97 protein-coding genes and 1 riboswitch (2 of these 98 running past the window's edge) are annotated in these 115,343 nt (G+C 53.6%); of the genes, 46 read left to right on the top strand and 51 right to left on the bottom strand.

The window, feature by feature from the left end:
• Together rlmA and ACIDEJ_RS05365 are read left to right on the top strand one after the other, a co-directional pair.
• Positions 1–66 carry the 3' portion of a 23S rRNA (guanine(745)-N(1))-methyltransferase gene (gene rlmA, locus ACIDEJ_RS05370; protein WP_411987057.1) on the top strand. 738 nt of this gene lie to the left of the window's left edge, so the window shows 66 of its 804 coding nt (coding positions 739–804); the start codon falls outside the window, past its left edge; it ends in the stop codon at positions 64–66.
• A 235-nt stretch (positions 67–301) separates the two neighbouring features.
• Positions 302–511 carry a cold-shock protein gene (locus tag ACIDEJ_RS05365; RefSeq protein WP_411987056.1) on the top strand — a complete coding sequence of 70 codons (210 nt, stop codon included), beginning with the start codon at positions 302–304 and terminating at the stop codon, positions 509–511.
• A gap of 521 nt (positions 512–1,032) precedes the next feature.
• Here ACIDEJ_RS05365 and ACIDEJ_RS05360 read toward each other — a convergent pair.
• Positions 1,033–4,089, bottom strand: a complete 3,057-nt coding sequence (locus ACIDEJ_RS05360; protein WP_459382711.1) for a DUF748 domain-containing protein — start codon at positions 4,087–4,089, stop codon at positions 1,033–1,035.
• 186 nt (positions 4,090–4,275) lie between these two features.
• Here ACIDEJ_RS05360 and ACIDEJ_RS05355 point away from each other — a divergent pair, with 186 nt between their 5' ends.
• A complete protein-coding gene (locus tag ACIDEJ_RS05355; RefSeq protein WP_411987054.1) occupies positions 4,276–5,007 on the top strand; it encodes a DUF445 family protein in 732 nt (243 codons plus the stop codon).
• Between the two features lie 93 nt (positions 5,008–5,100).
• Here the strand turns inward: ACIDEJ_RS05355 and ACIDEJ_RS05350 are convergent, their stop codons facing one another.
• The 6 genes from ACIDEJ_RS05350 to purM all read right to left on the bottom strand — a co-directional run bounded on the left by ACIDEJ_RS05350 (position 5,101) and on the right by purM (position 12,516).
• A complete protein-coding gene (locus ACIDEJ_RS05350; RefSeq protein WP_411987053.1) occupies positions 5,101–5,682 on the bottom strand; it encodes an outer membrane beta-barrel protein in 582 nt (193 codons plus the stop codon).
• Positions 5,683–6,005: 323 nt separating this feature from the next.
• The gene (gene asnB / locus ACIDEJ_RS05345; RefSeq protein WP_411987052.1) at positions 6,006–7,667 is read right to left on the bottom strand and encodes an asparagine synthase B; all 1,662 of its coding nucleotides are present in this window, start codon (positions 7,665–7,667) and stop codon (positions 6,006–6,008) included.
• Positions 7,668–8,027: 360 nt separating this feature from the next.
• The gene (locus tag ACIDEJ_RS05340; RefSeq protein ID WP_411987051.1) at positions 8,028–9,662 is read right to left on the bottom strand and encodes a M28 family metallopeptidase; all 1,635 of its coding nucleotides are present in this window, start codon (positions 9,660–9,662) and stop codon (positions 8,028–8,030) included.
• Between the two features lie 145 nt (positions 9,663–9,807).
• Entirely contained in the window at positions 9,808–10,566 is a 759-nt protein-coding gene (locus tag ACIDEJ_RS05335) for an HAD-IIA family hydrolase (protein ID WP_411987050.1), read from the bottom strand.
• Between the two features lie 271 nt (positions 10,567–10,837).
• The gene (gene purN, locus ACIDEJ_RS05330; RefSeq protein ID WP_411987107.1) at positions 10,838–11,482 is read right to left on the bottom strand and encodes a phosphoribosylglycinamide formyltransferase; all 645 of its coding nucleotides are present in this window, start codon (positions 11,480–11,482) and stop codon (positions 10,838–10,840) included.
• Entirely contained in the window at positions 11,479–12,516 is a 1,038-nt protein-coding gene (gene purM / locus ACIDEJ_RS05325; RefSeq protein WP_411987049.1) for a phosphoribosylformylglycinamidine cyclo-ligase, read from the bottom strand. The genes purN and purM overlap by 4 nt, the downstream gene beginning before the upstream one ends.
• A gap of 248 nt (positions 12,517–12,764) precedes the next feature.
• Here purM and upp point away from each other — a divergent pair, with 248 nt between their 5' ends.
• Positions 12,765–13,391 (top strand): uracil phosphoribosyltransferase, encoded by a 627-nt coding sequence (gene upp / locus ACIDEJ_RS05320; protein WP_411987048.1) that lies wholly within the window; start codon positions 12,765–12,767, stop codon positions 13,389–13,391.
• Between the two features lie 80 nt (positions 13,392–13,471).
• Here upp and ACIDEJ_RS05315 read toward each other — a convergent pair whose 3' ends face one another.
• Positions 13,472–14,803 (bottom strand): Na+/H+ antiporter family protein, encoded by a 1,332-nt coding sequence (locus ACIDEJ_RS05315; RefSeq protein ID WP_411987047.1) that lies wholly within the window; start codon positions 14,801–14,803, stop codon positions 13,472–13,474.
• A 276-nt stretch (positions 14,804–15,079) separates the two neighbouring features.
• On the opposite strand from ACIDEJ_RS05315, the gene ACIDEJ_RS05310 reads away from it, so the two are divergent.
• Entirely contained in the window at positions 15,080–15,685 is a 606-nt protein-coding gene (locus ACIDEJ_RS05310; protein ID WP_411987046.1) for a peroxiredoxin C, read from the top strand.
• A 126-nt stretch (positions 15,686–15,811) separates the two neighbouring features.
• On the opposite strand, the gene ACIDEJ_RS05305 is transcribed toward ACIDEJ_RS05310, so the two are convergent.
• The 6 genes from ACIDEJ_RS05305 to ACIDEJ_RS05280 all read right to left on the bottom strand — a co-directional run bounded on the left by ACIDEJ_RS05305 (position 15,812) and on the right by ACIDEJ_RS05280 (position 21,518).
• Positions 15,812–16,951: a ribosomal protein uL16 3-hydroxylase gene (locus tag ACIDEJ_RS05305; RefSeq protein WP_411987045.1), complete on the bottom strand. Its 1,140-nt coding sequence runs from the start codon at positions 16,949–16,951 to the stop codon at positions 15,812–15,814.
• A 63-nt stretch (positions 16,952–17,014) separates the two neighbouring features.
• The gene (purB, locus tag ACIDEJ_RS05300) at positions 17,015–18,385 is read right to left on the bottom strand and encodes an adenylosuccinate lyase (protein WP_411987044.1); all 1,371 of its coding nucleotides are present in this window, start codon (positions 18,383–18,385) and stop codon (positions 17,015–17,017) included.
• A 26-nt stretch (positions 18,386–18,411) separates the two neighbouring features.
• On the bottom strand, positions 18,412–19,029 hold the full coding sequence (gene hflD / locus ACIDEJ_RS05295; protein WP_411987043.1) for a high frequency lysogenization protein HflD: 618 nt from the start codon (positions 19,027–19,029) through the stop codon (positions 18,412–18,414).
• Between the two features lie 3 nt (positions 19,030–19,032).
• The gene (gene mnmA, locus ACIDEJ_RS05290; protein ID WP_411987042.1) at positions 19,033–20,148 is read right to left on the bottom strand and encodes a tRNA 2-thiouridine(34) synthase MnmA; all 1,116 of its coding nucleotides are present in this window, start codon (positions 20,146–20,148) and stop codon (positions 19,033–19,035) included.
• A 159-nt stretch (positions 20,149–20,307) separates the two neighbouring features.
• Complete coding sequence (locus ACIDEJ_RS05285) at positions 20,308–20,805, bottom strand: NUDIX hydrolase (protein WP_411987041.1); 498 nt, start codon at positions 20,803–20,805, stop codon at positions 20,308–20,310.
• Positions 20,802–21,518: a pseudouridine synthase gene (locus ACIDEJ_RS05280; RefSeq protein WP_411987040.1), complete on the bottom strand. Its 717-nt coding sequence runs from the start codon at positions 21,516–21,518 to the stop codon at positions 20,802–20,804. The genes ACIDEJ_RS05285 and ACIDEJ_RS05280 overlap by 4 nt, the downstream gene beginning before the upstream one ends.
• A 265-nt stretch (positions 21,519–21,783) precedes the next feature.
• On the opposite strand from ACIDEJ_RS05280, the gene ACIDEJ_RS05275 reads away from it, so the two are divergent.
• Positions 21,784–24,009: an NADP-dependent isocitrate dehydrogenase gene (locus ACIDEJ_RS05275; RefSeq protein WP_411987039.1), complete on the top strand. Its 2,226-nt coding sequence runs from the start codon at positions 21,784–21,786 to the stop codon at positions 24,007–24,009.
• Between the two features lie 70 nt (positions 24,010–24,079).
• Here ACIDEJ_RS05275 and cspD read toward each other — a convergent pair whose 3' ends face one another.
• Positions 24,080–24,286, bottom strand: coding sequence for a cold shock domain-containing protein CspD (cspD, locus tag ACIDEJ_RS05270; RefSeq protein WP_411987038.1), 207 nt, complete (start codon positions 24,284–24,286; stop codon positions 24,080–24,082).
• 346 nt (positions 24,287–24,632) lie between these two features.
• Between cspD and clpS the strand changes: the two genes are divergently transcribed.
• Both clpS and clpA read left to right on the top strand, forming a co-directional pair.
• Positions 24,633–24,941, top strand: coding sequence for an ATP-dependent Clp protease adapter ClpS (gene clpS / locus ACIDEJ_RS05265; protein ID WP_411987037.1), 309 nt, complete (start codon positions 24,633–24,635; stop codon positions 24,939–24,941).
• A gap of 31 nt (positions 24,942–24,972) precedes the next feature.
• Positions 24,973–27,231 carry an ATP-dependent Clp protease ATP-binding subunit ClpA gene (gene clpA, locus ACIDEJ_RS05260; RefSeq protein WP_411987036.1) on the top strand — a complete coding sequence of 753 codons (2,259 nt, stop codon included), beginning with the start codon at positions 24,973–24,975 and terminating at the stop codon, positions 27,229–27,231.
• Positions 27,232–27,369: 138 nt separating this feature from the next.
• Here the strand turns inward: clpA and infA are convergent, their stop codons facing one another.
• Genes infA through aat form a run of 3 tightly spaced genes read right to left on the bottom strand, consistent with a single transcriptional unit; the run spans position 27,370 to position 29,078 of the window.
• Entirely contained in the window at positions 27,370–27,588 is a 219-nt protein-coding gene (gene infA / locus ACIDEJ_RS05255) for a translation initiation factor IF-1 (RefSeq protein ID WP_037439960.1), read from the bottom strand.
• A 55-nt stretch (positions 27,589–27,643) separates the two neighbouring features.
• Positions 27,644–28,378: an arginyltransferase gene (locus ACIDEJ_RS05250; RefSeq protein ID WP_411987035.1), complete on the bottom strand. Its 735-nt coding sequence runs from the start codon at positions 28,376–28,378 to the stop codon at positions 27,644–27,646.
• Complete coding sequence (gene aat / locus ACIDEJ_RS05245; RefSeq protein ID WP_411987034.1) at positions 28,368–29,078, bottom strand: leucyl/phenylalanyl-tRNA--protein transferase; 711 nt, start codon at positions 29,076–29,078, stop codon at positions 28,368–28,370. The genes ACIDEJ_RS05250 and aat overlap by 11 nt, the downstream gene beginning before the upstream one ends.
• A 54-nt stretch (positions 29,079–29,132) precedes the next feature.
• Here aat and ACIDEJ_RS05240 point away from each other — a divergent pair, with 54 nt between their 5' ends.
• On the top strand, positions 29,133–29,600 hold the full coding sequence (locus ACIDEJ_RS05240; RefSeq protein ID WP_411987033.1) for an outer membrane lipoprotein: 468 nt from the start codon (positions 29,133–29,135) through the stop codon (positions 29,598–29,600).
• Between the two features lie 54 nt (positions 29,601–29,654).
• Here the strand turns inward: ACIDEJ_RS05240 and ACIDEJ_RS05235 are convergent, their stop codons facing one another.
• Entirely contained in the window at positions 29,655–29,948 is a 294-nt protein-coding gene (locus ACIDEJ_RS05235; protein ID WP_411987032.1) for a hypothetical protein, read from the bottom strand.
• A 210-nt stretch (positions 29,949–30,158) separates the two neighbouring features.
• Here ACIDEJ_RS05235 and ACIDEJ_RS05230 point away from each other — a divergent pair, with 210 nt between their 5' ends.
• A complete protein-coding gene (locus ACIDEJ_RS05230) occupies positions 30,159–30,911 on the top strand; it encodes a Nif3-like dinuclear metal center hexameric protein (RefSeq protein WP_411987031.1) in 753 nt (250 codons plus the stop codon).
• A gap of 55 nt (positions 30,912–30,966) precedes the next feature.
• Here ACIDEJ_RS05230 and metG read toward each other — a convergent pair whose 3' ends face one another.
• Positions 30,967–32,988, bottom strand: a complete 2,022-nt coding sequence (gene metG, locus ACIDEJ_RS05225) for a methionine--tRNA ligase (RefSeq protein ID WP_411987030.1) — start codon at positions 32,986–32,988, stop codon at positions 30,967–30,969.
• Between the two features lie 163 nt (positions 32,989–33,151).
• Between metG and apbC the strand changes: the two genes are divergently transcribed.
• From apbC to ACIDEJ_RS05180, 9 genes are read left to right on the top strand one after another with little or no spacing between them, the layout of a single operon-like run.
• On the top strand, positions 33,152–34,267 hold the full coding sequence (gene apbC, locus ACIDEJ_RS05220) for an iron-sulfur cluster carrier protein ApbC (RefSeq protein ID WP_411987029.1): 1,116 nt from the start codon (positions 33,152–33,154) through the stop codon (positions 34,265–34,267).
• 6 nt (positions 34,268–34,273) lie between these two features.
• Positions 34,274–34,912, top strand: coding sequence for a uridine kinase (udk, locus tag ACIDEJ_RS05215; protein ID WP_411987028.1), 639 nt, complete (start codon positions 34,274–34,276; stop codon positions 34,910–34,912).
• A 19-nt stretch (positions 34,913–34,931) separates the two neighbouring features.
• The gene (gene dcd / locus ACIDEJ_RS05210; protein ID WP_411987027.1) at positions 34,932–35,513 is read left to right on the top strand and encodes a dCTP deaminase; all 582 of its coding nucleotides are present in this window, start codon (positions 34,932–34,934) and stop codon (positions 35,511–35,513) included.
• Positions 35,514–35,522: 9 nt separating this feature from the next.
• Positions 35,523–36,353, top strand: coding sequence for an aminodeoxychorismate lyase (pabC, locus tag ACIDEJ_RS05205; RefSeq protein ID WP_411987026.1), 831 nt, complete (start codon positions 35,523–35,525; stop codon positions 36,351–36,353).
• Positions 36,353–37,360, top strand: a complete 1,008-nt coding sequence (gene mltG / locus ACIDEJ_RS05200; RefSeq protein ID WP_411987106.1) for an endolytic transglycosylase MltG — start codon at positions 36,353–36,355, stop codon at positions 37,358–37,360. The genes pabC and mltG overlap by 1 nt, the downstream gene beginning before the upstream one ends.
• A gap of 8 nt (positions 37,361–37,368) precedes the next feature.
• Positions 37,369–38,004, top strand: coding sequence for a dTMP kinase (gene tmk / locus ACIDEJ_RS05195; protein ID WP_411987105.1), 636 nt, complete (start codon positions 37,369–37,371; stop codon positions 38,002–38,004).
• Entirely contained in the window at positions 38,004–38,921 is a 918-nt protein-coding gene (gene holB / locus ACIDEJ_RS05190) for a DNA polymerase III subunit delta' (protein WP_411987025.1), read from the top strand. Before tmk ends, holB begins: the two co-directional genes overlap by 1 nt.
• A 9-nt stretch (positions 38,922–38,930) precedes the next feature.
• Entirely contained in the window at positions 38,931–39,257 is a 327-nt protein-coding gene (locus tag ACIDEJ_RS05185; RefSeq protein ID WP_411987024.1) for a PilZ domain-containing protein, read from the top strand.
• 46 nt (positions 39,258–39,303) lie between these two features.
• The gene (locus tag ACIDEJ_RS05180; protein ID WP_411987023.1) at positions 39,304–40,095 is read left to right on the top strand and encodes a TatD family hydrolase; all 792 of its coding nucleotides are present in this window, start codon (positions 39,304–39,306) and stop codon (positions 40,093–40,095) included.
• Between the two features lie 210 nt (positions 40,096–40,305).
• On the opposite strand, the gene rsmF is transcribed toward ACIDEJ_RS05180, so the two are convergent.
• Positions 40,306–41,718, bottom strand: coding sequence for a 16S rRNA (cytosine(1407)-C(5))-methyltransferase RsmF (gene rsmF / locus ACIDEJ_RS05175; RefSeq protein ID WP_411987022.1), 1,413 nt, complete (start codon positions 41,716–41,718; stop codon positions 40,306–40,308).
• A 71-nt stretch (positions 41,719–41,789) separates the two neighbouring features.
• Here rsmF and ACIDEJ_RS05170 point away from each other — a divergent pair, with 71 nt between their 5' ends.
• Complete coding sequence (locus ACIDEJ_RS05170) at positions 41,790–43,016, top strand: nucleoside recognition domain-containing protein (protein ID WP_411987021.1); 1,227 nt, start codon at positions 41,790–41,792, stop codon at positions 43,014–43,016.
• A 76-nt stretch (positions 43,017–43,092) separates the two neighbouring features.
• Here the strand turns inward: ACIDEJ_RS05170 and ACIDEJ_RS05165 are convergent, their stop codons facing one another.
• From ACIDEJ_RS05165 to ACIDEJ_RS05155, 3 genes are read right to left on the bottom strand one after another with little or no spacing between them, the layout of a single operon-like run.
• Positions 43,093–45,726 carry an MlaD family protein gene (locus tag ACIDEJ_RS05165; RefSeq protein WP_411987020.1) on the bottom strand — a complete coding sequence of 878 codons (2,634 nt, stop codon included), beginning with the start codon at positions 45,724–45,726 and terminating at the stop codon, positions 43,093–43,095.
• Complete coding sequence (locus ACIDEJ_RS05160) at positions 45,713–46,342, bottom strand: paraquat-inducible protein A (protein WP_411987019.1); 630 nt, start codon at positions 46,340–46,342, stop codon at positions 45,713–45,715. Before ACIDEJ_RS05160 ends, ACIDEJ_RS05165 begins: the two co-directional genes overlap by 14 nt.
• The gene (locus ACIDEJ_RS05155) at positions 46,329–47,012 is read right to left on the bottom strand and encodes a paraquat-inducible protein A (protein ID WP_411987018.1); all 684 of its coding nucleotides are present in this window, start codon (positions 47,010–47,012) and stop codon (positions 46,329–46,331) included. The genes ACIDEJ_RS05160 and ACIDEJ_RS05155 overlap by 14 nt, the downstream gene beginning before the upstream one ends.
• Positions 47,013–47,148: 136 nt before the next feature.
• Between ACIDEJ_RS05155 and ACIDEJ_RS05150 the strand changes: the two genes are divergently transcribed.
• From ACIDEJ_RS05150 to ACIDEJ_RS05090, 13 genes are all read left to right on the top strand, one after another.
• On the top strand, positions 47,149–47,451 hold the full coding sequence (locus tag ACIDEJ_RS05150; RefSeq protein ID WP_411987017.1) for a YebG family protein: 303 nt from the start codon (positions 47,149–47,151) through the stop codon (positions 47,449–47,451).
• Positions 47,448–47,906, top strand: a complete 459-nt coding sequence (locus ACIDEJ_RS05145; RefSeq protein ID WP_411987016.1) for a GAF domain-containing protein — start codon at positions 47,448–47,450, stop codon at positions 47,904–47,906. Before ACIDEJ_RS05150 ends, ACIDEJ_RS05145 begins: the two co-directional genes overlap by 4 nt.
• A 235-nt stretch (positions 47,907–48,141) precedes the next feature.
• Positions 48,142–48,807 carry an RNA chaperone ProQ gene (gene proQ / locus ACIDEJ_RS05140; protein ID WP_411987015.1) on the top strand — a complete coding sequence of 222 codons (666 nt, stop codon included), beginning with the start codon at positions 48,142–48,144 and terminating at the stop codon, positions 48,805–48,807.
• 39 nt (positions 48,808–48,846) lie between these two features.
• Positions 48,847–50,913 carry a carboxy terminal-processing peptidase gene (gene prc, locus ACIDEJ_RS05135; RefSeq protein WP_411987014.1) on the top strand — a complete coding sequence of 689 codons (2,067 nt, stop codon included), beginning with the start codon at positions 48,847–48,849 and terminating at the stop codon, positions 50,911–50,913.
• Between the two features lie 114 nt (positions 50,914–51,027).
• Positions 51,028–53,601 (top strand): aminopeptidase N, encoded by a 2,574-nt coding sequence (gene pepN, locus ACIDEJ_RS05130; RefSeq protein WP_411987013.1) that lies wholly within the window; start codon positions 51,028–51,030, stop codon positions 53,599–53,601.
• A gap of 8 nt (positions 53,602–53,609) precedes the next feature.
• Positions 53,610–53,843, top strand: a complete 234-nt coding sequence (locus ACIDEJ_RS05125; protein WP_411987012.1) for a DUF2835 domain-containing protein — start codon at positions 53,610–53,612, stop codon at positions 53,841–53,843.
• A gap of 482 nt (positions 53,844–54,325) precedes the next feature.
• The gene (locus tag ACIDEJ_RS05120) at positions 54,326–56,359 is read left to right on the top strand and encodes a DUF1302 domain-containing protein (RefSeq protein WP_411987011.1); all 2,034 of its coding nucleotides are present in this window, start codon (positions 54,326–54,328) and stop codon (positions 56,357–56,359) included.
• A 23-nt stretch (positions 56,360–56,382) separates the two neighbouring features.
• The gene (locus ACIDEJ_RS05115; protein ID WP_411987104.1) at positions 56,383–57,735 is read left to right on the top strand and encodes a DUF1329 domain-containing protein; all 1,353 of its coding nucleotides are present in this window, start codon (positions 56,383–56,385) and stop codon (positions 57,733–57,735) included.
• Positions 57,736–57,782: 47 nt separating this feature from the next.
• Positions 57,783–58,796: a WD40/YVTN/BNR-like repeat-containing protein gene (locus tag ACIDEJ_RS05110; protein ID WP_411987010.1), complete on the top strand. Its 1,014-nt coding sequence runs from the start codon at positions 57,783–57,785 to the stop codon at positions 58,794–58,796.
• 13 nt (positions 58,797–58,809) lie between these two features.
• Positions 58,810–61,131 (top strand): efflux RND transporter permease subunit, encoded by a 2,322-nt coding sequence (locus ACIDEJ_RS05105; protein ID WP_411987009.1) that lies wholly within the window; start codon positions 58,810–58,812, stop codon positions 61,129–61,131.
• Between the two features lie 252 nt (positions 61,132–61,383).
• Positions 61,384–66,231, top strand: coding sequence for an NAD-glutamate dehydrogenase (locus tag ACIDEJ_RS05100; RefSeq protein WP_411987008.1), 4,848 nt, complete (start codon positions 61,384–61,386; stop codon positions 66,229–66,231).
• A 62-nt stretch (positions 66,232–66,293) separates the two neighbouring features.
• Positions 66,294–67,325, top strand: coding sequence for a quinone-dependent dihydroorotate dehydrogenase (gene pyrD / locus ACIDEJ_RS05095; RefSeq protein WP_411987007.1), 1,032 nt, complete (start codon positions 66,294–66,296; stop codon positions 67,323–67,325).
• A 205-nt stretch (positions 67,326–67,530) separates the two neighbouring features.
• The gene (locus ACIDEJ_RS05090) at positions 67,531–68,064 is read left to right on the top strand and encodes a cell division protein ZapC (protein ID WP_411987006.1); all 534 of its coding nucleotides are present in this window, start codon (positions 67,531–67,533) and stop codon (positions 68,062–68,064) included.
• A gap of 219 nt (positions 68,065–68,283) precedes the next feature.
• Here the strand turns inward: ACIDEJ_RS05090 and hisIE are convergent, their stop codons facing one another.
• From hisIE to hisG, 8 genes are read right to left on the bottom strand one after another with little or no spacing between them, the layout of a single operon-like run.
• On the bottom strand, positions 68,284–68,940 hold the full coding sequence (hisIE, locus tag ACIDEJ_RS05085) for a bifunctional phosphoribosyl-AMP cyclohydrolase/phosphoribosyl-ATP diphosphatase HisIE (RefSeq protein ID WP_411987005.1): 657 nt from the start codon (positions 68,938–68,940) through the stop codon (positions 68,284–68,286).
• Positions 68,941–68,951: 11 nt separating this feature from the next.
• Positions 68,952–69,743, bottom strand: coding sequence for an imidazole glycerol phosphate synthase subunit HisF (gene hisF / locus ACIDEJ_RS05080; RefSeq protein WP_411987004.1), 792 nt, complete (start codon positions 69,741–69,743; stop codon positions 68,952–68,954).
• Positions 69,725–70,462 (bottom strand): 1-(5-phosphoribosyl)-5-[(5-phosphoribosylamino)methylideneamino]imidazole-4-carboxamide isomerase, encoded by a 738-nt coding sequence (gene hisA / locus ACIDEJ_RS05075; RefSeq protein ID WP_411987003.1) that lies wholly within the window; start codon positions 70,460–70,462, stop codon positions 69,725–69,727. The genes hisF and hisA overlap by 19 nt, the downstream gene beginning before the upstream one ends.
• Complete coding sequence (gene hisH / locus ACIDEJ_RS05070) at positions 70,459–71,106, bottom strand: imidazole glycerol phosphate synthase subunit HisH (protein WP_411987002.1); 648 nt, start codon at positions 71,104–71,106, stop codon at positions 70,459–70,461. The genes hisA and hisH overlap by 4 nt, the downstream gene beginning before the upstream one ends.
• A complete protein-coding gene (gene hisB / locus ACIDEJ_RS05065; protein WP_411987001.1) occupies positions 71,106–72,173 on the bottom strand; it encodes a bifunctional histidinol-phosphatase/imidazoleglycerol-phosphate dehydratase HisB in 1,068 nt (355 codons plus the stop codon). Before hisB ends, hisH begins: the two co-directional genes overlap by 1 nt.
• Before the next feature lie 43 nt (positions 72,174–72,216).
• Positions 72,217–73,269: a histidinol-phosphate transaminase gene (gene hisC / locus ACIDEJ_RS05060; protein ID WP_411987000.1), complete on the bottom strand. Its 1,053-nt coding sequence runs from the start codon at positions 73,267–73,269 to the stop codon at positions 72,217–72,219.
• Positions 73,262–74,572 carry a histidinol dehydrogenase gene (hisD, locus tag ACIDEJ_RS05055; RefSeq protein WP_411986999.1) on the bottom strand — a complete coding sequence of 437 codons (1,311 nt, stop codon included), beginning with the start codon at positions 74,570–74,572 and terminating at the stop codon, positions 73,262–73,264. Before hisD ends, hisC begins: the two co-directional genes overlap by 8 nt.
• 5 nt (positions 74,573–74,577) lie before the next feature.
• Positions 74,578–75,477, bottom strand: coding sequence for an ATP phosphoribosyltransferase (gene hisG / locus ACIDEJ_RS05050; RefSeq protein WP_411986998.1), 900 nt, complete (start codon positions 75,475–75,477; stop codon positions 74,578–74,580).
• 454 nt (positions 75,478–75,931) lie between these two features.
• Here hisG and ACIDEJ_RS05045 point away from each other — a divergent pair, with 454 nt between their 5' ends.
• A complete protein-coding gene (locus ACIDEJ_RS05045) occupies positions 75,932–77,896 on the top strand; it encodes an ATP-dependent DNA helicase (RefSeq protein ID WP_411987103.1) in 1,965 nt (654 codons plus the stop codon).
• Between the two features lie 252 nt (positions 77,897–78,148).
• On the opposite strand, the gene hemB is transcribed toward ACIDEJ_RS05045, so the two are convergent.
• The gene (hemB, locus tag ACIDEJ_RS05040; protein ID WP_411986997.1) at positions 78,149–79,174 is read right to left on the bottom strand and encodes a porphobilinogen synthase; all 1,026 of its coding nucleotides are present in this window, start codon (positions 79,172–79,174) and stop codon (positions 78,149–78,151) included.
• Positions 79,175–79,491: 317 nt separating this feature from the next.
• On the opposite strand from hemB, the gene tsaB reads away from it, so the two are divergent.
• The 6 genes from tsaB to rnd all read left to right on the top strand — a co-directional run bounded on the left by tsaB (position 79,492) and on the right by rnd (position 85,262).
• Positions 79,492–80,205, top strand: coding sequence for a tRNA (adenosine(37)-N6)-threonylcarbamoyltransferase complex dimerization subunit type 1 TsaB (gene tsaB / locus ACIDEJ_RS05035; protein ID WP_411986996.1), 714 nt, complete (start codon positions 79,492–79,494; stop codon positions 80,203–80,205).
• 44 nt (positions 80,206–80,249) lie between these two features.
• On the top strand, positions 80,250–80,546 hold the full coding sequence (locus ACIDEJ_RS05030) for a hypothetical protein (RefSeq protein WP_411986995.1): 297 nt from the start codon (positions 80,250–80,252) through the stop codon (positions 80,544–80,546).
• Positions 80,539–81,234, top strand: a complete 696-nt coding sequence (locus ACIDEJ_RS05025; protein WP_411986994.1) for a M50 family metallopeptidase — start codon at positions 80,539–80,541, stop codon at positions 81,232–81,234. The genes ACIDEJ_RS05030 and ACIDEJ_RS05025 overlap by 8 nt, the downstream gene beginning before the upstream one ends.
• A gap of 80 nt (positions 81,235–81,314) precedes the next feature.
• On the top strand, positions 81,315–82,223 hold the full coding sequence (locus tag ACIDEJ_RS05020; RefSeq protein WP_411986993.1) for an alpha/beta fold hydrolase: 909 nt from the start codon (positions 81,315–81,317) through the stop codon (positions 82,221–82,223).
• Between the two features lie 186 nt (positions 82,224–82,409).
• Complete coding sequence (fadD, locus tag ACIDEJ_RS05015; protein WP_411986992.1) at positions 82,410–84,083, top strand: long-chain-fatty-acid--CoA ligase FadD; 1,674 nt, start codon at positions 82,410–82,412, stop codon at positions 84,081–84,083.
• Between the two features lie 69 nt (positions 84,084–84,152).
• The gene (gene rnd, locus ACIDEJ_RS05010; protein WP_411986991.1) at positions 84,153–85,262 is read left to right on the top strand and encodes a ribonuclease D; all 1,110 of its coding nucleotides are present in this window, start codon (positions 84,153–84,155) and stop codon (positions 85,260–85,262) included.
• Positions 85,263–85,332: 70 nt separating this feature from the next.
• Here the strand turns inward: rnd and tamB are convergent, their stop codons facing one another.
• Together tamB and ACIDEJ_RS05000 are read right to left on the bottom strand one after the other, a co-directional pair.
• Complete coding sequence (gene tamB / locus ACIDEJ_RS05005) at positions 85,333–89,148, bottom strand: autotransporter assembly complex protein TamB (RefSeq protein WP_411986990.1); 3,816 nt, start codon at positions 89,146–89,148, stop codon at positions 85,333–85,335.
• Positions 89,145–90,998 (bottom strand): autotransporter assembly complex protein TamA, encoded by a 1,854-nt coding sequence (locus ACIDEJ_RS05000; RefSeq protein WP_411986989.1) that lies wholly within the window; start codon positions 90,996–90,998, stop codon positions 89,145–89,147. The genes tamB and ACIDEJ_RS05000 overlap by 4 nt, the downstream gene beginning before the upstream one ends.
• A 132-nt stretch (positions 90,999–91,130) precedes the next feature.
• Between ACIDEJ_RS05000 and ACIDEJ_RS04995 the strand changes: the two genes are divergently transcribed.
• The 4 genes from ACIDEJ_RS04995 to ACIDEJ_RS04980 all read left to right on the top strand — a co-directional run bounded on the left by ACIDEJ_RS04995 (position 91,131) and on the right by ACIDEJ_RS04980 (position 97,547).
• On the top strand, positions 91,131–92,162 hold the full coding sequence (locus ACIDEJ_RS04995; RefSeq protein WP_411986988.1) for an isoaspartyl peptidase/L-asparaginase family protein: 1,032 nt from the start codon (positions 91,131–91,133) through the stop codon (positions 92,160–92,162).
• Between the two features lie 93 nt (positions 92,163–92,255).
• Positions 92,256–92,669 carry a CBS domain-containing protein gene (locus tag ACIDEJ_RS04990; protein ID WP_411986987.1) on the top strand — a complete coding sequence of 138 codons (414 nt, stop codon included), beginning with the start codon at positions 92,256–92,258 and terminating at the stop codon, positions 92,667–92,669.
• A gap of 109 nt (positions 92,670–92,778) precedes the next feature.
• Entirely contained in the window at positions 92,779–96,660 is a 3,882-nt protein-coding gene (gene hrpA, locus ACIDEJ_RS04985) for an ATP-dependent RNA helicase HrpA (protein WP_411987102.1), read from the top strand.
• 362 nt (positions 96,661–97,022) lie between these two features.
• Positions 97,023–97,547: a hypothetical protein gene (locus ACIDEJ_RS04980; protein WP_411986986.1), complete on the top strand. Its 525-nt coding sequence runs from the start codon at positions 97,023–97,025 to the stop codon at positions 97,545–97,547.
• Positions 97,548–97,669: 122 nt separating this feature from the next.
• Here the strand turns inward: ACIDEJ_RS04980 and thiH are convergent, their stop codons facing one another.
• Genes thiH through thiC form a run of 5 tightly spaced genes read right to left on the bottom strand, consistent with a single transcriptional unit; the run spans position 97,670 to position 104,248 of the window.
• Positions 97,670–98,851: a 2-iminoacetate synthase ThiH gene (gene thiH, locus ACIDEJ_RS04975; RefSeq protein WP_411986985.1), complete on the bottom strand. Its 1,182-nt coding sequence runs from the start codon at positions 98,849–98,851 to the stop codon at positions 97,670–97,672.
• Positions 98,848–99,636: a thiazole synthase gene (locus ACIDEJ_RS04970; protein ID WP_411986984.1), complete on the bottom strand. Its 789-nt coding sequence runs from the start codon at positions 99,634–99,636 to the stop codon at positions 98,848–98,850. The genes thiH and ACIDEJ_RS04970 overlap by 4 nt, the downstream gene beginning before the upstream one ends.
• Before the next feature lies 1 nt (position 99,637).
• Complete coding sequence (thiS, locus tag ACIDEJ_RS04965) at positions 99,638–99,844, bottom strand: sulfur carrier protein ThiS (RefSeq protein WP_411986983.1); 207 nt, start codon at positions 99,842–99,844, stop codon at positions 99,638–99,640.
• Positions 99,841–102,261 carry a ThiF family adenylyltransferase gene (locus ACIDEJ_RS04960; protein WP_411986982.1) on the bottom strand — a complete coding sequence of 807 codons (2,421 nt, stop codon included), beginning with the start codon at positions 102,259–102,261 and terminating at the stop codon, positions 99,841–99,843. The genes thiS and ACIDEJ_RS04960 overlap by 4 nt, the downstream gene beginning before the upstream one ends.
• Entirely contained in the window at positions 102,254–104,248 is a 1,995-nt protein-coding gene (thiC, locus tag ACIDEJ_RS04955; protein ID WP_411986981.1) for a phosphomethylpyrimidine synthase ThiC, read from the bottom strand. The genes ACIDEJ_RS04960 and thiC overlap by 8 nt, the downstream gene beginning before the upstream one ends.
• A 208-nt stretch (positions 104,249–104,456) precedes the next feature.
• Positions 104,457–104,556, bottom strand: a riboswitch (TPP riboswitch).
• A gap of 620 nt (positions 104,557–105,176) precedes the next feature.
• On the opposite strand from thiC, the gene ACIDEJ_RS04950 reads away from it, so the two are divergent.
• Entirely contained in the window at positions 105,177–106,001 is an 825-nt protein-coding gene (locus tag ACIDEJ_RS04950) for an EAL domain-containing protein (RefSeq protein ID WP_411986980.1), read from the top strand.
• A gap of 59 nt (positions 106,002–106,060) precedes the next feature.
• Here the strand turns inward: ACIDEJ_RS04950 and ACIDEJ_RS04945 are convergent, their stop codons facing one another.
• Positions 106,061–106,444, bottom strand: a complete 384-nt coding sequence (locus ACIDEJ_RS04945; RefSeq protein ID WP_411986979.1) for a VOC family protein — start codon at positions 106,442–106,444, stop codon at positions 106,061–106,063.
• 146 nt (positions 106,445–106,590) lie between these two features.
• Between ACIDEJ_RS04945 and ACIDEJ_RS04940 the strand changes: the two genes are divergently transcribed.
• Complete coding sequence (locus ACIDEJ_RS04940) at positions 106,591–107,223, top strand: glutathione S-transferase family protein (RefSeq protein ID WP_411986978.1); 633 nt, start codon at positions 106,591–106,593, stop codon at positions 107,221–107,223.
• Positions 107,224–107,324: 101 nt separating this feature from the next.
• Here ACIDEJ_RS04940 and ACIDEJ_RS04935 read toward each other — a convergent pair whose 3' ends face one another.
• From ACIDEJ_RS04935 to ACIDEJ_RS04890, 10 genes are all read right to left on the bottom strand, one after another.
• Positions 107,325–107,519, bottom strand: a complete 195-nt coding sequence (locus tag ACIDEJ_RS04935; protein ID WP_411986977.1) for a DUF2897 family protein — start codon at positions 107,517–107,519, stop codon at positions 107,325–107,327.
• Between the two features lie 18 nt (positions 107,520–107,537).
• The gene (gene kdsB / locus ACIDEJ_RS04930) at positions 107,538–108,272 is read right to left on the bottom strand and encodes a 3-deoxy-manno-octulosonate cytidylyltransferase (protein WP_411986976.1); all 735 of its coding nucleotides are present in this window, start codon (positions 108,270–108,272) and stop codon (positions 107,538–107,540) included.
• A 295-nt stretch (positions 108,273–108,567) separates the two neighbouring features.
• The gene (can, locus tag ACIDEJ_RS04925) at positions 108,568–109,167 is read right to left on the bottom strand and encodes a carbonate dehydratase (RefSeq protein WP_411986975.1); all 600 of its coding nucleotides are present in this window, start codon (positions 109,165–109,167) and stop codon (positions 108,568–108,570) included.
• Positions 109,168–109,322: 155 nt separating this feature from the next.
• Positions 109,323–110,042, bottom strand: coding sequence for a M15 family metallopeptidase (locus tag ACIDEJ_RS04920; RefSeq protein WP_411986974.1), 720 nt, complete (start codon positions 110,040–110,042; stop codon positions 109,323–109,325).
• Positions 110,036–111,166 carry a succinyl-diaminopimelate desuccinylase gene (gene dapE / locus ACIDEJ_RS04915; protein ID WP_411986973.1) on the bottom strand — a complete coding sequence of 377 codons (1,131 nt, stop codon included), beginning with the start codon at positions 111,164–111,166 and terminating at the stop codon, positions 110,036–110,038. Before dapE ends, ACIDEJ_RS04920 begins: the two co-directional genes overlap by 7 nt.
• Positions 111,163–111,522 carry an arsenate reductase gene (locus ACIDEJ_RS04910; protein ID WP_411986972.1) on the bottom strand — a complete coding sequence of 120 codons (360 nt, stop codon included), beginning with the start codon at positions 111,520–111,522 and terminating at the stop codon, positions 111,163–111,165. Before ACIDEJ_RS04910 ends, dapE begins: the two co-directional genes overlap by 4 nt.
• A 105-nt stretch (positions 111,523–111,627) precedes the next feature.
• Positions 111,628–112,137, bottom strand: a complete 510-nt coding sequence (gene crr, locus ACIDEJ_RS04905) for a PTS glucose transporter subunit IIA (RefSeq protein ID WP_411986971.1) — start codon at positions 112,135–112,137, stop codon at positions 111,628–111,630.
• A gap of 85 nt (positions 112,138–112,222) precedes the next feature.
• Positions 112,223–113,938 (bottom strand): phosphoenolpyruvate--protein phosphotransferase, encoded by a 1,716-nt coding sequence (gene ptsP / locus ACIDEJ_RS04900; protein ID WP_411986970.1) that lies wholly within the window; start codon positions 113,936–113,938, stop codon positions 112,223–112,225.
• Between the two features lie 36 nt (positions 113,939–113,974).
• Positions 113,975–114,232, bottom strand: a complete 258-nt coding sequence (locus ACIDEJ_RS04895; protein ID WP_411987101.1) for an HPr family phosphocarrier protein — start codon at positions 114,230–114,232, stop codon at positions 113,975–113,977.
• A 334-nt stretch (positions 114,233–114,566) separates the two neighbouring features.
• Positions 114,567–115,343, bottom strand: the final stretch of a protein-coding gene (locus ACIDEJ_RS04890) for a methyl-accepting chemotaxis protein (protein ID WP_411986969.1). It continues 858 nt past the right edge of the window; only the last 777 of its 1,635 coding nucleotides appear in the window; its start codon lies beyond the right edge, outside the window; it ends in the stop codon at positions 114,567–114,569.

The raw sequence follows: 115,343 nt of genomic DNA, 5'->3' as shown, positions 1-115,343 counted from the left end.
TTGCAACAACAGGGTGTAAATTGTGAACTGGATTTTTCCATCGAAGTGTTTCAGCGACAATTATAAGCGGAAAGTCGTATTGAAAAATGTAAAACATGGCTAATTACGCAGATTTTAATGTCCTGTAAGCGAAGTCAGTTGACTTATCTATGGAATGATTTATAGTCAAGGAGGCTTGAAAGTTGGGCTTATTTTTATGTGTTCAAAACGACTTGTTCGTCCTGTAAGCATAAATAATACCGGCATTTTCAGCTCCACCGCCGTAAAGGCTTAGTATTGTTTTTGTTACAGGATTAAGAGTATGTCTCAAGTAACTGGTGTTGTTAAATGGTTTAACGCTGACAAAGGTTTCGGCTTCATCGCTCAGGAATCTGGTCCAGATGTATTTGTTCACTTCCGTGCTATTAACTCAGACGGTTTCAAAACTCTGGATGAAGGTCAGAAAGTTTCATTCACCGTTACCCAGGGCCAGAAAGGTCCACAGGCCGAAAACGTAAGTGTAATCGGCTAATTTATCTTTTTTAGATAATTCGAAAAAACGCGGCATTTGAGCCGCGTTTTTTATGCTTAAAATTTATGTTTTGAAACTTATTAGCATTTATTTTGTTTTTATCACTGCAGTGTTCAGGTTGTTTTTAATACATCAGTCAACCTAATATTAATTTAAAATTAATTTGATTAAGTTTTAAAAAATTTTTTAATCCTGCCTATTAAAATTTTGCGCCGTATATCTCAAAAATTTATTTCCCAGCAATAAGTTGCACTCTTTTATTGGGCATCGTTTTTTTATGTATTTTTCTCATGCCTGAATTTTATATTGTCTTATTGTTCCTCATTAATTTATTTATCAGTAGATCTTCACTTTTGTTATGTTTTTCATAACGGATGTTTGCATCTGCTCTCTTTTTGTCTGTTTGTCATGGCGTACAGGCGAAAGCTCATGAAAAGCGTTGGTAGGGGGAATTGCTGGCCAATAAGGGAGGTTCCAGCCGGAGCCACAATGTAAACTCCGGCTGGGATGTGGACTTCCGGTTATCCGTGGGCATCCAGGGTCAGCTGTGCTTGCGCTTCATGCTTGTCGAGTTTGGTTTTGCTGTCCAGCAAAAATACCCGCTCCGGCGCCACTGCGGCGGCTTCCACCAAGAAGGCTTTTACCGCTTGGCTGCGGTGTTGGGCCAAATTGCCCAAATCGGCATCGGTGATCTCCTGGGCATTGAGCAGTTGGTTATATAAGCCAATGTGCCAGAGGGTGAGCAGTTTTTGCTGGTCGACCTGGCCCTTGTCATCGGTTGCGGCTTTTTCAGCAAGGGCTTTTTGGGTGTCTGGGGCTTGCTGAAAGTGTTGTTGGTACAGGGTGAGCAGGGCGTCCGTGAGTTTTCCTGTGGCCGGTATGCGACTGGCGCTGAAACTCTCTGGCAGGCTTTCCAAACCGCTTTGCTGCAATAATTGCTGCTGTAATCGTTGCTCGGCCAGTACATGGCTGTCTTGTTGCGGGGCAACGGAGGCCTGGATGCTCAATGTCAGTTTGGGGCGCTCATTAAGGGCATTGGCGAGCTTTTTGAGTTTTTCCTGCTCCGCGGCGGAAAGGGTGGCCGAGCCCGCTTCAAATGCCACCAGATTTAACTCTTCATCACTGTCCAGCAGGCTTGCCAGGAAGGAGAAGGGCGCCGTGACGGCCTTGGTGATCACATTGGTCAGGGCGGTCAGGATGATGCCGCCGAAACTGAAATCCGGATTGTCCAAATCACCGGAAACGGGCAGCCCCAAGTCAATCACGCCGTGCCTGTCTTGCAACAGGGCGATGGCCAGGGTGACCGGCAAACTGGTGGCCAGCTCCGATTCTGTGGGTTTGCCAAGCTGCAACTGATCAATCACCACATGGTTGTTGCCTTTGAGTTGGTTATTTTCCAGCAAATAGTTAAGTGACAGGGTTAATTGTCCCTTGTCGATGTAGTAGCCCGCGTAAGTGCCGGAGTAGGGGTTCACGCTGGTAAGCTCAACACTCTTGAATAACAAGTCCAAATCCAGATAGGGCTGGGTCAGCAAGGGGTTGATTTCGCCCTTGAGGGACATGGGGGCATAACGGTCAATTTTGCCGCTGATATCCACCGAGGCCTTGGTGCCGGGCACTGATGACAGGCTGCTGATTTTCCCTTGCAATTGCTCTATGCCGGTTGCGAAGTTGGGTATGAGCGAATTATCGGCAAAAAATGCGGAGCCGTGGTTAAGAACCACGCTGGCCACAGAAACCTGAAACGGTGCAGCAGCTGTTGCTGCCTGCGTCTGATGGTCGGTTGGCAGTGGCGTTTTAGTGGTGGCCGGAGCGTCGCTGGCAATGAGCAACTGGCCGATATTGGTGCTGCGGTCTTCATTAATGGTGACTTTGGCATAAGGTTGCTCCAGCATCACATGGCCAATGAGCAGTTGCCTTTTTTCCGCATCAAACGTGACCGAGTCGATAGCCAGTTGCTGCCATTTCAGCAGTGGCTGGTGGAGTTTCTTATCCTTGATTTCCAACCCGGCAACGCGCAGATCTCCCTGGTAACGGGCCTGTCCTGCGGCATTGGCAGTGAATTCCCCGCCGGTACTGAGTTGCCCTTCTGGTAGCTCAATATTCAGATACTGTTGGAGATAAGGCTGGAATTGGGCCAGTTGCAGGCTGTCCAGGGTTAACTGCCCTTGGGCTTGCTTGGCATTAAGATCAATGCTGCCCTGGCTGCTGATATGGCCGCGCGGGTTATCGGCTGCACCTGTAGCGGGCGAGCTAATGGCCAAAGACAGTTGATAATCCAAGGGGGCGGAGAGTTCACTGTCAATGGCACCGGTGGTGATGCTCAGGGGATGTATCCGCCAGTTAACACCGCTCGTGAGTTGCTGCTCCAGCAGATTGATATCAGCATTGTGCAATTGCAGTTGTGTCAGTGCCACGTGCCATGACGCTTTAGGGGGATTTTCAGCACTGGCATTATCGGTGTTGCCCGCATTGTCATGGGCATCTTTGGGGGTGAACAGTTGGGCCAGTGCCAAGCCTTGCTTGTCAAAACGGCTATTGAGCCACAAGCCGTCAAGGGACAACGTTTGTACGGCCAACCGTTGCTGGGCGCCATTTAAGGTGATGGACTCCAAGGCCAGTTTGGGCAATGTAAGCACCGGGGTTTTACCATCGGTAAATTGCAGCTGGTGAAGGGTTAATTGGCCGTTATCCAGCATGTAATTCAGGGGCTGTTGGGAGGGCTGGGTCAAGACAAAATGGCTTTGGAAATTGATTTTGCCTTCATGGAGTTGTGCCTGCAGCAAGGGTTGTACATAACCCCAAAACGGCGCCAGCGTAATATTGTCAAGCTGCAGGTCGCCATCAACTTGCAACGGTGCCAGCAGTAACTGGCCTTCGCTGGTAAATGTGCCATTGTCCTTGCCGGTAAATGACAGTTGATAATGGTTCACCTGCATTTCGGCAGTCTGTTTATTGTCGGCTTGGGCATGGCTGGCAAAATTGGCCAGGTTCAAGGCAATGTCACGGTAATGCAGCTGGGTGTTGCTGGTACTGTCGGTAAATTGCACATTGCTTTGGCTGAGGGTCAGGTTTCCCAGGCGAACATCGGCCAAGGGCGCTGCCGTAGGCTCTGGCTCCGGCGCGGTGGCCGGGCTTTGCAAACGGGAGAGGATGTCATCAATATCAAAGCCGATATTGCCGTTGGCGTCTGCCTGGCGGGTGAGCGTGATATCCAGTCCGTTTAAGGTCAGATGGTTGATACACCAGGCTTGCTGGAAGAGTGATTGCCACAGATTGAATTGGGTGTCGGCATGGGTCAGCGACAGCTGGGGAGAATCACCCTTGCCGGCAATGGCAACACCATCCAGTTGCAGGCGCAGCAAAAAAGGATTGATATGCAGTTGCTGCAAGGTGACTTGCCGCCCCAACAGCTGGGTCAGCTTTTCCGGTAATACTGAACGGGCCACCGCGGGGACGAGCAACCCGAGCAGTAAGGCGTAAAGCAGATAGCCTCCCGTTAACCAGCACGCGATTTTCACGGGTTTCGGGGCACTTTTGTATGCAACTGTTATTCCTTTAAACCTGGACAATATCATGGACGTTCCCTGATTGAGCTAAATGAAGATGTGACCCTCACATTTTACGGTGTTTAGTGTCACAGTGGTATGTCACTTCATCCATTAGGATGGCGTTGCCTGTATCATTTCCTTAACTATGGCACTTTTAAGCGGGTGGGGCTGTTTGTTAACATTAGCGGAATTTTTTGTGTAGGAGTGTCAACCTTGAAGCGGGAACATGCAAAAGCCTGTCAATGGAACGCCAGCGCCATTACCAATGTGCTGGCGCTGGCGTTAGTGGTGGCAGGGATTGTCAGCGAAAATCATCTTGTGTGGAACGTGGGGGTGTTTGCCCTGTCTGGCGCCGTCACCAACTGGCTGGCGGTGTATATGCTATTTGAAAAAGTGCCTGGGCTTTATGGCTCAGGCGTGATCCCGTTACGTTTTGAGGCCTTCAAGCAGGCCATTGCCAATTTGATGATGGAGCAGTTTTTTACGGAGCAGAACATCGACAAGTTTCTGGCCCGAAACAGCGCCGCGCCCATTCTGGATGTGAGCCATCTGTTGGGAAAACTGGATCTGGCGCCTGCATTTGATGCCCTGGTGGCCACGGTGGCCCAGTCTTCATTTGGCAACATGCTGGCCATGTTTGGCGGCCAGGAAGCATTAATGCCGATGAAACAGCCCTTTATCGAAAAGATGCAGCAATCATTGCAGGAGATTGCCGACAGTGAAGCGTTTAATGAATTGCTACGCCAGGAACTGGAAAAACCGGGCGTCATGGCGGACATGCGCACCCAAATCCAGCAGATTGTGGAGCAACGTTTGCAGGAGCTCACGCCTAAGATGGTGAAAGACATGGTGCAAAAGATGATCCGTCGCCACCTTGGCTGGCTGGTAGTATGGGGCGGCGTTTTCGGCGGCCTGATTGGTTTGTTAAACGGCCTGCTTTATTAAGCGCAACGCCATTAAACGTAGCGTCGTTACCGGGTAGATGGGCAAAACGGGCTGGCCTTCAGCGTTTTGCCCAACCCAATATGTACATCACTATCAGAACGTGTAACCCACGCCAATGGTGACGGCATTGAGCTTATAGGGTTCGTCGGCAAAAAAGTGGTTATATGCCAGTGTGGTGAAATAACGGCCGTAGTTTGCCTGCAGTCCAATGCTCGCCACCGGTTTGTATGTGCTATCAGATGCCGAATCGGTTGCTGACAATATGCCGGTCATGTCCTGAATATCCGCTGTTACATTGGCATGCAGATAACTGTAACCTGCCTTGATGAACCCGCGCACATTGGGCATCAATTCATAAGAGGCTTTGGCGGCCACGTCCACCGCATATACATCCAGGTCTACCTCGGTGCGCGTGGTAGCCATCGCAAAATCGGCACTGCCTGCCCAATAATGGAAATTGGACTCAACCGCCCAAATGTCATTCAGCGGCATGCCAGCAGTCAGGCCATAAACGGCAGGGTTATCAGACAGTCCGTCAGGAAGGTTGGTGCCATACCCCACGTTGGCGGCCAGATAAAATCGCGGCGCTGCTGTGGGCGCTTGGTTATCGGCAAAGGTGGCAAAAGGGGTGAGTCCGCTGGCGGCTACCAGCATGGTAACAAGGGTACGCTTCATCAATATTCCTTATCTTTTATGCGTTGTTCACAACGGCAGATATTAACACGCTTCATTGGCTGACAATGTGCAGACTGTCTTTATATCGCCTTATTTTTTAAAGGGATGGCGTTATTTCACGAGGATGGACGTGTAGGACAGATGGGAATGCCCATTGCCTTTTTGAGGGTAAAAAGTGCCGGCACAAAAAAGAAGGCACCCCCAAGGGGCGGGATGCCTGTGGTTGTATTTGGTACAAAATGCAGGGTTGTTTACCCCAAGGGGTATCTTTTCAAGGCCGGGGCATCACCTTATGCAAGCAATGCCGCGGATTGAGCGGTTGCTTAGTAAGCGGCACTGTGGACAGAACGCACCGCTCTGCCGGATGGGTCGATAACCCCTTGTAAGCTGGCATCCCAGGCCAGCGCTTCCGGCGTGGAGCAGGCGACGGATTTGCCACCGGGAACCGTGCGCGCGGCGGATTCCAGCGGGAACATCTCTTCAAAGAAGCAACGATAGAAATAGGCTTCTTTGGTGTCCGGCGTGTTGTAAGGGAAGCGGAAATGGGCATTGGCCAGGTCTTTATCATCCACCTGGGCTGCGGCATGCTCTTTCAAACCGTCAATCCAGGAATAGCCCACACCGTCACTGAATTGTTCCTTTTGCCGCCATGCCACTTCTGATGGCAGCATGTCTTCAAAGGCTTCCCGCAGAATGTGTTTTTCAATGCGGCCATCTTTGGACATTTTGGCTTCAGGGTTAATGCGCATGGCCACATCCATGAACTCTTTGTCCAGAAACGGCACCCGGGCTTCCAGTCCCCAAGAGGCCATGGCCTTGTTGGCCCGCAGGCAGTCATATAGATGCAGTTTATCCAATTTGCGCACCAATTCTTCATGGAAAGCCTGGGCATTGGGCGCTTTGTGGAAGTAGAGATAGCCGCCGAACAGTTCATCGGAACCTTCACCGGATAGCACCATTTTTATTCCCATCGCCTTGATTTTACGTGCCATCAAATACATGGGCGTGGCGGCGCGGATGGTGGTGACATCATAGGTTTCCAGGTGGTAGATCACATCCTTGATGGCATCAAGCCCTTCCTGGAAGGTAAAGTTAATTTCGTGGTGAATGGTGCCAATGGCATCGGCCACTTTTTGGGCGGCCACCAAATCCGGGGCGCCTTTCAAGCCTACGGCAAAGGAGTGCAGCTGAGGCCACCAGGCACCGGATTCATCGTTGTCTTCAATGCGGCGCTTGGCATATGTCTGGGTGATGGCAGAGATGACGGATGAGTCGAGCCCGCCGGACAACAATACCCCGTATGGCACATCTGACATCAGCTGCCGTTTTACCGCGGCTTCAAGGGCGGCTTTCAACTCTTCCTTGCTGGCCGGGTTGTCTTTTACCGCATCGTACTCACGCCAGTCCCGCTGATAATAGGTGACAGGTTCGGCGCCGCTTTGCAGGTATTGGCCGGGGGCAAATACCTCAACGGTTTTGCATACAGGCATCAGCGCTTTCATCTCTGAGGCCACATAAAAGTTGCCTGCTGCATCCCGTCCGGTATAGAGCGGAATGATGCCGATATGATCGCGGCCCACCAGGTAGCGGTTGTGTTTTTTGTCGTACAGCACAAAGGCAAAAATACCGTTGAGCATATCCAGGAATTCGCAGCCGTATTCCTGATACAGGGCCAGAATGACTTCGCAATCGGAGTTGGTCTGGTAATGGTATTTATCACCCAGTTTGGCTTTCAGTTCTTTATGGTTGTAAATCTCACCGTTTACTGCCAGTACCAGCGAACCATCTTCGCTATACAGTGGCTGGGCACCGTGTTCTATATCCACAATGGCCAGGCGTTCATGAACCAAAATGGCATTATCTGAAGTAAAAATCCCCGACCAGTCCGGGCCACGATGGCGCATCAGTTTCGACATTTCCAAGGCAACAGGGCGCAGTGCCGCCGCATCAGACTGAATATCAAGAATGGCAAAAATTGAACACATAAAAAACTACTCCAGAAGCACTAACAATTACTGGTTGTTACTGTGCCATTATTACGGACAAAAGCCAAGTTTCATTTTTATGAAAACACATAAAAACCACGATTAATTTAAAAGATGATCTATCAAAATGCGGCAAAAAACTAAAAAATCATCAATAAAAAACAAATATTTTTAATGATTGTTATTTTTTACTTTTGGGCGGGTGCATCCTTTTAGGGGATCTCCACTGTGGCAGCAAAAAGCCCATTGTTGCCACCATGGATTAACTGACTGACAAACATACAACTTTTGTATGAAAAATAACGGCTTGAACAGGAATGGCGGCGCCCGTTGGCGCCGCTGAACGGGATAATGCAAAGATTAGTGCTGATGCTGGCTTGCAGGACGCAAGGGGTAAAACTCCGTGCCTTGGTAATATCCGGGCCTGTCGTCACTGTCTGCAAGGCTCGCAGCGGCGTGGTAATACACCGCTAAATCTTCCAGTGCGCCGCCAAGATCCCAGTTGTCATGGTATTGGTCACATACATTATGGTAGCAACCTTTCATCTGCTGCTGCATCTTGGCTTTATAGCGGGCGGTTGCCGCATCAACGGGCTCACTGCCGCCGCCTGAAAATGCTGCCGGCACGCCATATTGGGCAAAACTGAAATGATCTGAGCGAAAATATCCGCCGGACTCCGGATGGCGCTCACTGACCACTCGGCGTTGCTGCCGCTTAACAGCGGCTTCAAGGTACTGTTCCAGCTCGGATTTACCTTTTCCCACAATGATGAAGTCTTTGGTGCGGCCATAAATGTTGGTGCTGTCCAGATTGAACACCCCGATGGTGTTTTGCAGCGGGTAGAGCGGGTGTTGCGCATAATAACGGGAGCCCAGCAGCCCTTGCTCTTCTCCGGTGGTGGCGATAAATGTCAGTGAACGCTGTAGCGGGTGTCCGGCTTTTGCCTGAGCGCTGTATTGGCGGGCGAGGGCCAGCATGCCGGCAACACCGGAGGCGTTATCCATGGCACCGTTGAAAATCTTGTCTCCGCTCAGGGATTCATCCTTGCCAAGATGGTCCCAGTGGCCGGTAAATAACACATGTTCATTGGCCCGTTGTTGGCCGGGGAGAGTGGCCACCACATTGTAGCTGTCGGCATAGGTGCTGTGGTTGGCAAAATGGATGCTGGCATTTTGCTTCAAGGCGATATGCAGCGGCTCCCTCGCGGCCCGGTGCAGCAGTTGTTGCAGCTTCAGGCCCGATTGCTTAAACACGGCTGTGGCACTGGCCAGGCTCATCCAGCCTTCTACCTGCACCCGTGGTGTGTCTGAGGTAGTGGCCAAATCCTGCTGCGGGCCGGTCCAGCTGTGCTCTACCACCGACCAAGGGTAGGAGGCGGCGTCAGTCTGGTGAATGAGAATGGCGCCCAATGCCCCCTGGCGGCTGGCTTCTTCAAATTTATAGGTCCAGCGGCCGTAGTATGTCATGATTTTGCCGGTGAACTTTCCGGTTTCCGGCGCCGCGAATCCCGGGTCGTTCACCAGAATGATGGCGATTTTGCCGGTCATGTCGAGCCCTTGATAGTCATTCCACTGGTATTCCGGGGCGTTGATGCCGTAACCCACAAACACCAAAGGCGCCTGTTCAATCTGGATTTTTTTCAGTCCGTGGCGGCTGTTGAGCACAATATCCTTGCGGTATTGCAACGGCATGCCAGCCAGCGTGACTTGCTGCTGCTCGCTGGCGGTATAGTTGACCATGGGGACTTTTTGCAAATAACTGCCATCCGGACCAGGCTGCATCCCCATGTTTTTGAAAGCGTTAACCAGATAATCCAGTGTCATTTTCTCACCATGGGTGGTGGGGGCACGCCCTTCAAAAGCATCGGAAGAAAGCTGCTGGATATCGCGGCGATACTGCTGCTCATCAAACTGAACGGTTGCAGGTGGCTGCTGGCGCTGGTAACTGCAGCCACTTATCAGCGTTAGCAGGCAAAGGGAGTACACAAAACGCATAACAGATCCTGTTTGCTGGAAGGAAACCATGGGAAGTGACAGCGAACATTCCCGCCTACAACGCATGATGGCGGAAATGCGCGCGTTTTTACAGGTGTTATGTAATCGTAATGTTACACGATGTGTCAGCGGTGTAACCTTGGCATCAGAGTACGTCGATGTCGGCCGCGCAGTTGAAAATATGGTTGGGGCGAAACGGCTCCAGTTGAATGTCTTCCACCCGGGTAACCCCGGTGAGTACCAAAATGGTTTCCAGCCCGGACAGGAAACCGGCCAGGATATCGGTCCGCATGTTATCGCCAATAATCACCGTGTTTTCAGAATGGGCTCCCATGTGGTTGAGGGCAGAGCGGATAATCAGTGGACTGGGTTTCCCCACATAAAAAGGCTTGTGACCCGATATCACCTCAATGGGCGCGCATAGTGCGCCGCAGCCCGGGCCATAACTGGGGCCATGAGTATCCGGATTGGTGGCGATAAAGCGAGCGCCCTGGGCAATCAGCGTGGCGGCTTTGCGGATCATGTCCCAATGGTAGGTGCGGGTTTCTCCCACAATCACGAAATCCGGGTTAATGTCGGTAATAGTAAAGCCGGCGTTATACAACTCATGGATTAAGGCGCCTTCACCAATCACATAGGCTTTGGCATTGTTATCACCATTTTGGTGTTTGAGGAAATTGGCGGTGGCCATTGCCGAGGTATAAAAACATTCTTCGGGGATTTGGGGGATCCCGGCCATGGCCAGCCGATTTTGCAGGTCTTTGCCCGTTTGTGCCGGATTATTGGTCAGCACTACCAGCGGATTGCCCTGTTTCAGAATGCGGGCAATGAACTGGTCGCTGCCGGGAACGAGCTGATTATCGTGCATCAGCACGCCATCAATGTCACAGATAATATTTTTCATTGCCATCTCATACAACCATGTTGTCTTGCAAGTGGTGCCTTAAAGGCAAGTGGTCAATCTAACAAGTTACCAGGGTAAGTTGTCAATTGTACTGCTGGCATTTCTCGGTGATAACCCGATTAATGGGCAGATATCTGCCTAGGCAGTGCAAGAGGTGCCAATACGGCACAAGCGAACAGGGGAAACGGCAAAGAAGGGGGAAATTCGCGGGCAACGCCCTAGGTTGAAAATTAACAGTGCCCTTGGCAAGACACTGTTAATGTTGGCTTATTTAATCCGCGGCATATCCCATCGCCGCTAATGGCTTATCATCAAGCCAGGCATGGTTATCGCGCATTTGCAAACGGCCTTCGGCAAACCATTTTACCACGAGGGGATAAATGGCATGTTCTTGCTCTTGCACCCTGGCGGCCAGCATTTCAGCGGTGTCATCAGTAAACACCGGCACTTTGGCCTGCAAAATCACCGGGCCCGCATCCAGATGGGGAATGACAAAGTGCACACTGGCACCATGCTCGGGTTCGGCGGCATCAATGGCCCGCTGGTGGGTATCAAGGCCGGTAAATTTTGGCAGCAAAGACGGATGGATATTAATCATCCGTCCTTGATAGGCCATCACCAGCTCATCGCCAAGAATGCGCATAAAGCCGGCCAGCACCACCAAGTCCGGCTTGAAGCTGTCCATGGCGGTAGCCAGGCGTTTATCGTATTCGGTGCGGCTTTCACCGGGCATGGCGCTCACACACAGATTATCGACATTTGCCGCAGCCGCTCTGGTCAAACCGTAAGCATCCGCTTTGTTGCTGATAACACCCACTACCTGATAGGGGGATTTGGGCAGGGCACTCTCCATGATGGCTTGCAGATTACTGCCATTGCCGGAAATCAATACCAGCACGCGACAAACTGACATCAGATGATCTCCACCTGTTCTTCGTCGGCATCGCGTTTGGCTATTGCACCAATATGCCAGGCATTTTCGCCGCTGCTGCGAAGCTGCGCCAGAGCACTGTCCAGCTGCTCGCTAGGCACCACAATCACCATGCCCACACCGCAGTTGAAGGTGCGGTACATTTCGTGGGTGTCGATATTGCCGTTATTCTGCAACCATTCAAATACCGCTGGCCACTGCCAAGAATCACCTTTAACCACGGCTTTGCAGTTTTCTGGCAGTACCCGGGGAATGTTTTCCCAGAAGCCGCCGCCGGTGATGTGGGCCATGGCATGCACCGTGTGCTGCTCCAGCAGACTCAGGCAAGATTTCACGTAAATGCGGGTAGGTTCGAGCAGGTGATCAATCAGCGGTTTGCCCTGCAGCAACTGTTGCGGGTCGGCCTGGCTGACTTCCAGCACCTTGCGGATCAGCGAATAACCGTTGGAGTGGGGGCCGCTGGATCCCAGGGCAATCAATGCATCCCCATCACTTACCTGGCTGCCGTCGATAATGGCGTCTTTTTCCACCACACCCACGCAAAAACCGGCCAAGTCGTAGTCGGCGCCTTCATACATGCCGGGCATTTCAGCGGTTTCACCGCCAATTAGCGCGCAGCCTGACTGAAAACACCCTTCACCGATACCGGTAACCACTGCGGTGGCAGCGTTGACATCCAGTTTCCCGGTGGCGTAGTAATCCAGGAAGAACAACGGCTCGGCGCCTTGTACAATCAGGTCATTGACACACATGGCCACCAAATCGATACCAACACTGTCGTGTTTTTGATAATCAATGGCCAGGCGCAATTTGGTGCCGACACCATCAGTACCGGATACCAGTACCGGATGTTTGTATTTGGTTGGCAGTTCGCACAGCGCGCCAAAGCCACCCAGATTACCCAGCACTTCTTGGCGGTGGGTGCGTTTGACAACAGACTTGATATTGCTGACCAGAGCATTACCGGCATCGATATCAACACCAGCATCTTTATAACTCAGTGGGGTAGGATTACTCACTTGATCCTCTCGGGTACGTGGTTATGGGGTTTTATGCGGCGCTATTCTAACAGTTTGCCAAAAGGGTCGAAAGCCAAAGATGGTCAAGTAGCGCGCTGATATGGCTCACGAATCGACCTAAAACTGAAACTTTCTGTTTTCCCTCGGGGGTAAATCTACTAAAATCCACGGGATCAGCCTGGCTTGTGCAGGCTCTGCAAAACCTGCTTTGGTCGGCTCCCCGCTTGCAAAAACTCAGGAGATACACAATGAAAGTTGTCGAGGTTAAACACCCACTGGTCCGTCACAAAATTGGTCTGATGCGTGAAGGTGACATCAGCACTAAGCGTTTTCGTGAATTGGCCGCCGAGGTGGGCAGTTTGTTAACCTACGAAGCAACAGCCGATTTTGCAACTGAAACGGTTACCATCCAGGGGTGGAATGGTCCGGTGGAAGTGGAACAAATCAAAGGCAAGAAAGTGACCGTCGTGCCCATTTTGCGTGCAGGTCTGGGCATGATGGACGGCGTGCTGGAAAACATTCCCAGTGCCAGAATTTCGGTTGTGGGCATGTACCGCGACGAAGAAACCCTGGAACCCGTGCCATATTTTGAAAAACTGGCCAGTGACTTGGACGAACGTTTGGCACTGGTGGTTGACCCCATGCTGGCAACCGGTGGCTCCATGATTGCCACCATCGACTTGTTGAAAAAACGCGGCTGTAGCGCCATCAAGGCACTGGTGCTGGTGGCTGCGCCAGAAGGGTTGAAAGCACTGGAAAAAGCCCACCCGGATGTGGAGCTTTACTGCGCCTCCATTGATAATCACCTGAATGAGCAAGGCTACATTTTGCCTGGTCTGGGTGATGCCGGCGACAAAATTTTCGGTACCAAATAATCGGCTACAAACCGATGGTGAGCCAATAAAAAACCGCGGATTGTCCGCGGTTTTTTTATCACTGCTCCGTGAAGGCCGGGTTACAACACCATGGCGGCTATCCAGCCGAAGATCAGCAGCGGGATGTTGTAATGGATAAAGGTCGGGATAACGCTGTCACGGATATGATCATGCTGACCATCCGCATTCAGCCCGGACGTGGGCCCCAGGGTGGAGTCAGATGCCGGAGAGCCTGCATCGCCCAACGCCGCAGCAGTGCCCACCAGGGCAATCACCGCAGGGGCCGAGAATCCGAAATGCAGCGCCAGTGGCACATAAATGGTGGCAATAATCGGAATGGTGGAAAACGACGAGCCAATCCCCATGGTGATCAGCAGCCCCACAATCAGCATCAAAAACGCCGCCAGGGATTTGTTATTGCCAATCAGCTCGCCAATGGCATTAACCAGCGAGGCCACTTCACCGGTTTGGTTGACCACTGCCGCAAAACCGGATGCCGCAATCATGATGAACCCGATATTGGCCATCATGCGCACGCCACGATTAAAAATGTCTTCATTGTCACTGTGCTTGAGCACACCGGTAACGCTGAAAATCATGAAGCCTGCCAAGGCGCCGAATATCATCGATTCGGTATACAGTTGCACCAATAATGTGGTGATGATGGCAACAATGGCGATCACGATGTTGCGCTTGGGATTGTCCGTCTGGGGCTGGCTGGTGGGCAGGCCGTTCTGCGCCGCGGGCATCCGGTAATCCCGGGGTTTGCGATAAGAGATGAACACCGCCACCAACAAGCCAAGCAACATGCCTGCAGCCGGTAGCAGCATGGCGGCGGGAATGTCCGCTGCCGTTACCGACAAACCGTTATGGTTGAGGTTGGCCAGCAGAATGTCATTCAGGAAAATGCCGCCAAAACCCACTGGCAGCACCATGTAAGTGGTGACCAGCCCAAAGGTTAGCACACAGGAAACCACGCGGCGATCCAGCCGCAGTTGAGTCATCAACTGCAGTAACGGCGGGATCAGAATGGGAATAAACGCAATGTGGATGGGCAGCAGGTTTTGGGAGCTGATGGCCATGGCCAGCAGCGCCAGCAACAAAGAGGCTTTGACTATCTTCTGATTGCGACTGCTTTGCTCCTGTCCCAGCAAATGGATGACCGAGCCGGAAATCATGCTGGTAAGCCCCGAGTGGGACAGCGCCACCGCAAAGGCGCCTAACAGGGCGTAACTGAGGGCGATTTGGGCGCCGCCCCCCAGGCCGGTATTAAAGGCGGCAATGGTCTCGTTTAATCCCATTTCCCCCAGCAGGCCAGCGGCCAGCGCACTGATGGTCAAGGCAATGACCACATTAACCCGCAGGATGCTCAGCGCCAGCATCAGACATACGGCAATAACAACAGCATTCATATTAAAACAGATGGTTTTTGTAAAAAGCGTATTGTCGGGATCTGTAACGGCCCTGTAAAGCGTCAGGTAATAAAATGGTTACATTTATTGCCTATCGTGCTTTTTCGGGTAAGGGCAAGGGGGAATGTTTGATAATTCAGCAAACCGTCCGCTTTACCCTTGAAAAAAGTGATATCGATCATATATAGGTTGTGAGTTAATCGGCAGGTTTTATAATGCTTGTCAGTTAAAGCGGATTTGCAAGTCACTACTCAATCCATAGATGGAGGAAATATAATGGGCGTATTAGTAAGCCGTCCGGCCCCTGATTTTACTGCAGCAGCAGTGCTGGGAACTGGTGAAATTGTTGACAACTTCAATCTGACTGCCGCAATCAAAGGAAAACCAGCAGTAGTGTTTTTCTACCCAATGGACTTCACTTTTGTATGTCCATCTGAGTTGATCGCCTTTGATCACCGTTTGGAAGAATTCAAGAAACGTGGCGTGGAAGTGATTGGGGTATCCATCGATTCCCAGTTTACCCATAACGCATGGCGTAATACGCCAGTGGATCAAGGCGGGATTGGCCCGGTACGGTACACCATGGTGGCTGACGTACGCCATGAAATCTGTAAAGCCTACGATGTGGAACATCCTGAAGCCGGTGTGGCTTTCCGTGGTTCATTCCTGATTGACAAAGAAGGCGTTGTGCGCCATCAGGTGGTGAACGACTTGCCACTGGGCCGTAACGTGGATGAAATGCTGCGCATGATTGATGCCCTGCAGTTCCATGAAGAACACGGTGAAGTTTGCCCAGCCGGTTGGCAGAAGGGTGAAAAAGGCATGAAAGACAGTCCAGAAGGCGTTGCTGCCTACCTGGCCGAAAACGCCGACAACCTGTAATTGTCTTGGCGTTAGCCTGCTAGCGTACTGATACCAAAAGCCACCTGTGATGCAGGTGGCTTTTTTATGTGCATTATGGGTACATTAAGATGACGTACCCGTACTCAGTATGTGTCTGGCGCGGGATCACTCATCATCCGCCAGATAGTAATAACCCTGTGCCAGCAGTTGTCGCAACAGGCAACACATCCCCTCACTTTGCAGCATGCCAAGCGCCGTGTCACTATGGATGCTGGTCAGGTTGGTCAGTGTTTGTGCATGGGGCAAATCTGCGGTGGCAAAGGCAAAACTTTCACCATTGATGAACAGCCGTGACTCGCTGTCGTTTTCCAGTAACAACACTTTCAGGCCGCCAATGCGGCTGATGATGGCACCCTCCTGCAGGGCCTGTTGCAGTTCTTTGGCGCTGAGGGTTTCGCCTTCACACAAATCCAACTCGAAGCGGTTCTGGCTGAGGAGCTTTCCCAGCATGGGCTGGTAAAGCTGGGGGGCGTTGGCAAGTTCACTTAAGAGTGCCAGCAGCCCTTGCTGCTGGGCAGCAGGCACCATGCCAGGCTGTTGCGGCTCGGCGGTAGAGGTAAAGCGTTGCTGCCCCTGGTTATGGTCAATCAGGTAATCGGCCATGGAGGATAACAGCTCTTGCTGACTTGGCGCCCTGAAGCCGATGGAGTAAGACATGGCCTGGGTCAGGGTAAAGCCCTGATGCGGAAAGCCTGGCGGAATGTACAGCATGTCGCCGGGTTCGAGGATTTCATCAATTATCGGTGTGAAGTTTTCAATCAGGGGCGAGGTGGTGGCACCGCCTCGTTGCTGGTGGCAACCTGTATCGCCTACTGTCCAGCGCCGGCGGCCTTCGCCTTGAATGATGAACACGTCGTACTGGTCAATATGGGGGCCAACGCCGCCACCGGGGGTGGCAAAGGAGGCCATCAAGTCGTCAAAGCGCCAGTCCGGCAGAAAGCGGAACGCTTCAATTAATGGTTGGCAGTCCGGATACCAGTGATTCAGCGCCTGCACCAGCAATTGCCAGTTTTGTTCACCATATTGGCCATAATCGGTAAAGGGGCCGTTGAGTACTTGCCAGTTGTTCCCTTGCTCTGTGGTAAGCACGATGCGGGAGGCCACTTCCTCTTCGCAGGCCAGGCCGGCCAACTCGTCAGCACTGATGGGATCGGCAAAATGCTTGAATGCTTGCCGGAAGACCTGTGGCTTTTTTTGCCAGGTATTCTGCAAAAACGCGGTTTGATTGATAGAGAGTTGGTACATGTTGCAGTCCCCATTAAAAAAGGCGGTACCTGTCGGCACCGCCCGTGATCCCCGTATTGAGGATTATTTCAAGTCGTCAACCAAGGCTTCCGCCCGGCCGATATAGGTGGCAGGGGTGAGCTGTTTGAGTTCGGCTTTTACCTCATCCGGCAAGGCCAGATTGTCAATGAATGTGGCAAGCTGTGCGGCATCAATGCGTTTGCCACGGGTCAGTTCCTTGAGCTTTTCATAAGGCTTTTCAATGCCGTAACGGCGCATGACGGTTTGTACCGGTTCAGCCAGCACTTCCCAGTTATGGTCCAGTTCATCGCGCAGATGGGCTTCGTTGACTTCCAGCTTGCTAATGCCTTTCAGGGTGGCCTGATAGGCAATCAGGGAATGGGCAAATCCCACGCCCAGATTACGCAATACGGTGGAGTCGGTCAGATCCCGCTGCCAGCGTGAAAGGGGCAGCTTGGCGGCCAGATGGTGCATCAGCGCATTGGCAACGCCCAGGTTGCCTTCGGAGTTTTCAAAGTCGATGGGATTGACTTTATGGGGCATGGTGGATGAGCCGATTTCCCCGGCAATGGTTTTTTGCTTGAAATGGCCAAGGGCGATATAACCCCAGATGTCCCGGTCAAAGTCCATCAGAATGGTGTTAAAGCGGGCCACGGCATCAAACAGCTCGGCAATGTAGTCGTGGGGTTCAATCTGGGTGGTATAAGGATTCCAGTGCAGCCCCAAACTGGTGACAAAACGCTGGGACAGGGCATGCCAGTCCACTTGCGGATAGGCTGACAGATGGGCGTTGTAGTTGCCTACCGCGCCGTTGATTTTGCCCATGATTTCCACGGCTTCAATCTGGCGCAATTGCCGTTCCAGACGCATCACCACGTTGGCCATCTCTTTGCCCAGTGTGGACGGCGAGGCGGGTTGTCCGTGAGTGCGGGACATTAACGGCACGCATTTGTAGGCAGCAGCCAGCGCTTTTACCGCATCCGTGATTTTGCGGCAGTACGGCAACAGTACCTGATTGCGGGCCTCGGTGAGCATCAGCCCGTGAGACAGGTTGTTGATGTCTTCAGAGGTGCAGGCAAAGTGCACAAATTCACTTACGGCGTGCAGCTCGGCGTTATCGGCGATTTTTTCCTTGATGAAGTATTCCACCGCTTTCACATCGTGATTGGTGGTGGCTTCAATGGTTTTTACCCGCTGGGCGTCTTCAACGCTGAAGTTGTCACGAATGTTATCCAGCAGCACCAGAGCTTGTTCACTGAATGGTGGGACTTCTTCGATGTCAGGGCAGCTGGAGAGCAGTTTCAGCCAGTTGATTTCTACCTGTACACGATATTTGCTAAGACCGTACTCGCTGAATATCCCCCGAAGATCGGCGGTTTTATTACCATAGCGTCCGTCAACGGGTGAAATAGCCGTCAGTGCGGAAAGATCCATTATAAGCTCCTTGATGAACTCGACTTTTAATGTAGGGAGAGGCTTTTTATGGCCGTATCAACAATCACTTTGCGAAATAACACCAGTTGTCGGCGTTTCCCGCCCAGTTGTCGCCAAAGCACGGCGCTGCGCATGGCCGCCAGCAGCAATGCGCGTATTTTATTCTGTACCTGCTTTTGTTGCAGGGTATGGGGGTTGCCGGAAATCTGGATTTTGGGCCCGAGGTTGCTGATGACTTCACTGTAGATGTCGGCAATGTTGGCCACGACCTGTTCATCGGTAATGGCAAAATGCTGCAATTGCCGCTGCAGTTGTCCAATCCGCTCGGACATCACCCCCAATGCGGCATTGTTGCGGCTGAGCTTGCGCTCCAGCGCCAGCAGCCCCACCAGGTAACGGGTAATTTCGGCATCTTTTTGCGGGGTGTTGCCCAGTTGGTTGATTATCCAGCGGTAACCGTTGGCCAGTACGTTTTTATCGGGATAGATATCATCAATATTGTCTGGGTCCGTGACCACGATGGTGTTGAGGGCCGCCGCCATCTGTTCGTTGTCGGTTTCGCCATGACGGGCGATATGCTGAACCTGTGCAATGGCTTGCAGGGTTGCGGCCAGGGCCATGGTTCTGTCGTGCAGAGTGTTCACTGATTATTCTCTTATCAGACTGTCGATTATGCCGCCACCGAGGCAGATTTCACCGTCATAGAATACCGCTGATTGCCCCGGAGTAACAGCCGCAACCGGATGGTCGAACATCACCCGGATTTCACCCTTGCCATTATAGTGAATCTTGCAGGGGATGTCTGGCTGCCGGTAACGGGTTTTTACGGTCAGTTGCTGGCCATCGGCCGGGCCTTGTCTATCCACCCAGTGCAGTTGGTGGGCCACCAGGCCGCAGGACATCAACCGGGGGTGATTATGGCCTTGTGCCACAATCAGCACGTTGCGCTCAAGGTCTTTGTCCACTGTGTACCACGGGTCGTCATTGCCGTCTTTGGTGCCGCCGATGCCAAGGCCCTTGCGCTGGCCGAGGGTGTGGTACATCAATCCCTGATGGTGGCCAATCACCTCGCCGTCCACGGTTTCGATGTTGCCGGGTTGGGCAGGCAGGTAACGGCTGAGAAATTCACTGAATTTTCGCTCACCGATAAAACAGATGCCGGTACTGTCTTTTTTGTTGGCGGTGACCAGCCCTTGTTGCTGGGCAATTTCCCGCACTTGCGGCTTTTCGATATCCCCTACGGGAAACAGGCTGCGGGACAGCTGCTCATGGCTCAGGGTATACAGGAAATAACTCTGATCCTTGTTGCCATCAGCGCCGCGCAGCAGGGTGACTTTGCCGTTGTGCTCCCCGCGACGTACGTAATGCCCCATGGCAATGTAATCGGCGTCCAGAATGTCATCGGCAAAATCCAGGAAGGCTTTGAACTTGATTTCCTTGTTGCACATGATGTCCGGATTGGGGGTGCGGCCGGCTTTGTATTCCGCCAGGAAATATTCAAACACGTTGTCCCAGTATTCGGCGGCAAAGTTGACGGTATGCAGCTTGATGCCCAGCTTGTCGCAGACGGCCTGTGCATCTTTAAGATCTGCCGCGGCGGAGCAATATTCGCTGTTATCGTCTTCTTCCCAGTTTTTCATGAACAGCCCTTCCACCTGATATCCCTGCTGTTTGAGCAGGTAGGCCGATACCGAGGAGTCAACGCCGCCAGACATGCCGACAATAACTTTTTTTGCAGAAGGATTGGGATCGATAAATGTCATAAAAGCCGTTTCACCATTCAACATAACACAGGGCCAAGGGGCGTTGCCTGTTGGTACTTTTTGTTTGTACTTGGGCAGGCAAGATAAAAGTCGGTTGCCACTCAATGAGTTAATGGTAACCGCATGATCTCTGACCCGAATAATTGGTGGCGTATTCTATCACGGCTTGGCGTTGCCCGCTAATGCCAGAAACTGGCTGCTGAGCAGTGATAACGGGTAACGCTGGCCCTGTTGGTAACTGTGAATGGCCTCCATCACCAACGGGCTGCGCAAGCGGGGGCTGCGTTGGCAAATTTCGTCATAACTGAGCCAGTGGGTGGCACTGATGGCGCTATCTTGAGGCATGCTTGCCTGGCAGCAGGACAGCTGGCAGCCAAAGGTGAAGCGCAAAAACGCCAGTGCCGGGCTGGCGCTGAACTGATCAATGCGCAGCAGATGTTGCGGGGTGATGATGAGCCCGGTTTCTTCGTGTACCTCCCGGGCACAGGCGTGGGAAAGGGTTTCGCCTGCCTCCAGATGTCCGGCAGGCTGGTTGAATTTTTGCTCGCCGTCAATCCATTCTTCCACCAGCAGAAATCTGTTTTCGGCCTCAATAACGCAGGCCACCGTCACGTTTGGCCGATAACGGTCAGGGGTAGCGGTTGCGCGGTTGCTCATGGCTGTTTCACGTCCATGGTGGTGAGCAGGGCTTGAATTTCCTGATGCGTCAGTGAGCGCAGCGCTCCGCTGGCCAGCAGTGTGCCATTGTATTGCAGTGCATGATGGCCAATGGCATAACGGATTAAGCGCAGGGTGGGAAATCCCACATGGGCGGTCATTCGCCGTACCTGTCGGTTGCGTCCTTCGCGGATTTGGATTTCCAGCCAGCTGTCTGGCACGGATTTACGCTCGCGGATGGGGGGCACCCGCGGCCATACTGCTGGTGCTTGAAGCCTGCGTACCCGGGCGGGCAAGGTCATGCCGTCTTTCAGTTGTACGCCTTGGCGTAATTTGGCCATGGCCGCCTCGGTGATTTCTCCCTCCACTTGTACCCAGTAGGTTTTGTAGGTATGGCGCCGGGGAGCGGTGAGTTTGGCCTGTAACTGGCCGTTATTGGTCAGCAGCAGTAACCCTTCGCTGTCACGGTCAAGCCGCCCGGCGGCATAAATGCCGGGTTCATCGATAAAGGCCTTTAACGTCTGGCGACCACCATCATCGGTAAACTGGCACAACACGTCATAGGGCTTGTTAAACAGCACCACTTTGGTGTCTGCGGCGCTGATGCTGGCTGATTTGCCGTAACGACCGTGGCGGATGCCTTGGGAGGAACCTGCTGTGGATGATTTACCCGCGTTGCAACGGGTTGGCGGGCGTTTGGCGCGGGGCTTCATGACGCAAAGAAAACTCGCTAAATGGAAACTGGGCACAATGCTAACACAGCGCCGGCATTTCCCTAAAGATAACCACTGCGCGTTGGCATTTGAATCTTGCGCAGAATGCTCTATGATGTTTGCCAAAATGTGATCCAAACCCCGTTTTTAAAGATCCAGAATCTTGTCGCATCAATTGATAAAGCGTTTTTGATGAATAACGGAGACAGCATCGTCAACAGGAAGCCGTTGTCTCTTTTTCTTGCAAACAAGCGTAGGACCCAAAATGACCGATAAAACTCCCACCATCATCTATACGGAAACAGATGAAGCGCCTGCGTTGGCGACGCTGTCACTCTTGCCCATCATTCAAACCTTCACCAAAGCTGCCGGTATCAACGTTGAAACCCGTGATATCTCATTGTCTGCCCGTGTGATAGCCGCATTCCCTGAACGTTTAACTGACGCACAGCGCATTGGCGATCACCTGGCGGAGCTGGGGGCGTTGGCCATGACCCCTGAAGCCAACATCATCAAATTGCCCAATATCAGCGCCTCCATTCCCCAACTGAAAGCCTGCATCAAAGAGCTCCAGGAAAAGGGCTATGCCTTGCCCGATTATCCGGAAGAGCCCGCTAGCGCCGAAGAAAAAGAGGTCAAAGCCCGTTACGATAAAATCAAGGGCAGTGCGGTAAACCCCGTATTGCGCGAAGGTAACTCTGATCGCCGCGCCCCGGCATCGGTAAAACAGTATGCCCGCAAGCATCCCCATTCCATGGGTGCCTGGAGCAAGGACTCCAAGTCTCATGTGGCATACATGGAACACGGCGATTTTTACGGCAGTGAAAAATCGGTCACCATGGCGGCTGCTGACACCATCTCCATTGTACTGGAACAGAATGATGGCCATCAGCTCACCTTGAAACCCAGCCTCAAACTGCTGGCCGGTGAAATTATTGATGCTTCCGTCATGAACGTGCGCGAACTTAGCGCCTTTTATGAAAAAGAGATTGCCGCGGCTAAAACTGAAGGTGTTCTGCTGTCGCTGCACCTGAAAGCCACCATGATGAAGGTGTCTGATCCCGTCTTGTTTGGTCATGCGGTGAAAGTGTTCTACAAAGCGCTGTTTGCCAAATACGGCGATACCTTTAAAGCCCTTGGCGTGGATGTGAATAACGGCTTTGGTGACGTGATGACCCGCATCGCCGAGCTGCCATCCACCCAGCGCAATGCCATTGAGGCGGATATCGCCGCCATTTATCAGGCGCAGCCCCCTCTGGCAATGGTCAACTCTGACAAGGGCATCACCAACCTGCACGTGCCAAGCGATGTGATTATTGATGCCTCCATGCCTGCGGCAATCCGCGCTGGCGGTAAAATGTGGGGCCCTGATGGCCAGTTGCATGACATTAAAGCCATGATCCCGGATCGCTGCTATGCCGGGGTTTATGAAGAAGCCATCAACTTCTGTAAAGAACACGGGGCGTTTGACCCGGCCACCATGGGCACGGTGCCTAACGTAGGCCTGATGGCGCAAAAAGCCGAGGAATACGGCAGCCACGACAAGACGTTTGAAATCCCGGCCACCGGTGTGGTGAAAGTCCTGAACAGTGCAGGCGATGTGCTGATGCTGCACGAAGTGGAGCAGGGTGATATCTGGCGCATGTGCCAGGCCAAGGATGCGCCCATCCGTGACTGGGTGAAACTGGCCGTGCGCCGCGCACGTTTGTCGGATACGCCAGCGGTATTCTGGCTGGATGAAAACCGGGCCCATGACGCCCAGGTGATTGCCAAGGTGAACACCTATCTGGCTGAGGAAGACACCAGTGGCCTTGATATCCAGATCCTGTCGCCCACCGCGGCAGCCCGTTTGTCACTGACTCGCATGAAAGCCGGGAAAGACACCATCTCCGTTACCGGCAATGTGTTGCGTGATTACCTGACCGACTTGTTCCCGATCCTGGAATTGGGCACCAGTGCCAAGATGCTTTCCATTGTGCCACTGATGAACGGCGGCGGTTTGTTTGAAACCGGTGCCGGTGGCAGTGCGCCCAAGCACGTACAGCAATTTTTGGGCGAAAACCACCTGCGTTGGGATTCACTGGGCGAATTTTTGGCACTGGGGGCTTCGCTTGAGCACCTTAGCCAGATCACCGGCAACGGCAAGGCACAGGTGCTGGCCGACTGTCTGGATAAAGCCATTGGAGAGTTTCTTGACAACAACAAGTCACCCTCACGCAAAGTGGGTGAGCTGGATAACCGGGGCAGCCATTACTTCCTGGCACAATACTGGGCCAATGCCTTGGCCACGCAGCATGATGATGCCGAGTTGCAGCACCATTTCGCGCCGCTGGCAGCAGCACTGAATGCACAGGAAGCCCAGATTGTGGCTGAGTTGAATGAAGTTCAGGGAAATGCTGTGGATATGGGGGGCTATTATCGTCCTGATCAACAGCAGGCCGCGGCAGCCATGCGCCCAAGCGCCACATTGAATGCCATCATGCAGGCATGATAGAGAAGCTTTGCGGCTGAAAAAGTAAAAGGCGGGATTGCTCCCGCCTTTTCTTTAAAACATTATCGGATTACTTGATGGGAGAGATGGACGAGGCATGCATGCCTTTTGGGCCTTTCTCAACCTCAAATTCAACGGGTTGGCCAGCTTTCAATGTACGATAGCCGTCCATATCTATGGTTGAATAGTGTGCAAAAACATCCTCACCACCTTCATCGGGGCAAATAAACCCGAATCCTTTGGCGTTGTTGAACCATTTCACAGTCCCATTTGCCATACATCTACTTCCTTCTATCTATGTCAGCGTCCCATTAAATAACCAATAATAGGTATTGGTTATTTACCACTCGCTGTACAGGATGTAAGCAGTTGTAAGTGAAGTCAAGAGTAAGTTAACAAAAAATCAACATGAACCAGATGAAATTTTCAGCGATAAGGCATGACCCCTGCAATTGTGCGGGTGCAAGGATTGAATGGACGGGGGATTGCCCTTATCTATCCCTTAATCCGCTTAGACAATTTTGTGGGATGCGCGTTATAGTGAAAGCCGAAACGAGTTTATTTTCCGGCAGGCTGCTGACCCGATAATTGGTATGGGGAACGGACAGAGGCTAGTATTGAATATGAGTAGAAGTGGTCAGATAGAACAGTTGGAAAGCGGTGTTGAGCAGGAGCTGCAACCTCCGCCGATGTACAAGGTTATTTTGAATAATGATGACTACACCCCAATGGATTTTGTGGTAAATGTCTTACAGTTATTTTTTGGTAAAAATGAACAGGAGGCCACAGATTTAATGTTGATGGTGCACCATCAAGGCAAGGCAATATGCGGGCTGTATCCGTTTGGTATTGCTGAAACCAAAGTGGTTCAGGTAAATCAATTTGCCAGGCAAAACCAACATCCGTTACTGTGTTCTTTAGAGAAAGCGTAAATAAGCTTATCACTGTGGTTAGGGGGTGCGTATGCTGAACAAAGACTTAGAAGTGACCTTGAACTTGGCTTTTCAGCAAGCGAGAAATGCCCGGCATGAATACATGACGGTTGAGCATTTATTATTGGCATTGATAGACAACCCCGCAGCACGGGATGCCCTGTTGGCTTGTGGTGCCAATATTGAAAAACTGCGGGAAGAGGTGAGCACTTTCATCAACCAAACCACGCCCATGATCACCGATCCCGACGATGAACGTGAAACCCAGCCCACACTTGGCTTCCAGCGGGTATTGCAGCGGGCCGTGTTTCATGTGCAGTCTTCCGGGCGTAACGAGGTTACCGGTGCCAATGTGCTGGTGGCCATTTTCAGTGAGCAGGAATCACAGGCGGTGTATTTGCTGCGCCGTTGTGATGTCACCCGTCTGGATGTGGTGAATTATCTGTCCCACGGCTTTGCCAAAAACGAGGAAGCCGATAATGCGCCTGCACCTGAAAATATTGAAGATCAAAGCGATAATGCAGAAGAGCGCAGCATGCTGGCGCAATTTTCCAGCAATTTGAACGAACTGGCCCAGCAGGGGAAAATCGACCCGTTAATTGGCCGGGATGATGAAATCGAACGCTCCATTCAAATTTTGTGTCGTCGCCGTAAAAACAACCCCTTGCTGGTGGGCGAAGCCGGGGTGGGTAAAACCGCCATTGCCGAGGGGCTGGCTTATCGGATAGTGAATAGCGCGGTGCCCGACATCATTAAGGATGCCACGGTGTATTCGCTGGATATGGGCGCTTTGCTGGCCGGAACCAAATACCGCGGCGATTTTGAAAAACGCTTTAAAGGGGTACTCAAGGAGCTGACGGCAGATGACAATGCCATTTTGTTCATTGATGAAATCCACACCATTATCGGCGCTGGCGCGGCTTCCGGTGGGGTGATGGATGCCTCCAACTTGTTAAAGCCCCTGTTGTCATCCGGCAGTTTGCGCTGCATGGGGTCAACCACCTTCCAGGAATACCAAAGCATTTTTGAAAAAGACCGGGCGTTGGCACGGCGTTTTCAGAAAGTGGACATTGTGGAACCCAGCGTGGCAGAAACCACCAAAATTCTGGAAGGGCTTAAATCCCGCTACGAGCAACACCACAACGTGCGTTATACCCATGCGGCGCTGGCAAGTGCCGCCCAGCTTTCAGACCGGCACATCAACGACCGTCACTTGCCGGATAAAGCCATTGACGTGATAGACGAAGCCGGGGCCCATATGGCGATGATGCCCCAGAGCCGCCGGAAAAAAACCATTGGTGAATCGGAAATTGAAGCGGTGATTGCCAAAATGGCCCGCATTCCGGAAAAATCCGTCTCCTCCACTGAAAAGGACATGCTCAGAAACCTGGAGCGTAACCTTAAAATGGTGGTGTTTGGCCAGGATAAGGCCATTGAAACCCTCAGTGCCTCCATCCGTTTGGCCCGCAGCGGCTTGGGTAACGAAAATCGTCCCGTGGGCAGTTTCCTGTTTGCCGGGCCTACCGGGGTGGGCAAAACCGAGGTGACCAACCAGTTGGCCCAATGCCTAGGATTGCAGCTTGTGCGTTTTGACATGTCCGAGTACATGGAAAGTCACACCGTATCGCGCTTGATTGGCGCGCCTCCGGGCTATGTCGGTTTTGATCAGGGCGGCTTGCTAACGGATGCAGTGATTAAAAACCCTCACTGTGTGGTACTGCTTGATGAGATTGAAAAGGCCCATCCGGATATTTATAACCTGTTATTGCAGGTGATGGATCACGGCACGCTGACAGACAACAACGGCCGCAAGGCCAGCTTCCGTCACGTCACCTTGGTGATGACCACTAATGCGGGTGTGCAGGAAACCGTGCGTAAATCCATTGGCTTCAAACAACAGGATCACAGCTCTGATGCAATGAGCGAAATCAACCGGATTTTCTCACCGGAATTTCGTAACCGGCTGGATGCCATTATCTGGTTTAACAGCCTGGATATGACCATCATTGCCAAAGTGGTGGATAAATTCCTGGTGGAACTGCAGGCGCAGTTGGATCAAAAAGGCGTGACCCTGGAAGTCAGTGATGAAGCCAGAACGCTGCTGGCCGAGAAAGGTTACGACAAATCCATGGGTGCCCGTCCGATGGCGCGGGTGGTCAAAGATCTGCTCAAACGTCCGTTGGCCGATGAAATCCTCTTTGGTCAGCTGGAGTCCGGCGGTATCGCCAGGGTGGATGTCAAGGATGGCGAGCTGGCCATTGAGATAGCGACCCCTGAAAAAGTTTCCTGAGCGTTGCGCAAACGCAAATGGCTGCCAGTGGCAGCCATTTTTTTGGCCGGAATTCCGGTACATCAGGCAATCGCAGGATAATACCTGCTGATAACACGTGTAGAAACTACAGTGCCAGGTTGTCGATGAAGAAGATGATTAGCGTGCGCGGAATACGATGCGGCCTTTGCTCAAATCGTATGGAGTTAATTGAACGGTCACTTTGTCGCCGGTCAGAATTCGGATGTAGTTTTTACGCATTTTACCGGAGATATGGGCAGTCACTACATGACCATTTTCCAACTCCACCCGGAACATTGTATTTGGCAAGGTTTCCAGAATGGTTCCTTGCATCTCAATACTGTCTTCTTTCGCCATTAATAAATTGTCCTGTTAGCCTGGTAGATAAAAAACCGCCGTATCATGCCGCAAATTACCGGGAGTGTAAAGGGTTACAGTGAGAACAATCACTTTTGAGCCATCCCTGCTCCGTCAGGATCTCATAGGGTCGGTACAGGCGTTTGTATCCCATTTTTGGGTGGTTATCTATTTGATATCCCATATAAAGGTAGTGTTTTCCCCAGTCTTGCCCCAAGCGGCATTGGGTCAGGATCATCATGGCCCCAAGTGAGCGTTTTTCCAGCGCCGGATCAAAGTAGCTGTATACCGCCGACAGGCTGTTTGGCAGCACATCCGTTACTGCAACCCCCACAAGTTTTTGCCCGAGATGAAGCTCAATGAAGTGTGGCGCCAACCACTGGCACTGCAGAAAATGCCGGTATTGCTCCAGGCTTGGGGGATACATGCTGCCATCCTGATGACGGGCGCAAATGTAATGTTCATAAAGGCGGTAATGCTCTTCCCGGTACTGATCGGTTACCCGGATATCCAAATCCCGGTTATGGGCCAAGGTGCGCTTCTGGCGTTTTGACAGGTGAAACTCACCGAGGGGAAGCCTTAACGACTGACAGGCATCGCAGCCAGGGCAACGTGGGCGGTAGACGGCTTCACCACTGCGGCGAAAACCCAGCGCCAGCAGGCGTTCATACAAGGGCAGCTGTAACAGCTCTTGCTGGATCACCAACAACTGCTCCTGCCGATCATCAAAGTAGCTGCAATTGAACAGGGGGGTGATACCCACGGCTACGGTTTGGGGGTCAGAGTTCAAGGGTTACCTCTTTGGCCAACCAGCTATCCGGTTGCACGTCGCCGTCCCGATAACGGTACAACAAGGCCAGAAACTGCTTACGTTCAATGGCCTTGGCACCAAGTGACAACAGGTGCGGATTCATGATTTGGGCATCAATCAATTTATAGCCCTTGGCCAAGGCATATTGATGCAAGGCTATGAAGGCGGCTTTTGAGGCATTGGTTTCGCGATGGAACATCGACTCGCCACAAAATACCTGGCCTACATTCAGGCCATACAAACCGCCAATCAGGCGCTCACCTTGCCAGACTTCAAAAGAATGGGCCCGTCCCATGTGATGCAGTTGCTGGTATGCCAGGCGGATTTCACTGGTAATCCAGGTGCCGTCCTGGCCGGCTCTTGGCATGGCACACCCCGCCATCACATCGGCAAATGCATGGTTTACCGTGATGCGCCAGCGCTGTTTCTTTAAATATTTTCGCAGGCTGCGGGCAATATTGACACTTCCCGGCATAAACACGGCCCGGGGATCGGGCGACCACCATAAAATGGGGTCATGCTGATTGAACCAGGGGAAAATGCCTTCATAGTAGGCTTGCAGTAATCGACGGGGGTGTAAATCGCCCCCCACGGCCAGCAATCCATTGGGATCCTTCAGCGCTGATTCAGGAGAAGGAAAGGGATCCAGCGTATGATTAATAAAGGACAGCGAGTTCACGATTGCGTATCATTAACTAACGGGCGTACCTACTAAATTAGCGGAAATCCGACCATGTGGAAAACATTATTCAAGGTATTTGTGTTGTCAGTCGTTTTATCTGTGCCGGTACAGGCAGGTTACGAGCGTAACCAAGCGGTGCCGGTTCAAAAAGTGCTGTATGGTCAAGTGGAATCGGTGCGCAATATCACCCGGCAGCAACTGGTGGAAGATAAACACAATGGTTGGCGTACCTTTGGCGGGGCGTTGCTGGGTGGCATTGTGGGGCATCAGTTCGGCAGTGGCCATGGGCGGGATGTGGCCACGGTACTGGGGGCGATTGTGGGCGCCGGCGTGGGAAACAACCAGGGCAGTGACAGTTATTATCGCCAGAGTTATTTGGTGGAGATGATGGTTCGTCAGGAAGATCAAACCCGGGTGATGATTATTCAGGACAAGGATCCCAACATGGTGTTCAATGTGGGCGATGAGGTGCGGGTGGTGTACCTGCAAGGCGGAGTTCGGGTTGACAAGGCCATGTAATGAAGACAACAAAGGCGCAATCAATGCGCCTTTGTCGATACTGGTGCTACCGGATTAAAACCCCCGGGGCAATTGATTGCGTGGCTGCGCAGCCAGTTTTTTACGCCAGCTGTCTTTGGGCATTTTGCCGCTGCCTGTAGTTGTGGTTGTTACTGGGGCCGTGGCCTGTGGCGCAGGTGTGGTGTCGGTCAGGGTTGCCAGCATCTGTTCCAGCTCGCTGAAGCGAACGGATTTACCGCCATCAATTTTGTACCAGCTGCCATTTTGCTCAATGGCGACATCTCGGCCTTCTTGGTGGCTAAGGCGGGTTTGCAGGCGGCTGATAACATCTTCTTTGGTCAGGGTCATAACATCAATCCGTTATTTTATGTAGTGAACTTTAGTCATTATTTGCGAATTTTATCGGGTATGTTTTGTAAATGTCCAATTTTGTGTCAGAACTTGCTGGAAACATTGCGTTTTTTACAATTTAAATGAGATTGATAATGACTTATAAGACCGGTGGATAGCCAGCTTTGTGTTATCATGAGTGCCTTTCAGTCATATTGGGATGAAAACATGCAAAGCATCGAATTACAGCAGTATTTGCAGTCGTTTTTACAAGTGGATAAATTTCGCGATTACGCCCCCAATGGCCTGCAAGTGGAAGGGCGCGCTGAGATCCGGCGGATAGTGACCGGCGTGACGGCCTGTCAGCCGTTAATTGATGCGGCGGTGGCATGGCACGCGGACGCCATTTTGGTGCATCACGGCTTTTTCTGGAAAAACGAGCCCCAGGTGATAGTGGGCATGAAACAGCGGCGCATCAAGGCGCTGCTGGCCCATGATATCAATTTGTTGGGTTACCATTTGCCGTTGGATGCCCATCCGCAAATCGGCAATAACGTTATGCTGGCTCGGCAGTTGGGACTGGTGGATGCCCGGCCCGTGACGGATACCCCGCAGGAGTTGTTGTGGCATGGCCGTTTGGCCGAAGCGATGTCTCCCGAAGCCTTTGCCAACTGGATAGGCGCAAGGTTAGGGCGCGAGCCGTTGCACTTGCCGGCGGCAAAATCGCAAATCGCCACCGTTGCCTGGTGTACGGGCGGCGCGCAGGATTACATTGATCAAGCGACAGCACTGGGCGTTGATGCCTTTATCAGTGGTGAAGTGTCTGAACGCACTTTCCATAGCGCCGCTGAACAAGATATTCATTATTACGCGGCAGGGCACCATGCAACAGAGTTGTACGGCATTCAAGCACTGGGCCAGCATCTGGCACAACAGTTTGGGCTTGAGCACCGCTTCATTGATATCAGCAATCCGGTGTGATGGCACCACAGTGACAAAAAAGGCCGCAATTGCGGCCTTTGTCTTTATATGGGGCTTATTTCACCCGCATGCCGGGCTGAGCGCCGGTGTGAGGCTCCAAAATCCACAGATCCTTACCGCCGGGGCCTGCGGCCAACACCATCCCTTCTGACATGCCAAAGCGCATTTTGCGCGGCGCCAGATTGGCCACCATCACCGTGTGTTTGCCAATCAGGTCTTCCGGATTGTAGGCCGATTTGATGCCGGCAAACACCTGGCGGGTTTCACCGCCAATGTCCAGTTGCAGTTTCAGCAGTTTATTGGCTTCCGGTACCAGCTCTGCATGCTTAATCAAGGCAATGCGCAAATCCACTTTGGCAAAATCGTCAAAGGTGATTTCCGGGCTGATGGGGTCGTCATCAAGGGCTGAGGGCGCCTTGGCGGCTGCCTGCAGGTTCTCCTTGGAGGCTTCTACCATGGCGTTGACTTTGTCCAGCTCCACCCGTTGCATCATGGGCTTGAAGGGGTTAATGCTGCGACCGGCCATATCCAGTGCCAGGTCATTCCAGGTGAGGGTCAAGCCAAGGAAGGCTTCCACATCCTGTGCCAGCCGTGGCAGCACCGGTTTTAAGTAAGTCACCAGAATGCGGAACATGTTGATGGCATTGGAGCAGGCTTCGTGAGCCTGTGCCAGCGTGGCTTCATTTTTCACCAGTTGCCAGGGGGCCGCATCAGCCACATAGGCGTTGGCACTGTCGGCCATGGCCATGATTTCGCGAATGGCCTTGCTGTATTCGCGGTTTTCAAACAGAGCAGCAATCTGTTCGGCTTTGGCCACAAAACCGTCGGTCAGGCGGGTATCTTCCACCTTGGCCAGTTTGCCGTCAAAACGCTTGGTAATAAATCCGGCGGTGCGGCTGGCCAGGTTCACCAGTTTACCCACGAGGTCTGAATTGACGCGGCTGATGAAATCTTCCAGATTCAAGTCCAGATCATCAATGCCGTTGGACAGCTTGGCTGCGTAGTAATAGCGCAGGTATTCCGGATCCAGATGCTCCAGATAGGTACGAGCCTTGATGAATGTCCCCTTGGATTTGGACATCTTGGCACCGTTGACCGTCACATAGCCGTGGGTGAATACGCTGTTGGGTTGGCGATGACCGCTGCCATAAAGCATGGCAGGCCAGAACAGGCTGTGGAAGTACACAATGTCCTTGCCGATGAAGTGGTACACCTCAGCGGTGGAATCCTTGTCCCAGAACTCGTTGAAGTCAAGTTCAGGCCGTTTGGCACAAAGATTCTTGAAAGACCCCATGTAGCCGATAGGCGCATCCAGCCAGACATAAAAATACTTGCCCGGGGCATCAGGAATTTCAAAACCGAAATAAGGGGCATCGCGGCTGATGTCCCACTGCTGCAGCCCTTGCTCGAACCATTCATTGAGCTTGTTGGCAATTTCGGTTTGCAATGAGCCGGAGCGGGTCCAGGTTTTCAGCATCTGCTCAAAGGCGGGCAGATCGAAGAAGAAATGCTCAGACTCTTTCAATACCGGCGTGGCACCCGATACGGCAGAGCGCGGATTGATAAGCTCGGTGGGGCTGTAGGTGGCGCCACAGCTGTCGCAGTTATCGCCGTACTGATCTTCCGCCTTGCATTTGGGGCAGGTGCCCTTGACAAAACGGTCCGGCAGGAACATCTGTTTTTCCGGGTCGTACAGCTGGCTGATGGTGCGTTGCTTGATGAAGCCGTTTTCGCGTAATTTGAGATAGATGGCCGTGGCAATCTCGTGGTTTTCCGGGCTGTGAGTGCTGTGGTAATTATCGTAGCCGATATTGAAGCCGGCAAAGTCGGCCTGGTGCTCTTCACTGACCTGGGCAATCATCTGCTCCGGTGTTACGCCCATCTGCTGGGCCTTGAGCATAATGGGGGTGCCGTGGGCGTCGTCGGCACAGATGTAATAACATTCGTGCCCGCGCAATTTTTGAAAGCGGGCCCAGATATCGGTCTGGATATGTTCCAGCATGTGGCCGAGGTGAATGGAGCCGTTGGCATAAGGTAATGCACTGGTAACGAGGATCTTGCGTTTGGAATCTGACATCTTGTTTTCGATCTGCTTTAAAGGCCCTAAAAATAATGGCCTAGATACTAACCGATCCCTCAGCTTTTTTCATCATGGTGTGAGCTGGATGAATTAAATCTGTTCCAAATATGCAGATAATATCTGGTACACTTGGTCAACTTTTTCTGAAGGGACTTATATTTTGTCTTCTGAATCTCAGGATTATCGTCTTAGCGACGAACTTCTCGGTCCAGTACTTGCGACACTGAATGCCCATCAAGACCCCTATTTAAAGCAGGGTCTGGTGGATGCCGGTTGTGTGAAAAAACTGGCTCTGAACGGTACTCAGTTACAATTGGGACTGGTTTATCCCTATCCGTGTGAAACCCAATATCGTGACACCGTCATGGCATTGACTCAGGAGCTTGCCAAAATCGCAGGCATTGATGAAGTCGAAGCAGAGATGGATTTCAAGGTGGAAGCCTATTCCGCCACCAGCAGCATTGCCCCCATCCCCAACGTCAAGCAAGTCATTGCCGTGGCATCTGGCAAAGGCGGTGTGGGTAAGTCCACCACCTCCGTTAACCTGGCGCTGGCACTGGCCTCTGAAGGCGCACGCGTGGGTATTCTGGATGCGGACATCTATGGCCCGTCCATCCCCATGATGCTGGGCGTGACTGAATTTCGCCCGCAGTCTCCAGACGGTAAACATATGACGTGTGCCAATGCCCATGGCATTAGTGCCCAGAGTATCGGCTTTTTGCTCACCGATGACCAGGCCGCCGTATGGCGTGGCCCCATGGCCGCTGGCGCCTTGCTGCAGTTGGTGAATGACTCCATGTGGGAAGAGCTGGATTTCTTGGTGATTGATTTGCCACCAGGCACCGGCGACATCCAGCTGACATTGTCCCAGAAAGTTCCGGTAAGCGGTGCGGTCATTGTCACCACGCCACAGGATATTGCCCTGGCGGATGCTCAAAAGGGCATCTCCATGTTTGAAAAAGTCAATATTCCGGTGCTTGGGGTAGTGGAAAACATGAGTTTCTACCTTTGCCCAGAATGCGGTCACAAGGAGTTCCCGTTTGGTAGTGAAGGGGGCTCACGCATTGCTGAACGCTATCATGTGCCATTGTTGGGCGCCTTGCCGTTAAACGGCAGTATCCGGGAAAACATGGATAACGGTACGCCTACCGTGGTGGCTGATGTTGACGGGGAAGTTGCCGCCATTTATCGGGACATCGCCCGTAAAGTGTCTGCCGAGCTGGCGTTGCAACAGCAACAGGGCAGTGTGGCCATTGCGATTTCTGAGGATGAATAAAGCGGAATGAGCACTACCCACAGCGTGATAATCGGCATTGCCGGGGCTTCGGCCTCCGGCAAAAGCCTGATTGCCAGAACCATCTATGAAGAGTTGTGCCGAGACTTGGGCACCAATGAGATCGGGGTGATTAGCGAAGACAGCTATTACCGGGATCAAAGCCATTTGCCCATGGAACAGCGGGTGTTGACCAACTACGACCATCCCAAGGCGCTGGATCATGAGTTGTTGGCCCGCCATCTGCAACAACTCAAGAATGGTGAGCCAGCAGAGATCCCCTGTTACAGCTATGTGGAGCATACCCGTACTGGGGAGTCCCAGCTGATGACGCCCAAAAAGGTGATAATTCTCGAAGGCATATTGTTGCTGACAGATCCAACCTTACGGGGATTGATGGATGCCAGCGTGTTTATGGACACGCCGCTGGATGTATGCCTTATTCGCCGCCTCAGGCGAGATGTGGAAGAGCGTGGACGTACCATGGAATCGGTACTGACCCAGTACCACAATACGGTGCGCCCCATGTATCTGCAGTTTATTGAACCCTCTAAACAATATGCGGATATCATTGTGCCGCGGGGCGGGAAAAACCGCATTGCCACGGATATCCTGAAAACGCGTATTCAGCATTTGTTATCTAGGTAAGTGACCGGGAGCGGGCTTAATGAGATTAACGGACATCGAAATTGAACAGAGCCTTGATGAAGGCCATATCGTGATAGACCCAAGACCAGCCAGTGATGCCATCACCGGCGTGAGTGTGGATGTGAGGTTGGGGCATCAATTCCGGGTGTTTAAAGATCACACCGCGCCTTACATTGACCTGTCAGGGCCAAAGGCGGAAGTCCAGGCGGCGCTGGATAACGTCATGAGCGATCAGATTGACATTGCCGATGGACAGGCGTTTTTCCTGCATCCCGGCGAGCTGGCGCTGGCGGTAACATATGAAAGCGTGCAATTGCCGGCAGATGTGGTGGGCTGGCTCGATGGCCGCTCCTCTCTAGCCCGTCTTGGGTTGATGGTGCATGTCACCGCTCATCGCATTGATCCGGGCTGGAAGGGGAAAATCGTGCTGGAGTTTTACAACAGTGGCAAGTTGCCCTTGGCACTGCGGCCATTGATGACCATTGGCGCTTTGAACTTTGACAAGCTCAACCATCCGGTAGCTAAGCCATATAACGCCCGTAAGAATGCCAAATACAAAGACCAGCAAGATGCCGTTGCCAGCCGCATTAGCCAGGACTGAGCCGTCACCATGACTGCCGTTTGGGTTAATGGTCAGGCAACTGACAAAATAAGCGTTTTTGAGCGGGCCTTCACCTATGGTGACGGCCTGTTTGCTACCATGGCAAGTGATGGCGCGGGGCATTTGCAGTTTTTGACCGTGCATTTGCAGCGGTTGCAAGACGGTGCGGCCAGGCTGGGTTTCCCTTGGCAGCCGTCTGACTCGCTGCAAGCCTTACTGGCTCGTATCAGTGCGCAGCATCCCCGCCATTGCGTGAAACTGCAGCTAAGCCGTGGTGTGGGCGGGCGAGGTTATGCGCCGCCCCAAACCCCATCGATGACAGAAGTGGTGAGCGTCAGCCCGTTGCCGGCCCATTATCAGCATTGGCAACAGCAGGGCATTCGTTTGCAAACCTCCTCCGTGCGTTTGGCAAGGCAGCCTTTGTTGGCGGGCATGAAACACCTTAACCGGCTGGAGCAGGTGTTGATTAAATCCCATCCCTTGCCTGAAGGGGCAGATGATTGGCTGGTGTTTGATACCCGCGAGCTGCTGATTGAGTCATCCATGGCCAATGTGTTTTTGCTTTGTGCCCAGCCGGATAACACATTGCGGGTGATAACGCCGGCAATGAATTATGCCGGGGTTTCCGGGGTGATGCGCCAGCAGGTGATCATGGCATTGCTCGCCATGGGCATGGATGTGCAAGTAGGTCAGGTCACTGGCGATGTCATGCAGCGGGCATCGCACCTTTTTATCAGTAACAGCCTGCTGGGCACCGTGGATGTTGTTGGCGTGGACGGCCGCGATTATGATGTATGGCCACAACGCCAGCAATTACAAGAATACCTCACCATTCAATGATGAAAAAATGGCTACTGTTCACCGCCGCCACCTTGCTTGCTTTGCTGACCCTGTTGTCGGCACTGGGGCTATGGGGTTATCAGCAATTACAACAGTTCAGTAAGACGCCGCTGGCACTGGATGCCCCACAGGAATTTCAGGTGGCGCCTGGCACCTCTTTCCATCATCTGGGGAGGGCGCTGCAGCAGCAAGGGTTGCTGCAGTATGACTGGCATTGGAAGCTGCTTGGAAAACTGCAGCCGTCACTCACTGCCATTCGCTCCGGGGTTTACGAAATCACACCAGGTGACACGCCGGTATCCTTGCTGCAAAAACTGGTGACCGGGGATGAAAAACGCTTTTCCCTCACATTGGTGGAAGGCAAAACCATTAACGAGTGGCGCCGTTATCTGCAGCAATTGCCCCATTTAACGCACACCACACAGCCGTTTTTGCAGGTGCTGCAGCAACAAGGTGACTTGTCTGCTGCACCAGAGGGCAAATTTTTCCCCGATACTTACCAATATCGGGCAGGGACGGCATTATCCACCATCCTTGAGCAAAGCTACCGCAAAATGCAGCAGGAGTTGCAACAGGTGTGGCAGGCGCGGGCAGCGGATTTGCCCCTGGACAGCGCCTATGCGTTGTTGACCCTGGCATCCATCATCGAGAAAGAAACCGCGAAACCGGAAGAGCGGCAACTGATTGCGGCGGTATTTGTCAACAGGCTTCGCAAAGGGATGCGTTTGCAAACCGATCCTACGGTGATCTATGGCATGGGTGACGATTTTACCGGCAACCTGACACGCAAGGATTTATTAACCACCACGCCGTTTAACACCTACCGCATTGCCGGATTACCGCCCACTCCCATTGCTGCGCCGGGTCGTGAAGCATTATTGGCAGCGGCACATCCGGCGCAGGTAAAGTATCTTTATTTTGTTTCCCGCAACGATGGCTCCCATGTGTTTTCCAACACCTTGGCAGAGCATAATCGGGCGGTAAACCGCTATCAGAGAAAAAAATAATGCAGGTCATGCAAGCATCCACCGGAAAATTCATTGTCATCGAAGGCCTGGAAGGCGCGGGTAAATCCAGCGCGGTTGCCCTGGTGCAGTCATTCCTGCAACAACTGACAGGCAACATGCCGGTTTGCACGCGAGAGCCGGGGGGCACGCCGCTGGCAGAAAAAATCCGTACCCTGGTAAAAACCGTTGATGCCACAGATCCCCTGTGTGATGAGGCTGAATGTTTGCTGATGTATGCAGCCCGGGCACAATTGGTGAACAATGTGATTAAACCGGCGCTGCTTCGGGGCGAATGGGTGTTGGGAGACAGGCACAATCTGTCGTCTTTGGCGTATCAGGGGGGCGGCCGGGGGTTGATGCCGTTGGTTCAGACCATCAGCCGTGCAACGCTGGGAGAGTTTAAACCCCACCTGACGTTATATCTGGATATTCCGCCAGCCGTGGGCATGGCCAGAGCCGCCAGCCGGGGCGCACTGGATAGAATCGAGCAGCAAGCGCTGACATTTTTTGAACGTGCCAGAGCCACTTACCTGTCACTGGCCGCCGCCGATGACACCATTGTGGTGATCGATGCCAATCAGCCATTGGCACAGGTGCATCGGGATATTCGTCATACACTGGCGCAACGGTTGGGGAGCTGTTAATGCCGGAAGAATTGCCATGGCTGCAAGCTGCCAAACAGCAGTTTATACAGCAACGCCAACAGGGGAACTTACCCCATGCTTTGTTATTGCCGTTACCTGAAGCCGATGGTGGGGTATTGCTGGCAAGGTTTATGGCGCAGCAGCTGTTATGTGCCCATCCTACGGCAAGTGGCGCCTGTGGCCACTGCAAAAGCTGCCAGCTGTTTGCGGCTGCCACCCATCCGGATTTTTACCAGTTACAGGCAGACGGTAGCCAGATAAAGGTTGAGCAGGTTCGCCACTTGTGCGAGGCATTAAGTACCACCCCTCAGCAGGGCGGTTACCGGATTGCCCTGGTGTTGCAGTGTGAACGGATGAATACGGCAGCGGCCAATGCGTTATTGAAAACCCTGGAAGAGCCGGGGGCGGCCACCTTGTTGTTGCTGCAAAGTGATCATCCCGGCGGCTTGTTGGCCACCATTGTCAGTCGCTGTCAGCAGATTAAGGTTAGGCGTCCCTCTCCTGAACAGTTACACCTCTGGCTAAGGCAGCGCCATCCCCAATTGAATGAACCCGTGGCGTGGTGTTTACCCGTGGCTGGCGGTGCACTCAAACTGGCACAATACATAGAAGACGGTTATTTTGAAGAGCTGAAAAAACTGAAGGCCGCCTGGCAGGACAGTTTAACGAAAGGGCATCTGAGTCAGAAACTGAGTCATCCGAAAGCGGAGCAGTTGTTTGATTTGCTCAAACTGTTGTACCAGGTGTTAATGGAGCAGTTGCAATCGGCTAGCTTAGACCCGCTGCAACAATTGCGGTTAACGGAATTGGCTACCAGTGTCATGCGGGATAACCGGCAACTGATGTTAATGGCCAATGTCAATTACCTGGCACTGTTCCAGCGTTATGTCTTAGAATACAAGAGAATCACAAGATAAAAGTACCTTATGGTTGATCTTATTGTAAATTTCGACACCTTGCATCAGTTGTACCGTGCCTATATGCCCTTTATCCACCCGGCAGGGCTGTTTGTGACAACCACCGAAAGCCATTTTTTGGGGCAGGAGATGCGCATTGGCTACCGGCTGCCCGGCAGCACCGGCATTAACGAGTTTTTGGGGGTTGTGGTGTGGATAAACCCGTTGGGTGCCTCCGGTGGCCGTCCTGCTGGTGTGGGGGTGAAAATCATGTCAGAGGCGCAGGAGCACAAGCAACGGATTGAAAACCTGTTATCCCGTGAGCTGGCCTCGGGTGATTTGACCTGCACCATGTAGCGGGATATTCTTAGCCCCCTTTGCTGAACGTCTCCGGGGACACGTCGTGTTAGTAGATTCCCATTGTCATCTTGATCGGCTAAAAGCCGCACCAGATCAAGACTCTCTCGAACAAATCATTGCAGCTGCCAAAACCCGTGGGGTGGATTGGTTCTTGTGTGTCAACGTCAGACTCCAGGATTTTGCCGCCATGCGCGAAAAAATGGCCGCTTACCCTCAAGTGTTTCTGTCCGCAGGGGTGCATCCGCTGGATGTGGAAGCCGGATTATCCATTGATGCGTTAACCCGGCAGGCCGCCGACCCCCGGGTTGTGGCCATAGGTGAAACCGGGCTGGATTATTTTTATGCGCCAGAAACCAAAACCGCCCAGCAGCAGTGTTTTGAGCAGCAAGTGGCGGTGGCCACCGACGTGGGCAAGCCCTTGATTATCCATACTCGGGATGCCCGTGCCGATACCCTGGACATTTTGCGCAACGGCCATGCCGACAAATGTGGCGGGGTGTTGCACTGTTTCACCGAATCGCTGGAGATGGCGGAAGCCGCCATGGAGATGGGCTTTTACATTTCCGTTTCCGGCATTGTGACGTTTCGTAATGCCGATGCCCTGCGCCAGGTGATTAAGCATATTCCCAAAGAGCGGTTATTGGTGGAGACGGATTCACCTTACCTTGCGCCCATTCCCCATCGGGGCAAGGAAAACCAACCGGCGTTTGTGCGGGATGTTGCCCAGTTTGTGGCAGATTTGCGTGGCGACACACTGGAAGAGCTTGCCGCATACACCACCGATAATTTTTTCCGGTTGTTTGATGGCGCTGCGGTATTGGCCGGACGGGAATAACAGGCAAAAAAAGGCCCAAAACCATTCCGATTGTTTTGGGCACAGGGGAATGGCTCATTAAAGAGCCGTGCGCTTAAGTTGAGATACGATAGGATTGCTGTCTCTGGTTAAATTCTAGCCTAGCCGATTAAAGCCACAGTGGAATGCTGGGGTATCGTTAGTCTATTTTTGAATATAATATAACCAAACGTAATAAATGGATGTGGCCGGTTACTCCATGCCACTGATATTATCCCGCACCAGATTTCGGGGTAACTGGTTTTTAAGGCGGTTACCCAGATGTTTGGCCAGCCCCAACACTTGCTGTTGCCACGTGATAACCCGTTCACCTTGGGCCTTGGTGGGCGCCATGAGGGGAATATCCCGTCCCATCATGTAGTGCGCCGCTTCCTCATCATTCACGTCAATGGCGTGTTCCCGGTTAACGCCCATGGCGATCACCGCTTCATGTTGCAGTTTAATGCCATGTTTTTCCACGGTGGCAATCTTTACCCCAATGCGCTGAAAGCGTATTTTGCCAATCAGCGAGGCAAAGTCTTGCGGAAACCACCATAACTCTTCATTGCGTGCCCACAACCTGGCTTTGTCTATGGTTATCCCCAGGGTGCTTTCCAGGGTGTCCATTAATAACTGGTGTTGCTTATGGGAGGCGGGCTGAAATGGAAAATTTGGAATGGGCGCTGGCGGTGTGCCTCGGGCGGCAACAGAGGCGGTTTTACGGATCCTGGCCACAAAAAAGCCTTCGCTGTCGTATACCTGCGGCCAGATGTGCAAGAAACCTTCAGGCGTCACCGTTTTATGAGCATCCTGAAAGAGATGTTCCAGTGATTCAAAAGCAACGGCATCCCCAAAGGTTTGCTGCAGGTGTTGGCATACCCCGTGATTTTCGGTTTTGTTCAGGGTGCAGGTGGAGTACACCATGACCCCGCCGGGCTTCAATGCCAAAAATGCGGATTCAATCAAATCTCGCTGGGTGGCGGCAATGGCGGCCACTTCAGCAGCCTCCCAGTTTTTCAGTGCCAGCGGATCCTTGCGCACCGTACCCTCGCCGCTGCAGGGGGCATCAAGCAAAATGGCATCAAAGGTTTCATGCATGGCATCGCCAAAGATCCTGGCGTCATACAACGCCATTGCGGTATTGCTCACGCCCATGCGCAACAGATTGGAATGCAGTGCTTTAATGCGGCTTGCGGAGTATTCATTGGCAACAAGGGTGCCGCGATTTTGCATCATGGCGGCAATCTGGGTGGTTTTTGAACCGGGGGCGGACGCCATGTCCAGCACTGTGTCCATCAGGGTATCGTACAGTAGGGCCATGGGCGGCAGCATGGAGCTGGCTTCCTGGATATAAAACAGCCCTTGCAGATGCTCCAGGGTGTTGCCCGGCTGCACGTTATCAGGGGCGATGTACCAGAAGCCATCGGGGCACCAGGGGATTTGTTCAAATTGCCAGCCCTTTGCCTGCATGCGGGCCAGGAAACTGTCCCGGTCAATTTTCAGGGTGTTCACCCGCAAAGAAGGGCGCAAGGGTTTTGCACAAATCGCAATAAAATCATCCATGGAAAGCTGCGGGGGTAACTCTTGGGTAATACTGTTGATAAAATTCTGATTTAATTGAACCATAAAACTAAAAAACACGCGTATTTTTTCGCGGGATTATAACACGCAATGTGGGAATGTTCGGGGAGGTTTTGGTGCTGAATCGGGTTTGGAGCCTGTTTTTTGCGGTGTCGCTGTTAGCCATTGTGCTGCAATGTCTTACAGGTCACACCGAGGTGATTAATGCGGCGGTGGCAGCGATGTTTGACAGCGCCACCTTGGCCGCAAAAATAGCCCTGGGGTTGATTGGCGTGTTGACGCTGTGGCTGGGATTGATGCGTGTGGGCGAAAAAGCCGGGGTTGTGGCTGCCATGGCCTGGCTGGTGGAGCCATTGCTGCGAAAACTGATGCCGGAAGTCCCCAAGGGGCATCCGGCCTTTGGCAGCGTGACCATGAACCTGACTGCCAACATGCTGGGGCTGGATAATGCTGCAACCCCGTTGGGGCTCAAAGCGATGCAGGATCTGCAGTCACTCAATCCCAACAAGGAGGTTGCCAGTAATGCACAAATCCTGTTCTTGGTGCTCAATACCTCATCGGTGACCCTGGTGCCGGTGACGGTGTTCTTATACCGGGCGCAGCAGGGGGCTGCCGCGCCGGCAGAAGTGTTTTTGCCCATTTTGCTGGCCACTTTGGGCTCTACGCTGGCGGGATTGCTGGTGGTGTCGCTGGTGCAGCGATTGCCTCTCTGGAATGTGACCGTAGCCGCCTACGGACTGGTGATTCTTGGCGGGATCACCGCTGTGGTGGCCACGTTGCTGCAGCAAAGTGCTGATGCCATCGGCTCGGTTTCGGCGCTGGTAGGCAATGGCGTGCTGCTCACGTTGGTCTTGCTGTTTGTCCTGGTGGCCAGTGTGCGCAAGGTGGCGGTGTATGATGAATTCATCGAGGGGGCCAAAGCCGGGTTTGAGCAGGCCATCAGGCTCATTCCCTATTTGTTGGCCATGTTGTTGGCCATTGGCTTGCTACGGGCATCTGGCGCCCTGGATTATTTACTGCAGGGGATTGCGACACTGGTACAAGCCTTTGGGTTTGATAGCCGCTTTGTGGATGCACTGCCCACCGCCTTGATGAAACCGTTCAGTGGTTCGGGTGCCAGGGCAATGATGCTGGAAACCATGGCGCATTATGGCGTGGATTCATTTGCCGGGCGTTTGGCAGCGATTTTTCAGGGTAGCACCGAAACCACGTTTTATGTGCTGGCGGTATATTTCGGCTCTGTGGGCATCCGCTATGGCCGACATGCTCTGGCTTGCGGTTTGTTTGCCGACGTGGCCGGCATGTTAAGTGCCATTGGGGTATGTTACTGGTTTTATGGCTAGGCCGGGGTGGTTATCCGCCCCGGCACCATGGTGACCCAGTCAGGCTTGACGGCATATGCCATTGCAGGTGCCGCTGTCAGTCTGTTGCCCGCATGTCAGTAAGCTGCGGCTGCCATTGCTGCCACGCTTTTTCCGGCTGTGCAAAAACCGGGAACACCTTGGTTTCATCGGGAATTGCCGCTTGTTGGTTATCCAGCTCGGTGACCACCCCAATGCCGCCGGCCAGAATGGTTTCCAGTGAACCGGCATTAATCTGGGCGCCGGAGAACAGCCCAATGTCCACCTTGATGCCGGACAGATCATAAAAGCGGCTGCTGCTGTTGATTAAATGGCGGTAACGGGCGGCAATGCCTGCCTGTAACAACACCCCATCGCCATTGTCGGTCAGGTGGTAATCGAGGATGGCACCAACTTGCACGCCGCGAAAGAAAATCCCCGTTCCCCGCTTGATTGAACCCAAATCGGGGCGGCGCAGTTGCAGCGTCAGCGCTGCTGTGCCCTGATAGTCGTCCCGGTTGCTGACCACTTGAAACTCGGTCGTTTTTGGGCCGTCCACGCCCGGCATTACCGCAATAAAGGCGCCGCTGAGCAGGGCTTCCGGGTGCTCAATGCCTTTTAGGGAAATTTGCGGTTTTTGTAGTTGATAATGGCTGTCTTGTTTCATCAAGGGGGCAGCATATTGCCCGTACAGGTAAGCATTGGCTGAGAGTTGCCGTAAATCCTTATCCAGGGTGACGTGGGTCACTTCTCCTACCTGGGTTCCCTGATAACGAATGGGGGCTCCGGCGCTGATGGCCGCATCCAGCGGCAGTGTCAACCGCAGGTGCTGGGCCTGACTGAGGGCCAGTGCCTCCGTGGCATAAAGGCGTTTGGGCTCAGCGGCTTTATGGTCAAGCTTGCCCATGGCGATACTGCCCTTGAGCATTCCCTTGACCGGCGCCATGGAAACCTTAACGCCGCTTAACCCGGCATCCACGGTCAATGGGGGCTTTTGCCAGAACACGATGTTTTCCTGCAAGAGGGGGGCAAAGGTATGCTCAATTGCCAACGTCAGGGCAAAGTCATCTGTCGCAGCCCGCCAATCCACCGCCGTTACCGCACCCACCTGCATCTGCTTGTAATATACAGGCGCCCCCGGGGTAACCGATGCGCCACTGTCGCTGTAAAGGGTCCATTTGAGTTGCCGCCCTTGCTGGTAAAACTGCTCGGCTTTGCTGACAGAGGCAAAAAGGGGCACGGGCTTGCGGATATTCAGCGCGTTTTTATTGCCACTGTAACGCAGGTTAATCACGCCGTGGGTGAGGGTGGTAATGTCGCCGCTTTTGAGGGTAATGCCATCCAGTGATGCTTGCATATCAAGAGGGGCTTCAGCGATGAAATCGCTGCCGGCACGGAGTAATGACTTGAATTCAGGTAAAATTTCAGCCTGATATTGCACGGCACTGAAATCATCGCTAAGGCGCATCCGGGTGACCTGGCCAATCTTGACCTGGCGGTAGCGGATTTCGGCACCGGATTTGACACCGGGGTTTTCATTGGCGGTGAGGGTCAGTTGCACGGGCGCTGCCTGTTCCAGCATCGGGGCTTCACTGGCGAGTCGATATTGGGGCAGCGGCTCCCCGGTGCCCGGTAAAAATTCGATGACTTCACCACTGACCAGTCGCTCGGGGTGTTTGACGCCGGCAAGTGAAATATCCGCCCCGGCGCGCCAGAAATGGGCATCGGCGCCTAATAATTTGGCATAAGGGGCATCCAGTCGGGCATGGATTTCCACTTGCGCGGTGTCGGCCGCAATATCTTCCACTTCACCAATGGTAACCCCGCGGTAGACCACATCGGTGCCCGCTTTGATCCCGTCAGCGCTGGCGGCCATCAACGTAAAGCGTATGCCGCCGTGAGCCTCTTGCTGGTTGGGATAGAGTTTGTATCCCTGGTTGGCTTCAGCTACCGGTGAGTTCGCCGGTGAGCTGAAATTGATGCCGCCGGCAATCAGCGAGGCAAGACTGGCCGTATTGACTTTGATGCCGGATAACGACGCATCAATCTGCACACCGGACACATTCCAAAAATGGGAATCCTTGCGTACCAAATTGGTGTACTGTTTTTTGATATAGGCTTTAAGCAACACCTTGTGCTGCTCATCCAGCCGATAACTTACCACTTGTCCCACTGGGATCTGGCGGTAAAACACCGGTGAGCCCACATCCAGCGAGCCGAGTTTTTCCGCCCGCAACTCCACCACCAGCCCGTTATTGCCCGGCAGTACCGACGGTGCTTCCAACTCCGCTTCAAAGCGATCGCGAAATGCGCCATCGCCCGGCAACAAGCCGATGTAATTGCCGGAAAACAGGGTGTCGAGTCCTTCCACCCCGGTAATGCTGGCTTTGGGAGCAACCAGCCAGAATTGGCTGTTTTCCCGTAACAGCGGCTCTGCCCGATAATCCATCAGCAGATCAACATTCACGCCTTTCAGCTCATCATCAATGGTGATGTCCACCACCTTGCCCACATTAAGCCCTTGATAACGCACGAGGGTTTTGCCCACATCAATCCCCGTGGCGTCAGGGAAATGGATGTGCACGGCAATGCCGGATTCCTGGATGCTCTTAATGCCGAGCCAGGCGCCCAGCGCCAAGGCGATAATCGGCAGTAACCATATGGGAGAAAAGAGTTTTTTATGCACCACTTTGGGTTGTTCAATGTGTGTCATCTTGTTTTTCCAGCTGATCCCATAACAGGCGGGTGTCGAGCACTTTGGCAGACATTTGGGTAAACAGAATCACCAGTGCAAAGGCGGTTGCTGCCGGTGCCGGTTTGGCATCCAGTAGCTGTCCCATGTTGACCAGTGCCACCGTAAGCGATATTACAAACAGATCCAGCATTGACCAACGGCCAATCCATTCGATGAAATGAAAACCCACGGTAAGTTTCTGCTTAGAAAATTTCAGATTGAAGCTGATGGCGGAAAGATAAATCCCCAGCCCGACGATTTTCAACCACGGCACCAGAATGCTAGCGGTAAAAACAATGATGGCAATGGGTAACATATCCGCATGAACCAGACGCAAAATGCCACTGAAAATCGTATCTTGCGTAATGTGTCCACTTTTGGTGAGGGTGGTAATGGGGTAGATGTTGGCCGGTACCAGCAAAATGGCAGCGGTAATCAGAAAGGCCCAGCTGCGCTGCAGGCTGCCGTAATCCCGGGGCTGCACCGGGGCACCACAGCGGCAGCAAAAACGGTCGGATACCTGATTGATCTGACCACAATCGCGGCAGCTGCATAACCCCAGGTCTTTGCCCTGCACGCCGTTAGTTGTTGCCATTGAGGTAGCTCCACATATATTCCAGCTGATATTCCCTCAGCATAAACAGCACCACCAGAAACAGCATGGTAAAGCAGAATGTGCCCATTCCAAAATACACATCGGCAAAATCGGCCAGCTGAAAGGAGGTCACCAAAAAACTGATCACATAGATTTCCAGCATGGCCAGTTGGGATAACAACCGGTGATGGCGCAGTAACATTATCAGCAGTTGCCGTCCTGAGCTGCGGCGATAATAGCCGCTCTTGATTATCACGGTTTGTGCCAGCACCGAGCAGAGCAACAATCCCGGCCCTATCACCGCTCCCACCAAAACGGCCAGGCCCACGACCCAGTACCCCTCGTTGGCCACCGCCAGTGCGCCTTGAAACACGGTAGTGGTGCGGATACTGCCAATGAAGTGCATTTCAAGTACCGGTAGCAGCATGGCGGGAACATACAAAATGATGGCCGCAATGCACATGGCCAGCACGCCGTTAATCGTGCAGTAAGGTGTGTCGTAAAGGGTTGTCTGGCAGCGGGGGCAAAGGGCTCTTACACCGGTGGGCAAGGCCCGGCGGCTTACGGCCAAATCGCAGGCACGGCACAATACCACAGTGTCCTTGAAACGGGCACCATTATCGGCGGCATCGGCTAGTGCAGGGGGCTTGCCCTGAGTATCTGTACACATAGTAAAAAGCAGTTTACCGAGTAATCTTTACAAAGTTAACTGCCGCAGATGTTAGCAGATAGCGCGAAGCGGTTGCATCCGTAGCGGGAAATATGTCACTCTAGATACTGTATGTTTAAACAGTGTGAGGAAGATCATGGCGGTTATTACCCGGTTTGTTGTGGTCAGAGAAGGGGTGGAAAAAATGACGTTTACCTCCAAAAAGGAAGCCGATGCCTATGACAGGATGTTGGATATTGCCGACAACCTGTTGCCCTTTATCCAGGCCAGTGAAGTAACGATTGACGAAGCCTCGGCAGAAAAGCTTGCTTTTTATATGGCCACCCATAAAGATACGCTGGCAACGTTATTGAAAGGGGCTGCGGTGAAGAAAATACCGGCAGCGAAAACCGCCAAGAAAAAAGCATCTGATGATGCACTACCTAGGGATGCTGAATGAAAGCCCAGTGTTATGACACTCTGAACCGACAAGCTGCGGCATTACTGGACGGTGAAACCGATCTGATTGCCGCCATGGCCAATTTCTCTGCGTTACTCAATGAACATTTAGAGCAGCTTAATTGGGTCGGGTTTTATCTGTTAAAGGGACCGCAGTTGGTGCTGGGGCCTTTCCAGGGCAAAGTGGCCTGCAGCCGCATTGCCGTGGGCAAAGGGGTATGTGGTGCGGCGGTGTCTGAAAACCGTACCCAGCGGGTAGGGGATGTCCATCAGTTTGCCGGACATATTGCCTGTGATGCCGCCAGCAATTCGGAAATTGTCGTGCCGGTAAGGCAACAGGGGCAAATCGTGGCAGTGCTGGATGTGGACAGCCCTTTGACCGACCGCTTTGATGCAATCGATCAACAGGGGCTGGAAACCCTGGTTGCAACCTTTGAACGGTGTCTGTTTGCTTAAAAGCCGTTCGATTTTGTGTATTTGATGGTCGCTTTCGGTGTGGCTCGGCTTATAATAGGCCGCTTAATCGCATGCAGGCTCGCTGTTTTGGCAATTGTACCGAATCATTGCTAAGGTCAGTGGAATCTTTGGTTAGCCCCAAAGGCATGCTAACTTGTAGATTATCCTTCGGGATAAAAAGAACTAACGACCGGGCCTTATGCTGCCTGCGTCCCTTGTAATTCGTGGAAGTAATATGGAATCAACAGAAAAGTTGACCGACACCAATGCCATTCTGGCGTATTTGTATGAAACCTTTCCTTTATGTTTTATCGCTGAAGGTGAAGCTAAACCTCTAAAGATTGGACTATTCCAGGATTTGGCAGAACGGTTGGCCAACGATTCCAGAGTCAGCAAAACCCAGCTCCGGGTTGCTCTGCGGCGTTATACCAATAGCTGGCGTTATCTGAAATCCCTCAAAGAAGGCGCGCAGCGGGTTGATTTGGATGGCAATCCTTGCGGTGAGTTGGAACAAGAGCATATTGAACATGCCCGTACCACGCTCAAGGAAAGCCAGGAAAAAGCCAAGGCCCGTCGTGTTGAGGCTGCCAAAGCAGCCAATCAAAAAGCGGCTGATGGCCAGCCTGCCCGGGCTGACAAACCCAAGGCACGGCGTAAGCCCCGTGTTGACAACCGAAAAGTTGCCATTCCTAAATCCGCGCCCCAGCGCCAGGCCGCACAGCCTGCCGTACAATTGGTGCCGGCCACACTGTCAACATTGAACCCAGGACAACGTGTCAGTGTCAAACTGGGTGTTAAGCCTGTAGGCGGTGTCATCCAGAACATCAATAAAGACGATGTTCATGTACAGTTGGACTCCGGCCTGACCGTGAAGGTTCATGCGGAGCACATCCTGCTGTAACTCACCGGGAATTTATATCGAAAAAGGAGTAACTTGCTGATGCGAAAGATTATTATAGCGGCGTCTCTGGCCAGTATGCTGTTGGGAACCTCAGCGTTCGCTATATCCCCGACAATCCCGCTCAGCGAGTTGCCCGAGCTTCACCAAGAGCCGCAACATCTGGTTACCAGCAAACGTGTGGCCGGTCTGTTCACCCGTTCCCATTATCATCGCATTGCCTTGGATGACGCTTTTTCGGAGCAAATCTTCGAGCGTTTTCTCAAACAATTGGATTATCGGCGCAACGTGTTGTTGCAAAGCGATATTGAACGCCTGAAACCCTATGCCAACCAGTTTGATGACATGATCAAGAACGGGCAGCTGGACGGCGCGTATCAGATGTTTCATCTGGTGCAGCAGCGCAGCTATGAGCGTTTTGCCTATGCATTGAGTTTGCTGGACAAAGATAAACCCATGCATTTTGATGTGGCGGGCGACAAATACGTATTCAACCGTAAAGAGGCTGCCTGGCCCAAAAACGAAGCGGAATTGAATGAATTATGGCGGCAGCGGGTTAAGTACGATGCCCTGAGCTTGAAGCTCACCGGCAAGAGCTGGCCTGAAACCGTCGACATTTTGCAAAAACGTTACAACAACGCCATCAAGCGCATGAAGCAAACCAACAGCGAAGATGTGTTTCAGGGCGTCATGAATGCTTTTGCACGCAGCATAGAACCCCACACCAGCTATTTGTCTCCCCGCAATGCAGAGCGTTTCGAGATGGAAATGAACCTGAGCCTGGAAGGCATCGGGGCTGTATTGCAGATGGAAGACGATTACACCGTGATTAAAAGCCTGGTGGCCGGTGGCCCGGCAGTGCTGAGCGGCAAACTGGCCGTGGATGATAAAATCGTCGGTGTGGGCCAGAGTAACGGTGACATTGTGGATGTGATCGGTTGGCGCCTGGATGACGTGGTGGAACTTATCAAAGGCCCTAAAGGCAGTGAAGTCACATTGCAAATTCTGCCGAAAAAGGGGGGCTCCAACGCCAAACCTTTTGTTGTCACCATGATGCGGGACAAAATCCGCCTGGAAGATCGGGCGGCCACATCCGAAGTGACCGTTCCGGAAGAGGGGCCTTATGCCCAACGTAAAGTGGGCGTTATCACCGTGCCGGGTTTTTACATGAACCTGTCCAATGATGTGGCCAATGAACTGCAAAAACTGCAGGCCGAACAGGTGGAAGGGATTGTTATCGACCTGCGGGGCAACGGTGGTGGCGCCTTGACCGAAGCCACATTGATGACCGGACTTTTCATTGATCAAGGCCCGGTGGTGCAGATCCGCGATGCGAGCGGTCGTATCACCCAAAACAGTGATAACGATGGCAAAACCTACTATGACGGGCCATTGACGTTGCTGGTGGATCGTTATTCCGCTTCCGCATCGGAAATTTTTGCCGCGGCCTTGCAAGATTACGGCCGTGCCCTGGTCGTGGGCGAGTCAACGTTCGGTAAAGGCACCGTGCAGCAGCACAAAGGGCTGGGGCGCATCTACGATTTATATGACAAGCCCATCGGCCATATCCAGTACACGGTGGCCAAGTTTTATCGCATCAATGGTGGCAGTACCCAGCGTAAAGGGGTTACGCCTGACATTTTGTTCCCCAGCGCATTGGCGGCCGGTGAATATGGCGAGTCAGAAGAAGACAACGCCTTGCCCTGGGATCAAGTGCCCCCTGCGCGTTACCAGGTGCTGCATGATGTGACCCCTCCCATGATCCAAAATCTGGCGCAGCACCATGAGCAGCGCATTAACAACAGCGTGGAATTTGGTTATATTCTTGACGATATTCAGGAGTTCAAAAAACACCATAAAGAGAAAAGCGTGTCTTTGGTGGAAAGCGAGCGCTTGAAAGATCGGGAAGACAACGACACCAAAGCCTTGGCGCGCCTTAATGCACGGCGACACCTCCATCAGCTGCCGGCATTGAAATCACTGGATGATGAAGATGACGTCAGCGAGGCAGAAAAGAAAATTGCCGAGCCTGATACCTTCCTGGATGAAGCGGTGGATATCACGCTGGACATGGTGGATTATCGCAAAACCGCGCAGCTTCAGCATTGAGTCATCATGACGAAAAACGCGCTTAATGCGCGTTTTTTCTTTGCCGCATATGACGCTGCAATACCGTCGTGAATCGCTGCATGTTTTAATTCTTTTTTATCAAGGTCAGTTCTTATGTCTCAGAATGTAAATCAGCCCGCCAGTAAACGTCTGGCAGATTATCGTGCCCCGGCCTTTTTGATCCCGGAATTATCCTTGTCATTCAGATTGGTGCCTACGGCCACTATCGTGACTGCGTGTAGTCGTGTGGTGCGTAATGGCGCCCATAACGAGCCTTTGGTATTGGATGGCGAAGATTTGGAATTGCTGGAAGCCAGCATCAACGGGCAAAGCGTGGCAGTGCAACAGCAGCCTGGCAAGTTACTGCTGGAAACGGATCTGGATGAATTTGAACTGACTTTGGTGACCCGCATCAATCCCCAGGACAATTCCACCCTGGAAGGCCTTTACATGTCGGACGGCGCCTATTGCACTCAATGTGAAGCTGAGGGGTTCCGCCGTATCACCTATTTTCTCGATCGCCCCGACGTGCTGGCTAAATACAATGTCCGCATTGAAGCCCCGGTTGCTTTCAAGTACCTGCTGAGCAACGGTAACAAGGTGGATAGCGGTGAGCTGGAAGATGGTTGGCACTATGCTTGCTGGCAGGACCCGTTCCCCAAGCCCAGCTATCTGTTTGCACTGGTAGCCGGTGACATGGACTTGCTGGAAGACAGCTTTTGTACTGTCAGTGGCCGGAATGTAAAACTTCAAGTATTTGTTGATAAAGGTAATTTGCACAAAGCCCATCATGCCATGGCCTCTTTGAAAAAGGCGATGGCCTGGGACGAACACCGCTTTGGGCTGGAATACGATCTGGACATTTACATGATTGTTGCGGTGGATTTTTTCAATATGGGGGCCATGGAGAACAAAGGCCTGAACATATTCAATACCAAATACGTGCTGGCGGATGAGCAAAGTGCCACCGATGATGACTTCCACGGGATTGAGTCGGTGATTGGTCATGAATATTTCCATAACTGGACTGGGGATAGGGTAACCTGCCGCGATTGGTTCCAGTTGAGCCTGAAAGAGGGCTTGACCGTGTTTCGCGATCAGGAGTTCAGCTCCGATGTGGGCTCCCGTCCGGTCAATCGTATCCATGCCATCAAGGTCATAAAGAATCAGCAGTTTGCTGAAGATGCAGGACCGATGTCTCACCCCATTCGTCCGGAAGAAGTGATAGAAATGAATAACTTCTATACCGTGACCGTGTATAACAAAGGGGCTGAGGTTATCCGCATGATGCACACCCTGTTGGGTGAAGAAGGGTTTCAGGCGGGGATGAAACTGTATTTTGCCCGTCATGACGGGCAGGCGGTCACCTGTGATGATTTTGTGCAAGCCATGCAGGATGCCAGCGGCAAGGATCTGACCCAGTTCCGCCGTTGGTACAGCCAGGCCGGTACGCCGCAAGTGAGCGTGACTGACAGTTTTGATACGGATGCCGGCATCTATCGCTTGCAGCTGACACAAAACACGCCTCAGCGGCCGGGTGAACCTGCCAAACTGCCGCTGCACATTCCGTTTAGCCTGGAGCTGCTGGATTGCCAAGGCAATACACTGCTCAATGAAGTGCTGGATTTTACAGAAGCAGAACAAGCATTTGAATTTACCGGTATCCACACCCCGGTGGTCCCTTCCTTGCTGCAGGATTTTTCAGCGCCGGTGCGGCTTGACTACCAGTTTACCGTAGAGCAGCTACTGGTGTTGATGGCGCATGCCTCCAGTGAAGTGGCCCGTTGGGAAGCGTCCGTGACCCTGTTCAGCCAGGCGGTATGGAAAAATGTAGCCAGATTGCAACAGCAACAAGGCATGGTGTTGGATAACCGCATTATTGACGGTTTCAGAGGGGTGATCTTAAGTGATGGATTGGATCACGCCCTGGCCGCTGAAATTCTGAAAATGCCTTCAGTGTCTACCTTGATGGAGCAGGTAAGCGAAGTCGCGCTGGATGCATTGCTGTGTGCCCGGGATTATGTGGTGGACTCCATTGCCACGGCTTGCGAAGAGGAAGTCTTGGCCCGTTACCAGGTACTGCACAACATTGATGATGCCGGTAGCCGTGCCTTTGGCAACGCCTTGTTGACTCTGCTGGCCCGTGGCGCTGATGGCCATGAAGCCTTGCTGGAGCGGCAGTTTTACCATGCCACCAACATGACCGAAGCCTTAGGGGCGCTCAGCGCTGCGGTAGAAGGCAATAGCGATTGCCGTGATGCCTTGTTGGCCGCGTTTGAGCAACGCTGGAACAAGGTGCCTTTGGTCATGGACAAGTGGTTCTCATTACAGGCCAACATCAATGCGCCTGACGTGTTACAGCGTTTGCAACAGTTACAGCAGCATCCGGCATTCAGCATGGGCAATCCCAACCGGGTTCGCGCCTTGCTCGGCACGTTTGCCGCCGCCAACGTTGCCCAGTTCCATCGTGCCGATGGCGCGGGTTATCGCTTCATGACCGAGATTATCAAACAGCTTAACAGCAGCAATCCCCAGGTTGCCGCGCGGATAATCACGCCGTTGATCCAGTTCGGGAAACTGGACGCACAGCGCCAGCAACAAATCCGGCAATGCTTGCAGCAACTGCTGGCCTTGCCTGATTTGTCACGGGATCTGTATGAAAAAGTGACCAAGGCCCTGCAGGCCTGAGCCGCGCGATGACAGACACGTTTATGGCTTTTTATTTTCGGCTGAACCTGAGTTTTGAGGAGTTCAAACCCTATTATCAGGGGATAGCTGAAACCGTACAGGTTCGGGAGCGTGGCGGTAAGCGCTTGCAGATTAATGCGCGCCATTTCCGACAATTCCTGGCCCCTGATGGCATCCATGGCGAGTTTAAGTTAGTCGTTGATAGAAAAGGTCATTTTCAATCCATTACTCGCATGGACTAGTTTTTGACAAGCGTATGACACATGCCCTGGGGTAAATTCCCGGGGCATTTTTTTGGGGATTGCATTCCCTCGGTCATTGCAATGCGTGAGGGATAACACCGGGCGTCATGTCTCAAAACCTTTTTTGCTGGGACAGCAGAACCACCATGATTATTTTTAAATTTACCTGAACAAAACTAGAGTAAAAACTTAAAACGTTTGAATGATAACCAGGATTGTTATTATACCTTTGTCTATTTTTTAATCCTTTAAATATCATCCGGTTATAAATGCAATTAGCTTGTAAGACCAATTTACCTTAAGCCGATTCAAAAATCCCCGCTGTTTTTCACCCTCGAAAATCATGTAAGTGCCCAAAAAGTCTAATGTTTTATCACTTGATAGGTGTTGTTATTTGTTGTAACCATTATGTTACCTGTCGGCTTACTAGATGTTGATATTTCATTTCAAACAACGCAATCGGCAGGCATGGAGACGCTAACATGACGACGAAGAAAATGTTCAACAAGTCGGTGATCACATTGGGGGTGATATCGGCGCTGAACCTGGGGCTGCTCTCTTCTGCCGAGGCGGTTTCGTTTAATTGGGGAGATGTTAAGGGGTCCTTTGACTCAACCTGGACACTGGGCGCCAGCTGGCGAGTGGCGGAACGTGACTGGGATGGCCAAATTGGCAAAGTCAACCATCCGCAGTTTGACTGGACAGGGTATTCCGCCTTTGGGGATACCCGCTATGGGGCTGCGGAAATCTGGGCACAGCCCGGCTCTTATTCCAGTAACAACGATATGAGCAATCTGTTGTATGCCAAAGGGGATACCACTTCCGAGATTTTCAAAGGCTTGCATGAATTACAGCTGGAATACCGCAATTTCGGCTTGTTTGCCCGTGGCATGTATTTTTATGACCGCAAGCTCAATAACGGCAACTTCGGCTATACCCATCCATTAACGGGCAAGGAGTATGACCCCTGTGCCGATGATAGGGCCAGCGAAGTGCAGTGTAAGGATATCCGTTTGCTGGATGCCTTTGTCTATGGCAATTTTGATCTGAATGAAGGCCGCAATCCATTAACAGTCCGCATCGGTCAGCAGGTGGTTTCCTGGGGGGAAAGCACCTTGATTTCCCACGGGATTGCTGAAATCAACCCGGTGGATTTGAACATTCTGTACGTGCCTGGCGCCGAGCTGAAAGAGGCGTTTCGCCCCCAAGGGATGATTTGGGCCTCAATGGGGCTGACGGAAAATCTCTCGGTAGAGGCTTTTTATCAATATGACTGGGAGCCCATTTGGGTACCGGCTCCTGGCTCCATTTTTGCCACCAATGATTTTGTGGGATATGGCGGTTATGCGCAAAATGCCCAGCTGGGCTTTAACGCCAACCCGGATATCAACCTGGACTTTCTGGAGATGGAGTACCGCAATTTTGCCAATGCTATCGCCAGTGGTGCTGTGCCCACTGCCGCATTGGCGCAAATGGCATTGGCCTATCCCACCAAGGTGACACTGGTTCAGGATGAAGCAACCCCAAAAAATGGCGGACAGTATGGCCTTAAAGCCAGTTATTATGCGCCGCAGCTGGGTGAAACGGAGTTCGGTTTCTACTTTATGAACTACCATAGCCGTCGCCCGTTAATCAGCGGCACCGCGGCCAATTTCACCACTGAAGCGCTCATGAGCGATTTGGCGCTTATCGGGCAGAACGCCGGCCAAATCGATCGCCAATTGTTGTTGAGTTTACAGAGTTTCTCCAAAGCCCAGGTGGTGTATCCAGAAGACATCAAACTGTATGGCTTCAGCTTCAATACGCTGGTGGGGGATACCTCGGTTGCCGGGGAGATTGCCTACCGCCAGGATGAACCCTTGCAAATTGATGATGTGGAGCTGTTGTTTGCCGGGATGCCACAACAGCTGGCCAATGCCGGAATACGGCCAGATCTTGATGGATTGTCCCAATTGGATGCGGCGCCAGGCGAAACCGTTGACGGCTTTATCCGGCGGGATACCACCCAGGCCCAGGTTACCTTGACGCACTTGTTCGGCCCCACGTTGGGCTTTGACAACCTGACCATGCTGGCAGAGGTGGGCGGGGTCTGGATTGACAATATGCCGGACTTTGACGAACTGCGCCTCAATGGCCCCGGCACCGGCCGCAGCGGTGGTAACCCGCAAATGCCCGGTATCATCCAGGCACTGCAGGATGGCCCGGAAACCAATCCATTTCCCACCGCATTTGCCTGGGGTTATCGCCTGGTGGCCAAGGCTGACCTCAATAACCTGTATGCGGGCATTAACGCCTCACCCCGCGTGGTGTTTTCTCACGACGTGAATGGCATTACCCCGGATCCATTATTCCTGTTTACCGAAGGGCGCAAGTCGGTGGCATTGGGGATCAGTTTTGATTACCAGAGCCGGTGGGGGGCCGATCTTTCCTATAACAATTTCTTTGGTGGTGTGGGCACCACCAATGCCATGGCTGATCGCGATTACATTTCGTTCAGCATCAAGTATTCGCTGTAAAGAGGACAACCAACATGCATGGGATAAAATCATTAACGGCTGTTGTCATCATGTTGCTGGGAAGCAATGTTCAGGCGCAGATATCTGAAGCTGAAGCGGCCCGTTTGGGCAAGGATTTGACACCCCTTGGGGCGGAAATGGCAGGAAACAAGGATGGCTCCATTCCCGCCTGGACCGGCGGGATCACCAAGGCGCCCGCCGGCTATCAAAAAGGCATGCACCATCCGGATCCTTTCGCGGCCGACAAACCCCTTTATACCATCACCAGCGCGAATGTGGGCCAATATAAGTCGTTGCTGACACCCGGTCAGCAAAAGTTGTTTGAGTTATATCCGGACAGCTTCAAAATGCAGGTGTATCAGACCCGCCGCAGTGCCTCGGTTCCCCAGTACATTTACGATGCCACAAAAGCCAATGCCACCACAGCCACGCTGGTTGCCGGCGGTAATGGGGTGGATGGTGCCACCAAGGGCATCGCGTTTCCCATTCCGGCTAACGGGCTTGAGGCCATCTGGAACCATATCTTGCGTTTTCGCGGCGTGGATATTGCCACCCACCGGGGACAGGCAGCGCCTACGGCATCAGGGGACTATACCCTGGTAGAAATGGAAGAGGAAATCCGGGTGGAGTATGCCCGGCCGGAAGAAACCCTGGAGCAGATGCGTAAAGACAACCTTTTATTCAGCTTCAAGCAGGTGGTGACGCAGCCAGCACGGTTGGCCGGTACGGCGCTGCTGGTGAAAGAAACCATGAACCAGGAAAAGGAACCCCGGCAGGCATGGACCTACAATACCGGGCAGCGACGGGTACGCAAGGCTCCCAACGTGGCCTTTGACACGCCGGGCACCGTCTCTGACGGACTGAGAACCACGGATGATTTTGACATGTTCAACGGTTCACCCTCCCGTTACAACTGGGAGTTGCTGGGAAAACAGGAGCTGTTAATTCCCTATAACGACTACCGGTTGCATTCCGACAAGCTGCAATACAGCGATATTTTGCACAAAGGCCATATCAATCCGGACGTGGTGCGCTATGAGAAACACCGGGTATGGGTAGTGAAAGCCACCCTGAAAGCCGGGATGCGGCATATCTATAAAACCCGGGTGTTCTATCTGGATGAAGACTCCTGGCAAATTGCCGTGGCGGATTTATATGATAACCGTGACGAGTTGTATCGGGTAGCCCAAGCCCACGGGATTAACTATTACGAAGTGCCCGTGCAGTGGAGCACCCTGGAGGTGTATCACGATCTCCAGTCACGTCGCTATCTGGCGTTGGGGCTGGACAATCAGTCTCCCATGTATGACTTTGACGCCAAACTCACCGAAGCCAATTTCACGCCGGCCTCACTGCGCCGTCAGGGAATACGTTAATTGTTCACCGGGGGCGGCATGGCCCCCACTCATTGAAGGCGTATGACATGAAGTACTGCGTGTGGTTTTGCAGCATTATCTTTGGGGGCTGGCCCGGATTGCAGGGCGCTGTGGCCGCACCTATAGCCATTACCGGCCAGCAACAGCCATTGGCGGCCAAGTCACTGGTACTGGATATCACCCCGGTTGGCAATAACCTGATGGCCGTGGGTGAGCGGGGGCACATACTGCGCCTGTCACCCGACGGCAGTTGGCAGCAATTGTTGTCGCCAACCCGTAACTTGCTCACCCGAATCATCTTTATTGACCAGCAACAGGGCTGGGCCGTCGGACACGATGCCACGGTGTTGCATAGCGTTGATGGCGGCGACAGCTGGCAACAGCAATATCACTCGCAAACACTGGCCCGGCCATTGCTGGATGTGCATTTTCGTGATGAGCAAAACGGGTTGGCCGTAGGGGCCTATGGCCTTTTTCTGCGCACTCACGATGGCGGCCAGCACTGGCAACGGGAGTTTCATGGTGAACTACTGGGTGAGGACGACAGGCAATATCTGCAACAGCTGCAAACAGAAGACCCGGAAGCTTACCAACAGGAGTCGGATTCAATCTTGCCCCATTTTAACCGGTTGCTGGCGCTGAGTGATGGCCGCTTGCTACTGGTGGGGGAAATGGGATTGGCCGCGGTGAGTGATGATTTTGGTCAGCACTGGCAACGGCTTGATATCGGCTATCAAGGCTCACTGTTTGCCGCGCTGGAAGCCCAAGGGCAGGTTTATGTGGCGGGGCTGCGGGGCAATCTGTTTGTCAGTGATGTCACATTGCAGCACTGGCAGCCCATTCCTTTGTCACAACAGGCCACCATCAACGGCATGGCCCAGTTGGGGGAACAGCTCTGGCTGACCGGTAACAGCGGGGTGGTGATTCAACTGGACAAAAATCATCACAGCCGCTTGGTGCGCCAGCTGAAAGGGGAAAACCTGTTAACGCTGGCAGCGGATAAAACCGGTAAGGTCTGGCTGGCAGGCACCAAAGGTTTGCAACCTATAACATTAAAATAACGGGTGTGGTTTTATGCTGGAAAAACTGGTGAATGGCCTTGAGAGTTTCCTGTTCAGGCATCGTGTCTGGGTATTGGTGTTTTTTGCGCTTTGTACTGCCGCCTTGGGCTGGCAGGCAAGTCAGTTGCGGATGGATGCGGCGTTTGTGAAAAACATTCCCCTGAGTCATCCCTACATGCAAACCTATCTTAAGCACCAGCAGCAGTTTGGCGGTGCCAACTCCATTATGGTGGCGGTGGAAGACAGCAGCGGCAACATCTTCAATCCGCAATTTTTCCAAACCCTCAAAGAGGTTCATGATCAACTGTTTTTCATTCCCGGGGTGAACCGCTCGCTGGTGAAGTCGTTATATTCGCCCTCCACCCGCTTTACGGAAGTGGTGGAAGACGGCTTTAGCGGCGGCCCGGTGATCCCGGCCGATTTCAGTACCTCTGCCGCCGGGTTGCAGCGGGTGAGGGAAAACATTGAAAAAGCCGGCATTGTGGGGCGGCTGGTGGCCACGGATTACTCTGCCGCCATGGTCAGTGCCCAGTTACTGGATTTTGATCCGCAAACCGGCGCCCCGCTGGATACCCTGGCATTTGCCGACAAACTGGAAAAACAGTTGCGGGAGCAATACCAGTCCGAGCAAATCCGCATTCACATTATCGGCTTTGCCAAAATGGCCGGTGATGTGGCAGAAGGTGCCCGCGGAGTGGTGCTGTTTTTTATCATCGCCTTGCTGGTGACAGCGGTGATGGTGTATCTGTTCAGCCGCTCACTGCTGCTGACGGTATTGCCGCTGGCCTGCAGCCTGGTTGCGGTGGTGTGGCAGTTGGGATTGCTCAATCTTATCGGTTTTGGCTTGGACCCCATGTCGATTCTGGTGCCGTTTCTGGTCTTTGCCATCGGGGTGAGCCACGGGGTGCAGATGATCAACGCCATCCGTCAGCGGGTGGCCCATGGCATGGGCAGTAAACAGGCGGCTGCTGCGGCCTTTCGGGCATTATTGGTGCCCGGCGGGGTGGCGTTGCTGTCCGATACCGTAGGCTTCATGACACTGCTGACCATTGACATCGGCATTATCCGCGAATTGGCGATTTCCGCCTCATTAGGGGTCGGGGTGATCATTCTCACCAATTTGGTGTTATTACCTTTGGTTATTTCGTTTGTCACCCTGAATGCCCCAGCCGTTACGCCTGGCAACGAGCCCCCCCCTAAAATCTGGCAGCAGTTGGCCAGATTTGCCTCGCCCCGCCATGCCTGGTTGATTATCCTGGTGACGCTGGGGCTTTACGGGGCGGGCCTGAGTCAGGCAACCCGGATGCAGATTGGCGATCTGCAGCGGGGGGCGCCAGCGTTGCATGAAGACTCCCGCTATAACCAGGATACCTTTTTCATCACCGATCATTTTGCCATTACCACGGATGTGATGAGCGTGATTGTGGAAGCCTTCCCGGAAGCCTGCACCTATCATGACGTATTGCAACGCATTGACGATTTTGAGTGGTTTGCCCGCAACACGCCGGGAGTGGACTTCACTGCCAGCATCAGCTCGGTGGCACGGCAGGTGAATGCCGGCTTCAACGAGGGCAATCCCCGTTGGCTGGTGTTACCGCGGGAGCCGGCCAGTCTGGCTCAGCTGGTGTCGCAAATTCCCACTTCCAGCGGCTTGTTGAACGGCAATTGTTCCGTAATGCCGGTATACCTGTTCCTTAACGATCATAAAGCCCACACCATTGACGAGGTTGTGGCCAAAATCAAGCAGTTAACTTCCGCGCTGGATACCGAACAGGTGAAATTCAGGCTGGCTTCTGGGCCGGTGGGGGTGATGGCTGCCACCAATGAAGCCGTGGCCGCAGCGCAGATGCCGATGATGATATATGTCTACGGCGCTGTGTTTGTGCTGTGTTTGCTGAGTTTCCGCTCGTTACGGGCCACGCTGGCGGTGATTATTCCGCTGTATGTAGTGTCCACTCTGGCGCAGGCGCTGATGACCTTGCTGGATATCGGCCTTACCGTGAGCACACTGCCGGTGATTGCCCTTGGGGTGGGGATTGGGGTGGATTATGGCATTTACATTCTGTCCATCATGGCGCAAAAATTGCGCGAAGGCATGGCGGTGCAGCAGGCTTACCTGGCGGCATTATGCGAGCGTGGCAATGCGGTGATTTTTACCGGTCTCACCCTGGCTGTGGGGGTGAGCACCTGGTTCTTCTCCGCCCTGAAATTCCAGATGGACATGGGAATATTGTTAACCTTTATGTTCCTGGTCAACATGCTGGGCGCCATTATTATTCTACCGGCGCTGGCGGCGGTTTTTTGGCCTAATCGCAAGGGGCATCAAGCCCCGTAACCTTCCTGGCAGTGATGCTGTTTGCATAGTTTTTCAGCTTTTGCAGATTTTTGGGCAAACGGGGCTGAAACCCTTGGTGAGCAAGCAGCTAACTGCCTTATATATCACTAAAATTTTCCTCGAAAATCGATCTGTTTAGTAATACACTTCGCGACAGGACCTGGGTCACATTTTCCGGTGAACCGGGTTATCCGTCGAAGCACCCAATTATACAAAAAAAGCGCTGCCATAGACGCTTAAGGAAATATGACCATGGCTTTGAAAGACGCAATGCCTTCAGTATTACTGGAGAATGTTGTTCACCTCATTCATTCCAAGGTTCCAAAAGCCCAGTCCCGTCAGGTAGAGCAGTTTGCTACCTGTCTTTATGCCCATATGTCCAAGGATGATCTGCTCGCGCGCAACGACAGTGATCTGTATGGTGCAATTCTGAGCCTGTGGAATTCTCTTTCTAACACTTCAGTAGGCCAAACCCATTTACAGGTGTTTAACCCCACCCAAGCAAAACACGGTTGGCAATCTTCCCACACCATCATTGAAATCGTGCAGCCGGACATGCCGTTTCTGGTGGACTCGCTGGGCATGGCACTAAAGCGTATGGGGATCACCGCCCACATGATGCTGCATACACCGCTGGCCATTGAGCGGAACAACGGGCAGATAAGCGGCATCACCCAGGTGAAGGGCAGCCGGGAAGACAGTGACAAGGTTGCCGTGTTCCTGATTGAAATTGATCGCCAAAGCAGCGAGCAAGACATCCAGCAGCTGGAAAAAGAGCTGGAAATGGTGCTTCATGACGTGGCTGCCGCCGTGGATGACTGGCTGCCCATGTCAGAAAAATTGGCCAGTATCATCAAAATGTTGCCCACTCGCCCATTTGCCGGCGACAGCAAAGAGCTGGACGAGGCCGTCAGCTATTTAACCTACCTTAACGATCATCATTTCACCTTGTTGGGTTACCGCTATTACGACTTGCGCCGGGTAGCGGGGGATGTAGAGCTGGTGCCCGATGTGGCCAGCAGCTTGGGGTTGATGAAAAAACCCGGGAAAGAGCAGCCGGAGCATGGCCTGATGCTATCTTCCTTCTCGGAAACCGCCCGGCGTGAAGCATTGAACAGCTCCTTGCTGGTGCTGACCAAAGGCTCCTCAAAAAGCCGGGTGCACCGTCCGGCTTATGTGGACTATATCGGCATTAAACGTTTTGATAAACAAGGCAACGTGGTAGGTGAAGACCGGTTTGTGGGGCTGTATGCGTCGACGGTTTATAACCGCAGTCCCCGTTCCATCCCGCTGCTGGCAGAAAAAGTCCAGCGCATCATGGATTTGTCCGGTTTCGGTCCTCACTCCCATGATTACAAAACCCTGCTGAACATTCTGGAAAACCTGCCCCGGGATGAAATCATTCAGGCATCAGTGGACGAGCTGGCCCAGGTGGCCCATGGCGTACTGGAGATGCAGGACAGGGATAAACTGAAACTGTTTGTCCGCAAGGATGCCTTTGGCCGTTTTCTGTCCTGTCTGGTCTATGTGGCCAAAGATCGCTACAACACCAAACAGCGGCAAGATACCCAGCGCATTCTGGCGCAAACCTTCAAGAGTCATGAGGAAGTGGAATTTACCACTTATTTTTCCGAATCATCCTTGTGCCGGACTCATTACATAGTCAAAGTCGACAACAATAACGATGTGGATGTGGATGTGGCAGCTATTGAAAATAACCTGATTGAGGCCGCCCGTTCCTGGGACGACAAACTTTCCACGGCGCTCAATAGCGCCATTGGCGAAGAGCAGGGGAATCGTTATTTCAAACGTTACGATTTGGCCTTCCCCCAGAGCTACAAAGATGACGTGTTGCCAACTTCGGCGGTGGTGGATATCCGCCAGCTGGAAGCGCTGGATGACGAGCACAAACTGGGCATGCTGTTTTATCAGCCCCAAGAGGCCGAATCCAAAAGCAATACGGTGCGCCTGAAGCTTTTCCATAAGGATGAGCCCATCCCGTTGTCTGACGTGTTGCCCATGCTGGAAAACTTCGGCCTGCGGGTGATTAACGAGCGGCCGTATGAAGTGACCACCACCGATGGCAACACATTCTGGATCCTCGACTTTTTGATGACGGTGCAGCGCTCGGCATCAGAGGAGCTGACCGACAGCCAGGATCGTTTCCAGAATGCATTGTCGCTGGTTTGGCAGAAAAAACTGGAAGATGACGGCTTTAACCGCTTGGTGCTGGCCACCGGGCTTTCCGGCCGTGAAGTGTCCATCTTGCGGGCTTATGCCAAATACATGCGCCAGATTGATGCCACGTTCAGCCAGGCATACATTGAAGAAACCTTCAGCCGCTATCCGCAAATTGCTGACTCGCTGGTGAAAATGTTCATCCGCAAGTTCAATCCCAAGCTGAAAACCCGCACAACCGCCAAGTTTGAAGAACAGATTAACCTGCGCCTTGAAGACGTAGCGAGCCTGGATGACGATAGGATTATCCGCCGCTATCTGGCGCTGATAAATGCCACGGTGCGCACCAACTTCTATCAGCTGGATGCCGCGGGTGAGCCCAAGGATTACCTCTCCTTCAAGTTCTCGCCAGAGCAGATCCCGGAAATGCCCAAGCCCCTGCCGAAATATGAAATTTTCGTTTACAGCCCACGGGTGGAAGGGGTGCATTTGCGCGGTGGCCGCGTGGCCCGGGGCGGGTTGCGCTGGTCTGATCGCCGGGAAGATTTCCGTACCGAAGTGCTCGGGCTGGTAAAAGCCCAGCAGGTGAAAAACACCGTGATTGTGCCGGTGGGCGCCAAAGGCGGTTTTGTCTGCAAACAGATGCCCGCTGGCGGCGGCCGGGAAGCCGTGTTCCAGGAAGGACAGGCCTGTTACCGCATCTTCATTCACGGGTTGCTGGACATTACCGATAACATCGTCAACAAAGAAGTGGTGCCGCCAATGGATGTGGTGCGTCACGATGATGACGACCCGTACTTGGTGGTGGCTGCTGATAAAGGCACGGCGACTTTCTCGGATATCGCCAACGCCATCTCCCTGGAATACAACTTCTGGTTGGGTGACGCTTTTGCGTCCGGTGGCTCCCATGGGTATGACCACAAGAAAATGGGGATCACCGCCCGCGGTGCCTGGGAGTCGGTCAAACGCCATTTCCGTGAAATAGGCATTGATTGCCAGACCACCGATTTTACCTGCGTGGGCATTGGGGATATGGCCGGTGACGTGTTTGGCAACGGCATGCTGTTGTCTGAACATATCCGTTTGCAAGCGGCGTTTAACCACATGCACATCTTCATTGATCCGGCGCCGGATGCCGCCAAGGGCTTTGCAGAGCGCCAACGGCTGTTCAATCTGCCCCGTTCCTCCTGGGATGACTACAATCGCAAGCTGATCTCCAAAGGCGGTGGCATCTTCTTGCGCAGCGCCAAGGCCATTACATTGACGCCGGAAATCCAGGCCATGCTGGCCACCGATAAAACGTCAATGACGCCCAGCGAGCTGATTAAAGAGTTGCTGAAAATGCCGGTGGATCTGTTATGGAATGGCGGTATTGGCACTTATGTGAAGTCTTGCCGCGAAACCAATGCGGATGTAGGGGATCGGGCCAATGACCCATTGCGGGTTAATGGCGGCGACATTCGCGCCCGGATTATCGGCGAAGGCGGCAACCTGGGTTGCACCCAGCTGGGGCGCATTGAATATGCGGCCAATGGCGGGCGCATGAATACCGACTTTGTGGATAACGTTGGTGGGGTGGACTGCTCCGATAACGAAGTGAACATCAAGATTTTGCTCAACAGCCTGGTGGCCGAAGGGGATTTGACCGTCAAGCAGCGTAACGCGTTGCTGGAGCAGATGACTGATGAAGTGGCGGAGATTGTGCTGCAGGATTGTGAACAGCAAACCCGTACGCTGTCTGTCACCCAGGTACACGCTCCAGAGCAGCTCAAAGAGCACATCCGCTTTATCCATTACCTGGAAAAAGAGGGCAAGCTGGATAGGGCGCTGGAGTTCTTGCCTTCGGAAGAAGAGCTGACAGAGCGCCTTGCCAATAACCGAGGACTGACCCGTCCGGAACTGTCCGTGTTGGTGGCATACAGTAAGATGTTGCTCAAAGAACAGTTGGTTACCACTGAAGTGACCGATGATCCCTGGCTCAGTCAATTGTTAGTGCGCTATTTCCCGCAAAAACTGCAAGCCCTTTATGCGGATAAAATGGTCAATCATCCGCTGCGGGGTGAGATTATCGCCACTTCACTGGCCAATGAATTGGTCAATGAAATGGGACTGAATTTTATCCAGCGTATGCAGGATGAGACTGGTGCCTCAGTTGCCGAAGCGGCCGTATGTTACGCTATGGCCAGAGAAATATTCGGTATGGGTGAATTAATCCAGGCCATTGATGAGCTTAACGGCACGGTGCCTGCGGTGGTGCAAAGCGAAATGCTGCACCAATTGCGCCGCAATATGCGCCGCTCCACCCGCTGGTTGCTGCGCAACCGCAACCGCAATCTGAATATTGAACAAACCGTTGGCTTCTTCAAACCCGTGTTTGACGACCTGCGTGATAATATTCAGCATTATTTGCAAGAGGGTGAATGGCAGGGCATTGCCGAAGATATCGCCGCACTGCAGCGCGAAGGGGTACCTGCGGCGGTTGCCAGCCTGGTCGGGAAAATGAGCACCTTGTTCTGTACGCTGGATATTGCACAAATTGCCCAGCAGCAGGATAAAGCATTGGCGTTGGTGGCCGAGACATATTATAAACTCGGCGCCCGGGTTGAATTGCACTGGTTCCTGGAGCAGATTAATGCGCAACCTGCATCCAACCACTGGCAAGTGTTGGCCCGTGCCGCCTTCCGTGAAGATCTGGACTGGCAGCAACGCTCATTGAGCTCAGTGGTATTGCGCAGCTGTAGCGCACAATGTGATGCCGAGGCCGTTATCGCGCAATGGATTGAAGGTCATCAATTGCTGCTGGAGCGCTGGTTCCTGATGCTGGCTGACTTTAAGACATCAGGTGTGCATGAGTTTGCCAAGTTCTCAGTGGCGCTGCGTGAACTCAACCTGCTGATATTGCATTGTGAAGGGCATGGTTAACATATAATAACAACAAGAGCCCTGGCGTTTGCCGGGGCTTTTTTTAGGTCTTAGGAGAACACATGTTTTATAAACTCGCGCAAAAGGTGATGTTTCAGATGGACCCGGAGGTGGCGCACAATTTCGCCATGACCGGCCTTAAAGCCTCTGCCAACAATCCGCTGAACTGCTTTTATGCCCAAAACATTGCACCGGCACCGGTGGAATTCATGGGGGTTACCTTTCCCAACCCGGTGGGGCTGGCTGCCGGTATGGATAAAGACGGGGAAGCCATTGACGCTTTTGCCGCGATGGGATTTGGCCACATAGAAGTGGGAACCGTCACGCCCAGACCCCAGCCCGGTAATGACAAACCCCGTTTATTCCGCATCAAACCCGCCAAAGCCATTATCAACCGGATGGGATTCAATAATAAAGGCGTCGATAATCTGGTTAAAAACTTGCTGGCTCGTAAATCCAACGCCGTGGTGGGTGTCAATATCGGTAAAAACAAAACCACACCGGTAGAAAACGGCAAAGATGATTATTTAATCTGCATGGACAAAGTTTATCCATATGCAGACTATATAGCGGTGAATATTTCATCACCCAATACTCCGGGATTGCGCACCATGCAATACGGTGAATTACTGGAAGACTTACTGGCAAGTTTAAAAGAAAAACAAAAAGCATTAGCTGAGCAGCATAAAAAATATGTGCCGGTAGCGCTTAAAATTGCGCCGGATTTATCCCAGGATGAAATAGAAAAGATTGCCGATGCACTTATCCGCAATCAATTTGATGGTGTGATTGCCACCAATACCACATTGAGCCGGGATGGTGTAAGTGGCTTGGCCAATTCCAGCGAAACCGGTGGCCTCAGTGGCAAGCCGTTAAATGAGTTGTCCACCAAGGTGATTAAACAGCTGGCGGAATGCCTGAAAGGACAGGTGCCCATTTTGGGATGCGGCGGGATTAACAGCGCCGAAAATGCCATGGAAAAACTGGACGCCGGGGCGGATTTGGTACAGATCTATTCCGGTTTCATTTATCAGGGGCCGGAACTCATTAAAGATATTACTGAAGCCTATCGCGCTCGGGTATCGAAGAAGTAAGATCCCATATAAGATCCTTACTGAATAAAATATGATCAAAGGGATCGCAAGGCGATCTCTTTTCATTATTTACGATCATAATTATTTTTAAAAATTAACGCTGGCGCATTGAAAATTTAGACAATTTATTTACACTATCTTTTGCTATTGAATAAAATATAATCTACTATCTGTTAATAATAATAAAGGTCAGCTGGATTACGCTATGTTATTAATGCCTGAAAGTAATTGGCAGTGGAAATATAACGAATCACACGGAGTGCTAGGGATTTCCCTGGGCTCTGAGTTCGAGTTCCTGACCCCTTATAAACCTAAAACCTTAATTCCGGATGCACTGGGTGAACTGGAGTTCAGTGTAGAACACGCCCGTTATTATATTGAGTTGCTCGATAAACTGGGCAAGCGTTTATCCTTGTCTGATGCCCATTTGGTGCAATTGGCATTAAACGCCACCGCTGCCTGTTTTCTGCAAAAACCCCAAATGCCCAAGTCATGGTTTTTTGAAAGCAGTGACGTCTGCGTTTACAGTGAGGCGGGCAAGCTGTTCAACCTCAAATGCCGTGGCGAGCGGGTACTGGTGCTGGTGGTGGAAACCAACCTGCAGGCATCCACCGTCATGTTGCTCGATCCCCAATGCATGCTGAGCGAAGTCAAATCACTGCAAAAGTTTGAAACCATCAAGGTGATGCACGATCGGCTGTTTGCCTTGCGGGCACAGCAGCAAATCGTGGCCGCTTAAGTTATTTCTCTCTCTGTGTGTACCCGCAAGTGATTGTGGCAGCGCTTGATGGCCCATTGCTGCCGTATGCCCATCACCCAGTCATAAGCTAGGTCAAAAGCCATAAGCCCCTCATTGGGCGTTCAATGACCATGGTGCAATGCTCCCATAGCCTGTCCTGTAAAAAAGCGCCCGGTTATTGGGCGCTTTGCAGGCAGAATGGTGTTATGGGCGGTTGGGTTATTTTTCCGCTTGCTGGTGGCGCAAGGCCAGATTGGCATTGATGTCGGCCAGTGACAGCTCTTGATCTTCCAGCAATACCAGCAGGTGATACAACAGATCGGAGGCTTCGTTCACCAGCTCGGGTTTGTCATGCGTGGCCGCTGCCAATGCGGTTTCCAGTCCTTCTTCACCCACCTTTTGTGAAATGCGCTTGGTGCCACGGGCAAACAGGGAGGCGGTATAGCTGGTGGCCGGATCGGCATGTTTGCGACCATGGATCAGGCTTTGCAGCTGATGGATAAACGGATGCACCTCGCCGTCCCAGCAGCTTTCGGTGCCTTTATGGCAGGTGGGGCCAACAGGAACGGCTTGCACCAGTAGGGCGTCGTTATCGCAATCCATGGCGATGGATACCAGTTGCAGGTGATTGCCGGAGGTTTCGCCCTTGGTCCACAATCGCTGTTTGCTGCGGCTGTAAAACGTCACCAGACCTTTATCCACACTGGCTTGCAGGGCTTCCTGGTTCATGTAACCCAGCATTAGCACTTTGGCGGAATGATAATTCTGCACGACAACTGGGATCAGTTGCTGCTGTTTTTGCCAGTCCAGTTGCTGCAGCAGGTTTTGCAATGCTGCCTGGGTTACGCGGCAGGCGGGGGCTTGAGATTGAGTCATGTTACTTCCTGTTATGCTGATTGCAGTGGGTCTTGGCGGATACAGATCCCTGCTTCATGTAAATACTGTTTTAATTCCGAAATGGGAATGATGCCTTTATGAAAAACGCTGGCTGCGAGTGCGGCATCCACGGCCGCATCAATGAATACATCGCGAAAATGCACCATGCTGCCGGCACCGCCCGAGGCGATTAAGGGCACGTCGCATACCTGGCGCACCATGGACAACTGGGCAATATCATAGCCCTGGCGCACGCCATCCTGATTCATCACGTTCAACACGATTTCACCACAGCCCTGTTTTTGCACCTCTTCCACCCAGTCCTGGGTATACCATTGGGTATCGCGGGTGGCGGCTTCATCGCCGGTGAACTGCTTCACTTTATAACTGTTGCTGGCAGCATCGTAAAAAGAGTCAATGCCCACTACCACACACTGGCGGCCAAATTCGTCGTGCAAACGGCGGATAAGGCTGGGGTCTGCCAGCGCCGGCGAGTTGACGGAGATTTTGTCAGCACCAAAGGCCAGAATTTCCCGGGCCTGTTCAATGCTGCGAATGCCGCCCGCCACGCAGAACGGGATGTCTATCTGCTGGGCTACCCGGCTGACCCAGGATTTGTCCACGGTGCGCTCATGGGCGCTGGCAGTGATGTCATAAAACACCAGTTCATCCGCGCCTTCCTGGGCATAACGTTGTGCCAGTGGCACAATGTCGCCCACAATTTCATGGTTGCGAAATTGCACCCCTTTCACCACTTTCCCGGCTTTTACATCCAGGCAGGGAACTATGCGTTTGGCCAGCATTGAATGGCTTCCTCCACGGTAAATTGTTGGGTCAGCAGGGCCTTGCCGATAATGATGCCGCTGGCACCGCTGTCGCGCACCGCCGCCACATCGTTGAGTGAGGCAATGCCGCCGGATGCCTGCCAGCAAATCTCCGGATAGAGGCTTGCCAGTTCCTGATAAAGCCGGGTGTTAGCGCCGGTCATGGTGCCGTCACGGCTGATGTCGGTTACCAGGGCGTGTTGCAAGCCCACGGGGGCGAATTCGGCCACCAGTGACTCAAGGGTTTTGCCGCCACCGCTTTGCCAGCCGGAAACCGCCACGATTTTTTGGCCCTGTTCATCAATATTCACATCCAGTGCCAGGCAGATGTGCTCGGCACCAAACTCGGTAAACCACGCCTTTACCACTTCGGGGTGCTTTACCGCCAGTGAGCCGATGACCACCCGGTGCACGCCCTGTTGCAGCAATTCTTCAACCTGTTGCTTGCTGCGGATCCCGCCGCCCACTTGCAGCGGTGTTTGCAGTTTGCCGGCAAGTTGGGCAATCAGGTCGCTCTGGCGTTTTTCAGGATCTTTGGCGCCGCTTAAGTCCACCAGATGCAGCAGTTTTGCCCCTTGCTGTTCGTAGGTTTTTAACTGCTGCAGCGGGCTGTAATCAAAGGTGGTTTTCTGGGCATAATCGCCCTGGTATAGGCGTACCACCTGACCATCAATCATATCGATTGCCGGAATAATCATGCGGCGCCTCCCGTCAGGTTTTCCTGGGTCATGGTCAGGAAGTTTTGCAAAATCTTGCTGCCCACCGCCGCACTTTTTTCAGGGTGGAATTGCACCCCCATAAAATTGTGATGGGCAATGGCGGCGCTGAATGGCTCGCCATATTCGCAAAACGCGATACTGTACTCGCTCACCGGTGCGCAAAAAGAGTGCACGAAATAGACAAAATCCCCCGGGGTGATACCGGCAAACAGCGGATGAGGCTGGCCATCATGCTGCGCCAGCGTGAGCTGGTTCCAGCCCATGTGCGGTGTAGGCAAATCCCGGGTATTCAACTGCCGCACCGGGGTGGGAATGAGCCCCAAACACTCGGTGTCCTGATCTTTTTCTCCGCGCTCGGTGGAGTAGTTGCCCATCAGCTGCATGCCAAGGCAAATCCCCAGTACCGGTTGGGTCAATTGCTGGATGACGTTCACCAGGTTTTTCTCCCGGATGGACTGCATGGCGGCAGGGGCGCTGCCCACGCCCGGCAGCAAAACCCGGGTGGCTGCCCGGATAATGGCGGGATTGTCACTGACGGTGACATCAGCCCCCAGACGTTCAAAGGCAAAACGCACCGAGCTGAGATTGGCGCAGCCGGTATCAATAATCACGGTCTGGCTCATCACAATACTCCTTTGCTGGAGGGCAGGGCGTCGCCTTCAACCCGAATGGCCTGTCGCAGCGCCCGGCCCAATGCCTTGAACAGGGCCTCCACCTTGTGGTGTTCATTGTCACCATCGCAACTGATATGCAAGGTGCAGCGCAAACCGTCGGCAAAGGAGCGGAAAAAGTGCGGCACCATCTCTGTGGCCAGTTCGCCCACCTTGTCCCGCTTGAAGCTGGCATCAAACTTGATAAATGGCCTGCCGGACAGGTCCAGCAGGCATTCGCCCCGGGCTTCATCCATGGGCAGGCTGAAGCCAAAGCGGCCAATGCCCCGTTTATCGCCCAGCGCCTGACGCAGGGCATCGCCCAGTGCCAGCCCGGTATCTTCAATGCTGTGGTGATCATCAATGTGCAGATCGCCCTTTACCGTCACCGCCAGCGAAAAATTTCCGTGAGTGGCAATCTGATCCAGCATGTGATCGAAAAAGCCGATGCCGGTATCAATGCGGTTGCATCCCGGGTTGTCCAGATCCACTTTGACGCAAATATCGGTTTCACGGGTGGTGCGCACGACGGTGGCCTGGCGCTGACGGGATAACAACGCTTGGGCAATCTGCGGCCAGCCAAGGCTTTCCCGTTGATACTGAAAGCTTTTAAGCCCCATGGCATCGGCCAGTGCCACATCGGTTGCCCGATCGCCAATGACTGCCGAACGGGTGAAATCGATTTTGCCGCCGGTGAGATAGTCTTTCACCAGTCCCAGTTTGGGTTTGCGGCAGCTGCAGTTGTCCGCGGGCAAGTGGGGGCAGATGAGCACATCGTCAAACTGCACCCCCTGGCTGTTGAAAATCTGCATCATCAATTGATGCGGTGCATCAAAATCGGCCTGGGGGAAGGATGCCGTGCCCAGACCGTCCTGATTGGATACCATGACCAGCCGGAAACCGGCGTTTTGCAGGCGTAGCAAGGCCGGGATCACCTGGGGTTCGAATACCAGTTTGTCGAGTCTGTCGAGCTGTTTGTCAATGGCGGGCTCTTCCACCAGTGTGCCGTCGCGGTCAATAAAAAGTATCTTTTGGCTCATTGGATTACCTTGTACCGGTTGGCCGGTCTCTGTGTCGGGTCAATTAGTTGAGAATGCGTTCCAGCGCCTCGATAACAAGGCCGGTTTCCAGCTCATTACTGAAACTGAAGCGGATGGCATCCACTAGACGGGGATCTTTATAGGCTCGGGCCACAATGCCGGCATCCTTTAACCCCTGACTGACAGCCTGAATATCATCAAAGAATGCCAGAATGAAATTGCCGCCACTGGGTAACACCTCGGCGCCCAGTTGCTGCAATGCCTGGCTTAAGCGTACACCTTGGGTGTTGAGCAGGGTGACATCCGCCTGCATGGCCTGCAGTCCCGCCTCACTGAGGGCGGCTTCTGCCAGCTCCGACACCGGTAACGGTACCGGATAAGGGGCAATGACCCGCATCACCATGGATACCACATCCTCTGATGCCAGCATGAAGCCGCAGCGGGCCCCGGCCAGCGCAAAGGCTTTGGAAAGGGTGCGCAGAATCACCAGATTCGGATATTTATCCAGCAGGCTAACCACGGAATACGCCGGACTGAATTCAATGTAGGCTTCATCCACCACCACCAGCTGCTCGGGCAGGTCTTGCAGCGCTTGCTCAATGACCCGTGGGCTGACCAGGGTGCCGGTGGGGTTGTTGGGGTTACAGATAAACACCAGTTTGCAGCCGGCGACCGCACTGAAATCTTGCGGCAGGCTGTAATCGGCGTTAAGTGCCAGTGACACGACGCCGACGTTGAAGGTGCGGGCGCTGATGCCGTACATGCCGTAAGTGGGGCCGAACTGGGCGATACTGTCGCGCCCGGGAATACAAAAGGTGCGGATTAACAGCTCGATGGCTTCATCGGCACCGCGGCTGCAGACAATCTGGTTATCCGCAACCCCCACATAACGGCCATAGGCGGCAATCAGCGCCGGTGGCTGGCATTCGGGATAACGATTCAGCCGGGGCAGTGATGCCCGGTTAAACGGGCTTTCGTTGGCATTAATCCAGATATCACCCTGACCGCCGATGCGGCGGGCGCTCTGGTAAGGTTCAAGTTGCAGCAGCTCCGGGCGTGCCAGTTGCCGGGCCAATGTCAATGGACGACTACTCATTGGCATCTCCCGGGTTGTTCAAACTGGCAAGGCGCAGGGCCACGGCATTTTTGTGGGCGTCCAGCTGTTCGGCGGCGGCGAGGGTCATGACCGTGTCACCCAGTCCCTGCAGGCCTTCAGCGGTCAGTTCCTGCACGGTAAAGCGGCGGCAAAAATCCGCCAGTGACAAGCTGGAAACCGTGCGGCTATAACCATAAGTGGGCAATACGTGATTGGTGCCACTGGCATAGTCGCCTACGGATTCCGGCGTATAAGGGCCTACAAAGACCGAACCTGCGGCGCGGATGCTGGGCAGTAACTCGCGGGGTTGGCGCAGTTGTAAAATCAGGTGCTCCGGCCCGTAACGGTTGGAAACCTCCGCGGCCTGCTGCATGTCGCTGACAATCAAGGTGCGACTGCAAAAAAGTGCCTTGCGAGCGATTTCCGCCCGGGGCAGGGCGCTAAGCTGGGTGTCCACCTCTTTGGCAACGGCGGTTGCCAGGGGTTCACTGTCGGTGAGCAGCATGACCTGGGAGTCCGGGCCATGCTCTGCCTGGGACAGCAAATCCGCCGCCACGAATGCCGGATTGGCTGAGTTGTCGGCAATCACCAGCACTTCCGAGGGGCCGGCGGGCATGTCAATGCTGACACAGGCACCGGTATCACGGGACACCTGACTTTTGGCTTCGGTAACATAACGGTTGCCGGGGCCGAAAATCTTGTCAACCGGCGCGAGTGATTCCGTGCCGAATGCCAGGGCGGCAATGGCTTGCGCGCCGCCCACTTGATAAATCTCGTTAACGCCACAAGCCGTGGCGGCATAGATGATGGCATCATTGATGGGCGGAGGGCTGACCAGCACCCGGCGGGCACATCCGGCAATACTGGCAGGCAGTGCCAACATCATGACGGTAGAAATCAACGGGGCACTTCCCCCGGGAATATAGAGTCCCACCGCGTCAATGGCTTCGCTGTGGAGCTCACAGCGGATCCCCGGTTGGGTCTCAAGGGCAATGACCTTGGCTTGTTGCGCCTCGTGAAAACGGCGGATATTGCCCATGGTCACCTGAATGGCGTTTTTCAGGGGAATACTCACCCGCGCGGATGCGGCCTGAATGTCTGTAGCAGACAGGCGGATTTCACCCACCTCGGCTTTATCAAAGCGGCGGCTGTAATCCCGCAGGGCATTGTCACCGAGCTGGCGTACAGTTTGAATGATCTCCTGTACCTGCAACTCCAGCGTGTTATCCCCCACCAAAGGTGAGCGGCACAGCGCAGCTGCTTGGGCGGCGCTGTCCAGTTGGTTCCAGTTAAGGGTTTGCATCGTGATTACCCCATCATCTTTTCAATTGGCATCACCAAAATGGAGCTGGCGCCCAATTCGGTGAGTTGTTCCATGGTATCCCAAAACAGGTCTTCACTGCTCACGGCGTGAATGGCCACCCGGCTGCTATCGTTTTTCAGCGGCAACACCGTGGGGTTTTCCGCCCCCGGCAGCAGCGCCACCACCTGCTCCAGTACGTCTACCGGGGCGTGCAGCAAAATGTACTTGCTGCCCCGGGCACGGATAACCCCGTTAATGCGGCTCATGAGGGTGTCGAGTAACAGCTGTTTTTCCGGGGATTGCACTTGCTGGGATTGAATGATGCAGGCCATGGAGCGGTAGATGACTTCGGTTTCATACAAGCCGTTGGCTTCCAGGGTGGCGCCGGTGGACACCAGATCGCAAATGCCGTCTGCCAGGCCGGCGCGAGGTGCCACTTCCACCGAACCCTTCAATAAACAGCTTCGAAAACTTATGTCTTTATTTTGCATAAAACGGCGAAGCAGGTTGGGGTAGGAGGTGGCAATGCGCAACCCTTCCAGGGAGCTGGCATCCTGATAGGCAAATTCTTTGGGTACCGCCAGCGACAAGCGGCAGGCACCAAAATCCAGTTGCCGCAGTTTTTGGTATGCTGACGGCATTCCCAGGCTCTGGCGCTCAATCTCTTCCTCTTCCAGTACGTTTTCACCGATAATGCCCAAATCAACCACACCATCCATCACCAGCCCCGGAATGTCGTCATCCCGTACCCGCAGCAGATCCAGTGGCATGTTATCTGCGTGGGCAATCAGGCGCTGTTCGTTAACGGTGAACTTAACACCGCATTTTTTCAGCAGTTTTTGAGATTCTTCTGACAAGCGTCCAGATTTTTGGATGGCGATTCTTAATCGGTTTGACTCGGTCATGTCGGCTATTTCCTGATTGTTGATTCAAAATTAAAGACGTAAAACAAAACACCCCCGGAATTCCTTCCGGGGGTGTTAAATGATTTGAATCAACCGCCGGAAGGAATAGCACCTTCGGCAGTGAGCTCCGAAGGCTACCGCTTATGGTGGTGATGGTGGATAGCAAATCGGAGCTGTTTCATAAATTCTGATCCTGTTGCCCGTTTTGACGGGCGAAATTCATCTGGTTGATTCTGACCTTGGCGCTAGTGTGTTTTAGTGCTCACGTGTTGTGGCGGGCAGCCTTGGCAGAACAGGTTGTAAATTAAATTAATCCCTTTACCGGCCATTTGCAACAATTAATTTGCAATTGGGTTATTTGCATCTTCATGCAGTTTCCAGCGAAGGATGAAAGCGCCATTTCGGCATGCTGTTGCGCTTGGGGATACTTGCCGTCACCGGTGAATTGGTGATAATGCCCTATTCATGCTGCAGTTACCGGGGTGCCATCATCAGCCGTTTAGTGAAGGAAGTTACATTAGCCTTTTCCCAAGAAGGCGCATTGGCGCAAGGTATCAGGGGTTATAAACCCCGCGCCGAGCAGCTCAAGATGGCGCAAGCGGTGGCGGAAACCCTGGATGCAGCGGCTGGCAAACTGGTGCTGGAAGCCGGTACCGGGGTTGGCAAAACCTTTGGCTACCTGATCCCGGCGTTGCTATCAGGCAAGCGGGTTATTGTGTCCACCGGCAGTAAAAACCTGCAGGAGCAACTGTTTTATAAGGATATTCCCGCATTGCTGCAGATGCTGGACATCTCTCCGAAAGTGGCACTGCTCAAAGGGCGCAATAATTATTTGTGCCAGTTGCGGTTGCAGCAACAGCTGGATGGTGCCCAAACGCTTGACAGCCAAACCCTGGATGACTTGCTGCGTATACAACAGTGGGCCGCCGCCAGCCATGACGGGGATTTGGGCACCATTGCCACGGTGTCAGAGCAATCCCCCGCATTGGCATTGGTGGCATCGACCCGGGAAAGTTGCAGCGGCAAACGCTGCGCTTTTTATGAACAGTGCTTTACCCGCCGGGCCCGCCAGAAAACCCTGGATGCCAAACTGATTGTCATCAACCATCACCTGTTTTTTGCTGACCGGGTACTGAAAGACACCGGCTTTGCCGAATTGCTGCCTGAGGCCGACATGCAGGTTTTTGATGAAGCCCACCAACTGCCCGATATTGCCGTGAGTTATTTCGGTCAGCAGTTGTCGCTGGGTGCCATGGCGCGGTTACTGGAACGGGTGGAAGAGGTGTACCTCAATGAGCTGCGAGACACCGAGCAACTGGGCGATATGGCGCGGCGCTGCATCAGCCGCTTAAACGACTGGGCACAGGCGTGTTTGCAGCACCAGCAAAGCGACTGGCGTTTGGTGCTGGCAGACAAGACGCTGGCCACCCAGAGCTGGCAGTTGCTGGAGGAGTTTCAGGCACTGCAGCGGTTGTTGCTGGCCCATGTGGGGCGCAGCGAACTGCTGGATGACTGCTTTGAAAAATGGCTGGATTATCTTTCCCGGCTGCAACAGTTTCTGGCTTGTGACAACCCCAGCGCCGCGTATTCTCTGGAGCTGAACGGCCGCCTGCCACTACTGCGGATGGCGCCCATCGACGTGACCAAGGAATGCCAGCAACTGTTTAATGATGACTGCCGCTGGCTGTTTACCTCCGCCACGTTGCAGGTAAACCGGACACTGGGGCATTTTGCTGCCGCCATGGGGCTTAACGATTGCCGGGAAATGATCCTCGACAGCCCGTTCAATTACCAGCAGCAGGCACTATTTTGTGTACCGCGGCAACTGGCGGATGTGCGCAGCGACTCGGATTATCAGTTGCAGCGGTTGCTGAGCATTTGTCTGGCAGCCATTAACGCTGCCAAAGGGCGCACCTTTATCCTGTTTACCAGCCATCGGATGCTGGAGCGCATGGCGCTGGCGCTGCAAGGGCGTTGCCATTACCCGTTATTGATACAGGGCAGTGCCGGCAAGCAAAGCTTGCTGAAAAAATTCCGGCAGTTGGGCAATGCCGTGTTGCTGGGCACCGGCAGCTTCTGGGAGGGGGTTGATGTCCGCGGACACCTGTTATCGTGCGTGATTATCGACAAGCTGCCGTTTGTCTCACCGGATGATAATTTGTACCGTGCCCGTGCCGCTGAACTGCAACGGCGGGGCGGCGATCCGTTTCAGGACATTTCATTGCCCCAGGCGGTGATTGCGCTAAAACAGGGCTTTGGCCGCCTGATCCGGGATGAGCATGACCGGGGCGTCTTGATCCTGTGTGACAACCGCATTGTTAATCGCTCCTATGGCCAGGCATTCTTGAATTCATTGCCCCCCATGGCTCGTACCCGGGACATGCAAAAAGTGATGAATTTTTTAGATGAAATAAAATAAATTAAATCAAAAAGATAATTGATATATTTTGTTTTTCTTTGTTTTGCTGTGATATTTATAGAGTTGAAAACGGCTCATGCTGCGCCTGTGGGCACTTTTGCTAACAGCAGTGCTTAACCTGATATCGCGGTTACACCAATACTGATGCCAGTGGCGGGTACTGATTATGAAATGGATGAGTAAAGGAAAGGATGAGTAAAGGATAAGCAAAGGGAGCCCTGAAGCTCCCTTTGTGTTGGCGTGTGTTGCGGTTTATTTGGCGGCGTCTTCAGCCAGCCACTGGGCAAACTGTTTGGTGTAATAACTTACAATCAGGCTGGCTCCTGCCCGTTTGAAGCCGATAAAGCTTTCGGTAACCACGGCACGTTCATCCAGCGCGCCTGCCTGGGCGGCAAACTTGATGCCGGCATATTCACCGCCCACATGATAGGCGGCCAGCGGCATGTCGGTACGGTCGCGCAAGCGGGCCAGTACGTCCAGGTAAGGCGTCCCTGGTTTAACCATCAGGATGTCGGCACCTTCCTCTTCATCCAGCAGGGCTTCTACCATGGCCTGACGGCCGTCGGCACAATCAAGCTGATACCCCTTGCGGTTGCCTTTCAGTTCGCTGGCAACGGCTTCCCGGAACGGGCCGTAAAAGGCGGAGGCGAATTTGGCGGAATGGGCCAGAATCGAGACGTTTTCGTAACCTGCAGCGTCCAGTCCGTCACGCATGGCGCGGATTTGGCCGTCCATCATGGCAGAAGGTGCCAGCATGTCGGCACCGGCCTTGGCGGCACAAACTGCCTGCTTGACCAGGTTTTCCACGGTGGCATCGTTGCATACGTGCACGTCATCATGGTGATGTTCAATCACCCCACAATGACCGTGGTCGGTGTATTCGCAAAAACAGATGTCAGGGATCACCACCATTTCCGGTGCAGTCTGCTTGATGGTGCGCACCATGCGTGCCAGCAGCCCTTCGTCGTTCCAGGTATCGCTGCCGATGGCATCTTTATGATGGGAGATCCCGAAAGGCATGACATATTTCACACCCAGTTGTTGCAGTTCTTTGATTTCCTGTACCAGCATGCTTTCCGGGAAACGGCTGATCCCCGGCAATGTGCGGATGTCTACCGGTGCAGAGATGCCTTCTTCAATAAAAATCGGATGGATCAAATCGTCCAGAGAGATGAAGTTTTCCCGAACCATTGCCCGCATGGCTTCAGAGGTACGCAGACGACGCAGACGACGCAGCGGCGTTTTGAACGCATGGGTGTGATTGGATTGATCAGACATGAAAATTCCTTTGTTTGCTGATGAGGCTTGTCACTATGGCAAACGATGATAGTCAAAGTTCACTTTTCGCCCCGGAAAAATTAGCCAGAGCATACCTGTTGCATCAATGATGATACTTTGAAACATATCACGAAACCTTGGGCGGCAGTGCGGGGGGGATGGTGTATATGCGCAATTTGTGAACTACATAAGGCATCAGGCTGGTTTCATGGGGTTTTGTGGGGCATGAAACTTGGTTTATCGGCGATTGGTGGTATGATCGCCGCCGTTAAAAAGTCAGCCGGCATGGTGTTGTGTCCGGCAGCCGAGGGCCATAGATGAAAGCTAATCAACCACTGCCGCCAGTCATTCTGGCATTGGATACCTGTACCGAGTTGTGTTCTGCCGCGCTGCAGTGGCCCGGTGGCCGGCTGGCGGCCGCAGAAGAGGCGCCAAGGGAGCACAGCCAGCGGTTATTGCCGATGATAGACAGCTTGCTGACACAAGCGGGGCTGACCATGGCGGATGTGGGGCTGATTGTGTATGGGCGCGGCCCGGGAAGCTTTACCGGCATTCGCATCTGCACTTCCATGACCCAGGGATTGGCGCTGGCGCGGGATGTACCGGTACTGGGCGTTTCCACACTGGCGGCCATGGCACAAAAAGTCATTTCCACTACGGGCGCACGATATGTGATTAGCGCCATTGATGCCCGCATGGACGAGATATACTGGGGCTGCTTTGTGGCGCAGGACGGCTTGGCGGTACTGGTAGGTGAGGAGCAGGTGACTGCCCCTGATGCGCTACTTGCGGCATTTGACACCACGGATGAGATCTTGGCCTGTGGCAGCGGTTTTGCCCGCTATCCGCAGCTGCTGCAGCAAGTGGACAACTTGACCTTGCTGGAGAGCGTGAAATATCCTGATGCGGATGCCATGCTTACCCTTGCCGTAAACGCATGGCAACAGGGCCATGCCACTGCCGTGGATGAATTGGCACCGGTGTATTTGCGCGATACTGTGGCCTGGAAAAAACTTCCCGGCCGGGAATAACCGAAATGGCGTGACGGCATAATGAACAAACGGACGGTGCAGCAATGAGCATTCAGCGGATGTCACTGAACAATACTCCAGGCTTGTCGCAGGCAGTTGCCAGTAATCGTCCGCCCGCATCTTCCCGGGAAAAAGTCATTAATGAGGCCGTGGCATCGGTCAATGACACACCGGCGGCAGTGGTCGACCCCTTGCAACTGGATGCCAAATATCAGGCACGGGTAGAATATGAACGGGAACTGGGGGCCAGTAGTGGCGCCATCTCGGTCTATCTGCTAACGCAAAATGCCGATCAACGGGAGCATATTTCCCAAATGGTGGGTGTGGACGTATATGCCTGAGTCAAATGTCCTGATGTCATCACCAAGGCTGCGCCCAGGCAGGCTGCAATTCTGGGTGGAGCTGCTGCTGGCGTTGGTGTTATCCCGCCTGCCTTATGTGTCGCTGCCATTTCAGTGGCTTGAGAGTTATTTTCACGAATTGTCCCATGCCATTGCCACCTTGCTCTCAGGTGGGGTGGTCAGTCATATTCGCCTGTTTCCCGACGGCTCCGGTTTATGTTACAGCCAAGGGGGCTGGCCGGTATTCATTGGCATTAGCGGTTATGCCGGTGCCGCCCTTTGGGGGGCGCTGCTGTTTTGGTTGTCAACCCTTGGCAAAGGCATGCGCCAGAGTTACCTGATGCTGGGCAGCGCGGTGTTGCTCACGCTGTTGTTATGGGGCCGCGACGTATTGAGCGTGGCCATTATGCTGAGCTTGGCACTGCTGTTTTTGTTGCCGTTAAAGCTTACCTACAACACACTGCTGCGGGGAAGCCTGCGACTTGTGGCACTGATAGTGATGCTCAATGCCCTGGCAAGCCCTGCCGTGCTGTTGGGATTGGGGCAGGGGGGCGATGCCGCCTTGCTGGCCCGCATTACCTACATTCCTGCAATTTTCTGGGTGATGCTGTGGTTTGCCATCGGCTTGGCAGCGCTGTACGGTTGCTGGCGGCTGGTTGTTGCCGGCAGGGATGGATCAAGGCATTAAGGCATTAAAGCCGCCAACCGTTACACCGGTTTCATGCCGGGGTAGAATGATAAAAATTTGAAGGACAGCCTGACAAATCCATGGAACTATGGCAATCTTCCGGCCCCGTAGAGGGGATGCTTCATCTTGGCACACAGCAAATCGCTGCCAGGGTATGGGGCAATGCCGATAAGCCGCTGCTCATTGCACTGCACGGCTGGCTGGATAACCTCAACAGTTTTATACCGCTCGCAGCCCATCTTCAGTCCGATTACCACATACTGGCAATAGACTGGCCGGGACATGGCTTGTCATCCTGGCGCGCCGGTCATTACCCCTTGCATTGGGTGGATTACCTGTATGACCTGCATCGTCTATTGGACCTTGTTGCGCCGCAGCAACCGGTATATTTGCTGGGGCATTCCTTAGGCGGTCTGGTGGCCAGTGCCTATGGCGCCGCATACCCGGAGCGGGTCAAGGCATTGGTGTTGCTGGAGGCACTGGTGCCTTTGTTTGAAGACCCTCAGCAGCAAAAGATGCGGCTTTGCAAGAGCTTCAAGCAAACGTTGCAAAAAACGCTACAGGGGCGTCATTACTGCACATTGGCGCAGGCGGTGCAATCCCGGCAGCGGTTAACCGGATTGGAAGCACCATGGTGCCAGCTTATTCTGGAGCGCAATCTGGCCAAGGATGAGCGTGGCAGTTACTGGCGCACCGATCCCCGGTTGCGTACCGATTCGCCGCAACGACTGACTTTTGCACAAATTGAACAATGGATGCAAAAAATTGCGCTGCCAACGCTGTTACTCACCGGCAGTGAGGGGTACCCTTCGCTGACGCAACTGGTGCCAAAGGTGGCGCCTTGGTTTACCTGTTTGACCAAAGTGCAATTGACGGGCAATCATCATTTACATATGCAGAATGCTGAGAAAGTTGCCTTAGTCATCAAGGACTTCCTTGAACAGACAAAATGCGCTGACGGGGCTAGGCAAAGCCAGGAAATTATGTGAATATGATCAAAATTCAAACGACTGTATGATTTTTTAACATCATGCATAAGGTCGCGATATAAAGAGTCAGAACCGTGCCGGGCACCGGTTCCCAATGATAAGAACTTTACTCAGTGCATACCCCTTTACGGGCGTGACGACAGCCGTTGTGGTCGTGGTGCTGATGCCGGAATTTAGGAGAAATTTGTGGAGCAACCCTGGATTAAAAGCTTACCAGCTGATGTCCCTGCCGAAATTGATGCAGGGCAGTTCAATTCCTTGCTGGAGATGTTTGAAACGGCCGTGACACGATTTGCCGATCAATCCGCATTTATCAATATGGGCGCCAACCTGACATTCCGGAAACTGGAAGAGCGCAGCCGGGCATTCGCTTCCTATCTGCAGCATGATCTGGGCTTAAAAAAAGGCGATAAAGTCGCCATCATGATGCCCAACCTGCTGCAGTATCCCATTGCCATTTTCGGGGTGCTGCGGGCCGGCATGGTGGTGGTGAACGTAAACCCCCTGTACACCCCACGGGAACTGAAACACCAGCTGATAGACAGCGAGGCCAAAGCCATTGTGGTGGTGTCCAACTTTGCCAATACGCTGGATCAGGTGGTGGAACAAACCCCGGTCAAACACGTCATCATTACCGGCATTGGCGATTTGCTGGGCGCCCCCAAACGCACTCTGGTGAACTTTGTGGTGAAGTACATCAAGCACATGGTGCCTAAGTATTCATTGCCCGATGCCATCTCCATGCGTAAAGCCCTGCGGGCAGGGCAACACCATGAGTATGTTAGGCCGGCAATGACGCCGGATGACATCGCCTTTTTGCAATATACCGGCGGAACGACCGGCGTTTCCAAAGGTGCCATGCTGAGTCATGGCAATGTGGTGGCCAACGTCCTGCAGGCCAATGGCGCCTATTCGCCGCTGCTGACCGACGGTGAGGAAAGCGTGGTCACTGCGTTGCCGTTGTACCACATCTTTGCGCTGACGGTGAACCTGTTCCTGTTCATGCATAAAGGCGCCCGCAATCTGCTTATCACCAACCCGCGGGACATTCCAGGATTTATCGGCGAGCTGCGCAAGTTTCCCTTTACGGCGCTGACCGGGGTCAACACCCTGTTCAACGCATTACTGAATAACCCGGAATTTTCCTCGCTGGACTTTTCCTCCCTGAAGCTCAGCATGGGCGGCGGCATGGCCGTGCAGCGGGCCGTGGCAGAAAAATGGCAGCATTTGACCAAGACCAAACTGCTGGAAGGGTATGGCTTGACCGAAGCGTCGCCAGTGGTGGCGGGGACGCCTTACAATCTGGAAGGCTACAACGGCTCCATTGGCCTGCCCATGCCATCCACCCTCATTGAGGTGCGCGGCGATGACGGGCAGGCGCTCCCACCCGGCGAATGCGGCGAGCTGTTTGCCAAAGGGCCCCAGGTTATGCATGGATACTGGAACCGGCCTGAAGAAACCGCCAAAGTGATAAGTCCCGATGGCTGGCTGGCCACCGGCGATATCGGTTACATGGATGACAAGGGCTTTTTCTATCTGGTGGATCGTAAAAAAGACATGATCCTGGTCTCCGGCTTCAATGTGTTCCCCAACGAGGTGGAAGAGGTGGTGGCACTGCACCCTGACGTGCTGGAAGTGGCCGCCGTGGGGGTTCCTCATCCGGTCAGCGGCGAGCTGGTGAAGGTGTTTGTGGTGGCCAAAGACAAGTCGTTAACCAAAGACGTGTTGATCAAGCATTGCCGTAAGCATTTAACGGGCTATAAGGTGCCAAAACTGGTAGAATTCCGCGACGAATTGCCGAAAACCAATGTGGGAAAAATCCTGCGAAGGGAGCTTAGGGACGAAGCGAAAAGCGCCTGAGCCCCCAGAAAAAACCGGCATTCAGCCGGTTTTTTTATGCCGGTGAGAAATGCTTTACGGGAGTAAGTTTTGCAAGATTATGTATATGTTGACAGCCGTACCACACTGCAGCCATTGTTGGAGCAGTATCGGCAAAGTGAGCTGCTGGTACTTGACACCGAGTTTGTGCGTACACGTACCTATTATGCGCGCCTGGGACTGATCCAGGCTTACGATGGCAAAACACTGGCCTTGATTGATCCGGTGGCCATTGATGATTTATCGGGTTTTTGGCAACTGTTAACCGCCCCCAATATCACCAAGGTGCTGCATTCCTGCAGCGAAGATCTGGAGGTGTTTGCCCATGACGGCGGCATTCAGCCAGCACCATTGCTTGACAGCCAGATAGCTGCCGGGCTGGCCGGAAATGGCCATGGTTTGGGTTATGCCAAACTGGTGCAGCAATACCTGGGGGTGGCGCTGGACAAGGGCGAGTCCAGAACCGACTGGATAAGAAGGCCTTTGACCATGTCCCAGCTCTCTTATGCCGCCAATGACGTCTTGTACCTGTATCAATTGTTTCCTGAGTTGAAACAGACCCTGGAACAGCAAGGGCGTTATCAGTGGGCGCTGGAAGAGAGCGCCAGAATGACCAAGGGACGGTTAACCCCGCCGGTCAGGGAACAGGCCTACCTCAAGGTGAAAAACGCGTTTCAGTTGTCAAGCACTGAGCTGGCGGTACTGCGGCAACTGGCGGCGTGGCGCCTTGATAAAGCCATGAAAAAGGATTTGGCGCTGGGGTTCGTGATGAAAGATCATGCGCTGATAGCGCTGGCCAAAAAGCAGCCTCGCACCATTAACGACATCATGCGCCTTAAAGATCTTACGGATCAGGAAAAGCGCTTTTATGCCAAAGACATGGTAAACCTTATCAACAAGGTGGATTTCTCTTCGCTGCCGGATCCGGTGGATGTGCTGGCATTGAAACCTGCATACAAGAACGCGTTCAAGACCCTCAAGGGGCGTTTGGAGCAGATTGCCACGGATACTGCTGTGCCCATGGAGCTTTTGGGCTCCAAACGGCATATCAATGAGTATCTTGGCTGGTACTGGAACGACAAAAGCGGCGATACACCCTTACTGCTGCAGGGATGGCGCGGGCAGCTGGTGGCGGATGCCTTGGCAAAACTGCCAGTGTAATCATGGGTAGCCGTTAGCTCGTCGCCAGTGGCGCGGCTGGCCATCAGGTGCCAGCCGCAATCTTGCAAGGCTACAAATCGAAACTGTAATAGATGTCCAGGGACTGGCCCACCGCGTTGGTGACCGACTCCAGATAGAGACGGGACAACAGGTAATAGCGCACCGTCATTTCATAACCCGGGGTAAACACCCCCACGCCATATTTCAGCATCAGGTTTTTCCCCAGATAACCGCTGATGGCCACTTTGCCATCATCATTGGCGTCCAGCTGCACATTGGAAAAACCAAAGGTTTCCACCAATCCGGCTGCAGTATTGCCAAGGTTGCTCAGTGCCTGGCCGCCCCCGGTGACCTGACCGCTGATGGCCATGGCCGCGCTTAGCATCAGGGCGTTATTCTGGCTGGAGTCATAGCCGCGCCCTTGCACGATGTAAGACAGGATTTCCGCCTGTTCCTTGGCCGGATTGGAAAACAGCGTCACCACGGGTTTTAACGGGGTGCCGGTGATCCTGACGCCCGCAATGACATCCTCTTCCTTGATGGTGCGCACGGCTTCCACATTCAGATTGGGCATTTGTGGCGGGCCGGCAAACTGTAATTCACCGGTGGCAATCGACAGGGTTTGTCCCAAAAAGCGGTAGCTGCCGTTGAGTACCCGGATATTGCCGAAAAGCTGTGCCGGTTTATAGGCCTGCTGTTGCAATTTCAAGGTGCCTCGCAACATGCCCTTGAGGCCGTAACCGTCAATAGCCACTTTATTGCCCACATTCAGGGCCAAATCGGCACTAATGGCCATGGGGGTGGTACGGGCCTGTGCCTTGGCAATGGTATCGTCAAACACCACGTCATCAGACAGCGCCACGCCGCCATCGGGCAGTGGCACAATGCTTATCTTGCCCGATGGAATGTCCACTTGTCCGCTGACATGCAGTTTATCGGGGGCAAAACTGAGCTGGATGTCAGGAGACACCTGCAAAATGGCCAACGGTGGCTCGATAACCGTCAGTGACTGACCCTTGAGGGTCAGATTGCCCTGAAAACGGCCATCCGGCCAGCGAACATCCCCTTGCATTTTTGCATCGCCATCGCCCATCTGCCAGTGGCCATCAAGGGTGGCATGTTGTCCGGCAAACTGCAGTTTAAGTTGTAGCTGTTTGATTTGAGTCGGGTTGTTGATGCTGACCAACTCGGCATCGCTCAGTTGCAACTGACCGCTAAACAGCGGGTTTTGCAAACTGCCACTGATGCCGATATCCCCATCAACCACCCCTTGCAGCGTGTGCAGTTGCGGTACCAGTTTTTGCAACGGCTGCAGTTGGATGCGCTGCATGCGGATATGCCCCTGCAGGGGGTGCTCCGGACTGACACCCACCGCCATGTCGCCATGAAGCTGCAGGATCTCCCCGGCGGTAAAGGCCACCCGGGTTGTCAGTTGTTGACTGTCCAGCACTGCTGTCACATAGCCGCCATCAAAGGCGATGGGGGCAGCGGCTTTTCGGCCATTGGGCACCGTGATGACGCCGGGGGCAATGTCCAGCTGCACCGTGGCCTCGGGTTTGCTGTCGGGTTGCCAATCAAGGCTGGCGGCCATGGTGGCTTTTCCTTGCCAGGCCACACCTTCAGGCAGCCAAGGGCTGAGCAGTTGCCCCGGCTCCCCTTGGTAGGCTAACTGGGCCTGCCCCTTGTCAGCCAGGGCCACCGGGCGTTGCAGACACAGTTGGTTGGCCTGGGTATGCAGGCAAAATGGTGATAGCTGCCCCTGCTGTTTTTCCAGATCCCATTGCACGTTGGCCGGGGCTGTCAGTTGCCACTGCCCCAACATGCTGCTTAGCTGTAGCTCGGATACGGACAGTGCCAGTTGCTGCTGTTCGGGCAGGTAACGGTTACTGAGTATTGCCTGAAGGGATTGTTCCCCTTGGGTGCTGAGCCTAGCCTGTTGCCGGTACAGATTGCCGTTGGCATCAAGGGTTAGTTTATCCATTGTTTGCCCTGCAAGGGTGAGCTCATCCCCTGTCAGCTGCAGCGTGAAGTCATGTTCATCCAGCGGCGCATAATCCCCCTGAATTTGCGCCTGTGCCAGTGTGTAGTCCATAAACTGCAGATGCCGGGCTTGCCCCTTTATCTGCAGCTGGGGATGTTGCCCATCCCCTTGGACCTTGGCGGTGAGCTGCAGTTGCCCCTGGGCCTCGGGATATAACAGCGCCAGCTCCTGAACATGCAGGCGGCTGTCTAAATCCCAGTGTTTGCCGGCACTGCCATCCAGCCACAGGGAGGAATTGAACGCCGTCAGCTGCAGCGCCCGGCTTTGAACATGCCATTGTTGGTCGATGCTGAAATTACCGCTGAGCACAAACGGGGTCTTGGCGGCGGAGCCCTTGAGATCGGCATTTTCCAGCGCCACCAGCCATTGTTTGTCATGCAGATGGCCGTGGGTCTGCAATTGGCCGCTGATGCTGCTGTCGGGGATGTGAATGTCATCCACATCAAGGGAGAGCTGTGCCAGATCCAGCTCTTCCACTCCCAGTTTGGCCTGCCAGGCAAACCCTTTGGCATAATCCAAACTGCCTTGCAGTGTCAGTTGCCCGGCAGGTGTGCTGGCTTTGAAATGGGATACCGCCAATTGTTGCTTTTGATGGACAAGCGCTGCTTCCAGCGCGGCGTTTGCTAACCAAGGGGTGGTGAGTTGGCCTTTCAGGCTGGCATTTTGCCGCGCCAAGGTTCCGTCGCTTTGCAAGGCAAAATCGCTGGCGATGTATTGCGGATTGACCAGCGGCCAGTGCAGCCGGGCATTTTCCAGCTCAAGCTGGTAGGGCAGGGTGTCTCGGCTAAGGTCAATCTTGCCGTGCAGCGTGGCTTGTTGTTCGCCGGCAAGTTGCAATCGGGTCTCCAGTTGGGCCAGGCTACCGTGCACATCCAGGGTGACGTGCTGGGTTGTCAGGCCGGGTAACTGGGGAAGATGTTCAATATCCACCTTGGCCTGCAGTTGCATGGGGTAATGGCCCAGAAAGCGGATATCACCGTGCAATTCACCCTGGCCATACTCATGATTCAGGGCAAGGCGCTGCACGGTCAGCTGTTCATCATGGAAACTGCCCTGCAGTGTCAGTTCGCTCAGGGCTTGCTGATACGGGCCAATGGTGATGTGGGAATCATTGAGCTGCGCCGTTTGCACATTCACAGCAAAGGGCAGGCGAATTTCAGGCAGGTGGGCCAAGGGCCACTCCGGCTGGGCGACAGGTGCGGTGGCTGTGGCGGCGTCCGGTGCCGAGGCGCTGTTAGGCAGCATGACGTGCAAGCCGTGGCTGCTCAGCCGATTCACCCACAGTCCGTTTTTCTGCCAGTTGGCGCTTAGCATCAGCTGCCCGGCGTTAAACTGCATCTGGTCTACCTGCACCTTTACCTGTTGCAGACTGGCACTTTGTAACTGAATGCCTACCGGTAGCTGTAACGCCGCTTGCGGCTCGTCGGTGTCAGGTTTAGCGGTTGTAGGCAGTGCGGCCGTATCAACCAACACCTGTATGTGGTCAAGGTGCAGCTCATCAACGCATACCTGTGCCTGCAACAGGCAGGCCGGGCGCCATTGCAGCCGTAACGGGCCACTGCGCACGCTCACCCCCGGCATCTGCCAGGAGGCCTGCTTGAGTTGCAGCTGGCCATTGATCGCCCCGTTTTGATAGCTGAGCTGCAGCCCCGGCACCAACTGCTCCGCCAGCACCAGCGTGAGGTGCGTGCCGGGGCCTGTGCCTACCAGCAATGCCACCAGTAACAGCAATAACAGCGGCACATACACCAGCAAGCGCAGTGACCAGCGCAGGAAACGCCCCAGCGTGAAAGGGCGCCTGGGCGGCAGAGGGGGAAGATGTGGCAAGGGTTGGGACTGGGTCATAGCTCGGTCCCCATGCTCAGGTGAATGCGCCAGGGTTGATAGTCAAGGGCGGGATCATGTACCCCAAAGCCCACATCCAGTTTTATCGGGCCCAATGGCGAAATCCAGTGCACCCCGCCGCCGAGGGCAATCACCGGGTCCAGCTGGCCGTTGTCATAGGCATTGCCCGCATCCACAAAAGTGGCCAAACGCCATTGGGGCGTGAGGTAGTATTGATACTCCACACTGCCCACCGCCAGATAGCGGCCGCCAACCACTTCCTGAAACGCCACGCCTTCCTTGTCATGGTAGGTCAGGTGCGGCCCCAACTCCTGAAAACTGTAGCCACGAAGACTTTGATCCCCCCCGGCAAAATAGCGCAGGGACGGTGGAATGAAGGGCAAGTCCTGTTCACTGACCCGGTTAACCCCAAGGTCGAGCCTGGCCACAAAGCGGTGTTTTTCAAAAAAGGTGTATATCCACTTGAAGCGGGCCTCAACCTTGGTCAGCCGGGCATCAGAACCCAGCGCCGGTTCGGCGTGTTCAATCCGGTACAACTGCCTGAAACCCGCTTTGGGATCAAGGCTGCTATCGCTGCGGCTGGTTTTGGTGATACTGGCGCCAAACACCAGCATTTGCGGATCATAGGTCACATCGGTTTGGGTATATTGCTCGCGCAGAATATCCAGCGAGTAGTTCAGCAGCCAGCCGCGTCCCAGCCGCTTGTTACGGCCAACGCCTATCAGCCGTTTACGGGACTCCAGCTGCCCCACGTTATGGTAGGTTTCAGTGTCTGCGTCATAACGCTGGATAACGCCGTACTTGTCCCACAGCAACCCAAAGCGCAGTTTGAGCTGGTCATCCAGCGGATGGCTAAGGGGAATGGTGTAGGTAAACAGCATTTTGGGGCGATTGGGCGACCATTCCACACTGGTTTCCTGAAAATGCCCGTAGCGGTTGATTTGGGGCGTGCGCCAGATGAGTTTTACCCGTGGCTCGATTTCGCTGCCGGAGCTGTTGCCGATATCCGCCCCCAGCCCCACCTGAAAGGAGTGGCGGGGTTTGGGCGATAACTCCACTTTTACCGGCACCGTGCCGTATTGCAATTTATCCAGCTGGGGCAGCACTTTAATGCTGTCAAAATAGCCCGTGTCCAGCAACTCCTGATTCAGCAGCGATAAATCCCGGGTGTTGTAGGGCGTGTCTTCCTGAAATGGCAGCAGTTTGTCAAGAAACCCCGGTTGCAGGGTGTGGCCTTCAAAACTCACGTCACCAAAGTGGTAACGGCGGCCGGAATCAAAGCGCAGGTTGATTTTGGCCAGGTTCAGATCCCGGTTGATGCGGATTTCCGCCAGCGCGTAATTACCGTCAAAATATCCACGAGACAGCGCCAGCGCCGCCAATTGGGCCTTTACCGCTTCATAGTCGCCATGATTGAGGGGCGCGCCGGGTTTAAGGCTTATCCGGTTCAGCCACTGGGCCACCACTTTATCGTGCAGGATGTCACCTTCCAGTACCATGTCCACCCACTGAATGCGGGTCACTTCTCCGGGGGTGACATTCAGCGTAAGCTGCCAGGGAGTCTGCTCGTTTTTCAGCAGCTGTTGTTGCACTTTGCCATGGTAGTACCCAAGGGACTGCAGCGCTTCTTCAACATTGCTTTGTACGTCAAACAGCCAGGCGCGTCGCTGGGTTTCATCCTGTGGCAGGGCGCCAAGATGAGCCAGAATGTTGCGTTTTAACGGGCCGTCGGCGCCGTCAATCGAAACGGTTAACAACGGCTCCGCTGCGGCCCATGCCACAGTTGGTAGTAGCAATGCCGCCACGGTACACAGCCATGCAGTTAAAATAATGCGGTAAGTAGCGAACAAGCATCCAATCCGGTATTGCGGTATCCCTGTGGAATATTGTTACCCTGGAATGGCCATCAAGCAAGTTGTAGATTGTTTTTGCACAATAAAACCGCTACAAAGAAGACTGCTCGTGCACAAGGGATCAACAACATGAAAACCAAACCACAACGATTATGGGCAGCCCTGGCCTTGTTGGCGCTGCCCGCCTCATCCGTCATGGCTTCAGAGGCGCCCTACGCCATTGCCATTCACGGCGGGGCCGGTACCATTTCCAAGGCCAATCTCAGTGATGCCCAGTTAAAGGAGTATCGCGCCAAACTGACCGAAGCGGTCAATGCTGGTTACCGGGTGCTGAGCCAGGATGGCAGCAGTCTGGATGCGGTGCAGGCCGCCATCAATGTGCTGGAAGACAGCCCGTTATTCAATGCCGGGCGCGGGGCAGTGTACACCTACGACGGCAAACACGAGCTGGATGCCTCCATTATGGATGGCCGCACCATGAATGCCGGTGCCGTGGCCGGGGTCAGCCACATCGAACATCCGGTGGATTTGGCCCGCGCGGTGATGGAAAAATCCGAGCATGTGATGCTCAGTGGCGCCGGCGCGGAAGAGTTTGCCCTGACCCAGGGGTTTACACTGGTGCCTGCCAATACCTTTGACACCGAGCCGCGTTATCAGCAGTTGCTGAAAGCCAAAGCCAAAATCGCTGCTGCGGAAAAAGTGCCACAACAGGCCGGATTGTCACCGCAGGCGCTGGACTACAAATTCGGTACCGTGGGCGCAGTGGCACTGGATAGCCAAGGCAATCTGGCGGCGGCCACCTCCACCGGCGGCATGACCGCCAAACGTTTTGGCCGCATTGGCGACTCTCCCATTATTGGTGCCGGCACGTATGCACAAAACGGCGTGTGTGCGGTGTCTGCCACTGGCTGGGGGGAATATTTCATTCGCTACCATGTAACCGGCGACATTTGTGCCCAGGTGAAATATCTGCACAAGTCCATACTCGAAGCGGCGGATGACGTGATTAACCAGCAATTGGTGCAAGCGGGCGGCAGCGGCGGCGTAATCGCCATGGATCAACACGGCAACATTGCCACCCCGTTTAATACCGAAGGCATGTACCGGGCCAGCCGCAAACGGGGCGAAGCGCCGTTGGTGATGATTTGGCGCGAACAGTAACAAAACCCATCAGGGCAATCGACATATCGCGTTATTCACCCCGGCACAATGGCGACTACACTTAGGGGTAAATTCTAGTGTTGGGGAAGCGTTATGGAAATAAAAGTCAGTGATCACATGGATCGCAAACCCGTATTGTTATCACCGGAGATGACCATTGCTGAAGCGGTTGATTTGCTTCTTGATCAGCATAAGGCGGGCGCGCCGGTTGTGGCGGCCAATGGCCAGTTGGTGGGGTTCTTATCCCAGCAGGACTGCATTGCCGCCATGTTGCGCAGCAGTTATTACTGCGATTTGGCTGACTTGGTAAAAGACCGGATGCGCACCGATGTGTTGTGGGTAAAACCGGAGCATAGCGTGCTGTTACTGGCAGAGCAGATGCTGGGGCAAAAACCCAAAATCTATCCGGTGGTGGACAACGGCCACGTGGTAGGGGTGATTGACCGCTTCAATGTGCTGTCGGCCATTCGCAGTTATGCCGAACATTGCTATAAAACCCCCGCCTGACAAAGACAGAAACTGCCCATAAAGCCAGCAGTCATCGGGCGGATTTTACAAACCATAGGAAAAACGGCGTATCCTTGCTAGGATCACCGTTTTTCGTTTATTGGATGTCATTGTTTTGAATCGCAAGTTGTCTCCCCTTTCCCGCGAATTTCTGGCGCAGTGCTTTCAGGCCGATGTGGCACCTGTGAGGCGCGCGCTGGGCAAACTTTCCCGTCAGTCAGGCGATGCCGATAAAACCGCCAAACTGGCTGCACTTGCCGAGCAGGCCCAGGCGGCGTTCGCGCGGGCACAACAACGATTGGACAATCGCCCCAAGATCCATTATCCGCAAGAGTTGCCCGTATCCCAGAAACGGGATGAAATCGCCGCCGCCATCATCAACCATCAGGTGGTGATTGTGGCCGGCGAGACCGGCTCCGGCAAAACCACCCAGCTGCCGAAAATCTGTCTGGAATTGGGGCTTGGCAGCCGCGGCCTTATCGGCCACACCCAGCCCCGGCGCCTGGCGGCGCGCAGCGTGGCCAACCGGGTGGCAGAGGAGCTGCAAACCGAGCTGGGGCAGGCGGTGGGCTTTAAAGTGCGCTTTGCCGATGCAATATCGCCGGACTCCTACATCAAACTGATGACCGACGGGATTTTGCTGGCAGAGCTGGCCTCGGACAAATGGTTGTCCCAGTATGATTGCCTGATTATCGACGAGGCCCACGAGCGCAGCCTGAACATCGACTTCATCTTGGGCTACATGAAGCAAATTCTGCCAAAACGGCCGGATTTGAAACTCATCATCACCTCGGCCACCATTGATGTGGAACGCTTCTCCCGCCATTTTAACAATGCGCCGGTAGTGGAAGTGAGCGGCCGGACTTATCCGGTGGAAACCCGTTACCGGCCACTGTTGCAGGATGATGATGCGGATCTGGATTTGGTTGACGGCATTTTTCATGCGGTGGATGAGCTGGCAGCGGAAGGCCCCGGGGATATTCTGATTTTCCTTAACGGCGAGCGGGAAATCCGCGATGTGGCCGAGCAGCTCAATAAGCGCAATTTGCGGGATACGGAAGTGCTGCCCCTGTATGCCAGGTTGTCTTATGGTGAACAGTCCAAGGTGTTCAAATCCCACATAGGGCGGCGCATTGTGCTTGCCACCAACGTGGCGGAAACCTCACTTACCGTGCCCGGCATCCGTTATGTGATAGACCCAGGTACCGCCCGGATCAGCCGTTACAGCTATCGCACCAAGGTGCAGCGCCTGCCCATTGAACCCATTTCCCAGGCCAGTGCCAACCAGCGTAAAGGGCGTTGTGGTCGTGTGGGGCCGGGGATTTGCATCCGCTTGTATGCCGAGGATGATTTCAATAACCGGCCGCAGTTTACCGATCCTGAAATCCTGCGCACCAATCTGGCGTCGGTGATTTTGCAGATGCTGGCCATTGGCCTTGGCAACATCGCCGCATTTCCTTTCATCCAGCCGCCGGATGAGCGCAATATCCGCGATGGCTTTTTGCTGCTGGAAGAGCTGCAGGCCGTTGAACGGCACAAAGGGCAGTTGCGGCTGACCCGCCAAGGGCAGGCACTGGCCACCATTCCGGTAGACCCGCGTTTGGCGCGGATGGTGCTGGAGGCCAACAAATTGGGCTGCCTGCATGAGGTGATGGTGATTGTGGCGGCGCTGTCCATTCAGGACCCCCGCGAGCGCCCCATGGACAAAAAGCAGGCGGCGGATGAAGCTCACAACCGCTTTGCTGACAAAAAATCCGATTTTGTGGCCTTGCTCAACCTCTGGAATTACCTCAAGGCCCAGCAACAAGCGCTGTCCGGCAACCAGTTACGCAAACAGATCAAAGCGGAATATCTGTCTTACTTGCGCATTCGCGAATGGCAGGACTTGTACGCCCAGTTGCGCCAGAGTGTGCATGACCTTAAATGGCGCCTCAACAGTGAACCTGCCGGCTATGACCCATTGCATCAGGCCTTGCTGTCCGGTTTGCTGAGCCAGATAGGCTTCAAGGATCAGAATAACGAATACCAGGGCGCTCGTAACCGCAAGTTTTATGTGTTTCCCGGTTCACCGCTGGCCAAAAAAGGCCCAAAATGGGTGATGGCGGCAGAGCTGACCGAAACCTCGCGGCTGTTTGCCCGCCACTGTGCGGCCATTGCGCCCGAGTGGCTGGAACCGTTAGCGGCCCACCTGATAAAAAAACACTATGTCGAACCGCATTTCGAGGCCAGGCAAGGCGCCGTGATTGCACTGGAAAACCAGGTGCTGTACGGGTTGACGGTAGTGAACCGGCGCAAGGTGCAATTCGGCCCGGTGCAGCCCAAGGAAGCCCGGGAAATTTTCATCCGCAGCGCGCTGGTGGAAGGACAGTTAACCCTTAAAGACGCCTTTTACCGCCAGAACCTAGCCTTGCTGGATGAAGTGGAATCCCTGGAGCACAAATCCAGGCGGCGGGACATTCTGGTGGATGAAGGCACCTTGTTCGCTTTTTACGATGAACGCATTCCCGAGGGCATTTACAGCCTGCCCCTGTTCAAGAAATGGTGGCAGGGGCAGCAGCAACAAACGCCGGAGCTGCTGAATTTCAACCGTGAATTGCTGATGCAGCGGGACGACGCCCATGTATCGGCACTGGATTTTCCCGACAACTGGCAGCAGGACAATTTGACCTTGCCACTCAGCTACCGCTTTGAGCCGGGCGAAGAGGATGACGGGGTATCACTGCATATTCCGGTGGCCTTGCTGAACCAGCTTGAGGAGCGGGATTTCGACTGGCAGGTTCCGGGGCTGCGGGAAGAGAAATGCGTGGCACTCATCAAGTCCCTGCCCAAACCGTTACGGCGCAATTTTGTGCCGGCACCAGATTATGCCCGGGCCTGCGTGCAGGCCATGAAACCGCTGGAGCAGCCCTTGCTGGAGAGCCTGTGCCGCCAGTTGCTGCGCATGAGTGGCACCCGGGTAAGCCCTGAAGATTTTGATGTCAGCGCCGTACCGTCCCATTTGATGCTCAATTTCAAGGTGGAGGATGACCACGGCAAGCTGGTGGCCCAAAGCCGCAGCCTGGATAAACTCAAGGCCGAGTTGCAAGGGCAGGTCAAGTCAGCCATTCGCAAAGTGGCCGACAAAGGCATTGAGCAGCAATCCCTGACCCAATGGAGTTTTGGCCAGCTGCCACAGGAATACCAACGGCGCCGCGGCAGTTATGAAGTCAAGGCGTTTCCGGCGCTGGTGGATGAAGGTGACAGCGTTGCCATCAAATTATTTGATGATGAACAACAAGCCCAAACCCTGCATCGTCAGGGGGTACGCAAGCTGCTGCTCATCAACATCCCGTCACCGGTAAAGCATCTGCAGCAGGCATTGCCCAACAAGGCAAAGCTTGCCATGTACTTTAACCCGTTCGGGCAGGTGCAGTGGCTGATTGACGACATCATTCATGCTGCCGTGCAGCAAATCCTCGATGAAAGTGCCTTGGATGTACGTTCACCGGAAGCCTTTGACAAGGCGCGGGACATGGTGCGCCAGGAGCTGAATGCCACCGCAGAAGCGATAGCGCTGAAAGTGGAAGACATCCTCACCACCCATCAACGGATCCGCAAACGCCTCAAGGGCAAAATCAGCCTCAATATCGCCTTTGCCATGAGCGATATTCAAAGCCAATTGGAACAACTGGTGTTCAAGGGGTTTGTGGAAGCCACCGGTTGGCAGCGTCTGGCGGATGTGAGCCGCTACCTCAAGGCCATTGAAATCCGCCTTGATAAACTGCCGGTGGACCCGAACCGGGACAAACTGCACATGCTCAGCATTCACAACGCGGCCGCGGAGTACGCCGCCACACTGGCAAAATTGCCCAAATCCCAAGCCGTACCGGAAGCCCTGGCACAAGTGCGCTGGATGCTGGAAGAATACCGGGTAAGCTGTTTTGCCCAGACCTTGGGCACCGCCTATCCGATTTCAGAAAAACGCATTCTCAATCAGCTGAAATCCGTATAGTGAACTGCGTTGCCCTGGCGGGAGCAAGGCGGGCTTGCGATAAAGCTCGTGCTTTTGGTTTGATGTTGTGACAGGGCAATACCTGCAAGTGAGAGGCGTTCCCGCTCATTCTCCCCACTCGATGACTGGGGAGAATTGTGATTGGATATCAGACAAATGGATTTACTCATCTAAGCTTTTTTGTCGTATACGCTGCAAAAATCAATTCACGACAAGTGGCTGGGGATTCCCCATCATTTTGGTTCATTCAGTCCGATATTTTTGGCTTTCTATGACAGTGCCAGTGATCAATGAGAGATTAAATAACTAAGTAAACAATGCATTAGATGCTAATCTGTTTGCAAGGGATATAGGGAAGAGTCATGTTCATGGATGAAGCTCATTGCAAGAAACTGTTCCGCACGCATTGGTTTTTTCTTGCTGCGGTGATTATCGTCATTTCTGATATTTCTGTCGCTGTGGTTGATAACTGGTCAAGTCCGGCATTTTTAGAAGCTGCCATCCTCGTTGATTTGGGCATTGTTATCCCTGTCTTGTACTGGTGGCGTTATCGCGCCCGCAATAAGGCAGCGATGCTGCGCACCATGGCGCTGAGCTGTTTGGGCATTTGGGTGGCTGGTCATGTGGTTCCGAGTGAGCATCACCGCATTTTGCCAGTTGTTGATTTTGTTCGATACATTGGACTGGGCATCCTGCTTGTCATCGAATTCAAATTTATCATCATGATCTATCGTGCCGCCTTTCACGGCGAAGAAGCAACATCGTCTGTATTGGTTACAGCCAAAGATGCTGGCATGCCAGATTGGGTCGTTCGCCTTATTGCTTGGGAAGCGTCATTTTGGCGCAAGGTTTGGCGTATGGTGCAGCGCATGATTGTTCGCCACTAAAACCTTAACGGGTTTAGTGGTGAGCCAAATCAGCAAGAGAGGTTTTGACTGACACAACGCCCGGGATCACAGATGATTTACCCTGTTGAGATCCTGGGCGATTTACGGTTTGTGGTGAGTGATCAGTGTGGCGAATGAATGGCCTCGGTAGCGGGGGATTCGCGAGGCGTGAGCTGGCTGCTGCGCCATGCGCCTTCCCAGTCTTTCCATACCGGCTGGAAGCCGGCGCTGCGGATGGCAGCCACCACTTCGGGCACGCTTCTGGCATCATTTATCTCAAACTGATCCAGTGCCGAGTCCGGGTTGGCGTAACCGCCGGGTTCGGTGGAGCTGGCCGCGCTGATATGGGTGATCCCAAGTGGCAGCAAGCTGTCGCGAAATGCCGGGGATTCGCGGGTGGAGAGGCTAAGCTCTAGCGCTGGGCTGAACAGGCGCATGGCGCAAACCAGCTGCACCAGCGCCGCATCGGTCACCAATGACACCGGCACAATGCCGCCTACGCAGGGGCGCAGTCTTGGCAGGGAAACGCTGTAACGGCTGCGCCAGTACCGGCGCTGCAGGTAATCCAGATGATGGGCCATTAACAGTGCATCCAGACGCCATTCATCCAGTCCCAGCAATACCCCAAGCCCGATTTTATCCACGCCGGCGTTGGCGGCCCTGTCCGGCGTGTCGAGCCGGTAACGAAAATCCTGCTTGTTACCGCGCAGGTGGTGCTGGGCATAAGTGGTGGGCTGATAGGTTTCCTGATACACCAGCACCGCATCCAGCCCTTTGGTGACCAAGGCGGCGTAACCGCTTTCGCTCAGGGGCTGCACTTCCAGTGACAGGTAATTGAAGCGGCGTTTCACCAGGGGGAATACCCGTTCAAAAAAGGCTTGTCCGGCTTTGGTTTCATGCTCGCCGGCCACCAGCAGGATGGAGTCAAACCCACGGGATTTCAAAATGGCCATTTCCGCTTCAATTTCATCATCGTTCAGGAGTTTGCGGCGGATTTTGTTGCTCATGCTAAAGCCGCAGTAATCGCAGTCATTGGCACAGAGATTGGACAGGTAGAGCGGGGCATATAGCCCAAGATTGGCGCCAAAACGTTCCCGTGTCAGGGCGGCGGATGCCTGCGCCATGGGTTCCAGCAGCGTGGTGGCCGCCGGAGATAGCAGGGCGCTGAGGGCGTCAAGGTTGCCGATGATGCGTTCAGGCTGCGCCAGCCAGAATTCGGCGTCATCCCGGGTGGCACTGCCAAGTTGCAGCCTTAGTCTGTCCCTGTCGATGCTGGCAAAGGCATCGCTAAACTGACCTTTCATTGTGAAATCCTTTCCTCTTGGGGGCTATTGAGAAATCCGGTAAGCGGACTGGTATGGCTGGCGCGCGCAGTCACGGCGCCAAGACCGGCTTCATAAGCGGCGCGGCCGGCCGCGACGGCGGCACGAAAACAGCCCGCCATGGCAATCGGATCCCGGGCGCTGGCAATGGCGGTATTGACCAGCACCGCATCGGCGCCAAGCTCCATGGCACGCATGGCCTGTGACGGAGCACCAATGCCGGCATCCACCACCACCGGAATGCTGGCCTGCTCGATGATGATTTTCAAGAAGGGTTCGCTGGCCAGCCCCTGATTGGAGCCGATGGGGCTGCCAAGGGGCATGACGGCGGCGCAGCCTGCCTCTTCAAGACGCAAGCACAGCACCGGATCGGCATGCACATAGGGCAACACCTGAAAGCCCTGGGCGCACAGCTCGGTGGCGGCGCTAAGGGTTTCAACGGGATCGGGCATCAGGTAGCGGGGATCGGGATGGATCTCCAGCTTGATAAGCGTGGTGCCCAGCATCTCCCTTGCCAGTTCGGCGGCAAAAATCGCTTCTTTGGCATTGCGGGCACCGGCGGTGTTGGGCAGCAGGGTCACACCTGCCGCTTGCAAGGGGGACAGCAAGTCATCGTTTTGCTGCTGAAAGTCCAGCCGTTTCATGGCCAGTGTGACCAGCTGGCTGCCACTGCGCTCTAATGCCTTGAGCATGGTGTCGGCTGAGGCAAATTTACCGGTGCCACTGAACAGCCGTGACGCCAGGGTTAATCCTGCAATATGTAACATGTTAGCCTCCTGCTACTGCGGTAAAAAATTCCAGGTTGTCCCCGGCCTGACAGCAGGTTTGCGGCCAGCAACTGCGGGGCACCAGTGTGCCGTTGCGCACAATGGCAACGGCGGTTGGGGTAAATCCCTGCTGGCTGACCAGCACGTCTAGCGTTGTGCTGTCTGCCAATTGCAGCGGTTTGCCATTAAGGGTGATGGTAATGTTCATGATGCCAATCCTTCTGTTATGGTCCCTTGGGTCACAGGGGCGCAGCAACTGCATTGGGGGTCTGCCTGCAACCGGGCTTGGGTGAGCTCAAGCGTGACGCTGTTAAAGCGGTACAGCTTGCCAAGGCTTGAGGTTTCTCCGAGCAGGGCATTGATGGCCAGTAGCGATTGCAGCGCGGCCAGTGATTGCACTGCCGGGCCGAGCACGCCTTGTTCGCTGCAGCGGCCATTGCTGCGGCTGTCCCGCGGGAACAGGCATTGGTAGCATCCCGCCTCAGGCAGTTTGGCCGGATGCACATGGCATAAAAGTCCCTGATCGCCACTGAAGGCGGCAGAGATCAGCGGCAGCTGCCGTGCAACGCAGGCTTGGTTAAGAGCGTGGCGGCAAGGGAAATTGTCGCTGGCATCAATCACCAGATGGGCGCCATCCAGTAAGGGGGCGCTTTGCTCATCAAAGCGGTGCACCACGGCCTCAAGCGCGCAATCGGCAAAGGCTGCGCCAAGGCGCTTGGCTGCTACCTGCACTTTGTAATCGCCAATGTCCTGCTCGGTGTATAAAAGCTGGCGGGGCAGGTTGCCAAGCTCCACTTTATCCGGGTCAATCAGCCGCAAGCGCCCGATGCCGGCAGCGGCAAGGGCATGGGCGACTTGATGCCCCAGGCCGCCAAGCCCGACAATCGCCACGGTTTTATGCCCCAGCGCCAGTTGCCCTTGCTCGCCCACCCGGGGGAGCAGGATCTGGCTGGCATAACGGATGAATTCCCGGCTGGAAAGACACTGTCGCAGATGACGGGGCTCACGGCCGTACCATTGCTGCTGCAACTGCTGAAACGCCATTGCCGGATTTGGCGCTTGTGTAATGGCCCTGACAATGGCCACATTGGTGGCACCGGTGGCGCGCACGGCGTCAAGGTTGTCACCATTAATGCCGCCAATGGCCACCAGTGGCAGCTCTTGGGCAAAGGTGGCCGCGTAATGCCGCAAGCGATTTAAGCCCTGTGGCAATGAGGGCATCACTTTGGTGGTGGTGGGGAAAATATGCCCCAGCGCCAGATAACTGGGGCGTTGCTGCAATGCCAGCAGCGCTTCAAAGTAGCCGTGGCTGGAAAGCCCCAATGCCATTCCTGCCTGGGCGATGGCGCTTAAGGCCTCGGGCGCACAGGCCAGGTCTTCCTGCCCCAGATGCACGCCAAACGCGCCGTGCTTCAGTGCCAGTCGCCAGTGATCGTTGATAAACACCCGTGCTTGATACTGCTCTCCTAATCGGATGGCGCGGATGATGTTCGGCTCCAGCTGTGCCATTTCGTAGGCATCAGTGGCATGGGCCTTGATGCGTAGCTGAATGGTCTGGCAACCGGCCTTTAGCAGGGTTTCCAGCAGGTCTACATCACTGACCACCGGATACAACCCCAAGTCCTGCGGCAGTTGTTTAAAGACGGGCGTGGCCGCAGGGCTGTTTTGAGGGTAATGGGCCAGCGGCCAGATTGCCGGCATCCACGCCAGGGCATCCGGCCAGCCGGGACGCCCCAACGGCCCCGGGCCTTGCCCCACACCGTAAGCATGTGTGAGTGCGCCGTTGATGTAGGCTTTGGCCAGCACCAGTGCATCGGGCAATATCCAGTCTTGCGCCAAAAAGGCCGCAATGGCGCTGGAGAGGGTGCAGCCGCTGCCGTGGTTGTGGCTTGTGGTTTGCCGCGGGCTTTCCAGCACAAACCCGTTATGGCTGTGCAGGGCCGAACTGTGGGGCAGGTTTTTGAAGATCACCAAATCCTGTGCTTTGGCTGTTGTGCGATCGCCTCCTTTTGCCAGCAAATGGCAAGGCAGGCTCGCCGCCAGTGTTTGCGCAGCGCTCGCCCAACTGGAAAAATCCTCGGTAACGCCGGACATGTCACCCAGTAGTGCCAGCTCTTTCACATTGGGCGTCAGCAGGGTGGCAATGCGGGCCAGCGGCGCGTAATTGAGGCGTACTGGTGTCGATTTGCCTGCCGCCGTGTGCGTTGTACCTTGTGCCGTATTGGGCGCCGCCGTTTGGCTCTCCGAGGCCGCCAGCGCATCACCGCAGCTGGCAACCATGACAGGGTCCACCACCAAAGGCACCTCTGGCAGGTGTTGCTGCAGCCAGAGGGCCAGCAAGTCAAGCTGTTGCTGATTGGCAATTAGCCCGATTTTGACCGCTTTGGGCGGCATGTCGGTCAGCAGGGTGTCTAACTGGCTGAGCAGCATTTCATCACTGACCGCCTGACTGAGATTGACCGCCACACTGTTTTGCGCCGTCAGGGTGGTGATGACCGAGCAGCCGTGGCAGCCCAAATCCCGCAAGGTGGCCAGATCCGCCTGAATGCCGGCGCCGCCTCCGCTGTCGCTGCCGGCAATGGTCCAGACAATGGGGCGGGCCGCAGAAGCTGAGGGCTCAGACATTTTCGGCTGGCTCCTTCCCGGTTGCCGTTGAGGCAACATCATGCGTTTGATGAACGTCAGCAGGAACTTCCCGGTATAGGCGGCTGCCACCGGCTTTAAAGGCTTGTGACATCTGTTCCATGCCATCTTCCACCTGTTGCACGTTGATGCGTTCAGCCTCGGTTGCCCCATTAGCGGTTAACGACGCAGCATAATCACGCACGTCCTGGGTGATTTTCATGGAGCAGAATTTGGGGCCGCACATGGAGCAAAAATGCGCCACCTTGGCGGATTCCTGGGGCAGGGATTCATCGTGAAACGCCCGGGCGGTATCCGGGTCCAGCCCTAGGTTGTACTGATCTTCCCAGCGGAACTCGAAGCGGGCTTTGGACAGGGCGTTATCCCGCAATTGGGCGCCGGGATGCCCCTTGGCCACATCGGCGGCATGGGCCGCAATTTTGTAGGCCATCAGCCCTTGTTTGACATCCTCTTTATTGGGCAAACCCAGATGTTCTTTGGGGGTGACATAACACAACATGGCGCAGCCGTACCAGGCAATCATGGCCGCACCAATGCCGGAGGTGAAATGATCATAACCCGGGGCGATATCCGTGGTTTGCGGGCCAAGGGTGTAAAACGGCGCTTCATCGCAGCATTCAAGCTGCTTGTCCATATTGGTTTTAATCAGCTGCATGGGAATGTGCCCCGGGCCTTCAATAATGGTCTGCACATCATATTCCCAGGCAATTTTCACCAGTTCCCCAAGGGTTTCCAGCTCGGCAAACTGGGCGGCATCGTTGGCATCGGCAATGGAACCGGGGCGCATGCCATCCCCGAGGGACAGTGACACATCATAGGCGGCACAAAGTTGGCAAATTTCACGGAAATGGGTATAGAGGAAGTTTTCCCGATGATGGCTCAGGCACCATTTGGCCATAATCGAACCGCCACGGGAGACCATGCCGGTTACCCGGTTGGCGGTCATGGGCACGTAACGCAGCAGCACCCCGGCGTGGATGGTAAAGTAATCCACCCCTTGTTCCGCTTGCTCCAGCAGGGTGTCGCGGAACACGTCCCAGGTTAGGTTTTCAGCAATGCCGTTGACCTTCTCCAGCGCCTGATAAATGGGCACGGTGCCAATGGGCACGGGTGAGTTGCGCACAATCCACTCGCGGGTTTCATGAATATAGCGACCGGTGGAGAGATCCATCACGGTATCGGCGCCCCAACGGGTGGCCCACACCAGTTTTTCCACCTCTTCCTCAATGGAGGAGGTTACGGCGGAGTTGCCGATATTGGCATTCACCTTCACCAGAAAATTACGGCCGATAATCATCGGCTCCGCTTCCGGATGGTTGATGTTGGCCGGAATGATGGCGCGGCCGCGGGCCACTTCACTGCGGACAAATTCGGCCGTGATGGGCGTGCTGACCACGGCGCCAAACGCCTCTGGCGCACCGCGGCGGTTTAGCTGCTCATCCTGCTCAAGGGCGGCATTGGCCCTTGCCATGTTTTCACGGATGGCAATGTATTCCATTTCCGGGGTAATGATGCCTTGCCGCGCGTAATGCAACTGGGTAACACAACGGCCGACATTGCCCCGACGAGGTTGGGGCAATGCATCAAAACGCAGGTGATCCAGTCCTTCATCCGCCAGACGCTGCTGGGTAAAACGGGAGCTGACGCCTTCAAGGGATTCGGTATCATTTCGCGCCAGGATCCACGGTTGTCGCAGTTTGGGCAATCCTTGCCGGACCTGGATATCCGCCGCGGGATCGGAATAGGGACCGGCACAATCATAAACCCGCACTGGCGGATTGGGCTCTGAGAGCAGTTGCCCATCCTTGCCTTGCACTTGTGTTGGGGTTTGCCGGATTTGCCGCATGGACACTTGAATGTCCGGCCGGGAGCCTTCGACAAAAATCTTCTCGGACATGGGGTGTTGCAGGGGCTTGAGGTTTTCAATAAAGGCCTGTGCCGCTTCACGGGTTTGACGACGATTTGACATAAGCAAGCTCACTTGGTTGATAAATGAAATTGCTTGTCTGGAGAGTTGAGGTAAGCGCAGCCGCCCGGATGATATCGAGCCCAGCTGAAGTGAATGGCCTGCTTTAGGACTGGCAATGGCAATACCGGGATGCCGGGCGCGGGCGCTGTTGCACATGCGTTAGCATCTTGGCAGCCAGTCCCTGACGGTGGTATACCGGGGCAGGTGTTAACACTGAATGCTTGTTTCCTTCGCAGGGATTAACCTGATCAGGTTCAACGGATCCCGAATAAACGGTCTCAGCCTAAAAGGCACTCCGACAAGATGGGGCAAAGTATAGGCCTAAAAGCATTGGCTTAACAAGCGGTTAATTATGGCTTGCTAATGGTGTCCCCCAGCGGGATGTGATAAAGCGTCAACCAAACGGTCCGGGGCCTTGCATGCGGGTGTAAAAATCATTGGCAATAGGTTGACAAAAAATGTGATATGTAGATGATTACCCCCTTTGGTAAGAGAGTTTTTACTCTAACCCTTTGGAAGGTACCTTGCTGAGGCTAGTGACAAAGCCATGGACGATAAGCTGCGATAAACATAAAAATTACTTTTATCGTAATAATTATTCAGGCAAGTTACGGTTAACGCAATTATTTACAACCCCTTTCACACGTGTTTGATAATAAGATTTTCCCGGCTGAAACATTTGCTTACATTTTTACAATTAATACACATAACGTCATTATTTTGGCATTAATGGATTAATTGACTGAAATTTGGCGCAAAGCATTATGCTGTCAAAATATTTTCACGTTATAAATTTGTTAAATAAAAATATTAGATTTAATTAACTTAATTTATTTTATCGGTGTTAACTGGACGCGATTTATTATATTGACTTGTGACATGGTTGTGATTAATTAACGTTATATTGAATAACGCTAAGGGGTCATTTATGACGTGTGCTAAAAGTAAAAAGCCAATATCTATTGAGCCGCACCTGCATGTAGTGAGCAAAACCACGCCATCCATTAACAATAAATGTTATTTAAATTCATGCATCTTTTATAAGAACATTCTTAACAAGAATAATATTAAGCAACGTTGCCGTTATTACCATGTGGGACAGCATATCATCGGTCGTGATGGGGCTTTTCATGGGGTGGAGGTGTTAAGCCGCCTGGCAAATGCCGACGAGGGCGAGATTAACTACGAAGACTACTTCAGAAACCTCAACCAGCAAGGGCACAAATCTCTGTTATTGGAAATACTCAATAAAATATGCGTGTTCGTGATTAATGACAATTGTCTGGGGAGCACCCGTTTTTTTGTTAACGTGGAGCGTTTTTCCCTGATGGACTCGGAAGTTATCAAGAACATCATCTTCACCAATGATGTGATAAAACATTATAACGACTCTTCACTGGTACTTGAAATCACCGAAAGAAACTCAACGCTTGCCGAATATACTGTTGAAAACAAATATAAACTCAAAGATGCTGGCGTGTTGCTGGCCATGGATGACAGTACGCTCCGTCGGGTTGAAATGATGAAAGACAGCCTTAATTTATATGACTATCTTAAATACGATATTCGCTTTATTAAGGAGATGTTGGCCAATCCAATGTATAAAGAACCCTACTTGGAATTTTTATATTGGTGTGTGGAAAACAAGATAAAACTGATTGCTGAGCGCGTGGAGTTTAAAGAAGATTATAATCTGGTATCACAAATGCCATTTTCTTACATGCAGGGGTTTTATGAGTTGCTGAATCCTTGAATGATGCGGTATCAGTTTTTAATGATGCATCTCGTGCAAGCAAAATATATGTTAATGCCCTATAACAGGGTATTGGGCAGTAATTTCAATTCTATTTTATTATCTTCCGGATCATACAGATAGAGTGACCGACTTACTCCTCTGGCACCATATTTCTCAGTAAAAGGTTCAAACATCACTCCCTGACGATGTAAATGTTGCAGTATGAAGGTTTCGTCAGAATCGGCGATATTAAGACAAAAATGTTCCACATTGAATCCCATGTCATGTTGATCACGAAGTTGCAGATCAATGAGCACATTACCTACACGGAGTTGCCATAATGGTGGATGATCCAATTGCCGCTCAAGCCTTGCATTTAACACCCTGCCGTAAAAATCCAGCATGACTTCAATATCGCTGCACAGCAGTACCAGATGATCCAGCTCTATAACCCGTAACATAATATGTCCCTGCATGTTGAGCATAACCTAAGTGTAGTTAATCTTTGGGTTACAAGGGATGCGTTTACGTGTGTGGTGAAAGGCGCTTGACTGACAGGGGAGATAGCGCAGAATAAAACCACTTTTCTCATTAAAGATCAGATTTTATGAAACTTATCGGCATGCTGGATTCACCATTTGTGCGCAGGGTTGCGGTGTCATTACAGTTATTGGGGATAAAGTTTGAACATCAGCCATTATCGGTATTTCACACTTTTGAAGCGTTTGCCCAGATTAACCCCGTGGTAAAGGCGCCCACCTTTATTTGTGATGATGGCACCGCCCTGATGGACTCCACATTGATTTTGCAATATGCCGCAGCGTTGGCGCCTGCCCGCAAGCTGTTGGCAACCGAGCCGTTAGCCCTGCAATATCAGCTGCAACTGCTGGGATTGGCGTTGGCGGCTTGTGAGAAAAGCGTGCAGCTGCTCCATGAAATTCAGCTAGGCGCGGAAGATAAACAACATGATGCCTGGCGCGCACGCGTCACAAATCAGTTATTGGCGGCTTATGACGAGCTGGAGCAACACCTTGCCCAGACCCCGCCGGCAATTAGCAGTGATAGCCTGGACTTGGCTACCGTTACCATTGCGGTTGCCTGGGATTTCACCTGTAAAAAATTGCCCCAATTGATGGACTCGAGCCATTTTCCGGCGCTGGCCCTGCTATCTTCCCAGGCCGAGTGCCTGCCGGAGTTTCAAAGTGCCCCCTTGGGTGACGGGGCGTGCGTTTGCGGGTAAATCGGCGTTGAAGTTGTTGCAAGACGGATGTGGCAGGCGTTGTGGCAAGGAGGCCTGGGCGCCTCCTTTATCGGGATGATGGCAGGGTAAGGGAAGGTAGGCTATTTATCGGCGCCCTTATCGCCTTTGGCATTGTCATCATCCTGGGTTGTAGAGGGGGATGATTTCCCTGACTTGTTTTTAGGGTGGCCAAAGGGTGGCAGTTTGAATTTACTGCTGTATTTCAGCACCGCCAGGTTACTGAATATCACGCCAATCACCAGCAATATGATGAGCCAAACTTCCCAGTCAGTCATAAAAATCACCCAAATTGTTTAGATGGACAGTAGTTGTTCACAACGCTGAATATCTTCCGGTACATCCACTTCTGGCGAATTGTCACTACTAATGGCCACCTTGATGGCATAGCCGTGTTCCAGTGCCCGTAATTGCTCCAGTTTTTCCAGACTTTCCAGCCGCCCCATGGGCAATTTGGCAAAATGTTCCACAAAGCGGCGGGTATAAGCGTATACCCCAATATGCTTGTAGACCGGATATTCGCTCACATCCCGTCCGAACGGAATGCAGGCGCGGGAAAAATACAGGGCAAAATGGCGGTTATCAAACACCACTTTCACATGTTGCGGATTGGTGAGATCGGCAGGATCAGTGATTTCATAGGCCAGTGTGGCCATTTCAAAGGCGCCTGGTTCATCTTTAAAAAGGGCGGCCAACTGCTCAATGGAACGGGGATTGATTAATGGCTGATCGCCCTGCACGTTAATCACCACGTCATCTTCTGCCAAATCAAGCTGGGCGATGGCTTCATTGATGCGATCCGTACCGGATGCCGCATTGGCAGAGGTCATGATCACCTGCCCGCCAAACCCTTCCACGGTTTGTCTGATACGCTCATCGTCCGTGGCAACATAGATATTATCCAGCCCTTGAGCCAGTTTTGCCTGTTCGTATACACGCTGGATCATGGGCTTGCCGTTAATCAGTGCCAAGGGTTTTCCGGCAAAGCGGCTGGAGCCATAGCGTGCTGGTATCAACAGGGTAACATTCATTGGGTTTACCTATAAGTAAAGAGGCGCCCATCACGGACGTCGAATTTTGCTAGAGTGTAATGCTTTTGTGCGGCGGATGCGATGGCCACCATCACACGGTAGCCGCACTGGGAAAGCCTGCAGGTGAATCATTATACCTGTGGGCGCAGGCAACTGCGAGAAGGGGTTACAACCGTGGGTTGCCACCACACAAGCGGCGAAGGGGAGGGAGAAGCATCATGTCGATGCATCACCCCGGAAGGCACATGCCCTTTGAGCTGAATGGCACGGCGCTAATGCCGCTGTATCCGTGGACTCAGTCGTTGCCGTCAATGGTCACGTTAAGGTCGGTCAACAAGCCGTTTTCAATGCTGTATAACCAGCCATGAACCGCCAGTTCCTGTCCCCGTTCCCAGGCATCCTGTACGATGGAGGTACTGACAACGTTAGCCACCTGTTCAATCACGTTCAGCTCGCATAAGCGGTCATAACGAGCCTGTTCATCCAGAGCATCCAGCTCTTGTCGGTGCAGGCGGTAAATATCGCGGATATGCCCCAGCCAGTTATCAATCAGTCCCTGTCGCTGGGTGGACATCGAGGCCTTGACGCCACCGCAGCCATAGTGGCCCACGACCATGATGTGTTTCACTTTCAGTACATCAACCGCATATTGGATAACGGACAAACAGTTGAGATCGGTATGGATCACCAAATTGGCAATATTGCGATGCACAAACACTTCACCCGGCATCAGGTCAATGATTTGGTTTGACGGCACCCGGCTGTCGGCGCAGCCAATCCATAAAAACTCGGGGGTTTGCTGTTTGGCCAGCGCTTCAAAAAAATGGGGCTTTTCTTCATTGATCCGTTCCGCCCAGCGGCGGTTATTGTCAAACAGGGGTTTCAGTAATCTCATGGGTATTGTTGGCTCTTGTTGAATTCAGGACTCCGTGTCCTTTTATGTAAGTGATAGTAACAGAAGCGTTAACACGGCTGGTCTATCCATTGCCTGCTGTTTTACCCGTCCGGGAGATGGGGTGACAGGGGATAAGGTCGTGAGAGTGGAGGCCATTAGCTGCTGTTGGATGTTGGTGCTGTCGGCGCAGGCGCCACGGTGAACACGTAACGCTTTACCAGCGCGGGCAACTGCTCAAGGATGACGGCTTTAAGGCAGATGTCGCTTGCGGCCAGCAGCGTTTCGAGGTGCTGGAGGCGGTAGCGCTTTAATCGTTGCTCGGCGACAGGATGGTAACTGTAGTGCCATAATTCTGCGCTGGTGCCGCTAAGACCCGCTTGAAAAGGCCGGAAAAACCCAAAGCGCTGGGCATGGGCACTTAACCATTGATGCATGGCAAAGCACGGGCCCCCGGGCTGGTATTCATGATTGACTAACTGTAATTGGGCACGCTGAAGTTGACTGTTATCAAATAAATCGATATCAGTTCCCCAATGGTGACGTGATGTTCCAGGTAATGCTGACCATAACAAGATGGTTTGCAGCAATTCATTTGGTGGTAATTGCCGGATATCGGCTATAGGCTCGGCATTGGCATTCAGCAGGGGCCTTTCGCCACGCGCCTTGCCGTTCCAAATGTGTAATTGTCGCTGGAAGCTGCGATGGGCAGAAGCCACTTCCAGCACAATGCCGTCATGTCGTGCCGCCATTTGCATTTTACTGAAGGCCTGTGCTGTAGCGGCCTCCAGTAAAAACGTGTGTTTATCGCCGCTCTGGTATGGCACCAGTGCCGTATCGTCCAGGCCATAGAGCATGGCATCCGGCAGGTTTAGCACAGCAGTTTTTCCAGGATGCGTTGATAGCATTGGGCCAATAATTCCAAATCGGCCACATTCACGCATTCGTTGACTTTATGAATGGTGGCGTTCACCGGCCCCAGTTCCAGCACCTGCGCGCCGGTGGGAGCAATGAAGCGGCCATCAGAGGTGCCACCGGACGTTTGCGGATCGGTTTGTATACCGGTGGTTTCCAAAATGGCGGCCTGGGTGGCTTCCAGCAGTGGCCCCTTGTCGGTAAGAAACGGCTGGCCGTTGAATATCCAGCTCAGCTCATAATCCAGGCCGTGCACATCCAGTATGTGCTGCACCCGGTCAATCAATATCTCAGCAGTCACTTCCGTGGAGTAGCGGAAATTGAACATGACCTGCAGCTCCCCGGGGATCACGTTGGAAGCGCCGGTGCCGCCATTGATATTGGCGATTTGAAAACTGGTGGGCGGGAAGAAGGCATTGCCGTTATCCCACTGCATGGCGGCAAGCTCGGCAAGGGCCGGAGCCGCGTTATGAATGGGGTTATCCGCCAGATGGGGATAGGCGACATGTCCCTGGATCCCCTTGACGGTGAGATTGCCGGTCAAGCTGCCCCGCCGGCCGTTTTTGACCACATCGCCCAGTTTGCGGGTACTGGAAGGCTCGCCCACCAATGCCCAGGTGATTTTTTCCTGACGGGCTTCCAGTGTATCAATCACACGGGTGGTGCCGTTGATGAATGGCCCCTCTTCATCACTGGTGATCAAAAAGGCGATGGAGCCAGAATGATCCGGATGGGCCGTCACAAAACGCTCCGTGGCAACCACCATGGCGGCCAATGAGCCCTTCATATCGGCGGCGCCGCGTCCGTGAAGATAGCCATCAATCACGGTGGGCTCGAAAGGGGGGGTGTGCCAGCGGTTGGCATCGCCCACCGGCACCACGTCGGTATGGCCGGCAAAGCAAAACACCGGGCCACTGTTTCCCCTGCGTGACCAAAGATTGGTGGTGTCATCAAACACCATCACCTCGTTGGTAAAGCCAAGCTTTGCCAGGCGTTCTGCCAGTAATGGTTGGCAACCTTCATCCAAAGGCGTGATGGAAGGGCGACTGATTAACTGCTGCGCCAGTGTTAATACTTCATTGCTCATAGGCCAAACCACTCCCGATATGCGGCTTCATTAAACCCGGCCATGACGTTGTCGCCTTGCTGCAACACCGGGCGTTTAATCAGCGTGGTGTTGGCAAGCATGAGTTGTTTGGCTTTGTGGGCATCCAGGTGTTGCTTGTCGGCATCGGCCAGCGCCCGGTAACTGGTGGAGCGTTTGTTTAGCAGCGCTTCCCAGCCGATGGCGGCAATCCAGCCATCGAGCACGGCTTCTGGTAGGGGTTGCTGCCGATAATCAAAAAATACCACCGGAAGTTGATGGGCATCTAACCATTTCAGCGTTTTTTTTACGGTGTCACATACCTTGGGAGATATGCCATAAAGTGTGGTTGTCATCATGTTCAGAAGCGGATGTTGACCGGCATGTTGCTGCCGGTGAGTATAAGAAATTGTGATAAAGATCACCAGTAGTGGGGCAGCGGAAATCCGTCTGTCAATAACAGGTCAGAGCTCTACGGTAAAGATGACATCCTTGCCGGCGGTGACACTGCCCTGGCGTTTTTCCAAAAAGCGCACGTCTTCCATATTGGCCAATACCACAGGCGTGAGCAAACTGTTGACCTGGCCTTGCAGGTAATCCAGATCAAACTCCAGCACATGATCGCCGGCTTTCACCTGCTGGCCTTCTTGCGCCAGACGTTTAAAGCCCTTGCCGCGCAACTCAATGGTGCCCACCCCAAAGTGGACAAACAGTTCCAGCCCGTGGGGCGACTCAATGCTAAAGGCATGATTGGTTTCAAAAATTTTTCCGATTGTGCCATCAATGGGGGCCAGCATGTATTGCCCGGCGGGCATGATGGCAATGCCGTCTCCCACGATTTTTTCGGAAAACACCACATCCGGTACTTTTTCAATGGGGACGATATCGCCAGAGATGGGCGCGTAAACTTTAATCCCGCCTTCAATATTGGGTTGACCTGAAACCAGGCGCCGGATGCGGCTTAAAAATCCCATGGATTAACTGTCCTTAATCAGACTTGATATTATAGTTGCTTCCTGACGTACCACTTTTAGGAAGAGATTGTCTTAGCATACTGAATTAGCGCGGTATATGACAACCAGATAACAGGTTTTCCAGTTCAGAAATCCGTTGGCATTGCAGTGCTTGTTGCGCCTTTTTAAAAAAGTCAGTGAATTTCCCTTCGCAAATTGTGGCCTTGATCTCCAGCAGCGCCGCTGCGTTGGCACTTAACTCGTCAAATCCCATGCCCATCAACAGCGGAGCAATGCAGGGATCGCTGGCCAGCTCACCGCACAGGGAGGTTCTCACTCCGTGTTGTTTGGCGGCCTGCAGGGTTTGTGCAATCAGTTGCAATACCGCCGGGCAAAAGGCCGGATAACTGGCCGTGAGCTGCGGATTGCCGCGATCGGCTGCCAGGGTATATTGGGCCAGATCGTTGGTGCCAATACTGATGAAATTCAGGCGGGGCAGCATGCTGTGAAGGGTTACCACGGCTGCGGGCGTTTCCACCACAATGCCGTATTGGGGATCGGCAAAGGGTTTATTTTCCTGTTGTAATTGCTGGCGGCACAGCTCGATTTCAACAAATAACTCGTCAAGCTCTTCCGGTTGGCTGACCATGGGAAACATCAGCCTTACGGGGCCAAAGGCCGCCGCTCGCAGCACGGCTCGCAGTTGGGTGTGCAACACCTCTTTATGACGCAGGGTATAGCGTAACCCCCGTAGCCCCAAAGCCGGGTTGTCTTCCGGTACCTGTTGGCTGATGCAGGCAAACTCCTTGTCGGCGCCCACATCCAGGGTACGGATGGTGAGGCTTTTGCCGTTGATGAGCTGCAGCGCCTCACAGTACAACTTGAACTGGGTTTTTTCATCCGGCATGGCCACTGCGTCCATCAGCATGAACTCTGTACGGAACAGGCCAACGCCTTCCGCACCGGATTGGGGCAGCCTGGCCACATCGTTGAGATTGCCCACATTGGCCATCAGGGTGAGATGATGACCGTCTTGGGTGGTACAGGGCCTGTCCCGGTAACGGGACAGGGCGTCACGCCGGCGTTGGTCTGCGGCCAGTTGCTGCTGCAGTGCTGCCAATTCGGTGGCATTGGGCTCCACATATAACAAGCCGTGGTAACCGTCCAGAAACAGCTCTGTGCCTTGGGTTATCTGGCTGGCGTCAAAATCGCAGGAAAGCAGCGCCGGGATCCCGGCCGCGCGGGCCAGGATCGCCGTATGGCTGGTAATGCCACCGGTTCTTAATACAATCCCCTTGATATGCTCCAGCGGCAGCAGGGCGAATTCTGCCGGGGTGAGATCTTCCGCCAAAAGGATGCTGTCGTGTTGCAGGCGCTGCAGTTGTTCTCCGCCATTGCCGTTAATGGTGGCTATCAGGCGTTTTGAGAGGCTAAGGACATCTTGGGCCCGGCGTGCCAGGTAAGGATCATCCAGCGCTTCCATCTCGCTGGCCTGGTGAAAAAACACCCGTTGTACGGCAGCGCCGGCAGACAATTGCAGGGTATTGATGGAGTTGCTGATTTGCGTTAGCAGCTCGTTATCTTCCAGCAGCAGCAAATCGGCTTCCACCAGCTGATAGTTAGCCGAATCCGCAGCCAGGGAGGACAGGCTGTGCTGCAATTTGTTACACAGTTTTTCCACCGCGCGGCGGGCCTTGGCCTGCTCAACAGGAATGCTGGACAGGGGCAACAAGCGATAATCGAGACTGTTATCCAGAGGCTCGAATAAAATGGCTTTGCCCTGGGCAATTCCTGAGGATACAGCGATTCCTTTCATATCCATTGGCTTGTCCTTAGTGCTGAATGTGGCTGCTAAGTGTTAGTTGAGCGTATTGAGCAAATCGGCAATACGGTTTACCGCTTGTTCTGCCTGATCGCCCTGGGCAAAAATCCGCACATGGGAGCCGTGGTACAGCCCCAACGTTTGCAATTTGAACAAGCTTTTGGCACTGGCTTGTTTCCCCTGGCATTCCACAATGACATCACAGAGAAACTGTTTGGCTTCTTTCACCAACAATGCCGCCGGTCGGGTGTGAATACCATGAGGGGCGGTGATGGTAACGGTTTTTTCATACATAGACTTCTGACTCATGTTGTAACGAACGGCCGTTATCAGGCGCTAGCATGCCCCAGGGCGCAGTCATATTCAATGATCTGACGACTTTTTATACATCATCCTTGTGGGTGAGTCTTGTCCGATGCATCACGAATTGGCTGTGGCCGGCCACGGGTGGTTGCCAGTGCGGTGGAAAACGGCATCAATGGCGTTTGGCGCCATGGGATAACCGGCATACAGGGTGTTGATGATAGCGCGTTATCCTGATTGGAACACAAATCCCTCCGCTACTTTACCACATCATGATGCAATGCGGGCAACGGAGGGCGCATGTCAATTGTGACGGGCAAGGCTGTCAGGTGCGAAACTGCCCCAGCGCGGTTGCCATCTGTTCGCTGATATCCCCCATGTTGGTGGCGGCCTGGCGGTTGCTGACATTGGCTTGCAGTGACACTTCCGTCAATGCCGAAATATTGTTGACGTTGCGGTTTATCTCTTCGGTCACCGATGATTGCTCTTCCGTGGCACTGGCCAGTTGGGTGTTCATATCGGAAATGGCCGCCACCAATTGCAAAATCTCCTCCATGGCGGTGTTGGCGTTTTGTGCATGTTGCTGCAGTTGCTGTGACTGTTTTTGGGTGTTCTGGTTACTGAGCATCACGCCATCAACGCCGCCCTGAATATCGGCAATGATGTGATGGATTTCATTGGTGGATTCCTGGGTGCGGTTTGCCAGCGCCCGCACTTCATCGGCCACTACGGCAAATCCCCGGCCATGACTGCCGGCCCTGGCCGCTTCAATGGCCGCATTGAGCGCCAGCAGGTTGGTTTGATCGGCAATGGCGTGGATCACTTCCAGAATGTTGCCGATTTTCTGTGATGCCTGGCCTAATGCCAGCGTCAGTTGCGCGGCGGATTGCAGCTCATCTGCCAGGGCATGGCAGCCACTGAGGGTCTGCGCCATGGTGCTCTTGCCAGACAGGGCTTGTTGTTTTACCCGCATGGCCGCATCAGCGGCTTGTTGGGTGTTGCTGGCCATTTCCCGGGTGGTACTCAACATCTGGTTAATGGCCGTGGCCACGCTGGCAATCTCTTTATGGACATGATCGGCGCTTTGGTTGGACTCCTGAAC

It is taken from the genome of Shewanella mytili (assembly GCF_046765975.1).
Classification (GTDB): Bacteria; Pseudomonadota; Gammaproteobacteria; order Enterobacterales; family Shewanellaceae; genus Shewanella; species Shewanella mytili.
Note: the sequence above shows the minus strand (reverse complement) of the source record. Positions and strands in the feature narration are given on the sequence as shown.

What these genes read in the sequence shown, in the direction of transcription:
- upp (WP_411987048.1), top strand. Translation starts at nt 12,765, where the DNA reads ATGAAAGTTGTCGAGGTTAAACACCCACTGGTCCGTCACAAAATTGGT.
- prc (WP_411987014.1), top strand. Translation starts at nt 48,847, where the DNA reads ATGCGAAAGATTATTATAGCGGCGTCTCTGGCCAGTATGCTGTTGGGA.
- hisF (WP_411987004.1), bottom strand. Translation starts at nt 69,743, where the DNA reads ATGCTGGCCAAACGCATAGTTCCCTGCCTGGATGTAAAAGCCGGGAAA.
- clpA (WP_411987036.1), top strand. Translation starts at nt 24,973, where the DNA reads ATGCTGAACAAAGACTTAGAAGTGACCTTGAACTTGGCTTTTCAGCAA.
- ACIDEJ_RS05305 (WP_411987045.1), bottom strand. Translation starts at nt 16,951, where the DNA reads ATGTACCAACTCTCTATCAATCAAACCGCGTTTTTGCAGAATACCTGG.
- hemB (WP_411986997.1), bottom strand. Translation starts at nt 79,174, where the DNA reads ATGTCTGATCAATCCAATCACACCCATGCGTTCAAAACGCCGCTGCGT.
- ACIDEJ_RS04940 (WP_411986978.1), top strand. Translation starts at nt 106,591, where the DNA reads ATGAAACTTATCGGCATGCTGGATTCACCATTTGTGCGCAGGGTTGCG.
- thiH (WP_411986985.1), bottom strand. Translation starts at nt 98,851, where the DNA reads ATGAAAGGTCAGTTTAGCGATGCCTTTGCCAGCATCGACAGGGACAGA.
- hisD (WP_411986999.1), bottom strand. Translation starts at nt 74,572, where the DNA reads ATGCAAACCCTTAACTGGAACCAACTGGACAGCGCCGCCCAAGCAGCT.
- ACIDEJ_RS04895 (WP_411987101.1), bottom strand. Translation starts at nt 114,232, where the DNA reads ATGTATGAAAAAACCGTTACCATCACCGCCCCTCATGGTATTCACACC.
- thiC (WP_411986981.1), bottom strand. Translation starts at nt 104,248, where the DNA reads ATGTCAAATCGTCGTCAAACCCGTGAAGCGGCACAGGCCTTTATTGAA.
- ACIDEJ_RS04950 (WP_411986980.1), top strand. Translation starts at nt 105,177, where the DNA reads ATGACGTGTGCTAAAAGTAAAAAGCCAATATCTATTGAGCCGCACCTG.
- ACIDEJ_RS05235 (WP_411987032.1), bottom strand. Translation starts at nt 29,948, where the DNA reads ATGACCCTGACCAAAGAAGATGTTATCAGCCGCCTGCAAACCCGCCTT.
- thiS (WP_411986983.1), bottom strand. Translation starts at nt 99,844, where the DNA reads ATGAACATTACCATCACCCTTAATGGCAAACCGCTGCAATTGGCAGAC.
- proQ (WP_411987015.1), top strand. Translation starts at nt 48,142, where the DNA reads ATGGAATCAACAGAAAAGTTGACCGACACCAATGCCATTCTGGCGTAT.
- ACIDEJ_RS05100 (WP_411987008.1), top strand. Translation starts at nt 61,384, where the DNA reads ATGGCTTTGAAAGACGCAATGCCTTCAGTATTACTGGAGAATGTTGTT.
- cspD (WP_411987038.1), bottom strand. Translation starts at nt 24,286, where the DNA reads ATGGCAAATGGGACTGTGAAATGGTTCAACAACGCCAAAGGATTCGGG.
- hisC (WP_411987000.1), bottom strand. Translation starts at nt 73,269, where the DNA reads ATGAGTAGTCGTCCATTGACATTGGCCCGGCAACTGGCACGCCCGGAG.
- ACIDEJ_RS05315 (WP_411987047.1), bottom strand. Translation starts at nt 14,803, where the DNA reads ATGAATGCTGTTGTTATTGCCGTATGTCTGATGCTGGCGCTGAGCATC.
- ACIDEJ_RS05340 (WP_411987051.1), bottom strand. Translation starts at nt 9,662, where the DNA reads ATGCGTTTTGTGTACTCCCTTTGCCTGCTAACGCTGATAAGTGGCTGC.
- ACIDEJ_RS04960 (WP_411986982.1), bottom strand. Translation starts at nt 102,261, where the DNA reads ATGTCTGAGCCCTCAGCTTCTGCGGCCCGCCCCATTGTCTGGACCATT.
- ACIDEJ_RS05275 (WP_411987039.1), top strand. Translation starts at nt 21,784, where the DNA reads ATGACCGATAAAACTCCCACCATCATCTATACGGAAACAGATGAAGCG.
- clpS (WP_411987037.1), top strand. Translation starts at nt 24,633, where the DNA reads ATGAGTAGAAGTGGTCAGATAGAACAGTTGGAAAGCGGTGTTGAGCAG.
- ACIDEJ_RS05120 (WP_411987011.1), top strand. Translation starts at nt 54,326, where the DNA reads ATGACGACGAAGAAAATGTTCAACAAGTCGGTGATCACATTGGGGGTG.
- ACIDEJ_RS05020 (WP_411986993.1), top strand. Translation starts at nt 81,315, where the DNA reads ATGGAACTATGGCAATCTTCCGGCCCCGTAGAGGGGATGCTTCATCTT.
- hisH (WP_411987002.1), bottom strand. Translation starts at nt 71,106, where the DNA reads ATGAGCCAGACCGTGATTATTGATACCGGCTGCGCCAATCTCAGCTCG.
- crr (WP_411986971.1), bottom strand. Translation starts at nt 112,137, where the DNA reads ATGGGATTTTTAAGCCGCATCCGGCGCCTGGTTTCAGGTCAACCCAAT.
- ACIDEJ_RS05230 (WP_411987031.1), top strand. Translation starts at nt 30,159, where the DNA reads ATGCAAAGCATCGAATTACAGCAGTATTTGCAGTCGTTTTTACAAGTG.
- ACIDEJ_RS04970 (WP_411986984.1), bottom strand. Translation starts at nt 99,636, where the DNA reads ATGTTACATATTGCAGGATTAACCCTGGCGTCACGGCTGTTCAGTGGC.
- kdsB (WP_411986976.1), bottom strand. Translation starts at nt 108,272, where the DNA reads ATGAATGTTACCCTGTTGATACCAGCACGCTATGGCTCCAGCCGCTTT.
- udk (WP_411987028.1), top strand. Translation starts at nt 34,274, where the DNA reads ATGAGCACTACCCACAGCGTGATAATCGGCATTGCCGGGGCTTCGGCC.
- ACIDEJ_RS05185 (WP_411987024.1), top strand. Translation starts at nt 38,931, where the DNA reads ATGGTTGATCTTATTGTAAATTTCGACACCTTGCATCAGTTGTACCGT.
- mltG (WP_411987106.1), top strand. Translation starts at nt 36,353, where the DNA reads ATGAAAAAATGGCTACTGTTCACCGCCGCCACCTTGCTTGCTTTGCTG.
- tmk (WP_411987105.1), top strand. Translation starts at nt 37,369, where the DNA reads ATGCAAGCATCCACCGGAAAATTCATTGTCATCGAAGGCCTGGAAGGC.
- ACIDEJ_RS05045 (WP_411987103.1), top strand. Translation starts at nt 75,932, where the DNA reads ATGCCCTATTCATGCTGCAGTTACCGGGGTGCCATCATCAGCCGTTTA.
- infA (WP_037439960.1), bottom strand. Translation starts at nt 27,588, where the DNA reads ATGGCGAAAGAAGACAGTATTGAGATGCAAGGAACCATTCTGGAAACC.
- ACIDEJ_RS05150 (WP_411987017.1), top strand. Translation starts at nt 47,149, where the DNA reads ATGGCGGTTATTACCCGGTTTGTTGTGGTCAGAGAAGGGGTGGAAAAA.
- ACIDEJ_RS05030 (WP_411986995.1), top strand. Translation starts at nt 80,250, where the DNA reads ATGAGCATTCAGCGGATGTCACTGAACAATACTCCAGGCTTGTCGCAG.
- tamB (WP_411986990.1), bottom strand. Translation starts at nt 89,148, where the DNA reads ATGACCCAGTCCCAACCCTTGCCACATCTTCCCCCTCTGCCGCCCAGG.
- metG (WP_411987030.1), bottom strand. Translation starts at nt 32,988, where the DNA reads ATGTCAGATTCCAAACGCAAGATCCTCGTTACCAGTGCATTACCTTAT.
- ACIDEJ_RS05025 (WP_411986994.1), top strand. Translation starts at nt 80,539, where the DNA reads ATGCCTGAGTCAAATGTCCTGATGTCATCACCAAGGCTGCGCCCAGGC.
- ACIDEJ_RS05310 (WP_411987046.1), top strand. Translation starts at nt 15,080, where the DNA reads ATGGGCGTATTAGTAAGCCGTCCGGCCCCTGATTTTACTGCAGCAGCA.
- hisA (WP_411987003.1), bottom strand. Translation starts at nt 70,462, where the DNA reads ATGATTATTCCGGCAATCGATATGATTGATGGTCAGGTGGTACGCCTA.
- ACIDEJ_RS05090 (WP_411987006.1), top strand. Translation starts at nt 67,531, where the DNA reads ATGTTATTAATGCCTGAAAGTAATTGGCAGTGGAAATATAACGAATCA.
- ACIDEJ_RS05240 (WP_411987033.1), top strand. Translation starts at nt 29,133, where the DNA reads ATGTGGAAAACATTATTCAAGGTATTTGTGTTGTCAGTCGTTTTATCT.
- mnmA (WP_411987042.1), bottom strand. Translation starts at nt 20,148, where the DNA reads ATGACATTTATCGATCCCAATCCTTCTGCAAAAAAAGTTATTGTCGGC.
- pabC (WP_411987026.1), top strand. Translation starts at nt 35,523, where the DNA reads ATGACTGCCGTTTGGGTTAATGGTCAGGCAACTGACAAAATAAGCGTT.
- hisB (WP_411987001.1), bottom strand. Translation starts at nt 72,173, where the DNA reads ATGAGCCAAAAGATACTTTTTATTGACCGCGACGGCACACTGGTGGAA.
- ACIDEJ_RS04910 (WP_411986972.1), bottom strand. Translation starts at nt 111,522, where the DNA reads ATGATGACAACCACACTTTATGGCATATCTCCCAAGGTATGTGACACC.
- ACIDEJ_RS05335 (WP_411987050.1), bottom strand. Translation starts at nt 10,566, where the DNA reads ATGAAAAATATTATCTGTGACATTGATGGCGTGCTGATGCACGATAAT.
- ACIDEJ_RS05285 (WP_411987041.1), bottom strand. Translation starts at nt 20,805, where the DNA reads ATGAGCAACCGCGCAACCGCTACCCCTGACCGTTATCGGCCAAACGTG.
- ptsP (WP_411986970.1), bottom strand. Translation starts at nt 113,938, where the DNA reads ATGGATATGAAAGGAATCGCTGTATCCTCAGGAATTGCCCAGGGCAAA.
- ACIDEJ_RS05155 (WP_411987018.1), bottom strand. Translation starts at nt 47,012, where the DNA reads ATGTGTACAGATACTCAGGGCAAGCCCCCTGCACTAGCCGATGCCGCC.
- purB (WP_411987044.1), bottom strand. Translation starts at nt 18,385, where the DNA reads ATGGATCTTTCCGCACTGACGGCTATTTCACCCGTTGACGGACGCTAT.
- ACIDEJ_RS04945 (WP_411986979.1), bottom strand. Translation starts at nt 106,444, where the DNA reads ATGTTACGGGTTATAGAGCTGGATCATCTGGTACTGCTGTGCAGCGAT.
- ACIDEJ_RS04990 (WP_411986987.1), top strand. Translation starts at nt 92,256, where the DNA reads ATGGAAATAAAAGTCAGTGATCACATGGATCGCAAACCCGTATTGTTA.
- asnB (WP_411987052.1), bottom strand. Translation starts at nt 7,667, where the DNA reads ATGTGTTCAATTTTTGCCATTCTTGATATTCAGTCTGATGCGGCGGCA.
- pyrD (WP_411987007.1), top strand. Translation starts at nt 66,294, where the DNA reads ATGTTTTATAAACTCGCGCAAAAGGTGATGTTTCAGATGGACCCGGAG.
- ACIDEJ_RS05350 (WP_411987053.1), bottom strand. Translation starts at nt 5,682, where the DNA reads ATGAAGCGTACCCTTGTTACCATGCTGGTAGCCGCCAGCGGACTCACC.
- ACIDEJ_RS05280 (WP_411987040.1), bottom strand. Translation starts at nt 21,518, where the DNA reads ATGAAGCCCCGCGCCAAACGCCCGCCAACCCGTTGCAACGCGGGTAAA.
- ACIDEJ_RS05160 (WP_411987019.1), bottom strand. Translation starts at nt 46,342, where the DNA reads ATGGCAACAACTAACGGCGTGCAGGGCAAAGACCTGGGGTTATGCAGC.
- ACIDEJ_RS05165 (WP_411987020.1), bottom strand. Translation starts at nt 45,726, where the DNA reads ATGACACACATTGAACAACCCAAAGTGGTGCATAAAAAACTCTTTTCT.
- ACIDEJ_RS04995 (WP_411986988.1), top strand. Translation starts at nt 91,131, where the DNA reads ATGAAAACCAAACCACAACGATTATGGGCAGCCCTGGCCTTGTTGGCG.
- ACIDEJ_RS05145 (WP_411987016.1), top strand. Translation starts at nt 47,448, where the DNA reads ATGAAAGCCCAGTGTTATGACACTCTGAACCGACAAGCTGCGGCATTA.
- dapE (WP_411986973.1), bottom strand. Translation starts at nt 111,166, where the DNA reads ATGAGCAATGAAGTATTAACACTGGCGCAGCAGTTAATCAGTCGCCCT.
- ACIDEJ_RS05105 (WP_411987009.1), top strand. Translation starts at nt 58,810, where the DNA reads ATGCTGGAAAAACTGGTGAATGGCCTTGAGAGTTTCCTGTTCAGGCAT.
- ACIDEJ_RS05360 (WP_459382711.1), bottom strand. Translation starts at nt 4,089, where the DNA reads ATGATATTGTCCAGGTTTAAAGGAATAACAGTTGCATACAAAAGTGCC.
- pepN (WP_411987013.1), top strand. Translation starts at nt 51,028, where the DNA reads ATGTCTCAGAATGTAAATCAGCCCGCCAGTAAACGTCTGGCAGATTAT.
- ACIDEJ_RS05365 (WP_411987056.1), top strand. Translation starts at nt 302, where the DNA reads ATGTCTCAAGTAACTGGTGTTGTTAAATGGTTTAACGCTGACAAAGGT.
- dcd (WP_411987027.1), top strand. Translation starts at nt 34,932, where the DNA reads ATGAGATTAACGGACATCGAAATTGAACAGAGCCTTGATGAAGGCCAT.
- hisIE (WP_411987005.1), bottom strand. Translation starts at nt 68,940, where the DNA reads ATGACTCAATCTCAAGCCCCCGCCTGCCGCGTAACCCAGGCAGCATTG.
- holB (WP_411987025.1), top strand. Translation starts at nt 38,004, where the DNA reads ATGCCGGAAGAATTGCCATGGCTGCAAGCTGCCAAACAGCAGTTTATA.
- ACIDEJ_RS05110 (WP_411987010.1), top strand. Translation starts at nt 57,783, where the DNA reads ATGAAGTACTGCGTGTGGTTTTGCAGCATTATCTTTGGGGGCTGGCCC.
- ACIDEJ_RS05125 (WP_411987012.1), top strand. Translation starts at nt 53,610, where the DNA reads ATGACAGACACGTTTATGGCTTTTTATTTTCGGCTGAACCTGAGTTTT.
- rsmF (WP_411987022.1), bottom strand. Translation starts at nt 41,718, where the DNA reads ATGGTTCAATTAAATCAGAATTTTATCAACAGTATTACCCAAGAGTTA.
- ACIDEJ_RS04935 (WP_411986977.1), bottom strand. Translation starts at nt 107,519, where the DNA reads ATGACTGACTGGGAAGTTTGGCTCATCATATTGCTGGTGATTGGCGTG.
- ACIDEJ_RS04980 (WP_411986986.1), top strand. Translation starts at nt 97,023, where the DNA reads ATGTTCATGGATGAAGCTCATTGCAAGAAACTGTTCCGCACGCATTGG.
- can (WP_411986975.1), bottom strand. Translation starts at nt 109,167, where the DNA reads ATGAGATTACTGAAACCCCTGTTTGACAATAACCGCCGCTGGGCGGAA.
- tsaB (WP_411986996.1), top strand. Translation starts at nt 79,492, where the DNA reads ATGAAAGCTAATCAACCACTGCCGCCAGTCATTCTGGCATTGGATACC.
- hisG (WP_411986998.1), bottom strand. Translation starts at nt 75,477, where the DNA reads ATGACCGAGTCAAACCGATTAAGAATCGCCATCCAAAAATCTGGACGC.